Source organism: Paraburkholderia sp. GAS206C (genome assembly GCF_050435645.1).
Lineage (GTDB): Bacteria > Pseudomonadota > Gammaproteobacteria > Burkholderiales > Burkholderiaceae > Paraburkholderia > Paraburkholderia phenazinium_B.
In genome coordinates, this window is sequence record NZ_JBNDKR010000006.1 from 1 (window position 1) to 115,343 (window position 115,343).

The following is a 115,343-nucleotide window of genomic DNA, read 5'->3' on the forward strand; positions in this document are numbered from 1 at the left end:
ATTTTTTAAAAACACCCCCCTTTTTTTTGTTTTATCCCTTTTTTTTTGGGGGGGGGGGGGGGGGGGGGGGGGGGGGGGGGGGGGGGGGGGGGGGGCCGGGGGGGGCCCGCCCCCCCCCGCCCCTTAAGCAGCCTCGGAGTCAGCCGCGAGTGTGCGCCGCGACGGAATTACGACGCGCTCTACCGGGGCGTCGACGTGCAACAGTGTGGCGGCGAGTTGTTGCAGATGCGCACCGTCACTGGTCGAGCAAAACCGGGGCAGATCAACTGCCGAGCCCGGCGCGGCACGCAGGCCGTGCTGATCGAGAATGCGCTCCACCTGCCGGGCAATAGCAACGCTGGTATCGATCAGCGTCATGCGCTCACCGACGATATCGCGGATCGCCGCATCCAGAAACGGATAGTGCGTGCAGCCGAGCACCAGCGTGTCGGCGCCGGCGTCGAGCATCGGTTGCAGGTAGCTGTCGAGCAGCGCGCGCAACTCAGCTGAGCCGATATCGCAGCGTTCGATGGCCTGTACCAGTCCATGACCAGGCTGGCAGAGAAACCGGCAGTCCGCGGCATAGCGTTCCAGCAGCGTCTGAAAGCGGGCGCTACGCAGCGTGACCTGAGTGGCGAGCACGCCGGCCACGCGGGATTTCGACTGCAGGGCCGCCGGTTTGATACCCGGCTCGACGCCGATCAGCGGAATCGGCAAGCGCTCGCGCACCAGCGCAATGGATTGAGCCGTCGCGGTGTTGCACGCCACCACCAGCACTTTCGCGCCCTGCTTGACGAGCCATTCCCCGATCGCGAGTGTGCGGTCGGCGATGAAATCGTCGTCGCGTTCACCGTAAGGCGCGTACAGCGAATCAGCCACATAGATGACCGCTTCGTCAGGCAATTGCGTGCGCAGCGCGCGCAACACGGACAGACCACCCAGACCCGAGTCGAACACGCCTATCGGAGCATGAGGTGCGTGATCCTGCGTCTTGCCTGAGGCATGAGCCTCGCTGACGGTCTGCTCCAGGGAAGCGCTGGAAGATGATGAAGACGAGGTGGGCGCAATAAGGCCTGCGTCTGACGAAGCAGTGTGCATGGGCGCGGTCACGGCAGCAGAGAGGACAGAGAGGGGCACAGGAAAAGGCGAACAATCGAGCTCGCGTCGTCCATCGCAGAGTACGCGGGCTGCATGGCTTAGGACTCGATCGAGCCCATGCCGCTTTGCTGGTAATTCTGGATGCCAACCTTGTCGATCAGATCCAGTTGCGTTTCCAGCCAGTCAATATGTTCTTCAGTGTCGTCGAGAATCTTCACGAAGATTTCACGCGAGATGAAATCGCGTACTGATTCGCAATACACAATCGCTTCCTTGCAGGTGCTCTGCGAAATCTGTTCGAGCTTCAGGTCGCATTCGAGAATCTCTTTGGTTTCCTCGCCGATCAGCAGCTTGTGCAGGTCTTGCAGATTCGGCAGACCGTCCAGCATGAAAATGCGTTCGATCAGCCAGTCGGCATGCTTCATTTCGCCGATCGATTCATCGTATTCATGCTTGCCGAGCTTATCGAGGCCCCAATGCTTGTACATCCGGGCGTGCAGGAAGTACTGGTTGATCGCAGTGAGTTCATTCTTCAACTGCGAGTTCAGATATTCGATAACCTTCTTGTCGCCTTGCATGATTTTTTCCTTGTGGGGCTCTGAAATACGATTTTTCAACAACAATAAACGCCCGACCCAAAAAAGCCAAGGAGCGAAGCATTTTTTGATGCTTACCCGTTGCGAGTCACGGGCTGGTGATGTTGCTGTGGTCTGCTCAATGAAAAAGCCGGGACCGTGAGCCCCGGCTTTGCGTTACCAGATTGGCGGCCGTTGCAGCGAGCTTTAAACCGTTGCGACCGGAATCTTACCGATCTTTGCTTGCCATTCCTTCGGGCCGGTCTGATGTACCGACGTGCCGTTCGAATCGACCGCTACCGTGACCGGCATATCCTGCACGTCGAATTCGTAGATGGCTTCCATGCCCAGGTCTTCGAACGCGAGCACCTTGGCGCTGCGGATCGCCTTCGACACGAGGTACGCAGCACCACCTACCGCCATCAGATACGCCGCCTTGTGCTTCTTGATGGATTCGATTGCAACCGGACCGCGTTCGGCCTTGCCGATCATCGAAATGAGACCTGTTTGCGACAACATCGTCTCGGTGAACTTGTCCATCCGCGTGGAAGTAGTGGGACCCGCCGGGCCGACCGCTTCGTCGCGCACCGGATCGACCGGACCGACGTAATAGATCACGCGATTGGTGAAGTCCACCGGCAGCTTTTCGCCCTTGGCGAGCATGTCGGCGATGCGCTTGTGCGCAGCGTCGCGACCCGTCAACATCTTGCCCGACAGCAAGAGTGTCTGGCCCGGCGTCCACGAAGCGACTTCGGCCGGCGTGAGCGTGTTCAGATCGACGCGCTTGCTCTTTTGCGTGTCCGGTTCCCATTGCACCTTCGGCCATGCGTCGAGCGACGGCGCTTCGAGCTTCGCGACGCCCGAGCCATCCAGTGTGAAGTGTGCATGACGGGTGGCCGCGCAGTTCGGGATGATCGCGATCGGCTTGCTCGCAGCGTGCGTGGGCGCAGCCATGATCTTGACGTCGAGCACGGTGGCGAGACCGCCGAGACCTTGTGCGCCGATCCCCAGTGCGTTGACCTTCTCATGCAGTTCAACACGCAGCTCTTCGATCCAGTCTTTCGGACCACGCGCGATGACGTCCTGGATGTCGATCGGATCCATCAGCGATTCCTTCGCCATCAGCATCGCCTTTTCAGCCGTGCCACCGATGCCGATGCCGAGCATGCCCGGCGGACACCAGCCGGCGCCCATCGTCGGCACGGTCTTGATGATCCAGTCGACGATCGAATCCGACGGGTTCAGCATCGCAAACTTCGACTTGTTCTCCGAGCCGCCGCCCTTGGCCGCGACCTGCACGTCGACCTTGTCGCCCGGCACGATCTCGTAGTGGATCACGGCCGGTGTGTTGTCCTTGGTGTTCTTGCGCGCACCTTCCGGCGGGCTCACGATCGACGCGCGCAGCACGTTGTCCGGATTCAGATAACCGCGGCGCACGCCTTCGTTGATCATGTCGGTGACGCCCATCGTCGCACCGTCCCAACGCACATCCATCCCGACCTTCACGAACACCGTGACGATGCCGGTGTCCTGGCAGATCGGACGCTTGCCTTCGGCGCACATGCGGCTGTTGGTGAGGATCTGCGCAATCGCATCCTTCGCGGCGGGGCTCTCTTCGAGCTCGTAGGCGCGGCCGAGGGCCTGGATGTAATCGAGCGGGTGGTAGTAGCTGATGTACTGAAGCGAATCAGCAATGCTCTGGATCAGATCTTCCTGTTTGATGACGGTCATGGCTAGCTCTGTGGGGACAATGGCGCTTGTTATACGGATCGCAAGGGCGGCGCGATCAGTCTTGCGCCTTCAGGGGAGGGGAAACTGGTTGCTCGCGCTGCGGCTCGTAAAAATGCGCCGGGTGCGTATGCGTGGTCAGACGGTCGACGAAGGCCATCACTACCGCGGACAACAGGAACGCCAGGTGAATGATCACCTGCCACATGATGGTGTGCGTCGTATTCTGGTCCGGGCTGATAAAGGTCTTCAGAAGGTGGATCGACGAAATGCTGATCAGCGCCATGGAGAGCTTCACTTTCAGCACGCCGGCGTTCACGTGATCGAGCCACTCGGGCTCATCCGGATGACCCTCTACGCCGAGGCGCGACACGAAGGTTTCATACCCGCCGATGATCACCATGATCAGCAGGTTCGAGATCATCACCACGTCGATCAGGCTGAGGACGACCAGCATGACGTTGGTTTCGTCGAGCGTCATCGAGGCCGTGACCAGATGCCAGACTTCCTTGATGAACAGGACGACGTAGACGCCTTGCGCAATGATCAGACCGAGGTAAAGCGGCACCTGCAGCCAGCGGCTCATGAAGATGATGGCGGGCAGCGGGCGCATTGGGCGGCGCGTTTTACCAGCGGAGTCGGGGCGCGGAGCGGACATGGGCAAGGATCGTGGCTCAGGGCGATGAATGTGGGCGGCGCGAAATGGCATGGCATTTCGCACAAAACCGCGGACAAACCCACGGAGACGCTCGCGGAAAAGCAGGCGAACAAGCTCACGGCAGGCGCGCTATTGTACAGCGACACCCGGGTTTACCTGGTGGAGTCCTGCAAACGCGCAGGTCTGGCTTCAAGGTGGAACTGGAACGGGGAGTTCAGTTAGCATTGTAAAAGGGGCGCGTACGAAGCGCCCGGCGCTCGTCCAGCGGGCCTCCGGGTGGCGTGGCCGAAGAAGTGCCTCTGAAACATAAGCGCCAAGGTCTGGCGTTTGCTTCCGGGGTTTGGGCCGCGTCAGGTGGCGAGCCCACAACGGCACCATATCAAGGCTTAAGCGGGTAGCATCCCGCTGTATGAGGCTTGCGTAAGTGGCCGGTAAGTTGCAACGTTTATCTTGAGCGATGAACGGGTCGATCTTCAGACTGCGGCATATTGCAGTGCCGCACGCGGTTTCGCCGTTCGGCTGCGCGGACAGTGAAGGGTCCGCGCGAGGGTTGGAGACAGGTGTCGCGGGCAAAGGCTATGCGGCGCCACCATGACATGACGCGTCACCGGCGCGTCAGCACAGGATTTTCGTTTTATCTTCACCAAGGGGTAGTCGATGTCTGCGATTGAATCGGTTCTTCAGGAACGCCGCGTTTTTCCACCCTCCGCCGAAGCCATGGCGGGCGCGACGATCTCCGGCATGGACGCGTACCGGGCGCTCGCCGCCGAAGCGGAACGCGATTACGAAGGCTTCTGGGGGCGTCTCGCGAAAGAGACGTTGAGCTGGAACAAGCCCTTCACCAAGGTGCTCGACGAGTCGAAAGCGCCGTTCTATACGTGGTTCGAGGACGGCGAACTGAACGCGTCGTATAACAGCCTGGACCGCCACGTCGAAGCCGGTAACGGCGAGCGCGTCGCGATCGTCTTCGAGGCCGACGACGGCACGGTTACCAACGTCACCTATCAGGACCTGCTGCAGCGTGTGAGCCGCTTCGCCAATGCGCTGAAAAAGCGCGGCGTGAAGAAGGGCGACCGCGTGGTGATCTATATGCCGATGTCGATCGAAGGCATCGTCGCCATGCAGGCTTGCGCGCGGATCGGCGCGACGCACTCGGTGGTGTTCGGCGGCTTCTCGTCGAAGTCGCTCAATGAGCGTCTCGTCGACGTAGGCGCCGTGGCGCTGGTTACGTCTGACGAACAGATGCGCGGCGGCAAGGCATTGCCGCTGAAGAATATCGCCGATGAAGCGCTTGCGATGGGCGGCTGCGAAGCGGTCAAGAGCGTGATCGTTTACAAACGCACCGGCGGCAAGATTGCCTGGAACGAAGGCCGCGACCTGTGGATGCATGAACTGACCGAGGCCGAGTCCGACCAATGCGCGCCGGAGTGGGTCAGCGCCGAGCATCCGCTCTTTATCCTCTACACCTCGGGTTCGACCGGCAAGCCGAAGGGCGTGCAGCACAGCACCGGTGGCTACCTGCTGTGGGCCACGCAGACGCTGAAGTGGACCTTCGACTGGAAGCCCACGGATGTGTTCTGGTGTACCGCGGACATCGGCTGGATCACCGGCCACAGCTACATCGCATATGGTCCGCTGGCGCTCGGCGGCACCCAGGTGGTGTTCGAAGGCGTGCCGACGTATCCGAATGCGGGACGCTTCTGGAACATGATCGCGAAGCACAAGGTCTCGCTGTTCTATACGGCGCCTACCGCGATCCGTTCGCTGATCAAATACGCTGAAGCCGATGCGAAGGTGCATCCGAAGAGCTACGACCTGTCGTCGCTGCGCGTGATCGGCACGGTCGGCGAGCCGATCAATCCGGAAGCGTGGATGTGGTACCACGAGAACGTCGGCGGCGGCCGTTGCCCGATCGTCGATACATGGTGGCAGACGGAGACGGGCGGTCACATGATCACGCCGTTGCCGGGCGCGACGCCGCTGGTGCCGGGTTCGTGCACGCTGCCGCTGCCGGGCATCATGGCGGCGGTGGTCGACGAGACCGGCCAGGATGTGCCGAACGGGCAGGGCGGGATTCTGGTGGTCAAACGTCCGTGGCCTTCCATGCTGCGTAACGTGTGGGGCGACCCGGAGCGCTACAAGAAGAGCTATTTCCCGGAAGAGCTCGGCGGCAAGCTGTACCTCGCCGGTGACGGCGCAGTGCGCGACAAGGAAACCGGCTACTTCACGATCATGGGCCGTATCGACGATGTCCTCAACGTGTCGGGCCACCGGCTCGGCACGATGGAGATCGAGTCGGCGCTGGTGTCCAATCCGATCGTCGCGGAAGCGGCGGTGGTGGGGCGTCCGGACGATACGACCGGCGAAGCCGTGTGCGCCTTCGTGGTGCTGAAGCGCTCGCGTCCGGAAGGCGAGGAAGCGGTGAAGATTGCCAACGAACTGCGTGCGTGGGTCGGCAAGGAGATTGGACCGATCGCCAAGCCGAAGGACATCCGCTTCGGCGACAACCTGCCGAAGACGCGCTCGGGCAAGATCATGCGCCGCCTGCTGCGCTCGCTGGCCAAGGGTGAGGAGATTACGCAGGACGTATCGACGCTGGAGAACCCGGCGATTCTCGATCAGCTTGGCGAGTCGCTGTGAGTGTAGTGTGAGCTTCTGAGGACACCGCGCGGACAACCCCGATTGCCTGCGCGGTTCCTTTTTGATACATAGGCGCATGGCCGCGCCGCATCCCCCCTCTCAATCCGCGCTTCATCCACCGCCCGAACCGCCTCCGGTCTCGGAGGCGATGGCGCGCGCGCATCGACGCTACTGGCGTTTCAACCTGCTGTCGATCGGCGTATTGATGGCCCTCGGCTTTCTCGTTTCGTTCGTGGTGCCGCTGGCGGCGCCTGCATTGTCGAAGGTCCGTTTCGCCGGTTTCAGCCTGCCGTTTTACGTCGGCGCTCAAGGGGCGATCCTGATCTACGTGGCGTTGATCGTCGTCTATATCGTGCTGATGCAGCGCGCCGATCGTACGCTGCAACGCGCGTTCGATGCGGACGCAAACGTCGACCCTGGCACGACGCCGGCCAGTCCCGCCACAGCGCGAGGAAACTGAGCCGATGACGCTCACGCATCGGCTCATCCGCTCGTACGCGTTCTACACGCTAGGGTTTCTGGCCTTCATCTACGTGATGTGGCGCATCGAGAACGTGACGGGGCCGGGCGTGTGGATCGGCTATGTGTTCCTGTTCGTGCCGATCGCTGTGTATGCAGTCATCGGTCTGCTGTCGCGCACCTCCGATCTGGTGGAGTACTACGTCGCGGGACGGCGCGTGCCGTCCGCTTTCAACGGTATGGCGACGGCGGCGGACTGGTTGTCGGCGGCGTCGTTCATCGGTCTCGCGGGTTCGATCTACGCGACTGGCTACGACGGTCTCGCGTATCTGATGGGCTGGACCGGCGGCTATTGCCTGACCGCGTTCCTGCTCGCGCCGTATGTTCGCAAGCTGGCGCGCTACACGATTCCCGACTTTCTCGGCACGCGCTTCTCGAGCAACGCAGTGCGCGGACTCGCTGCGCTATCCGCGATCCTGTGCTCGTTCGTCTATCTGGTGGCACAGATCCAGGGCGTGGGACTGATTGCGACGCGCTTTATCGGCGTCGATTTTGCGGTGGGGATTTTCTGCGGACTGGCGGGCATTCTGGTGTGCTCGTTCCTCGGCGGCATGCGCGCGGTGACGTGGACCCAGGTGGCACAGTACGTCATCCTGATCTTTGCGATCCTGATTCCTGTATCGATGATCGCGCATAAGGATGGCCTCGGCTGGGTGCCGCAATTTAACTACGGACGACTCATGTCGCGTGTCGAGATTCTGGAGCGCCAGGTGCGCGACTCGCCGCTGGACCAGAACGTACGCGAGAACTACCGGATGCAGGCGGCGCAGTTGCAGACGCGGATCGACAGGCTACCGCAATCGTTCACGGACGCGAAGCAGCAACTGACGCAGCAGGTGGCTGACTTGCGCCGGCATAACGGTCCGTTGCGCGACATCAACACCGGCGAGCGGGCGCTTGAACTGTTCCCGCGCGACGCTGACGCGGCGAGGATCGTGTGGACGCAACAGCGTGAGGCGTTGCTGATGCGCGCGTCGTCGCCGGTGCCGATGGCCGAGCCGTTTCCGGCGATCAGCGCCGAAGACCGGCAGACGCATGAGCGCAATTTTTTGTCGCTGCTGCTGTGTCTGTCGCTGGGGACGGCGAGCTTGCCGCATATCCTGACGCGCTATAACACGACCACGTCCGTGGCCTCGGCGCGGCGCTCGGTTGGCTGGACGCTGTTCTTTGTCGCGCTGTTTTATCTGACCGTGCCGGTGCTATCGGTGCTGATCAAGTACGAGATCCTCGCGAATCTCGTGAATCATTCGTTTGCGGATTTGCCGCAGTGGTTGACGCAGTGGCTGAGGATCGAGCCGAACCTGATCAGCGTCGCCGATACGAATCACGATGGCCTCGTGCAGTGGAGCGAGATCCAGATGCAGCCGGATATGGTGGTGCTGGCGGCGCCGGAGATTGCGGGGCTGCCGTATGTGATGTCGGGCTTGATCGCGGCGGGGGCGCTGGCGGCCGCGCTTTCGACGGCGGATGGACTGTTGCTGACGATTGCGAATGCGCTCTCGCACGATGTCTACTATCACATGGTCGATCCGGCGGCGTCGAGCCAGCGGCGCGTGACGATCTCGAAGATTTTGCTGCTGGGGGTGGCGCTGTTTGCGTCGTACGTGGCGTCGCTGAATACGGGGAATATTCTGTTTCTGGTGGGGGCGGCGTTTTCGCTGGCGGCGTCAAGCCTGTTTCCGGTGCTGGTGCTTGGGGTGTTCTGGAAGCGTACGACCCGGCTTGGGGCGGTGGCGGGGATGGTGGCGGGGCTGGTGGTGTGCATCTACTACATCGTCTCGACATATCCGTTTTTCACGCAGATGACGGGGTTCGTCGGGGCGCGGTGGTTTGGGATCGAGCCGATCAGCTCGGGCGTGTTTGGCGTGCCGGCGGGGTTTCTGGTGGCGATTCTGGTGAGTCTCGTGGATCGGAAACCGGACGCTTATACGCGGGCGCTGGTGGACTATATCCGGCATCCGTAAGGCGGCTGGATCGGCCTCTGGCGGGCGTTTGAGCGGTGTTCGAGGTCCGTTTCAGGACAGGGGTGGCGCGGGCTCCGGATTTTGCTATAATTCGGCTCCCGCCGGAGAGATGGATGAGCGGTTTAAGTCGCACGCCTGGAAAGCGTGTATAGGTTAATAACCTATCCGGGGTTCGAATCCCCGTCTCTCCGCCAGAATGGAACATCAAAACCCTGTAAGTTCAATGGCTTACAGGGTTTTTGTCTTTTTTGGCCCATCACATAGCCCATCATCGGGCAGTGTTTCGCGGCTGGCCAATGATGCCGCTCGGCGTTTGACGCCCGTCTCTCATTCGTCACTCTCCTCCAGAATCCGGCTATGTCCGGTGCGCGACGAGGGAGGCCGTAACGAGCAAGCGGTGGTGAGCAGACGATTCTTGCGAGACCGCCCAAAGCCCACTCAAGATTGGCCATCCAGGCTCGTCCGCTGTTGGACAGCGCTTAGTGATTTTGCCTTGACAACAAATGACAAATTCTGTGCCTCCGACTCGTAGAATCGGGACGGATTGCGCGGTAAAAACCTTCAGGGGTTGAACTGGCCTCGCATCGCGGCCTACCAATCTAAGCAGTCCTGATGCACCGCAGGCCGCGCCTCTAAAAACAATCATCGAGGAGGGCAGCCTATGGCGGACCTGCAAGACGCGCTGCAAGCCATACCAGGCAGACAGGCGTATCACCTCGCCGTGCCTGGCACAGATAGCGCGGTGGCGCTGTCGGTCGTGTCGTTCACCGCGACCGAAAAAATGGGCGCACCCAATGAGGTGCGTGTCATGTTGACCCACCCGTTGCAGCTTGCGCGTGCTGACTACCTGAACCGCGACGCGTCGTTTTCAATCGAGACAGACGACGGGACCATACGCAGGTTCTCCGGGTTCATCGCACGCTTTTCGACGTTGCAAACCACGAAGGATTTCGTCGCGTACGAAATCGTGCTCAGGTCGCATATCGCGCGGCTTGAGGCCGTCACGCGTAACAGGATTTTCCAGCACGGCACGACGCCGGACATCCTGAAGGCCATCGCGCAGGGCCAAGGCATGCGGCCCGAGCAGATGTCGTTTCGCTTGCGCAGGCAGTATCCCCAGCACGCGTTCCGCATGCAGTACGGAATGTCGGACGCGGCCTACGCCCATATGCTGATGGAAAAGGCGGGTATCTACAGCTATATCGTCGAAAGGGAATACGGCGACCAGACGGTCTATGGCGACGACATTGACCACTATATCTACGACCCGCAATTGGTCGTGCCGTACCGCGAGGCGGCCGGACTTGAAGCGGGCGGCATCGAGGCGGTCATGTCGATCAGTACGCATACCTCGACAGTGCCGAGGTCGTTCATGGTCGCGGACTACAACCCGGATGCGGCTTGGGAGCGCTTCAGGGACGAAGCCAACATCGCGCCGCAGGACGACACGACCTATGGCCAGGCCTATGTCTATGGCACGCACCATCTTGACCAGGCGGGCGCGCAGTGGGAGGCACAACTTCGCCACGAAGCGGCCATCGCCCGCCAGGTTGTCTACGAAGGCGAGAGCAACGTGCTTGCGTTGCAGTGCGGCCGCGTGCTGGAAACCGATGCTGTCCTGGTCGATGCGCCAAAGGGCATGGTCATCATCGAAATTACGCACAGCGGCGCGCGTGACAAGGCTTATTCCAACACCTTCAGGGCGATTCCCGCCGACCGGCGCTTCAGGCTCGAACTGAAGCCGCAGACGTGGACCAAAGTGAGCGGCACCCTGTCGGGGCGAATTTGCAGTCCGGACAGCTACACCTATTCGTACATCAACGCAGACGGGCGCTATATCGTTCGTTTCGATTCAGACTTCGAGACGTGGCCCAATGGCGGCGAGAGCGTACCGCTGCGCCTGGCAAAACCGTTCGCGGGCAAGGGGCGAACCGGCATGCACTTCCCCGCGCTTGACGATGCCGAAGCGGTGATTACCTGCCGTGATGGCGATCCGGATAAGCCCGAAATCAGCGCCTTCCATCACCATAGCCAGGCGCGCGACCTGGTGACGAGCGACCGGCGCTGGCTCTCGCGCAACATGATCCGCACGCAGAAGAATAACAAGCTGCGTTTCGAAGACTGGTCGGGCCAGGAAGGTGCCAAGCTGAGCACAGAGCATTCGGGCAAGTCGCAACTGAATCTCGGCTACCTGGTCAATAACAAGCTGGAATACAGGGGCGAAGGCTATGAGCTTCGCACTTCGGGTTACGGCGTGAACCGCGCGGGCAAGGGAATGATGGTCACGACCTATGACCGCCCTGGCGCGACCGGCCAGCAACTGGACATGCAGGAAACCATCGCGCAGCTTGAGAGTGCGCTGGTGATCGCGAAGGCGCTGGCCGCTTCGGCCGCGAGCGCGAAGGCCGAGCCAGCAGACACAGACGCCCAGCAGCAGATGAAAAACGACCTGGACGGCCTGAAGAAGCCGGGCCTGCTGATGAGCACGCCTGCATCGGCGGCACTCGTCGCTGGTGGCGGCGTCCAGTTCTCGGCGCGGGAAAACATCAACGCTGTGGCCGGCAAGAACGCTGACTGGAGTGTGCTGAGACGCTGGACGGTAGCGGCAGGCGAGAAGATTTCGCTATTCGCGCAGAAACTTGGCATCAAGATTTTCGCCGTGAAAGGCCCCGTTGATATTCAGGCGCAAGGCGGCCCGATGTCGTTCATTTCCGACAAGGACGTTAATCTGGCCAGTGTCAACGGCAAGGTCAATCTTGCAGCTGCCAAGGAAATCATCCTCGAATGCGGCGGCGCCTTCATCCACATGAAGGACGGCAGCGTCACGCTTGGCGGTCCGTTCGACCTGTTCTTCAAGACCATTACGATCCAGAAACAGGGCAAGGCATCACAGGGACCGGACCTCCCGGTTTTGCCGTCCGGCAAGGTGGGCGATCTGCCGCACTTCTTCGAAATCAGTCATCACTATGAGGACCTTGAGCCGGTCAGGAATGCGCCCTACAAGTTGCATCTGCGCAATGGCACCACACTGTCCGGCACGCTCGATGACAAGGGCTTTGCGCGCCTCGATGGCGTACCGCCCGGTAAGGGGACTGTCGAGTTGAGCGAGGACGCACGGCAGTGGACGGGCGAGCCGACGCACCCCAACACCGTTTGCGGCGTAGCCGCCGATGCGCAATCCGGTATCAACCTCGTGAGGAAGTTCCTTTCATGATCGCAAGGGTATTGCCCATCACCCAGGTCAAGCCAGACCTGAAGGACGCAGTACGTATGTCCGTGGCGGAAATCGAACGGTTTCTCGCCATGTTTTATCCCATCGACGTGATTCGCCAGCAGCAGTCCGCGCTGGCGATTGCCGGACAGTGGCTCTCACGTGTGAAGGGATTTCACGACGATGACGACTTCCTGTATCTGGTGCGCGATTTCCTGTCGTGGATACTCAGTGGCGGCGAGCGTTCGTTGGCTTCTGACCAGCTCGCTTTCTTCTTCTCGGGATTCATGCCGAGCTACGGAACCGCGCGCACGTTCCTTGGCATTGTGAATGACGGTGGAAACTGGCTGGATGTGCGAGCGTTCATGCACAGCCAGGCATACGGCAATGCGAAACGTTACGTCGAATCGTTCGACTGGTCGGGAGGCGGGAAGAAAGCACAGGCCGAAGCCAAGGCATGGGTGGGCGTGCTGAAGGAGGAAGATCGGAAGCTGCAGGCAGCGGCGCTCGGGGGCACGGTCATGCTGGCGCAGGCACTTCCCGCGCCCGATGCGCCGATCACCGACGTCCCGGCGAATGATCCATTCTTTCCGAAACCACCGCCGTCGCTGAGGGTCGTGCCGCCGGTCGAGGCGCCCACCGTCGGCGAGAGCATTGGCGAGGCTGTCGGTAGTCGTCTCGCGCCGTACTTGCTTCGACTCGGAGGGATGGTGCTGTTCACGATTGCTATCGTGGTGATGCCATCCAATGCCTTTGAGCACTACACCGAAGATGAGGATTTGCGGAAATGGCAGGCGGGATATGCCCGCAAGAAGCAAATTGCGATTCCCGCTCCGGAGGTCAAGACTGAAGTCAAAGCCGATACCTTGACCAACGAATGCAAGCTGCAGATTGAGAACAACCAAAAGAACGGCGCGAAGTGCGAGAACGATGGCTATACCCTGATGGAGAAGTCGCTAGGCTACAAGCGGCTTGTCGATCCGCCAAGGGGTCGAGGTCTCGACGGTCTGTTCGAGAAGCAATGGGACATGAGCGCACCGAACCCTATGCCGCAGATCGTGAGCGAGCCGCCGCCAGGGGGCAAGCTCGTGTTCATTCTCGACACGATGAAGCCGCCGACACTCAAGTACAAGGCGCTCAACCCGGAGGCGACAAGTCCGGTAGCGTATCCGCTGTTCGTGGTGTTTGAGGCCAAGCACATATCGAAAGGTTTCGATCCTGACGATACCGACGGTATCAATAAGGAGGCGAAGCGTCGTCTCGGGGAAACGTGCGATGGCACGCAGATGAGTGAACCGTGGACTGAAGAACGGATTCCCAAGGCACTTGATCGAAGCGTACGGGCCGGCGGTATGACCGTAGATGAAAAGGTCAAAAAGCTAAAGGCTATTCAAACTTCTCGTTATGCCCGCTGGATTTTTATCTGCCTACCCGGCGCAACAGGGTCCTCTTCCAAGCTGTTTGTACTGATTGACATAGTGGCATCTGGAATGCAGCTGGAAAATGCGTTGAAACCGGCTCCGTCACAGCCTGCCGAGAATACTTTCTAGGAGTTCGGAACGTGGATTTCAATAAAAGTCGGCGGCAAAAATTTCTCGGCGAAAAGGAATTTCTTCAAGCCAAGCGAGGATTTGAATACGGTATTGAGCTTTCGTATGAATCGCTTTCGTCCGAAAAGGTCAAGGCTCCAGGAGCCGAGTCAAGTCATCGCTGGTCGATCGCGTCCGATAGCCTTCAACTTCTTCTTCTCAACTACACCGCGGGTAGTCCCATCGAAGAACTGAAGTTGCAGTTCCCAGAAGTCATCCGGCGTTTCGATGTCTATATTGTCAATGAGGTATCGCCTCGCAGCAAGAACCCGCCCGAGAACGTTGCTGATACGCTGGAAATTACCCAGTTTGACGCTTACGTTTATGTTCTCTGGCTGCTAGCACTTTGCAGGCTACTAGACCACTTGGAATTGGTTCCGACGGTGATGCGCTGGGTGGACAAAACCCGCGAGTTCAACCGGGGGCGTGATGGCCTGTTTGAGAACGTGGTCATGATGCTTACAGGTACGCGCCTCGAAACACCGCGCGTGTTGCTCCATCCAGAACCCTATCGCCCGCTTGCTCGCGCGACAGTTTCGCCGCCCGAAGAGCGTGCCGCTTTCGTCAAGGAATTTGTCGAGAGTTGGTACAAGGGCATGACACCGACCTACTGGCACGGCGCGCATACGGACGGCCTGTACTTCGGTTACTGGTGTCTGGAAGCCGCGCTGGTGACAGTGCTGTGGGACATTGACGACAGCAGCTATCGCGACAATCTAGTGTATCCAAAGGATCTTGTGGATTTTGCGCGCCAGCAGCAGGCCGCAGCCCGGGGCGCCGACACGCCGAAACCACACATCTCGCGTCGAACCGGCGAACACTGCCCGCACGCAGGCCGCTGGGGTGTACTCGAATCGCCGGGCGCGTTCGTGCAGGAGCGCATGTTCAAGGAGGGCGACGTGTTCCCCGAAGGCATTGGTCGCGACCGTATCGAAGGACCGGTCACATGGATCGTGATGTCCCGCGAGGATGGCGGACCAACCCGCGAAGCGTGAACGAATGATTGAGAGAAAATCACGGCACCCGGACGCGATGCCGTTTTTCGTTTCACCGCCAGCGTGGGTTCTCGTTCACGAGGCCGCGCGCTTCGCGCAGCCAGGGCAGGCGTATCACGTCATGGCCGCCGCGCAACTCGACGGCAGCCTGTTTCGGGACCCGATCATGGTTGTGGCCGACAACTCAACTTGTGACGGGGTCGGACTGTTTGACCCGGAGTTCGGACAGTGGCACGTTGTTACCCCTCCTGAGTGTTGAGCTCATCGGATGATACGGTTACCCGCAACCGCCCAACACCGCAGCACCCTTATCCGCATACGCCTGCAGCAGATGATGGGCAATAGCGAACGGCTTCGGCGCCGACAGCCCGCTCGCGCTCGTACCCGCGAGCATCGCCGCGACCTCTGAGCGCGAAAACCAGCGGGCGTCTTCGAGTTCCTCTGTATCGACCACGATCTCGGTATCGCTCGCCTGCGCAAAGCAGCCGATCATCAGCGACGAAGGGAATGGCCACGGCTGTGACGCGAAATAGACAACCTGTGCGCACCTCACGCGAGCCTCCTCCATGACTTCGCGCCGCACGGCGTCTTCCGTGGTTTCCCCCGGTTCGACGAACCCGGCAAGCGCCGAATACATCCCCGGGGCGAAATGGCGCTGACGCCCAAGTAAGCATCGTTCACCGTCAATGACGAGCATGATCACGACCGGGTCCACCCGCGGGAAGTGGCGTGCGCCGCAAACATCGCAGATGCGTTGCCAGCCGGCCGCCGCGATGCGGCTCGGCGAGCCGCAGTTTGCGCAGTAGGAGTGGCGGCGCTGCCAGTCGAGCATCGACTTCGCCTGCCCGAGCATTCCCAGCGTCGCAGTGCCGACAAGACCCTGCAGCGCGATAGAGCGAAGCTCGATGCGCTCGTGGAGCGTGTCTCCCGACGGATCGTCCGCGGCGCGGTTGAGCGTGAAGCCGAGCGCAAAGCGTCCGCTGCCGTCGCTTTCCTCGCCGAGAAACACGCTGTGAAGCGGCTCGCCGAAGGCCACCGTTTCACTCGCGATGTACCACGGGTCATGCTCGGTGCCTCGCTTGAGCAAGGGAGCGTCTCCGTCGAAGACAAGAAATCGCGTAGCCGGGTTGTTGCGTAGCGCTTCGATGAAGGCGTGATCGTCGCGTCTTTCGGAGCGGCGCTCGAGCGTATTGTGGTTAAAACCGATGGACGTGGAAGAGGTGGTCATCGTCAACAGGAAATATGGGCCATATGTTCGGGAAGTATGGCACGGTGTTCCGCTTGATGTATCGGACCACGATCCGGAAAGCCGTCGTTGGCTCATTGACCGAGGGAACCGCCCATGGCCGGTTTGGCTAGAATGAAGCTTGTGCAGATTTTTCTTGGCACGCGATACCGAAGTCATGATCGCCTCGTACGGCGAACCCAGCGGCACGTCGCTTGCGACCGCATTCAAGACCGTCACCCCGAACCTATCCCTGTCGCCATGGCCAAGCCCTCACGGTCCTCCACTCCCCAGCATTCGGTTGATCTTGCCGAGCCGTCCACTTTTGTGCCGCGCGGCTTCGTCCAGGTTCGCGGCGCGCGGGAGCACAACCTGAAGAACGTCGACGTCGACATTCCCCGCGATGCGTTGGTGGTGTTCACCGGCGTGTCCGGTTCCGGCAAGTCGTCGCTTGCGTTCGGCACGCTGTACGCGGAAGCGCAGCGGCGTTATTTCGAGTCGGTCGCGCCATACGCGCGGCGGCTGATCGAGCAGGTCGGCGCACCCGACGTCGATGCGATCGAAGGCTTGCCGCCCGCGGTCGCCTTGCAGCAGCAGCGCGGCACGCCGAGCGCGCGTTCGTCGGTGGGTAGCGTGACGACGTTGTCGAGCCTCGTCCGCATGATGTATTCGCGAACCGGCAGCTATCCGCCCAAGCAGCCAATGCTGTATGCGGAGGACTTCTCGCCGAACACGGTACAGGGCGCCTGCCCGACTTGCCACGGGCTCGGCCGCGTCTATAGCGTGACCGAGCGCTCGCTGGTCCCCGACGATTCGCTGACGATCCGCGAGCGCGCGATCGCCGCATGGCCGCCCGCATGGCACGGCCAGAATCTGCGCGACATCCTTGTCACGCTCGGTTACGACGTCGACACGCCGTGGCGCGATCTGCCGAAGAAAGACCGCGACTGGATTCTGTTTACCGACGAACAGCCCACGGTGCCGGTCTACGCGGGCTTCACGCCGAAGGAGACACGCGCCGCCCTCAGACGCAAGGCAGAGCCCAGCTATCAGGGCACGTTCACCGGCGCGCGCCGGTACGTGTTGCATACCTTCGCCAATACGCAGAGCGCGTTGATGAAGAAACGCGTGTCACAGTTCATGCTCGGCAGTGAATGCCCGTCGTGCCACGGCAAGCGGCTGAAGGCGGAAGCGCTCTCGGTGACGTTCGCCGGTATGGATATCGGCGAGCTCTCGCAGCTACCCATCGCACGGCTGGCTGCCTTGCTCGAACCCGTCTCGCGCGGCCAGTGGCCGTCTTCCAGCACGTCCGCTGATGGCGAAGTTATGGACAAGGCCAGCCGGCGCGAAGCGGTCGCGCGCCGTGTCGCGGCCGGCGGACAGGCTCACCAGGCTGCCCCTGACGTGCGCCGTACGCCCAACCTGTCCGACGAGAAGCGCGTGGCCGCGCAGCGGCTCGCGATCGAACTGCTCGAACGTCTGAAAACCCTGATCGACCTCGGCCTCGGCTATCTTGCGCTGGACCGCGCGACGCCGACTCTGTCCTCCGGGGAGCTGCAGCGGCTGCGGCTCGCCACACAGCTGTCGTCGCAGCTGTTCGGCGTTGTCTACGTGCTCGACGAGCCGTCTGCCGGACTGCATCCCGCGGATGGCGATGCGTTGCTGGAAGCATTGCAGCGCCTGAAGGACGCGGGCAATTCGCTGTTCGTGGTCGAGCACGACATTAGCGTGATGCAGCGCGCCGACTGGCTCGTCGACGTAGGCCCGGATGCCGGCGAGGCAGGCGGACGTGTGATCTACAGCGGACCACCCGCAGGCCTTGCGGATGTCGAAAGCTCGCGCACACGCCGCTACCTGTTTGCGCAGGGCGAGTCAGACGCTCAGTGGAGCGAGGCCGCGCCCCGTCCGCGCCGCGAGCCCCGCGGCTGGCTGCGGCTCGAAGGCGTGACGCGCAACAATCTGCACAAGCTTGCGGCGGATTTTCCACTGGGTTGCATGACCGCGGTGACGGGCATCTCGGGATCCGGCAAGTCCAGCCTGGTGAGCCAGGCGCTGACGGAACTCGTGGCGGAACATCTCGGACGCGTACCCGATCTTGCCGAAGACGACGAAGTCGATCCGCTCTTTGCGGCCCCGCCTGTCACGACCGACGGCCGGATCACAGCCGGCATGGACAGGATCAAGCGCCTCGTGCGCGTCGACCAGAAGCCGATTGGCCGTACGCCGCGCTCGAATCTCGCGACCTATTGTGGCCTGTTCGACACCGTGCGCAAGCTGTTTGCCGCGACTCCCGCTGCACGCAAGCGTCGCTACAGCGCCGGCCGGTTCTCGTTCAACGTCGCTCAAGGACGCTGCCCGACGTGCGAGGGCGAAGGCTTCGTGATGGTCGAGCTGCTGTTCTTGCCAAGCGTCTACGCGCCTTGTTCGACGTGCCATGGCAGCCGCTACAACCCGCAGACGCTCGAGATCCGCTGGCGCGATCGCAACATCGCTGAAGTGCTGGCGATGACCGTGGACACCGCATGCGACTTCTTCGTCGACGAAGCGCAGGTGATGCGCTCGCTGACCGTGCTTCGCGACATCGGCCTGGGCTACCTGCGGCTGGGACAGCCGGCCACCGAACTATCCGGAGGCGAGGCGCAACGCATCAAGCTTGCGACCGAGCTGCAGCGTGCGCAACGTGGCGATACGCTGTACATCCTCGACGAGCCGACTACGGGTCTACATCCTGTCGACACCGATCGTCTGATGGTGCATCTGCATGGCCTTGTGGATGCTGGCAATACCGTGGTGCTGGTCGAGCACGACATGCGCGTCGCGGCGCAAAGCGACTGGATCCTCGATGTGGGTCCAGGGGCTGGAGAGGAGGGTGGCCGGATCGTTGTGAGCGGCGAGCCTGAGACAGTGGCGCTCGCCGAGGACAGTCGTACCGCGAGCTATCTGCGCGCCGTATTCGACGTCAGGTCGAAGAGGCCGCCACTCAAGAAATCGAATACCGGTTCTGCGGACCGCTGACGTACCGCTTCCGGGCGATCTCCAGAAGCTTTTCCCGAAACTGGTCGAACGCCCCGAGTATCGACCGCTCGTCGGAGCCCGCACCCGGCTGCAAATTCCTGATCACCGCGTCATCCACCAGGAAGGTGATTTCGCGCGAATTGTCGTATCCCCAGAAACACACACAATGCCTCGCGGCATCGTAGCTCCGGCTGGGATTGGGGAATTCAAGTGCCACGATCAGCCCTTTACGCTTGCAACTGAGTAACGCCATTTACTGGCATTCGAATCAATTGAAGCAAAACTGACGCGTCTCTGTTCTGCGCGCAGTGCATCCGCTGTTTCGAGGACAAGGGCGTGCGTCCTGCGCTCGAGAGTGTACGCACTCGAACCGCTGGTGATTGTAGAAGCTGATTTGGTCTGTACTGGCATGATGGATCCCTGAGCACGCGGCCGCGAGACGCAGCCAGCCGTCTCCCCACTGTATACCCTTCGCGAGCCGCCAGCGTCTTTTATTCCGCGGGTCTTCGCGGACCTGCCCGCGATTCGCTTTCCTTTCCTGCTCAAAACGCTTGATTCGTATCGTAATGTATCTGGTCGCCACGGTGATACACGTCGTTGCAATCGGCCCGTTTTCCGACACAAGCCAGATACGTCGCCGGGGCTTAATGCATCAACGCCGGATGACGGACTCACGCACCGCCGTAGATCCAAACGTAAACCGAGGAAATAAACCATCATGACTCAGCTCAAGAAAGTGCTTTACACAGGAAAAACCCATACCGCCGGTGGCCGGGACGGAGCGTCCCGCAGTTCCGACGGCCGGCTCGACGTCAAACTATCGGCGCCCGGTTCATCCGGCACCGGCACGAATCCGGAACAGCTGTTTGCGGCAGGCTGGTCTGCCTGTTTCATCGGCGCGATGCGACGCGCAGCTGCCAGCATGAAGATTGCGCTGCCGGCAGACACCGCCGTCGATGCAGAGGTGGACCTGTGTGTAACTGACGACGCTTACTCCTTGCAGGCTCGTCTGAACGTCAGCCTGCCGGGCGTTGAGCGCGAAGTTGCCGAAGCATTGGCGAACGCGGCACACCAGATGTGCCCATACTCCAAGGCCACACGCGGCAACATCGACGTCGTGATCAACGTGGTCTAGGTCGGCCCAGATTCGGCCAGTCGACACGGGGAAGTGGATCGCAGACAATCGCAACCAGAGGCCGGGGCCTATGACGCATCCGGCCGGTTGCGATCCGCCTTGACCGAAAGTCAACGCGCATAAAAGCAAAAAGACCGAACGATGCTCATTACTAACGATACTTGAAATGCGCCATTTCCCCGACAACCTGGGTCTCGCTACCGATCTGTTGCTGCACGCAGAAACCGGGATCGTCGAGTCGCGGGATGACTACATCGTCGTCCGCACCCCCCATGCACCCGAATACTTTTTCGGCAATATGCTCGTCTTGCCGCAGCAACCCGTGGGAAGTGACCTGAAACGGTTGGAGCATGACTTTGCCCACCTCGTCGGCAAACCGCCTTCGATTGCACACCGCACGTTTACGTGGCCGGAGAGCGTCGACAGCGTCGTCACCCTCGACGCATTCATCGAGCAAGGCTATGACGCGACGGTCTGTCGTGTGCTGGCGGCGCATCCTGATGACCTGCGTCCGGTCGCGACAAGCGCGCTGGTTGAAGTGCGCCCGTTTGCCGTCCAGCAGGATTGGGACGATTGGTCCCGAATGCAACTCGCCGACATGCCCAATCCCGAGGAGATCACTTCGCAACGTTACATGGCGCATCAACAGACGGCCTACAAAACGCTGATCGACCGCGGTCTGGGAAACTGGTGGGGAGCTTTTATTGGTGACGAACAGGTCGGAAGTCTGGGCTTGTTCTTTCTGGACGGGATCGCGCGTTTTCAGTCAGTGATCACCGCGCCTCAGCATCGAAACCGGAATGTCTGCAAGTCCCTGATGGCCGAGGTTATCAGGCGCACCGCTGGACGTTCGCACCAGTTTGTTATTGTTGCAGATGAGGCTTACCACGCGGGCGAAATATACGAGGCAATGGGTTTTCAGCGACAAGGGCGCGTCGCCAGTTTGTGTCAGGAGCCGCGTAACATAACTGAGCGCTGAGCGCATACAGAACGGTCTAATCTCCTGAGAAATGCCCTCGGGGTTCTCACACATACGCAGGGACACATCATGTCAAGCGAGTGGACGCGCCGCGCCAAGCTGTTTATCCAGCGTTTCTGGCAACCTACCAGCGCATGTATGACCTGCATGCCGGGGAGTTGGGGCAACGTCATGAGCCTTGGCCACTGGACGATTGCATTCCACACCGGTCTGCTCACGGGTCTTCTCGCTGTGCTGCTCACGTTCACACCTGCTGCGAAGCTTTACACGAATCGGTATGGCAATGCGCTGATCGTGGGAGTCCTGACCATGTTAGGCGACGTCTACTCACACATGAGTCATTATCGTATTCCCTACCTCGAACACATCATGACGGGAGTGATTTCAGGTCTGCTGACACTCGTCGCTTCATATCTCTTCGAAGACCGTGCGCGACGCATTCGGACAGCATGGGGACGTGTTTTCGGGTAGTTCGCGGCCCGACGGGTCGCCCGCAGTCTTGGCGTTGACCACTGCCGAACGCCGGTTGGCGTCTATCACCTCATCCGCAAAACGCGCTTCCTGTTAGAAGCGAGAAGAGCGCGGCGGGCGTAAGGTAGCCCACGAAGCACACTGCCACGATCGCCAGCCCAAGGAGTGCGGCCACGCTTGCGATCAGAGCCTTCCGAAGAGGCTTCGGCGAGTTCATCAAAGCTCTCGTGATGATCCTTAGGCCTCCCATGCTTCTTGCACCGGCTGCGCAAGCGGCCTGGCGAGACGATCGACTCGTTCATCGTTGATTGGCAAGTGCAAGAGGCCCGCGACGACGCCAAGCGTGATCGCGCCATACCAAAGCAGATCGTAGGCGTGGGTCGCGTCGTACACGATGCCGCCGAGCCAGACACCGAGAAAGCTCCCCAACTGATGTCCGAAGAACACAAAGCCGAACAGCGTTGCGATATAACGCACTCCGAAGACCTGCGATACGAGGCTGTTTGTCAGCGGCACCGTGCCGAGCCAGATCAGGCCCATCACGAACGAGAATGCGTAGACGCTTGCCGGCGTGAGGGGCGCGAAAAAGAACGCCGCCATCGCCGCGGACCGGATGAAGTAGATCGCCGAGAGCACGTACTTCCGGCGCATGAAGTCGCCGACATATCCGCACACGTACGTGCCGATCACGTTGGCAAGCGCGATCAGGGCTAGCGCTGCGCTTGCATTGCGTGCGCTCAGGCCTTTGTCCAGCAGATACGCCGGCATGTGCGCGGCGATGAATGCCAGCTGGAAGCCGCATGCCAGAAAGCCGAAGTTCAACAGCCAGAACCCTCGATGCGAGAGCGCTTCGCGAATCGCCGCGCCCATCGATTGCGCGGATGCCTCGCCGGGGACATGGCGCACGGGGCGATCGCGCAACCAGGCCGAGAGCGGCGCGAGCAGGACCATCACCGTGGCCAGCACGACGAGCGTCGAAACCCAGCCTATGCCGCTCATCAGGTTTTGCACGAACGGCACGGTGCAGAACTGGCCAAGGCCGCCGATCGCGCCTGTGACGCCGAGTGCCCAACTGCGATGCCCGGCGGGAAAGATCCGCGAGAGCGCGCCGTACACAGCGCCGAATGCGGAGCCCGAGAGTCCGACGCCGACCAGCACGCCGGTGCCGAGCGTATAGATGCCAGGAGTACCTGCATACGCCATGACGAGGAGGCCGAGCGCATAGACAAGCATGCCGGCGAGTATCACCCGGGCGGAACCGAAGCGGTCGGCGATCATCCCCGCGAACGGCTGCGCGATGCCCCAGAGCAGATTCTGCAGCGCTAGCGCCAGACCGAACGTTTCGCGCGACCAGCCGTGGTCGATCGTGACCGGTGTCAGGAAGAGCCCCTGCACGTGCCGCACGCCCAAAGCGGCGCCCATTACAACGCCGCCGGCAATCACTGGTTGCCAGCGGTTTCGCCAGATGTCCTGTTGTCCGCTCACTGCCGCTCCTCCGCGTAGTGTGGGTGGCGCGCTTGCTGCTCATCGCGCCTTCGCTGCCGGCGCCGCACGGCGCGGCCCCACGTGACGTTTGCGGATGTCACGCGTCCGCACACCATGCTGGGCATTAAATGTCGGCGCGCGGCGCGCTTCAATCAATGTTTTGGACGCGTTCGCATGCATGCCATGCATGCGAGAGGGAGCGCTATACGCCGGCCTGCGCCGCCAGCGCCTCGTTGACCACTGCCTCTACGGCGCGGGCCTCCGACCGGATCCACTCGACGACATCGAGCACGTCCTGACGCGGCTGTGTCTCAGCCTGATAGAGCCAATAACCGTACGTACTTGTGCGCACGGCGGCGCCCTCGGCAAGCGCGACGAGCCGTCCGTCGGCGAGGAGCGACTCGATCAGCGCGATGCGGCCCAGCGCGATGCCCTGGCCGGCAAGCGCCGCAGCGATGACCTGGTCATACTGGTTAAAGCGGAGCATTCTGACCGGCTGCGCGTGGGCGAGTCCCATTGCGGCGAGCTGATCGGACCACCGCAGGAGCGGCCTGCGTGGCCCCTCGAATTCGAGCAGCGCCTGAGGCCCCAGCAACGCGGCCTCGTCGAGCCGTACGAGCCCGAGCGAGGGATGCGCGACGGGCACGACGGCCTCCTCGAAGAGGCGCACGGCGCCCGGAGGCGCATTCGTGGCCGGGCAATAGCGGATGCCGAGATCGATCCCTTCGGCGCGCAAATCGACGTTTCTGTCGATAGCCGCCATACGCAGGTCGACATTCGGGTAACGCCGTTGGAATCCGTTGATCCGCGGCAGTAGCCAGAGGCCCGTCACGCCGATGCTGGCCGTGATCGTCACGGGCAGCCCCTCCTGAGCGTGGCCCAGGACTTCGAAGACTTCCTGCAATTGCTGGACGGCGGCATCGGCGGTGCGAAAGAGACGTTCGCCCTCGGGCGTGAAGGAAATCGACCGGTAGCCGCGCTGAAAGAGCACGAAGCCGAGCCAATCCTCGAGTGCGCGAACCTGGCGGCTCAGCGCCGACTGCGTGAGGCACAGGTCCTGTGCGGCGAGCGTGATGCTCATGCGGCGGCCGACCGCGACAAAGCCGCGAATCAGGTCGAGCGGCGCGAGTTGGACAAGCGGTACTGGCATGCATGCACCTCATGCGAAAGATGCGAGAAGGTTGGTTGAGCCGGGCGCATGAGTCAAGTGGAATGTGGATGTACACGAATTCGGGCAATCGGGAATCGACTCATCTGGAGATACGATGCAGGACACGAAAACCACCGCACTCGAACCTGAGGCAATCGCGCTCGTTGCGGCGGACGGCTGCCCGATTCGCGGCTTCGCCTGGCGTCATGGCGAACGCCATGCTGGTGACTGCAGCGTCGTGCACGAATCCAACGCAAGCGCGCGGCCGGTGGTGATCGTCAACGCGGCGACCTCAGTGCGTTGCCGTTACTACTTTCGCTTCGCGGCATTCCTCTTCAGCCACGGTTACGACGCGATTGTCTACGACTACCGCGGCATCGGCGAGTCGCGGCCGCGGTCGCTGCGCGGCTTTAGCGCGTCGTGGCTTGACTGGGGGCAGCTCGATTTCGAGGCGGTGTTGCAATACGCGGCGCGCGAATTTCCGGGCCAACCGGTTGACGTCGTCGCGCACAGCGTCGGCGGCGTTGTCGTCGGGCTCGCGCCGTCGAACGCGATGATCCGGCGAGTCGTCACGATGGGCGCGCAGTACGCGCATTGGCGCGACTATGCGCCGGGCCGCAAGCTCGCGATGCTGTGGCGCTGGCATGTACTCATGCCGGTTCTCGCGATACTCGCCGGCTATGTGCCGGCCAGGCGTCTCGGCTGGATGGAGGACACACCCAAGGGCGTAGCCTTATCGTGGAGCTGCAGCAAGGCGCGTTTCGAAGACACTTTCAGGCGCGGGGCGTTCGCCCTCGGCGAGGCAGAACGCGCGCGGCTTGTCGCACAGTTCTCGGCGGTGCATGCGCCGATCCTCGCGATTAGCGTTACCGACGACGAGTTCGGCACCGTGCCCGCAATTGAAAGGCTGCTTCGCTATTTCACGGGCAGTGCGCTCACGCATCTGCGCATTGGGCCGAGGCAGATCGGGCAGCCGGCGATCGGGCATTTCGCGTTTTTTCACAGCCGCTTTGAAGACAGCCTCTGGCCGATTGCGCTCGCATGGCTGAAGTCGGGAGCGTTGCGGGAGGGAGGGCCGGGCAGCGTCGTATTTCAGCGCGCTGGGAGTTCGACGCATTGCTAAGGGCAGGGAAGTCATTCTTGAAGGCAGATACGTCGTCGTCGAAGCGGTTCGATATCAGAATCCACCTAGCTGGCCGAATAAATATTCGGCCGATGCACCTCCATGTACTTCTCCGGATGCGCAAGCTTGTCAAACCCATACCGGCGATACAGACCGTGTGCATTCGAAGTCACAAGCACGATACGTCGAAGTCCCTGCAGCACATCCGAATCGACGACGTGCTGCATCAATAACGCCGCATAGCCGCGCGACTGGAATTCGGGCAGCACGAACACGTCACAGAGATAGCCGAACGTAACGAAGTCGGTGATGACGCGCGCGAAACCAACCTGCCGTTTGCCGAGATAGGCGCCAAAGCACAATGAACCTTCGATTGCCCGCTCGACGGTATGCCGCGCGATGCCGATCGACCACGGCGCCTGGTCATGGAGGAATGCATGAATCATGTCTAGATCAAGTTCATGCTTGTTTGTCGAGATGTGCAGTACGTCGGTGTCCACGGCTACCTCAGATTTTCTCGCGATCGATTTGCGATCGTAACGTCTAGCTCTGTCCTGTTGCAAGACGTACGTGTTTGAGGTGCTTGATCGCTCGCCGGCTAACAGCCGAGGGTGAGTTAGTATTCGAAAATTGCGGCTATTCCTCACCATTCCGAATCACCCTATCGTGGAGGAGAGACGATGCGTGGATTCAGTCGAAGGGACCTGTTGAAGATCGCGGCAAGCGCCGCTGCCACCGCGGCCGTTCCCGCACTGACGGCATGCGCGACCAACGCCGGAGCCGCTGGGGATAGAGCGATGCGGCGCCGCCGCCCGTCGGATGCGGACTGGCCGACGGAGAGCGATTGGGCCGCGCTCAATGATCGAGTCGGCGGCCGGCTGAGCCGGTTGTCCGCGCCGCTCTCGGTATGCCAGCAGGCGCCCGACGGTACGACTTGCCAGGGACTGCTTCACGAACTGAAGAACCCGTACTACCTCGGCGATGAACCGGCGCTGACGCAGACATCGGGCTGGGTAGACGCGTGGATGTCGACGCCGAGCGCCTATGCGGTCGCGGCCAGCGATTCGCGGGACATTTCCGAAGCGATCAGTTTCGCTCGCGAGCGCAACCTGCGGCTGGTGATCAAAGGCGGTGGACACAGCTATCAGGGAACATCCAATTCGCCCGACTCGCTGTTGATCTGGACGCGGCACATGCGTGCAATCGAAGTGCATGACGGATTTACCCCTCAAGGCGGAGAGGGCCGGCAAGCAGCTCGGCCAGCAGTCACCGTGGGAGCAGGGGCCATCTGGATGCACGTCTACGACGCGGTGACCACACGCGGTGGCCGATACGTTCAAGGGGGCGGCTGTGCGACGGTCGGCGTCGCCGGACTTGTCCTGGGCGGTGGTTTTGGAAGTTTCTCGAAACGCTACGGGAACGCCGCCGGATCGCTGCTGCAGGCGGAAGTGGTGACGGCCGACGGCGCCGTCCGCGTCGTCAACGCTTATCGGGAACCGGACCTGTTCTGGGCGCTGAAAGGCGGGGGCGGCGGAAGCTTTGCGGCTGTGGCGAGTGTGACGCTCGAAACCCATCCGTTGCCCGAGTACTTCGGCGTGATCTTTGCAAACATCAACACGCACTCGCCGGAGGCGTTCCGGCAACTGATTGCGAGGTTCGTTGCTTTCTACGCAGAGAATCTCCTGAACGAGCATTGGGGCGAAACGGTGTCGCTACGCGCCGATGGCACTTTGCGAATCTCCATGATGTTTCAGGGGTTGAGCCGCGATCAGGCGGCGGCCATGTGGCAGCCATTCTTCGACTGGGTATCCAGCGCCGCCTCGGGATGTTCATTGGCATCCCCGCCGCAGATCCTCGCCGCGCCGGCACAGCGGCTATGGGATCCCGCCTACATCATGCAGCACGTGCCCGGCGCGATGATGACCGACGACAGGCCCGGTGCCACCGCCGGCGATGTGTTCTGGTCTGCGAATCAGGGCGAGGCGGGACAGTTTATCTATGGCTACGAATCCGCGTGGCTGCCGGTATCGTTGCTGACACAGTCCGCGCAAGCCCAACTCGTGGATATGCTGTTCGAAATCACCCGTCACTGGTCGATCGGTTTGCACTTCAACAAGGGACTTGGCGGCGGATCTCCTGAGGCACGTCAGCGGACATCGGAGACGGCGATGAACCCGGCCGTGCTCGACGCCTTTGCGCTCGCGATTATTGCGGGCGAAGCCGCTCCCGCGTTCAGGGGCATGCCTGGGGATGGCCCCGATCTCGCACGGGCCCGGCAGGCCTCGGTGAGGATCCGTGAGGCGGCAGACGTGCTACGGCGCGCGGTGCCGAATGCAGGTGCCTACATTTCGGAAAGCAGCTTTTTTCAATCCGACTGGCAACATGCGTACTGGGGAACGCATTACGACCGGCTCCGCGAGGTGAAGCACCGATACGATCCCGATGGCCTGTTCTTCATTCACCAAGGCGTGAATTCCGACGCGTGGAGCGCGGACGGCTTCACGCGGCTGGCGACGTGAACATCAGCGTGGCCGTGCAGCTGCCGCGCGAGTAACCCACAACATCAGTGACGGACGTAAATCGAATTCAGGCCTACGTCAGCGGCGGGATTGAATCCAGCATCGGAAAGCGTGCTTGCGTGCGAGCCAGCAGGATCGCTCAACGTGCTGGTGCGGTCCTGCACTGCCGCGGAATCCGGACCGGCAGCCTCGTACGCGACCATCTCAACCTGGGTTTCATCGACCTGCATGACCGATTGCGCGAACGCCGCTGTGGGCAAGACGAATATAGCGGCAAGCAGTGCGGAACGAAAAAGTGTGTTCATGGCAATTCTCCTGAGAGTTATCGAGCTTCGTTGCGGGTTCGGTGACGTGACCCATGAAAGCGATGGTAGGCAGGGAGAATTAGGTCAAAATGAGCGCGGCGCGCCGCTATGTTTTGGCCAGGAGCTTTTTCCATGAAGCCCCTCATCTTGACGACATAGCCGTGCCTGGCAGTTCGCAATATCTGGGAATTTTTTCAGGGCGGTTTGCCGACGGAAACTGGCGCCATCCACCGTTTAACGGGAGCGTAGGAGATGACTCTCGTCATCTTCTGTCTAAACGTCGCAACCGTTAAACGAGAAAGGGACTGGACAATGCTACAAGGCGTCAAGGTAACCATAGGCTGCATTCTGGCGTTGTCGTGTGCAGTGGCTCAGTCGGACGCGGTGTTCTCCGACACCGGATATGCCGCTGACGCTTACGGTGCCGCAGACCACTATCCCGTACCCGCACCGAGGCAGGCGAGAACACAAAGGCAGTTTGTCGGCTACTACAGTCACTTTGACGAAGTTCATCCAGCTGATCCGATTGCCAGGGCCGGTGCTCCGTCGACACTCAAAACCTCCGCACACGAACTCACCCTGAACTATCCGTACGGAGGTCAGTACCGCAACGTTAACGATTACCTCGATCGCAACCCGGTGACCGGCCTGCTGATCGCGCGCGACGACACCATTCTTTACGAGCACTATCGCTACGCCCGTACGGACGCCGACCGGTTCATGTCGCAGTCTATGGCGAAGACTATCGTCGGAATGCTGATTGGTATCGCCATATCGGAAGGCGCGATTCACTCGATTGACGATCTCGCGGATGCCTATGTGCCGGAGTTGGCTAACAATGCTTATGGGCAAACTTCAATTCGCGATTTGCTGCATATGTCTTCCGGTGTCCATTTCTTTGAAGACAGCAATCCCGGCGACGATCGCGACAAGCTAGGTCATGACCTTTTGAGCACGCACGGCGTAGGGGCAATCGAAGCCGTCAAGCGCTTCGACAAACGCGAGCGCGCACCTGGTACGCATTTCAGCTACGCAAGTATCGAAACGGAAGTGCTGGGCCTGGTTTTGAGCCACGCAACGCATATGTCCGTGGCTCAGTACGCGAGTGAGCGCATCTGGAAGAAGATGGGCATGGAGTCGGATGCGTCATGGGGGCGCGATCCAACCGGACAGGACATTACCTACTGCTGCGTAAGCGCGACGCTGCGCGATTGGGCGCGACTGGGTCTGATGCTGGCGCACGACGGCGCGTGGAACGGCAAGCAGATCGTCCCGCGCGACTGGCTTTTACAGGCAACGACGGTCGAGTCATCGTCGAGCTTTCTCGCGCCGGGAATAGCCAATCCGATCTTCGGCTATGGATATCAGGTTTGGATACTTCCGGGTGAGCGGCGCATGTTCGCATTACAAGGCATGGATGGCCAACGAATCATTGTCGATCCGCGTTCGAAACTCGTACTTGTGCAAACGGCGGTATGGACCAGCGATCACGATCCAGGCATGCGGGAAATCTACGCCTTGTGGTACTCGCTCGTCGCGCAATATGGATGAGTGCGGGCCACACCGTCGACCTGGTGTTAGTTCGCGCGATCTTCGAACACGGAAACAATACCGTCAATCATTGCCGCAATGCGCGCGGTATGCCGAAGGTCCTGATGCGTGACGAGCCAGATTTCATAGACGGCCCCACGTGCGGGTTCAGGCCATATCTGCACGAGGCCGTCGTGTTCAGCCAGATGTATCGGAAGCTCACCGATGCCGATGCCGGCCTTTACCGCGGTACGCAGCATGAGGCTGGAATTGAAGGTCGATACGATGCGCCCCGCGTGTATCGGTTCGCCGGCAAGCGTTGGCGATCGATTACCGGTCCAGTTGCCCTGATAGACGACGAGATCGTGGCCCGCAAATGCAGAGCCAAGGACGGGCTTGCCGTGCTGCTCGAGATAAGCATTCGATGCAAAGAGCGCCATGGGCCAGCGAGCCAGGCGCCGCGCGACAAGATCGGGATTGTCCGGCCGCACTGAGCGGACTGCGATATCCGCTTCACGCTTTGCCAGATTCAGCATGCGCGTCGACGTGTCCAGCAGGACGCGCACTTCGGGATGTGCAGCATGCAGGCGTTCGATGGCGGGCAGCAAAAATTCGAGCGCGATCGAGTCGGTACTGGTGACCCTGACGTCCCCCGCAAGCCGTGTGTCTGTGCCTTGAGTTCGTCTGATGAGTTCGTTTGCGGAGTGTTCCATTTTCTCCGCTGATTTCAGCGCAGCCTCGCCTGCGGCGGTCAACGCGTAACCCTCGGAAGTGCGCAGAAAGAGCGTGGCACGCAGGGCGTGCTCCAGTGCCGCAATCCGTCTGCCGACCGTCGCCTGATCGAGATTGAGTGTCCTGGCTGCGCCACGGAGCGTTTTTTCGCGCTCCACCGCGAGAAACACTCGCGCGTCATCCCAGTTCATCGTGCCGCCCTCCTGATGCAAATTTGCATCTATCGACGTGAATAATGCTGCACATACGCAGCAATGTCGAGACCTATACTGAGCGCAAGAGTTTCTCGTTCAATGATCCTCCCGGATCAATCGAGCCTCATCTATAGAAGGAGTGGTATCCATGTCTGCCTCAACTTATCGTGTGCCGTCGTCCATGACGGCCATTGAGATCAAACAGCCCGGCGGTCCCGAAGTCCTCGTGCCGACTACGCGTCCGGTGCCGATGCCGGACGCCGGTCAGGTTCTGATCCGTATCCACGCAGCGGCGGTGAACGGCCCGGACGTCTTCCAGCGCAAAGGGCTGTATGATCCGCCCGCTGGGGCTTCGGACATTCCGGGGCTGGAAGTGGCCGGTCAAGTGGTTGCCGTCGGCTCCAACGTGTCCCGATTCCAGATCGGCGAACTCGTGTGTGCATTGATTCCTGGCGGCGGCTACGCGGAATATGCAGTCGCGCACGCCGACAACGTGATGCATATCCCTAAAGGCCTGACGTTGGTGGAAGCGGGGGCCATGCCCGAAACGTTCATGACGGTATGGCTGAACCTGTTCCAGCGCGGCAAGCTGGTTGCCGGCGAATCGGTGTTGATCCATGGCGGCGCGTCGGGCATCGGTACCACGGCGACCATGCTGGCGAAGGCATTCGGCGCTGCGAAAATCATCACGACAGTGGGCTCGCAAGCGCATCGGGAGGCCAGCCTGGCGCTAGGCGCAGACCTCGCGATCAATTACCGCGAGGAAGATTTCGTCGCCGAAGCGAAGCGGCTTACCGATGGAAAAGGCGTCGACGTGATCCTCGATATCATCGCAGGCGACTACGTGGCCAGAAACTATGAAGCCGCAGCCATGGACGGACGGATTCTGCAGGTGGGCGTGATCAAGGGGCCGGCAAAGGATCTCGACGTCTTGCCGATGTTGACGAAACGACTGACGCATATGGGATCGACACTGCGATCGCGCTCATCCGGGGACAAGGCGGCTATCGTCAAGGAACTGGAGCGGGAGGTCTGGCCGCACATTGAGAGCGGCAAGGTCAAGCCGGTTGTCTACAAGACCTTTGCGCTTGCCGACGCTCGCGGCGCTCATGAGTTGATCGATTCAGGCGCACACTTTGGAAAGATTGTCCTGACGACGGGCGCGGATCTTATTGGCTGAAGCCTGGCTTGCCGCATGCCATGTCTGAGGTGTCATCAGTAGACGGTAGCCACAGCAGACGCGACCGCGCGCCAGGAAAAAAATAGTCAGCCGCGCTGTAACCGCGCGTCCTTCTCCAACGAACTACAAAGAGAGCGCGGCGATGCAGTCCCTGGCTGCGTTGCCCGCTGTTCTTTGCTAACGTCCGTCCGGAGACCCTTGCGCATGAACACTGCACGACACCTGCTTCGTTTCACCGATCCCGCCCAGCTGACCCACCGCTGGGGTCTCGCGCGATGGACCCCGTTGCCACTACGGCTGATCACCGGTTACGGATTCATGGAACACGGCTACGCAAAAATCGTCAAGAACCCGGATGTGTTTGCCGGGATTTTGCATACGCTCGGCGTGCCGGCACCTCACTTCATGGCGTGGGCGACCATTCTCACTGAACTGGTCGGCGGCCTTGCGGTCATGGTCGGCGCATTCGTGCCGCTCGTCAGTCTGCCAATGATCGCGGTGCTGATGGTGGCGACACTGACCGTGCATCTTCAGTACGGGTTTTCGTCGATCAAGCTGCTGGCCGTCACGTCAGCCGGTGCGCAGTTCGGGCCGCCTGGCTACGAGACCGATCTGCTTTATCTCGCGTGTCTTGCCGCTCTGGTGCTGGGCGGATCGGGACCGTTCGCCGTCGATGGCTGGCTTGCCCGTCGCGGGCGGAAATAGGGGAGGGTGATGGCAAGCGAGGGGCGAACGGAGCAAGCATCTCGCAGCGGAAGACAGCGGGTACCGATGCTCGGTAGACTGTGCTCTTTTCTTGCAACAGTTTCCACGAGGGGCACTGCATGGACCGCATGACGGCGATGGAAACGTTCGTGACCGTGGTGGACGCGGGTTCATTTTCTGCCGCCGCTCGCCGGCTCAAGTTGGGCCAGCCGGCAGTCTCGAAGGCCATTGCGCAACTGGAAGAGCACCTCGGCGCGCGGCTTCTGCTGCGTTCGACACGAGGCCTGGCGCCGACCGATGCAGGGCAGCGATTCTACGAGCACGCTCGCCGTGCGATCGATGAAGCGGATCAGGCCGAACAGGTCGTGCGCGAATCGTCGGACGGTCTATCGGGGCGCTTGCGGATCAGTGCGGCCGTCACGTTCGCGCGACTGCATGTTCTGCCCGCGCTCAAGACCTTCCTCGACCAGCATCCGAAACTGAGTATCGACATCGTCCTCGACGACCGTTCTATCGATCTGCTCGAGCACGGCGTCGACGTGGCGCTCCGTATGGGAGCGCTCGACGATTCGACAATGACCGCGAAACGCCTCCTGCGAGGAAGGCGACTGGTGGTCGGGACGCCGCGCTACTTCGCGGAGGCCGGTACTCCCACGACACCGGCAGACCTGAGCCGGCACCAGGCGATTGTCTATTCGTTGCGCGGCGGCGGCGAGTCCTGGTCATTCCGCGGCAACGACGGTACCGAAGTCTCTGTCGCTGTGTCGGGGCGGGTCAGCGTGAGTGCCGCCGAGGGCATGCGCACGGCGGTGCTGGGGCACATGGGTCTCGCGGTCGCATCGGAATGGATGTTCTCCCCTGAGCTCGCCGACGGCACCGTGCAAGCCGTTCTCACCGAATGGACTTTACCGACCATCGACGTCTGGGCCGTCTTCCCGTCCGGCCGCATGGCGACAACGAAAGCGCGCGCCTTCGTCGCGTTCGTCGAGCACCTGCTGGGTGAGAACGGCGGCATAGAGACCCAGAAGGGCGTTCAGCGGCGATAACACCTATTCCTCGCAGATGACTACCCTGCCTCGCGACGGTGGCGGACGATACGCATCAACCAATGCATGAACGTGTTGGCACATATGCAGATCGTTCAAAACTCACTGTCGAGGTAATCATGACTCAAGCTCTGAAAGGCAAACTGGCACTCGTGACTGGCGCTTCCCGTGGCATCGGCGCTGCCATCGCAACGCGTCTTGCGCGCGATGGCGCATCGGTCATCGTCCACTACGCGTCGAGCTCGGCGCGTGCGGAGGCCGTGGTCCAGGCGATTCGCGACGCAGGCGGCGAGGCGGAAGCAGTCGGCGCCAATCTGGCGAAGCCCGAGGGTGTCACGGCATTGATCGACTCGCTGAACGGCGTCTTCGGCGGCCGCTTCGAAGGCCGGCTCGACATCCTCGTCAATAATGCAGGTACCGTCGAATACGGACCGTTCCTCGACTCGTCAGAAACGTCGTATGACACGCATTTCAATCTGAATGTGCGCGCGCCGATCGAACTGGCGAAGGACGCTGCGCAGCGCATGATCAAGACCGGCTGGGGCCGCATTGTCAACGTGGGTTCGGCTTTCGGCGAGGCAGCGCCGCTGCCGGGCGTGACCCTTTATATCGCCTCGAAATTTGCCATTCGAGGCTTCACGCGTGGTCTTTCGCGTGAACTCGGGAAGTATGGCGTGACCGTCAATGCGGTTCAGCCCGGTCCGATCGACACCGAATTGGCTCCGCAACCCGGAACGGAAGACCACGCAACGATGACTAAGCTCGCGAGCGTGGGTCGCTTCGGCAAGCCCGAAGAAATTGCCGCGGCAGTCTCGTATCTGGCAAGTCCTGAAGCAGGCTACACCACCGGTGAAAGTCTGACGGTCGATGGCGGATGGATTGCCTGAGTAAGCCGGTAAAGCGCTTCCGCGAGCACGCTGTCAGCTAGTGATTCACTGGCGTTAGCGCGTGCGAGTGCGAAGCGCTTGCGGGTCTAAAAAAATATAAATCGCGACAGAGTGACCAGAAGCGCCCAAACTGCGCGACATGGCTGTCGCGTTCGCGACCGGCAAATCAGGAGAAGCACGATGACAAAGAGCACAACGCGTGGCAATCGCGAGGCCAAAAAGCCGAAGCAAGCCAAAAAGGTGGTCGCTCCTGCAGTTGGCGTGTCCTCGACGACTGCGCCGAAGACCGCTTCGGCCAGCGCACCGGCAAGAAAGAAATAACAGGCCCACCGGGACACGGATCCGTGTCCGTCTCCACACTTTCTCCGGGTGTTCAGCCGGAAAGCGCTTCGACAGGGGTGTGCAGATGCGCCTGTCCCTCATTCATACCGCACCGCGGTTCGCTCAAAGCTCATCCGACGCTTTAGTCCGTCGCTAAAACGGTAGCCACCGGTTGGCGCATGGGCGCGTGACGGCCGAGCGCACACAGAAACTGTGTGCCTGCTGTCTCATCCTGACGGTTCCTCGCGCGTCCACCCGCACCCGTGAATCAAGCCACACCCTGGAGGCTTGCATGCACGCGACGCGCGCGGCGCGACCTCCCCGAAGGAAGATCCGATCATGTCCCATCTCGAAGAACTGTCCGGCGCTACAACGATGCCGAACGATGCGCTCGCCGCCAGCGTGCCTCGCCACCGCAATTCGTTCGCTCCAGCGAACTCACCGACGTTGCAGGAAGTTCGCCTATGAACACGATCCTTCGATATGTGACGAGGCATCGTTTGCCGTCGCCGCCTTGGACTGACATTGCACCGGTACGCGAAGAGCTGTTCGGCGTCGAGCGGCTCGAGCAACACGCCGAGAGCCTGGCCGCCGCGCAAGCCATCACGAAGACACCGCCCGCGGTTTTATCGTTGCACACGCGACTGAACGACAACGCCGACGTCCTGCTCGCAGCCTACCGTGCGAGTGCCGAAGAACTGGAGAGCGGCCGGGGCGTGGTGCCCGCCGCGGAATGGCTGCTCGACAACTATCACCTCGTAGAGGAACAGATCCGCGAGATCCGCGACGACCTTCCGCCTGGTTACTACCGTCAGTTGCCCAAGCTCGCCGCGGGTCCGTTCGCAGGCTATCCACGCGTGTTTGGTCTCGCATGGGCGTTCGTTGCCCATACCGACAGTCACTTCGACCCGCAGATCCTGCGGCGTTTTATCAGCGCGTATCAACGGGTTCAACCGCTGACGATCGGCGAATTGTGGGCCGTGGCGATCACGCTGCGCATCGTGCTGATCGAGAACCTGCGGCGCCTGACTGACCAGATCACCGCAGGCCGTAGCGCCCGCGCCGACGCCGACGCGCTCACCGAGCGTCTGCTCGAATCGGGCGGCGCCCGTTCGGCGCTCGAAGCGGACATCGCCTCTCGTTCCGCAGGCCTGTTGTCGGAGCTGTTCGCCGCGCAACTCGCCAAACGGCTGCGTGACCAGGATCCGCGCACCATGCCGGCATTGGGCTGGCTGGAAGAGCGGCTCAAGCTTCAGGGCGCCTCCATCGAGGAGGTCGTGCAGCACGCACAGCAGCGCCAGGGCGCATCGAACGTCACCGTGCGCAATGTGATCACGAGCATGCGGCTGATTTCCGACATCGACTGGGCGGAACTGTTCGAGGAAGTGAGTCTCGTCGACGCCCATTTGCGCGCCGGCAGCCACTTTGCCTCGATGGATTTTCCGACGCGCAATCTGTATCGCAGCGCAATCGAGCAACTGGCGCGCGGCTCGTCGTTTACCGAACTCGAGGTCGCGGGGCTGGCGCTGGAATCGGCGCAGACGGCGGCACTGGAAGCAGGAGACATCGCGCAGGCGGAACGCGCAGGCGACCCCGGCTATCACCTGATCGCCGAAGGCCGGCAAGCACTGGAGCAGGCGATTGGCTTTCGTCCGCCGCCGCGTCTGCGCATCACCCGGTTCAACGTCCGGCTCGGCATGGGCGGCTATGTCGGCACCATCCTGACGGTCGCCACGACGTTGCTGGCGCTGGTGTTGTGGGCAATGTGGATACTCGCGCCGAGCGGTCTCGAACCTTGGGTGTTCGTACTCTTCGCCGCGTGCGGATTTCTGCCCGTCACCGAGATCGCGACTGCGCTTGTCAATCGCGCAGTGACATGGAGTTTCGGCGCAATCGTATTGCCGGGTCTCGAACTGACGGGTGGCGTGCCGTCGTCGTTGCGCACGCTGGTTGCCGTCCCGACGCTCCTGACGAGCGAGGCCGATCTGCGCGAACAGATCGAACGTCTCGAGGTGCATCATCTCGCGGGCGCCGGTGGTGACCTGTCCTTCGCGTTGCTCGCGGACGGGCTCGATGCGGACCAGGAAGTGCTGGAGGGCGATGCGCATTTGCTCGCCGTGGCCGCCGACGCCATCGAAGCGCTGAACTCCCGTTACGAGCCAGGCCCCGGTGGCAGCCGTTTCCTGCTGCTGCATCGCCGTCGCCTGTTCGATCCGAGCGAAAACAAATGGATGGGTTGGGAACGCAAACGCGGCAAGCTGCACGAACTCAATCGACTGCTGCGCGGCGCGGCGGATACGAGCTTCATGCCGATCGCCGGCCGTGCGCCGCAGGTGCCGCCCGATGTGCGCTACGTCATCACGCTCGACGCCGATACGCGTTTGCCACGCGACGCCGCGCTGCGGCTGATCGGCAAGATGGCGCACCCGCTGAACCGCCCCACCTTCAGCGAGGCCGAGCAACGCGTCGTCAACGGCTACGCGATTTTGCAGCCGCGTGTCACGCCGTCGCTGCCGGTCGGCCAGGAAGGGTCGCTGCATCAGCGCGTCTTCTCCGGACCCGGCGGGATGGACCCGTATGCGGCGGCCGTGTCCGATGTCTATCAGGACCTGTTCGGCGAAGGCTCGTACACCGGCAAGGGTATCTATGACGTCGATGCCTTCGAAGCCGCTTTACATGGACGAGTGCCGGAAAACACGCTGCTCAGTCACGATCTGTTCGAAGGGGTTTTCGCGCGCGCCGGACTCGCCTCGGATGTCGAAGTGGTCGAGGAGGTGCCGTCGCGTTACGACGTGATCGGCAAGCGCCAGCATCGCTGGACGCGTGGCGACTGGCAATTGCTGCCGTGGATCGTCGGCCATCGCGGCCCGGACCGGCACGCGATGCCATCGATCGGCCGCTTCAAGATGCTCGACAATTTGCGCCGTTCGTTACTCGACCCCTTGATGGTCGCCGCGTTCGCCCTATGCTGGCTGATGCCGGCCCATGCCGCAATCGCAGGCGCGCTGCTGATGTTAGGCGCATTTGCGATGCCCGCTTTCCTGCCGACTTTGTTCGCGGTAGTGCCGCGCCGGACCGGGATCCGTTTGCGCAATCATCTGGAGGTGCTGGCCGCTGATGTGCGGCTCGCTGCCTTGCAAACATTTCTCTCCGTTGCGTTTCTCGCGGATCACGCCTGGCGCATGGGCGATGCGATCGTCCGGACGCTGCTGCGGCTGTTCGTGACGCATCGCCGGCTGCTCGAATGGACGACCGCTGCGCAATCGAAGGGCAGTCCGCGTCTCGATCTGCGTGGCTTTTACCGGCAGATGACAGGCGGTGTCGCGCTCGGCCTCGTGTTGCCGGCGGGTGCGATTGTGTATGCGCCGTCGCACTGGCCACTCGCACTGCCGTTTGCGCTGTTGTGGCTCGCCGCGCCGGCGCTAGCGCTATGGTCGAGCCGATCGCCAACAGTCGCACGGCGCTTCGCGATGGCGGAACTGGACGCGCGCAGCCTTCGTCTCATCGCGCGCCGCACGTGGCGCTTCTTCGAGACCTTCGTGACACCGGCAGAAAACATGCTGCCGCCCGACAACTTCCAGGAAGATCCGGTGCCGGTCGTCGCACACCGCACTTCGCCGACCAACCTGGGGCTCTATCTGCTGTCGGCGATTGCCGCGCGCGATTTCGGCTGGGCGGCGACGACGCAAACCGTCGAGCGCATCGAAGCAACGTTCGCCTCGATGCACAAGCTCGCCCGTTTCAAGGGGCATTTCTATAACTGGTACGGGACGCTCGATCTGCAGGTTCTGGCGCCGGCGTATGTATCGTCGGTCGATAGCGGCAATCTGGCCGGTCATCTGATCGTTCTCGCCAATGCATGCGAAGAGTGGCAGCACGATCTGCTCGCGCCGGCTGCACGGTCCGGCATGGTGGACAACCTGCAGCTTGCACGCGCAGCCATCGACGCTTTGCCTGCCGCAGGCGGTGAACGTGGCAAGCAGTTGGTAACAATCTTCGAAGAGATCCGCACGCAGTTGCACGGCGCGCAAACGCTCGACGCACTGTCGCCGTTGCTCATGCGCTTGACGGAAAAGGCCGGCAAGGCCACGCGCGAACTGGTACCGGCGGGCGGCGACGACAGCTGCGCCGACCTGATGTTCTGGGTCGACGCTCTGAGCAAAAGTCTCGTCGAGCACGCTCGCGACCGGCAACAACTTGCCGAGGCGCCCGGTCTTCTGAAGGCCCGTTTGAAGGAACTCGCCGATACGTCGCGAGCGCTGGCGCTCGACATGGACTTCGCGTTCCTGCTCGATCCGGAACGCAAGCTGCTATCGATCGGCTATTCGCAGTCCGATAACAGCCTCGACCAGAACTGCTACGACCTGCTCGCGTCCGAAGCGCGTCTCGCAAGCCTGTTCGCCATCGCCAAAGGCGACGTGACGACGCGCCACTGGTTCCGCCTCGGCCGCGCTGCGACACCCGTCGGCAATGGCTCGGCGCTGATTTCGTGGTCAGGCTCGATGTTCGAATACCTGATGCCCTCGCTGGTGATGCGTGCGCCGGTCGGCAGTCTGCTCGAGCAGACGAACCGTCTGGTGGTGGAACGGCAAGCGTCGTATGGACGTTCGCTGGGTATTCCGTGGGGCATTTCGGAATCGGCGTACAACGCGCGCGACATCGAATTCACCTATCAGTACTCGAATTTCGGTGTACCTGGCCTCGGTCTGAAGCGCGGGCTTTCGGAGAATCGCGTGATTGCGCCCTATGCAACGGGACTGGCCACAATGGTCGACCCGCAGGCCGCGCTAGAGAACTATGCACAACTCGCCGGGCTGGGCGCGCTGGGTCGCTATGGCTACTACGAAGCGCTCGACTTCACGCGCTCGCGCTTGCCGGACAACGCGGACGTGGCAATCGTGCGCAACTTCATGGCGCATCATCAGGGCATGACCATCGTGTCGATTGCGAACACGTTGCTCGACGCGCAGATGCGTGCGCGTTTCCATCGCGAGCCCATGATTCAGGCGAGCGAACTGCTGTTGCAGGAACGCATGCCACGCAACGTTGCGGTTGGGCATCCCCGTGCGGAAGAAGTGAATACGTCGGCAGCGGTCGCCGGCGCCGCCCCGTCGACGGTACGGCGCCTCGCAGCGTCAGCTGTGGCCGGTGCTGCACCGGTGACGCATCTGCTGTCGAATGGGCACTACGCGGTCATGCTGACGGCAACCGGCGCCGGTTACAGCCGTTGGCGTGATCTCGCCATCACGCGTTGGCGCGAAGACGCGACGCGCGACGACTGGGGTTCGTTCATCTTCCTGCGCGATACGCACAGCGGCCACGTGTGGTCGGCCGGTGCGCAGCCGGTGGGCAGCGAAGCCGAGTACGAAGAGGTTGTGTTCGGCGAGGACCATGCGGAGTTCATTCGTCGTGACGGTTCGTTGACCACGACGATGGACGTGCTGGTTTCCGGCGAGGCGGATGGCGAAGTACGCCGCGTCTCGTTGGCAAACAGCGGACGTCGCGCGCGCGAGATCGAGCTGACGTCGTACGCCGAAATCGTGCTCGCGACGCCTGCCTCCGACAACGCCCACCCGGCCTTCTCGCGGATGTTCGTGCAGACCGAGCACCTCGCCGAATTCGGCGCGCTGCTGGCTACGCGCCGTCCACGGTCGCACGATGAAAAGCAGGTGTGGGCAGCGCATTTCGCGGTGGTCGACGGTGAGATTGTCGCCGATCCGCAATACGAATCGGACCGCGCACGTTTTCTCGGACGCGGCAATAACGCAGGCACTGCAGCGGCGATCTTCGACGATCAGCCGTTGACCAACACTGCCGGCACCGTACTCGATCCGGTCTTTGCACTCAGGTATCGCGTGCTGGTGCCGCCGGGCAAGGTTGCACGCGCGACGTTCTGGACGGTGGTAGCCGAGTCGCGGGCGCTGTTGCTGGATCTGGTCGACAAACACCATGACCGTAACGCGTTCGATCGCGCCAAAACGCTTGCGTGGACGCAGGCTCAGGTGCAGTTGCGCCACCTGGCAGTCGAAGCCGAAGAGGCCGCGAATTTTCAGCGCCTGGCCGCGCCCGTGATTTACGCCGATGCCCGCTTCAGGGCGCCGTCGGACACGATCATTCGCGGGGCCGACGTGCAGTCGGGACTCTGGCCGCACGCGATTTCCGGCGATCTGCCGATCGTGCTGCTGCGCATCGACGACGTCGAAGACATTGCGCAGGTCCGGCAGTTATTGAGGGCGCACGAGTATTGGCGGATGAAGCGGCTCGCCGTCGATCTCGTCATCATCAACGAACGGGCGTCGTCGTATATCCAGGAGTTGCAGGGCGCGATCGAAACGGCCGTGCGTAGCAGCCAATTGCGGCCGCGCTACGGCGAAGAACTCGCGCAAGGGGCCGTCTTTACGCTACGCGCCGATTTGATGAGCGTGGAGGCGCGTGCGTTGCTGCAATCGGTTGCGAGAGTCGCATTGATCGCCCGGCGCGGTTTGATCGCCGAGCAACTCGCGCGCTTGCCGCAGTCGCGTGGCCAGGCGTCGGCGTTGCGCCAGCAGAGGCCGTCGATGTCGTCGCCATGGCCTGCAGCGCCTCATCCGCCGCGCATAGTTTCTTCGGCTGCGTCGAGGCTCGAGTTTTTCAACGGCCTGGGTGGTTTCGATAAAGACGGCCGGGAATACGTCACCGTTCTCGTGGCAGGCGCGACGACGCCTGCGCCGTGGATCAACGTGATTGCGAACCCCGGCTTTGGCTTTCAGGTCGCGGCAGAAGGCAGCGGCTACACGTGGGCTGAAAACAGCCGAGAGAATCAGCTTACGCCATGGTCGAACGATCCGGTCGAGGATCCGGCGGGTGAGGCGATCTATGTGCGCGACGAAGCCACTGGCGAGGTGTGGGGCGCAACCGCACAGCCGATCCGCGACGGCGGGACCTATGTCGCGCGTCATGGGCATGGCTATAGCCGCTTCGAACACGAGGCGAATGGCATCGCGCTCGACTTGCTGCAATACGTGCCGCTCGCCGATCCGCTGAAGATTTCCCGGCTGACGGTGCGCAATCTGTCCGCGAGGCCGCGACGTCTGTCCGTGACGGCGTGGAACGAATGGGTGCTCGGCACCTCGCGCGGCGCATCCGGTCCCTTCATCGTGACGGAGATCGACTCTGCGACCGGCGCGATGCTGGCGCGTAATCCTTGGAGCATGGGGTTCGCGGGACGCGTCGCGTTCGCCGATCTCGGCGGCCGGCAGACCGCATGGACGGCGGATCGTACCGAATTTCTCGGCCGTAATGGCCGCAGCGCAGCACCCGCCGCGCTGAGCGGCAATGCACGGCTCTCCGGCGCGACGGGGGCAGGCCTCGATCCCTGCGCGGCGTTGCAGGACGTGATTGAGTTGAGCGTCGGCGAGATCGTCGAAGTGGTGTCGTTCGTCGGACAATGCGCTTCCGTCGAAGAAGCGCGCGCGTTGATCGAACGCTATCGCAAGGCCGATCTTGACGCCGTTCTCGCCGAGGTGACGAACCACTGGCACAAGGTGCTCGGCACCGTCCAGGTGAAGACCCCGGACCGCGCGATGGACCTGATGTTGAACGGCTGGCTGCTGTATCAAACGCTCGCGTGCCGTATCTGGGCGCGCTCGGCGTTCTATCAGGCGAGCGGCGCTTATGGGTTCCGCGACCAGTTACAGGACGGCATGGCGTTGACGCATGTGCAGCCGGACGAGACGCGCCGGCATTTGCTGCGTGCTGCGGCGCGACAGTTTGTCGACGGCGATTTTCAGCATTGGTGGTTGCCGCAAACGGGGCAGGGCGTGCGCACGAGGATTTCCGATGACCGCGTGTGGCTCGCGTTCGCGACGGCAAACTATGTCGGCTGCGCTGGCGACGTCGCGATTCTCAATGAGACTGTACCGTTCCTCGACGGACCGCTGCTGCGACCCGGCGAGCACGATGCGTTCTTTCAACCGATGATCGCAGATGAATCCGCATCGTTATTCGAGCACTGCGCGCGCGGTCTCGATCAGTGCATCGAACTGACCGGCGAGCATGGCTTGCCGCTGATCGGCACGGGCGACTGGAACGACGGCATGAACCGCGTCGGCGCCGGTGGCAAGGGAGAAAGCGTTTGGCTCGGCTGGCTGCTCTTGCGGACCGTTGAACTGTTTGCACCGCTGGCTGAATCGCGCGATCCGGTTTCGGTGGCGCGTGCTGCACGCTGGCGCGCTCATGCGGCCTCGTTGCGAGAATCGCTGGAACGTGACGCATGGGATGGCCAATGGTATCGCCGCGCGACGTTCGACGACGGCACATGGCTTGGCTCGAGCGAAAGTGACGAATGCCAGATCGATTCGATCGCGCAGTCATGGGCGGTATTGTCCGGCGCGGCAGACCCAGCGCGCGCAACGCTTGCGATGGCCTCGCTGGAGAAGCACCTGATCCGTCGCGACGACGCGCTTGCGTTGCTGTTCACGCCTCCGTTCGATAAAACGTCGCACGATCCGGGCTATATCAAGGGCTACCCGCCGGGGCTGCGCGAAAACGGCGGCCAGTATAGTCACGCGGCGATGTGGGTGATTCTCGCATCGACGAAACTGCGTGATGGCAACAAGGCGGCCGCGTTGTTCTCACTGCTCAATCCGGTCAATCATGCGCGCACACCGATGGAAGTCGAGCGTTACAAGGTCGAGCCTTATGTCGTTGCCGCCGATGTCTATTCCGTGGCGCCGCATGCCGGGCGTGGCGGCTGGACGTGGTACACGGGATCGGCGGGGTGGATGTACCGGGCGGGTATCGAGGGCATTCTTGGGATTCGCCGCGAGGGGAATTTTCTGGTGATCGATCCTTGCATTCCGGACACATGGCCGGGGTTTGAAGCAACGGTGTCGATGCATTCGACGCGCTATGAGATTCGCGTCGAGTCCGCTGACGAGCCCGGTGTGACGCGTGCGATGCTCGACGGTGCGAGCGTTGAATGTGGCGGTGGACAGGTGCGTGTGCCGCTCGATGCAGGTTCACATCACCTCGTGATTTCGCTCTGCTTCGGCGTAAGTGAAGACGTGCAGTCGGGCGTCCAGATCGCGTGACGGATCACGCATCGCTCTTCGAAAGTAAAGCGGCAGCTAGTTCGACGAACGGCAACGATGCATTTTTCTGTCTGGTCGACTACAGTTGGCATTCGCTACGATCAGGGGAGAAAAACATGCGTCTCGCACGAAGGGGCTTTCTGGCGCTACTTTGGCTGTGCGGTACTGTGACCGGTTCCGCATCGGCCTCCGATGCTCCGCAATCCCAGGTATTCCCGCTTTCGATCGTCGACAATCGCCCCTTCATTGCCGTGCAGGTCGATGGCAAAGGCCCGTTCTCTTTCATCGTGGATACGGGCTCGTCCAGCTCGACCGTCAGTACCGCACTGGCGGCAAAGCTGAAGCTTGCGCCCACGAGCGCCGGCACCGGAACGGGCGCCGGCGAGCAGCAACTGTCTTTCAAGATCGTTCACCTTAACGATCTGAGCGTGGGTCCATTCTCGGTCGGCGCTCTGGATATCCCGGCAATGGACACGAGCCAGCTCAATCGTGTCATCGGATTTCAGCATTTCGACGGCGTGCTCGGGACGGAGATATTCCGGAAGTATGTTTTAACGTTAGATGCCCCCCGAGAGCAGGTGACCATCCAGGATGAGGATCGATTCAGGCCGGCGGCGGACGCGATACCGATCCCCTTTTCGCTGGACGAGAACGACATGCCCGTTGTGACAGCGTCGGTGGCAGGAATAACCGGGATGTTTCAGATCGATACGGGTGACCGGTTCAGCCTGACGCTGTTCGGCGCCTTCTGGCGCGCCTATCGATTGGACGGGCAAATGGGGACTACCGTCGAGGCGATGACCGGCTACGGCGGCGGAGGCCCGATCCGCGGCATCGTGGGGCGGCCGACGCGCTTTTCGATCGGCGATCTTGCCGTGCCGGCACCTGTTACGCGTTTGTCGCTTCAGAAGGCAGGTGCTTTCACCCGGGGTGATCGGGCAGGGAGCATCGGCATGGGAATCCTGAAGCGATTTACGGTCTCTTTCGATTACGGCCATCATGTGATGTGGCTCTCGAAGAGCACCGGCTTCGACGCTCCTGAGCCCTATGACCGGAGCGGCATGTGGTTAGGACTATCCGGACAGCGAGGGCTTCGCGTCATCGACGTGACGTCGAATGGACCGGCGGCACAGGCCGGCATCCACGCCGGTGACATCGTTATCAAAGTTGGCGCGCTTCCCGCTGAGGCGAGCACCTTGTTCAGGATACGAGCGCTGCTTCAGGAGCCGGGCAACGCGAGCGTTCCCATCCTCGTGAACCGGACGAGCGGCGATCAACGAGTGCATCTGGTACTTCAGGATCTGATCTCGCCGTAGCAACTGACAGCTGACAAAACCCCTCGATCAGAATTCGGGCAAACGCCCGCGCGGTGGCGGCTGCACTGCAGCAACCCTGCTTTTTTGGCAAAGGAGGCGTCGGAATCTATCACTTGTTACCCCGTTTTTGAATCCATACGATCGGTTCGAACCGTCGGGAATGGCGTTGTCGTCAAGATGCACGCCGCTTCAGGCCTGCCGCGCCCAGGCAGCCGCCCATCAGTGCTCTTACCGGATCTGGACAATGATTGCTGGAACTGAACCCCGCACCAAACGGACGCTGGTTTTTATCCTGCTCTATGTCGGCTACTGCATTTCTTACATAGACCGGTCGGCCGTATCGTTGTCGCTGGTACATATCGGTGGCGATTTCCATCTGAATCCGGCGCAGCTTGGCGTGATCCTCAGTGCGTTCTATCTGAGCTATTCGATCATGCAGATTCCGGGCGGCTGGCTCGCCGACCGCTTCGGCAGCAAGGTCGTGGTGGTGGTGTCGATTGCGTTCTGGTCCTTGTTCACCGCGTTGACGGGCCTTGCGTGGTCTCTGGCGTCGCTGGTTGCGATCCGTTTTATTTTCGGTCTCGGTGAAGGCGGCTATCCGGCGTCGGCGGTCAAAGGCGTGGTCGAAGCGTATCCGCGCGCAGAACGCCCCAGGATGTCGTCGCTGCTGATTTCGTCCAACTACGTAGGCAGCTTTATTGCGCCCCTGGTCATTGCACCGCTGATCCTGTATCTCGGCTGGCGTCATGCGTTCGTCGCGATTGGCGTCGCCGGCGTGGTGTTCGCGTTGGTCTATCTGGTATTCGTCAAGGCGCCTCGCATGAGTCGCGACGAGGCGGCCGCGCAGGCGCTCCTGAACAGCGGCAAGGGTGGGAGGGGCGGCACGAGAGATCTGCTGAAGATGCCCTTGATGTGGAAGATATTGACGGTGTGGTTCGGTCTGAGCATCGTCAACAAGGGGCTTGACGCGTGGATGCCCGCGTATCTGCTGACCGCGCGCCACCTCGATCTGAAAGCGGTCGGAATGCTGACGCCGCTGCCGTTCATCACCGCGAGTATCGCGACCGCCATGGGTGGCTGGGTCATGACCCGCTTCTTCGACGGACGCGAGAAGTATCTGATGATGAGTTGCTGCGCAATCACTGGCGTGTTCCTGTACCTGATGTACACCGCGCAAACGGTGGCCGGCGTGATTACGTATCAGTCGATCGTCTACTTCTTCAAGTCGTTCGTGTTCGCCACTGCATTCGCACTGCCAACCAAGATCCTGCCGCAGCGCCTCGTCGGAACGGGTGTCGGGATGGTCAACTTTGGCGGACAGGTGGCCGGGTTCGTTGCGCCGCTCGTGATCGGCTTGCTAGTCTCGCACTATGACAGCTACGACGCTGCGTTCATGTTCCTGATTGCATCCACGGCGATGGCGACGCTGGTCAGTCTGACCATCAATGCGTCGAGAATCCGCGACGTGCAACTTGCGAACGAAGCGGAAGCCTAGTACGGCGATAGCGCCGGTCCATAGTCTCCGGGCTATCATTGAGCGGTCGATCACTTGTCCTGCCGCTCAATGAACCCGCGCATCCTGCAAGAAGCCGCCGTCCGCTATTTCCTCGAAGTCGTCAATACCGGCTCGATCAGCGATGCCGCGGCCAAGCTGCACGTGGTGCCCTCAGCGGTCAGTCGTCAGATCAGCCGCCTCGAAAGCGAGCTGAACGCGACGCTGTTCGAGCGCCAGTCGCGTGGCATGGTGCCGAGCCGTGCGGGCGAATTACTGGCTGCGTATGCGCGACGTTCGCTGCTTGACGCCGAGCACGTCAGCGCCGAACTGGACGCATTGCGCGCCGATACCGAGACCACCATCCGCATTGCCTGCACCGAAGGCTTCGCCACCGAATTCCTGCCGCGCGTGATGACGCAATTCCGTCGCGACCATCCGTCGGCGCGCTTCAACCTGGCGGTGGCGGCTGCATCGGTGGTCACGCGCCAGGTCCGCGAAGCCGAAGTCGATCTCGGCTTGACGTTTAGCCTCGGGCCGGCCCGCGATATCCACGTCAAGTATTCCCAACCTGCGCCGATGCTGGCCGTCGTTGCGCCCAGCCATGTGCTCGCGCGGCGCAGCGAAGTGTCCTTGCGCGAACTGTTCGAACATCCTCTCGCTTTGCCCGGACCGAATTCGACGCTGCGTCAGTTGCTGGATATCTATTGCAGCCGCGAGGGCATCAACTACAAGAGCGTGCTCGACAGCGAGACACTCGAAACGCTGCTCAATTTCTCGCTGTCTGGCGAGGCAGTTACGTTCTCTGGCGAACTGTTTCTGCGCAGCCGTCTCGCTCGCGGTCAGCTGGTGGCGTTGCCTGTGCCCGAACTGCATGTCAGCGACCGCAATATTGAAGTGCAAACGTTGGCCCGCCGCGATTTGCCCCCACTGATGGAAGCGTTCATCGCAACTGTTAAGGCATTGTTGCCGGCGCCTTCCGCGCAATAAACCGGCATACAGTCTGCCGTTGTCCAAAAGGGAAATCGCCTTTCTATATTCGTCAATAGCCGCGTACGCACGACTCGGCTACATTCATTCGCATCGTTCTTCAACGCAGCGAAAGGTAAGCGAACCGTGTCCCATACAGACGAGCTGGTGAGTCAAAGTGCAGTCGAATTGAAAAAACGTCTCGATGCCCGCGAGATATCGCCGGTTGAACTGCTCGACGCGTGTATCGAGCGCATCGAGACGCTGAATCCGAAGATCAATGCGTTCTCGGCGACCTGTTTCGACCGCGCGCGTGCCGAAGCGCGCGAGGCCGAACGCGATCTCGCGAACGGCAATCGCCAGGGCATTTTGCAAGGTCTGCCTATCGGCATTAAAGACCTCGAAGAAACCGCAGGCGTGTTGACTACGTACGGCTCGCCGCTGTTTCGCTCCAACGTCCCGTCAGAAGACAACACCCTGGTGCAACGCCTGCGTGGCGCAGGTGCGATTGTCGTCGGCAAGACCAATGTGCCGGAAATGGGCGCGGGCGCCAACAGCTTCAATCCGGTCTGGGGTGCGACGGGCAATCCGTTCAACCCGGAGCTGAATGCGGGGGGGTCGTCGGGCGGCTCGGCGGCGGCGCTGGCGGTCGATATGGTGCCGTTGTGCAGCGGCTCGGATACGGGCGGATCGCTGCGGATTCCGGCGGCGAAATGCGGCGTGGTCGGTCTGCGAACCTCGCCGGGTTTGGTGCCGAGCGAGCGCAAGCAACTCGGCTGGACGCCTCTTGCCGTAGTCGGTCCAATGGGACGTGACGTCGCCGATACATGGCTGCAACTCGCCGCCACCGCCGGCGCATCCGGCACGGATCCGCTGAGTTACCCTTTCACTATGCCGCCGTCCATCGACAGCGCACGGCCCGCCGATCTCTCGCGGCTGCGAGTCGGCTACACGGAAGACTTTGGCGTCTGCGAAGTGGACGACGAGATCCGCGCGGTATTTCGCAAGAAAATCGACGCACTGCGCAGCGCTTTTGCAGTCTGCGAGCCTGTCGAGGTGGAGATGAAAGACGCGCACGCCTGTTTCGACGTGCTGCGCGCGGAAGCCTTCGTCATGAGCTTGCAGAAAGCCTATGACAAAGATCCCGACCTGCTCGGGCCGAACCCGCGCGCGAACTATGAAATGGGCGCGAGCCTGAAGTTGAAGGACTGCGTGCGCGCACACAATGAACAGACGCTGATCTTCCGCGCATTCCAGAAGCTGTTTGATCGCTACGACGTGATCCTGTCGCCGACCACGCCGGTGTCGCCGTTTCCCTGGACGCAACCGTACCTCAAGTCGGTCAATGGCGTCGCGCTCGAAAATTACTACAGGTGGCTGTCGCTCACGTACGTGGTGACGCTCGCGACCAATCCGGCGCTATCGCTGCCGGTCGGCACAGATCATCGCGGCATGCCGTTCGGCCTGCAGATGATCGGCCGCTTTCGCGGCGACCTGGAATTGCTGCTCGCAGCGCATGCTGTCGAGGCAGTGTGTGAAGGCTCGCCCGAGCTGCGTCGTCCGAAGCCGGATTTGCAAGCGCTGTCCAAAACCCAGGTGGACTTGCGGGCGATCGTCACGCATCCGCCGGTGCTCGGCGCGTCCGCTGCTGCAGAGGGCGACCGTCCTGCCGTTTGATTGCTCTGCGATACGATTGATTCCGACACCTGACATGACTGAAACGCTCTACGGCAAGCCGCTTTCGGCGTGGCGAGCCGAATTCCCGCTGCTCGAACCTTTGATGCAACATCGACCAGTCGCGTGGTTCAATCCCGCCATTGCACCGCTGGCCGACGCGCTCGCCGACATCTCGCTGAACGCCGCTGACGTTCGCGATGCAAGCTATCGCCTGACGCGTTTCGCGCCGTTCATTGCACAGGCGTTTCCCGATGTAGCGCCTGCGAACGGCATCATCGAATCGCCTTTGACGCCGGTTCCCGCCTTCGCGGACGCCGTACGCGCACGTTACGGCGTCTCGGAGCCGGTACGGATGCTGTTGAAGAAAGACAGCCATCTGCCGATTTCGGGCTCGATCAAGGCTCGCGGCGGCATCTACGAAGTGCTGTTCCATGCGGAAAAGCTCGCCCTCGCACAGGGTTTGCTGAAGCTCGACGACGACTACCGCGTGCTCGCCGACGAGCCGTGTCAGGCGCTGTTCCGTGCGCACAAGATTGCGGTCGGATCGACAGGCAACCTCGGGATGTCGATCGGAATCGCGGCGGCGACGCTCGGCTTCGAGACCACAGTGCACATGTCTGCCGATGCGCGGCAGTGGAAGAAAGACCGGCTGCGTGCGCATGGCGTCAACGTCATCGAATACGCGGGCGATTACGGCGAAGCAGTCGAGAGCGGTCGCCGCCAGGCGGCCGCCGACCCTTCCTGTCATTTCATCGATGACGAGAATTCGACCCCCTTGTTTCTCGGCTATGCGGTTGCGGGCGAACGCCTGAAACGCCAACTCGAAGCGGCAGGCACGCGCGTCGACGCGGATCATCCGTTGTTTGTCTATCTACCGTGCGGTGTCGGCGGCGGCCCTGGTGGCGTTGCGTTTGGACTCAAGCTCGCATTCGGCGACGCCGTGCACTGCATTTTCGCGGAACCGACGCACTCGCCGTGCATGCTGATGGGGGTGTACACCGGTTTGCACGACCAGCTTGCAGTGCAGGACTTCGGCATCGATAACGTGACGGCCGCCGACGGCCTTGCGGTCGGCAGGCCATCGGGCTTTGTCGGACGGTCGATGCAACGGATGATCGATGGCTATTTCACCGTCGAAGACAGCGAGTTGCTGGCGCTGCTCTATCTGATGGCGAACACCGAGGACATACGCCTGGAACCATCGGCACTGGCGGGCGCATCCGGATTCACGCGCGTGCTCGCCGAGGTCGATGGCTATCATGCGCGCATCGGTCTCGACGCGACGCGAAGGGCGGCCGCTACGCATGTCGTCTGGGCGACAGGCGGCGGTATGGTTCCGCGTGAGGAGATGGACAAGTACGTCGCCGAAGGTGAGCGACAACTGGGCAGCGCAGAACGCTGCGCAGTTGTCGCCAGAGCGTGAATCGATTTCTGAACCCGCGACCTGTTCGCTAGCTGGGAAGGCGAGGCCTTACTGGGAAACGGTTTGATTCCAGTTGCCGTTACCGGCGGGGTACTGTCGCCGCAGTTCAGGCGGTGTGTACATCTCGTCATCTGCCGGGTAGGCGGGCGGGCGGCCCACGACGACGACCTGCTGTGCCGAGGCCTGAGCGGGCGGCCGAGGGACGTAGCCGGACTGCGCGTAAGCCGGTTGGTATTGCGCAGGCGCGTACTGGTTAGCCGGAACGGTTCGAGAGGGTGGCGGGGGCGGCGGCGTGTATTGCCGTCCGACGTACCCGCCTGGCTGCTGATACTCTGTCGATACCTGGTTATAGGCCGGCGCCGCCGCGTATTGCTGGGGCTGTCGACTCTGATATTGGCGAGGTTGCGGGTTCTGCGCCGCCTGAGTTCCTTGCTCCGCGGCGTATTGCGATTCCTCATCGGTCTGCCGATACTGCGGCGCCGCCCGCTGGGTGTTCTGCGCATCGCGGCGCGGCGTCACCTGCGCGTCGTCGTCATTGTCGGATTTGGATTCGGGCAATGACGTCACGGCTTGCGTCGGAATCAGGATCGGCGGCTCGGACTCGGCACCAAACAGCTTCGGTGGCGTGGTCCGGGTAGAAACCTGCCTCAGAGATACAGTTTGCACTTCAACCCGCTTAGGCGGCGTGACCTGCACCGAAGCCTGCTTCAACGGCGCGACCGGTACAGAGACCCGTCTCGCCGGCACAGACTCGACTTGCGCATAAACATGTTTCTGCGGTACGGGCGCCACCTGCGCGGGAACGCGCTTGAGCGGCACAGGCGCAGCCTGTGCAACGACCTGCCTGGACTGCGTGGCCCGCGCGGCGACAACCCGCTTCGGCGATGTGACCGGCGCGGGTACCTGCTTCGTCGATGCGGCCGGCACGGATACTTGCCTCAACGGCGCGGCTTGCGCCACGGGGCGCCTTGGCGGCGCAACCCGTTCGGCAACTGGTTTCGGCGTTGCGGGGGGCAGGGGCGCCGCGGCGAGCTGCTTCTGCGGATGCTTTACCTCGTCGCCCAAAGTCGCATAGGATTTCGAGTCTTCCCTGGCGCGCGCGTTGTAGCCGATGAAATACGCGTAGCGCAGGTCTTTCAGGCGGGCCTGATTGTCGGCATCGGCAGAGACGCGTTCTTCGCCGGGATCGAGGGATGCGTCGACGGTCGAGTCTTCGTAGGCTGAAGCTGCAGCATCAGCGGCACGGGCGGATTCGGGATGCAGCGCGCCCACGGAAGACATCAGCGCGGCGGCCACCGCGACGAGCACTTTTTTTTCCATACTTTCACCTCGGGATTCCGTGCGACAGTCCGCGTGGGATTCTCCAATCTCCGGACCGGACCTTCAGTCGCCCTTCCGGGATATCGACTCTTTTTAGCATGTCCTGAAGGGCCCAAGATAATGTTTCCGGGTATAACCCAGGCGAAAGACTATATGTATGCCGAACGATCGTAGCCGTACGAGGTCGTGGGTCGGGAATTTTTGCCTGGTCAGTCGCAACGCTCGCAGGGGGCAACCGTGGCGGTTGATATTACATTGTAAGAAATGCTTTGCGTTGGCGGGGAAACAGAGACGAGCGGTTTTTCTTCATGGAGACTTTTCAACGGAGATATGAGCGATGACCTCGAAGAACATCCGTAGAGAAAATGAGGTACGCCAAACTCAGTGCGACGAAACGTACGTCGCATTCTCGAACGCAGCGGGAATGGCGAAGCTCTCGCGCATACGCTTCGTTTCCGCCGCCGGCGTCAGGCCAAAAAGCCGCTTGAACTCTCTGCTGAACTGGGACGGGCTCGTGTAACCCACCGCGTGGCTTGCCGCCTCCGCGGTCAGTTCCTGGCGGACCATCAACAGGCGGGCCTGATGCAGGCGCGTCGACTTGACGTACTGCATCGGCGAAACCTGCGTGATCGACTTGAAGTGGCTATGAAAGCTGGGAACGCTCATTCCCGCTTCCTCAGCCAGTTGCATCACGTCCAGCGGCTGCGCATAGCCGGCGTGGATAAGGCGTAGCGATCTGCCTATCCGCCCGAACTGTCCTCGCATCGCCAAAGCCTCGCGCATCGAGCTCCCTTGCGCTCCGGTGAGCACGCGGAAATACAGTTCGCGCAGTAAGCCCGGGCCCAGTACCGCGGCTTCGAGCGGTCGCTGCATCGCCTCGAGGAAGCGCAACACGGACGCCTGCATCGTGTCATCCATCGGCGTCGACATCATGCTCTGGGGCGCTTGTACGTGCTCGGTTGCGCCTTCATGGTCGATCTGTACCGCCAGGTCGGCGGCCAATGTGAAATCGAGGTGAAGGTACAGCGCGAGCAGCGGGCGCTCCTCGGTTGCGTCGGTTTCCATGCTGAACGGAACCGGCACGGACACGGCCAGATAGTGATGCTCGTCGTACAGATAGAGCTGGTCGCCGAAATAACCGCGCTTGCGACCCTGACAAACGATCACGATGCCAGGGTCGTAGAGCACCGGCGTGCGCGACAACGGCCGGTTTGAGCGCAGGATGCGAACGCTCGGCAGCGCCGTGAGGTTGTAGCCCTCATCGGGCGCCAACGCGTGGAGCAACGCAATCATGCGTTTTTGGTTTCCCGACGAGAGGTCTGGATTGGGGGTAGAGGCGCGCCTGGCGTTCATAGTTTTAGGCAATAAAAATAGCGGAATCTGGCTTAGATAGCTTTATCCTTCAGACTAGTATGCACTTTCCAGTCAACATTCGGGAGAAGCTTCGATGGCATCCAGCAAAATTCTGCTCATCACGGGCGTCAGCAGCGGCTTCGGCCGTGCGCTCGCACAGGAGGCACTAGCGGCGGGGTACAAGGTCGTCGGTACCGTGAGAAGTGCGCAGGCAAAGCGTGATTTCGAGTCGCTGTCTGCGGACGCGGCTTTCGGACGTGTACTTGACGTAACCGACTTCGATGCCATCGACGGCATCGTGGCGGAAATCGAGGCGAGCGTCGGACCGGTGGACGTCCTGGTCAACAATGCCGGCTATGGCCACGAAGGCGTTATGGAAGAATCGCCTTTGTCCGAGATGCGCAGACAGTTCGATGTGAATGTGTTCGGCGCTGTCGCCATGATAAAAGCCGTGCTGCCGTTGATGCGTGAGCGCAGACGTGGCCACATTCTGAATATCACCTCGATGGGCGGCTATATCACCATGCCAGGGATTACTTATTACTGCGGAAGCAAATTCGCGCTGGAGGGCATCTCCGAGGCGCTTGGCAAAGAGGTCAAGCCTTTCGGCATCGCCGTGACAGCCGTCGCGCCAGGCTCGTTCCGCACCGACTGGGCGGGGCGCTCGATGACGCGAACGCCCCGTTCGATTGCGGATTACGACCAGGTCTTCGATCCCATCCGCAAAGCGCGCGAGGAGAAGAGCGGCAAGCAATTGGGCGATCCGCAAAAGGCCGCACGCGCGATGCTCGCCGCAATCGCCGCGGATTGCCCTCCCACGCATCTCCTGCTCGGTAGCGATGCGCTCGGGCTCGTGAGGGACAAGTTGTCCGCGTTGGAGAGTGAGATCCGGGAATGGGAGGCGGTCACGGTGTCGACGGACGGCTGAAGTACCTTACGCCATCGCCGCAATCGCCTCGAACAGCGCGAGATTCAGGAGCTTGAATTCGTCGCTGGTCGGAACGGGCTGTGACGAGAATTTGGCGATCACCGTCTCGCGTAGCGGGTCAACATAGAGCCACTGGCCATGAATGCCGATCGCAAAGCATGCTCCGCTGGCGTTGCCGACCTGATACCACTTGTTGCGATACTTGCCGTTCGGCAGCCAGCTTGAGAACTTTCCTTGTCGCCATGCCTCTGTGCTGCCGCCCGTAAGCGTATCGGTCATCCAGTCCGCCGATATCAGCCTGCGCCCATTGACCATACCGCCGAGACGCACCAGTTCGCCGATTCTCGCCAGATCGCGCGCGGTCATGCACAAGCCGCCGCCTGAGCGCGCTGTGCCCGCGATGTCCACGGTGACGCAACCGTCTTGCCGCAACCCCAGCGGCTGCCAGAGACGCGTGGCCGCGAAGTCGGCGTAGCGCTGTCCCGAGGCGCGCTCGATCACGAGGCCGAGCACGTCAGAGTTGGGTGAGCAGTAATGGAACGGACCACCATGCTCGCCCGCACCTTTGGTCAGCGAAGCGAGCAGGTCGAGCACCGTCTCCGGCGGCTCGCCTTCGCGGCGCGGGTCCAGCAGGCCGGCCCGCCGATAGCGCGCGTAGATGCCGTTCGGATCGAGATAGTCCTCGTTGAACGCGAGGCTGGTTCGCATATCCAGCACGTGCCTGACGCTGGCGTCGCCGAAGGCCGAACACGCGAGTTCCGGCACGTATTGCGCCACTGGCGCGTCGGGGTCCAGCAGAGCATCGCCGACCAGCATGCCGGCGAGCAGTCCCGCGACCGACTTGCTGGCCGAGAACAGAATATGGCGGCTTTGCAGCGTAAAGTTAGGCGCATGAAAATCGGCGACGAAACGTCCGGCTCGCATCACCGTGAGGGCATCGGTCGAGGTCCGCTGCAGGATCGACGCGATCGTGTGGTGTTCGCCGCGGACCACGAGTGCGTGTTCGGTCAGCGCGTCGGCATTGACCTTGGGTTCTTCGGCAAGACCCGGTGTGGCTGGAATTCGCGCTGTCGGGATGATTTCGTGGACATGGCGAAAGGCCCAGACATTCCATGGTGCTTCTCGCCAGTTGTCGTGCCGGACACTGTCCCGGCGAAAGCCGTAAGCGTTTTCAAAGTGCGACGGGATCATTTTGACTGCAGACTCCTATGGCGTGCGAGCGTGAAGTGCAAGGCCATCAATGAACATGTTGAAGAAACTCGCGGAAGCGTTCCCCCGGCGGCGTGGACAGCATTTCCACGGGGTTGCCGTCGTGCACAACGCGGCCGCCTTCCATGAAGAGCAGGCGCGAGCCCACGCGCTGCGCGAAGCCCATCTCATGCGTGACGACGACCATGGTCATGCCCTCACCGGCGAGCGTCTGCATGACCTTGAGAACTTCCTGACGCAGTTCCGGATCGAGTGCCGAAGTCGGTTCGTCGAATAGCATCAGCTTTGGCCGGACGGCGAGTGCCCGCGCGATCGCCACGCGTTGCTGCTGACCGCCTGAAAGCTGCGACGGATAGTGATGCATGCGTTCGGAAAGACCTACTTTGTGCAGCAGCGCGGCGGCGATCTCGCGCGCTTCGGCCCTGGTCTGACCGCGTGCCCGGATCGGGCCGAACATGACGTTCTGCATCGCCGTCAGGTTCGGAAACAGATTGAACTGCTGAAACACCATGCCCGCTTCGAGTCTGATGCGCCTGACGTCGCGTGCGGAGCCCAGCACGCTGATGTTGTCGACGAGCAGGTTGCCGGAACTGATGGTTTCCAGTCCGTTGATGCAGCGGAGCATGGTCGATTTACCGGAGCCGGAAGGCCCGACAATAACGGCGACTTCGCCAGCCGAGATCGCGAGATCGAGCGGCTGCAGAACGACATGCTGGCCGAATCGTTTGGAAGCCTGCTGAAATTCGATCATGCTCATGGCAAACGTACTCTCCGTTCGAGCACTCGCAGACCCAGCGCAAGCAGGCTGATCACGAGCAGATAGATGATCGCCACTGCGGTCCAGATTTCCACCGCCCGAAAGTTCTCGGCCATGATTTCCTGTCCCCGGCGGGTCAATTCGCCGACGCCGATGACGAGAAAAATCGAGGTGTCCTTGACCAGGTTGACGAACTGGTTTCCCATCGCCGGTAGTGCGCGCCTGAACGCGATGGGTGTGATGACATGCGCCAGCACGGTATGAAAACGAAGGCCCATCGCGAGGCCCGCCTCGCGCAATCCACCTGGAACACCGTCGAGCGCGCCCCGGATGATTTCCGCGTTATACGCGCCAGAATTGACGATCAAGGTGATGATGGCGGCGCTGGTGGCGCTAATGCGTATATTCATCATGATCGGCAGCGCGAAGTAGACGAACATCACCTGGACCACGATAGGCGTGCCGCGGATCAGGGCCACGTAGACCTGCGCCGGTAATGCTGCGAGCCGGCTGCCGTAAGTCAGCGTCACGCCTGCCAGAACCCCGAGCGCGATGCCTCCGAGCAGCCCGGCCAGAGCGATCAGGAGCGTGAGCCGCAGACCCAGCAAGAGGTCCGGCAGCGCGGCAACGATAGCCGCCCAATCAAAGCTCATGACGACGCCTCGCCGAACCATTTCTGGTTGAGCGCCTGAAGCCGGCCGTCTGCCTTCATGGCGGCGAGCTGAAGGTTGACCGCTGCGACCAGTGGGCTGCCCTTCTGGAAGCCCATGCCGACATCGAGCCCCTCGAGAGGCGGCGCGATCACTCTGACCTTGTTCTTCCCGGCGGTGTTGGCGTAGTACAACAACAGGGGCTTATCGTAGACGACCGCATCGGTGCGGCCGGCTTCCAGTGCCAGCAGCGCATTGTTGATACTCGGCAATTGCTCGAGCGTAGCGTCCTTGAAGTGATCCTTGACGTAGCCGACCGCGACCGTACCCGTTTCGGTGCCGATGTGTTTGCCATCGAGATCGGCCGGGGTGTGGATGGTAGTGTTGTCGATGCGCGTCAGCGCAATCAGGCCGCTTTTATAGTACGGCGTGGAAAAGTCGATAACCTGCTGGCGCTCGGGTTTGATAAAAAGCTGCGAGACGATCACGTCGAGGTTGTGCGTCTGAAGTGCCGGGATCAGTGCACCGAACTCCATCGGTTGGAGGCGCCATTTACGGTTCATGCCCGTGGCGACTTCGCTCCAGACCTCGACGTCAAAGCCGGAGTAACTGTCGCCCTGCTTGAACGCGAACGGCGGGGCGCCCACGTTGGAACCGACCACCAGTTCGGCGTCGGCCGCCTGAATGGAGCGGGACAACAGGATGGCGGGGCCGGCCGCAAGGCCGAGTTGCAGCAGTTGACGACGATTCATGGCGTTCTCCGAGGTAAATGATCGTGCGGATCTGCCGGTTTTAGCGGCGATCCCGCGTCTTGTTATGGCGTGCGTTGGTGTGCGTCGGTGTGTTGTGGCCCGGCTTCGCTGGGGTTGCCGGCGCCTTCCTGTGCGTGAACGGACTCGCGCGCGAGCGCGACAGTGAGTTCGATTTCAAGGAGACCGCCGCCCGGCAGGCCGGCGACGCCGAGTGCCGATCTTGCGTGCCGGCCGCTTTCGCCGAAGATTTCATGCAGCAGCGCGGAGGCTTCATCCATCACCTGGCTGTGGTTCATGAAGTCAGGCACGGCATTGACGAAGCCACGCAGGTACAGAATGCGTTCGACCGTGGTTGTGGACGGCAGCGCTGCCGCAAGCGCGGCCAGCGCGCGCAGCACGCAGGTCCGCGCCGCATGACGGATCAGCTCGGGCGGGGTGGTGCGATCGACTGGCCCGGCGATGATCTCGTCGCCGACGCGGCTGACCTGGCCGCTGACATAGGCGATACCGTCGTGGATCACCACGCCCACGTAGACGCCCCGCGGCGATGGAGGAGGCGGCAGAGTCATGCCCAGCTGCGCCAGCCGGTCCGCGATGACAGTCGTCATGACGTCCCCTCGGCACGCGTCTCAAAGCGAACCGGGCCGCCGAGCCAGCAGCCGTCGGGGTGGCCGGATGCGGCACCGTCCTCGAAACTGAAGCGCACCGAGATTTGCGACGGGCGTTTCATCGCGCGCCCCTGGCGGATCGTGATGGTCCGCGTGGACGCCTCGACCAGGCCATTGGCGAGCAGACCGAACGACAACGCGGAGGCGGCGATTCCGGTTGCCGCGTCTTCTGGATAGCCAGAGGCGCGCGGAAACTGCCGGGCATCGAAGATTTGCCGGCGGGTGTCGAAGCTCGCGTAGGGGTAGAGACCGGTGGAACCGATCCGCTCGCACAGCGCCTCGATTTTCTCGAAGCGCGGCCGAAGCGCGTCGAGATCGACCGGGCTGGCAAGTGGAATCAGCGTTTTGACGCGACTGGTGCAGGCGTTCTGGATCGGCAATGGCGCAAGTTGTGCCTCGGTGATGTCGAGCGCGTCGAGGATCTCGTCGCGGCTGAGTTGCGCCAGCGGCAACGGTTCGACCCGGCCCATGGGTTGGGAGATTTCGACCGCGGCGCCCTCGGCCGTGTAATCCGTAATACGAATTCCGACCTCGCCGCTGCGGGTCTGGACGGTTAGCCGGTCACGTCGTAAGCGCCCGGTTTGATGGAGCAGCCAGACTGCGCCGACCGTGGCGTGACCGCACATCGACATCTCATGATTCGGGACCCAGAAGCGAAACTCGTAGTCGCAGCTGGAGCCGGGCGGCGCCGGCAGGACGAAGCCGCTTTCGTGGCCGTAGCGCCGCGCCACCTCCTGCATTTGCGTGTCGGACATGCCGGCTGCGTCGACCACGATAGGCGCCGGGTTGCCACCGCCGGGGCCGGCGGCGAATACGCTGACGAGTTCGACCTGATGACGTGAAGACATGACGGCGTGAGCCCCGCTGACCGGGGGATGTGTTTCCATCCGGTCAATTTACGGGGATCGACGCCAGGCCGCGCGTTCGAACGGGCCTTACCTTTTGACCGAACGGGCCATCGTCGCGCGCAGATCGGACGGCGAATGGTCGCCGATGCGGCGCATCGCGCGCGCGAGGGCCGCGCCGCTTTCAAAGCCGACCCGGAATGCCACTTCGCCGATCGGCAGGTCCGTGTCGGTGAGCAGCCGACAGGCGTTTTCGTACCGCTTGCGCTGCTGGAATTCGCCGATCGAGAGTCCGGTGCCTTCGCGGAACAGACGCGTAATGTGCCGGCGGGAAATGCCGAAGCGCTCTTCGAGCGCGTCGAGCGGAATGTCCTGGTCCGCATGGCGGGTCACGAAGGCTTCGAGGTCGGCGACGAGCGCCATGCCATGCTCGCGCGGCGAGGTCCCCGGCTCTGTTTTTCCAGAGATGACTTCGCCGATGCACTGCATCAGCAAGGCTGCCGACAGGGCCTGGCGCGTGGCCGCGCCGCCATAGGCTCCCATGTCGTTGCGCAACGACAGGTCTTGCAACGCACGAATCGCTGCGGTCCGGCGCACGAGGATGGGAGTGCGCGTGCGACGGCGGAATTCGCCAAGCGAGCCGACCCCGGTATCGAGCTTGCGCAACGCGTCGCCAGTGACGTAGACGGCGACGTGCGTGTGAGTGGCGCATCCGGCGCGGGTCTGGTGGGCCTGCCCCTGGGGTACGACTGCGAAGCGATCCTGCGACAGCCAGGTGCCCGCGCGGCGATCTTCGTGGCATAACTCGACGGCGCCGTGACTCGGCAGGATGAACATCAGGCAGTCGTGCCAGTGCCATGGCATCGCGTAGGTGCCGCTGCCGGTGAGCGTCGCGTGTCCGTCATCGGCGGCGACGAGCAGGGCCTTGTTGGCGGGCTGACAGAGCTGGGTGAACGTTCGTAGCATGGCGGTACTCCATGCGATTCAGAAGAGTTTCATATCTTGACCGGGTTGCGGCTGAAGCGCGTTGTGCGGCGCGGAATCGCGAAAGGCCGGACGGGCTGGCATCTAAGGGATGTTGGGCAGGATAGCACCGCAAAATACGGCTGGGTGAATACCTACCCGCGCCCCGTGCCGCCGCAAGATGACCTTCGAAAACAATGGCGCCCGGATTCAGGCGGGGCAGTTGGCCTGGTTCGGCCGTTCACTGGCAGTCACAGCACCATGCCACCGTCGATGGTGAGGCTGGAGCCCGTCATATAGCCTGACTCCTTGCTGGCGAGGTATGCAACCAGACCAGCAATCTCGTCCGGATCTGCCGCGCGTTTGAGTGGAATGAGCGGCTTGATCCTCTCGATATGATCGACTGTCATATCCGTAACCGTAGGCCCGGGCTGAATATTGTTGACCGTGATGCCACGGCCTGCGAGGTCGATGGCGATGCCTTTCACCATGACTGCAACTGCAGCCTTCGTCATCGAGTAGACGCTCGAGCCCGGATGCCCGCTTCGTACCGCAGTGTTGCTGCCGATCGTAATGATCCGGCCACCGTCAGCGAGACGCGCAGCCGCAGCCTGGATGGAGAGGAAGACGCCACGCACGTTGACGTTCAGCATCCGGTCAAGATTTTCCACGCTCACCGTCGCAACGTCGCCAAGCAACAGGATGCCTGCGTTGACAACTGCAATGTCCAGTCTCCCAAAGCGATCCACGGCCTGCGCGACAGCCGCCTCGATCGCTGCCGGATCAGCACTGTCTGCCTCGATGGCAAGGCCGGTCCGTCCGGCGGCCTCTATCGCCCCAACCGTTTCTGCCGCTCGCTCCGGCGCCGACACGTAGGTCACCGCTACATTGGCCCCGTCGTTTGCCAGGCGCCTTGCTGCCGCCGCACCAATGCCTCGCGAACCGCCAAAGACAATGGCAACCTTTCCCGTAAGTTTGCGATTCTCGTTCAATTCTGTCTCCGTTTTTGACAGATTAGTCCATAAATGGGCGCGCGGAAACTGCGCCAGTTTTTCCTTTACCTAGCGCGATTTAAGGCGGTTGATTGCAAATCTGGCCAGCATGCGCAGGCTCTTCGCGTCGCCGCCCGCGCGGGCGCCGAGTTGAATGCCTTGCATCGTCATCTGTAGAAAGGCGGCGGCTTCGCGGGCGTCGATGGCGGGATCGACTTCTCCGCAAGTCTGTCCCTCACGGATGCGTTCAGCCAGGCGCCTGGAAAGCTTGGGTCCCACTTTGCTCCGGAGCATCACAAGCTCCGGATCTGCAGCCCCAAATTCACCGACAGCGCCGACACCCATACACCCAAGTGCGCGAGTGTTCTCGTCCTCGGCGATGAGGCCAAGCAAAAGCGCTTCCATACCGCCTACCGGCGATGCAGCGCCGTTCAAACGCTCCAGGTGGCCCGTGGTGCTTTCCCGTTGATAGCGTTCCAGGGCTTCCAGGTAGAGTTTTCGTTTGTCGCCGAACGCGTTGTAGAGGCTCTGTCGCCCGATTTCCATCGCAGCGAGCAGGTCCTCAGTTGAGGTCGAGGCGTAGCCTTTCGCCCAGAACACGCGCGTAGCGCGGTCCAGTGCCTCTTCCCGATCGAACTCTCTAGGTCTAGCCATGAGCCGAGATTATTTGTTCTGGACCAATCTGTCAATAACCATCCAAGGCGAGTGTCATCGCGGACGAAGGCGAGGGCGCTGCGGGCATTGTTCAGCGTGTGGTCCTCACCGTGATCGAATTCCTACGCGGGTAAGAGTCCAGCCTCCCGATAGCTCTCGATCAAGGCATCAAAGAGCTTGATATCGGAACGGCCTCGCGCCATTAGTTGTGCGCCTGAGACTGCGGCAAATATGGCGCGGGCCCGCTTCTTGGCGTCTCTGGAGCTGACAATTCTCGCTGCCGCAAGCATCTTTCCAAGCCACGCAACGTTGACCTCAACAAAGGCCTGGACCTCCTTCTGCACGACCTCGGGCAAATCGTCATATTCGGCGGTCATGAAGCTGGCCAGACACATGCGATTGTCGTTCTCCAGCGCCTCGCGAAACGTCCCCGGGTATCTGCGCAAACAGTCGGCCGCATCTGCAGTCGTTGTCGATAACGCTTCCAGCGCCGCCGCCGCATCTTCCCAGTAACGCCTGGCGACGGCGGCGGCCAGGTCGGCCTTGCTCGGGAAATGGTGGTACAGGCTTGCAGCCTTGATACCCACTTCCTGCGCAAGGGTACGGAGGTTTAATCCACCATAGCCGTGCGCCTGCGCGATCTTCGTCGCGACAGCCAGGATCTTGTCACTGGAACTGGTGCTTGCCTGGCTCGCCACGAATCTCCCCTCATTGAACATGAACCACCCCGCAATTACAGAGGTGGCTTAGCTTAAGTTGCAGGCCTCACGACAGCAAGTATTGCTGAGTTGCCGACAGTAGTTTGCCTCAGCTTCTGCGGATGGGGTAGGGGCGCGTGATTCCATCAGTCCGCGATGACCGTCGCGCTTGCCGTTGCCAGAGCCTCCGCTCATCCCTTGCGGTTCAAAGAGTGTTGACGAGACGAAGTATAACGCCCAATCTTCTAACTAACAAACGTTAGGTAGTCATAAAACCTGGCTTTATTCGCTACTTATCCAGGCTACCGATCGGAGTGCAACTGGTCTCGCCGTGGATGGCGGAATCCACACTTCTGCATCTGGCTTCGCTGCTGGAAAGCGTGAGCCCGGTCCGCAATCTCCGTCCGGACTTGTCCGGCATGTAATTCAGGTCAAGCGGATCGAGAAGACCTAAGCCGGCGCCGACGAATTCTGTTTCGAACAGGAAGCGATCGGCGCCAACCATTCATCGCAATGAGCGGGCGAACTCAATGTGCATCGGGCGGCGGAGCGGTATTGGCGACCGGTTGCGTGAAAAACGCACTGATGAGCCCCACGCAGAAGCACAACGCGACGGCGAGAAAGGCGTCGGCGAATGTCAATGTGAGCGCCTCCCGCATCAAGAGCGCATGCAACTCACCTAGTCCTGCATTGGCAGCGTTCAGCGTATCGCCCGCCACTTCGGAGATGTGACCGGTCTTGCTTTGCAAAAACGCTCCGACAACCGGACGTCCGATGCTGACATGTTCTGCAAGCCGTTCATAGTGGAAGTTCAGGCGATCGTTGAGCATGGTGCTAGCCACCGCAATGCCGATCGCGCCGCCGAGATTGCGCATCAGATTGAACAGGCCGCTCGCGGATCTCAGCCGGGAAGCCGGCAGCGAACCCAGGGCCATGATGACAATGGGTGGAATGGCGAGTTGCTGGCCAAAGCCTCGCAGCGCTTGCGGAAGCAGCAACTGCTGCCAGCCCCAGTCGCTTGTCAGGGGCTCGTAGAGGTAGCAGCCGAGGCCGAACATCGTCAGTCCCAGTATCAACAGGTAGCGCATGTTGATGTGCCGCGCGAGTACGGTATAGGCGATCATGCCGAGCAACTGGAAGCATCCCACCGACAGTAGTGCCATTCCCGTCTGGAGCGAATCGAAACCTCGTACCCGCGCGAGAAAAACCGGTGTTAGATACACCGTGCAAAAGATGCCGATGCCGATGATGAACGACAGCACGCTGCAGATCCCGAAGTTGCGCACGGCAAGTGCGCGCAGGTCGATGATCGGCTCGTCTGCTGTCAGTGCGTGCACGATAAACAGGAAGCCACTCACAACGCTGATCCACGTGCACAGGAGAATGGCCTCGTCACCGAGCCAGTTCTTGCGTGGCCCCTCTTCGAGCACGTATTCGAGGCAGGCAAGGCACGCCGACATCAACGTGATACCCACATAATCTCCTTTCTTCAGCAGCGACAGATTGGCATGATCGAAGTTGACGTACCGTGGCACGAAGAGCGTGACGATAATGCCAGGCACGACGTTCAGGTAAAACAGCCAGTGCCACGACCACTCGGATGTCACCCAACCGCCAATAACCGGCCCGATCGTCGGTGCGAGCGTCGAAAGCGCGCCAATCGTGGTGGCAGCAATAATTCTCTGCCTGGGTGGAAAGATCACGAATACCGTTGTGTAGACCGTTGGAATCATTGCAGCCCCCATCGCGCCCTGGAGACCGCGAAACAGGATCATCGAGTCGATATCCCACGCGAGCCCGCAAAGCATGCTGGTGATCGTGAATCCAAGCGCTGAAAAGGCGAAGACCCAGCGTGTCGAAAACACTCTCGTAAGCCAGCCCGACATTGGAATGACGATGATTTCCGCAATCAGATAAGACGTCTGGACCCATGACAGTTCGTCCTGGCTGGCCGAGAGTCCGCCGCCGATGTCCCGAAGTGATGACGCGACGATCTGAATGTCGAGCGTGGCCATGAAGAAGCCGAGACACATGATGCCGAAAGCGACGAGCTTCGTGCGCGCCGGCAAATCCATCGGATCCGGCAGTGGAGTGGCAGTAGAGGTATTCATGTTCGCTGGTACGGCTAGTCGTCGGTCAGATCGAACAGTTCACTCCGCAGCGCTCTTATTCGCTGGCTTCCAAAACGTTCTTCGAATTCGGCTTGCGCTGTAGCCCAATAGGGGCGGGCCTTTTTCAGACGCGTGACGCCTGCTTTCATCAGGGCTATGGTCGACTCGCGGCCGCCATCCCTTCGGCTCTCGAGGAGACCGTCACGCTGCATGGGTTTGAGCGCGCGCACGATGCTCGTGCGGTCCATGACCATGGCCATGGAGAGCTGGTGCATGGTCATGTCTCCATGCCTATGCAGACGGTCGAGGATGGAGTATTGCGTCGTCGTCAGGCCCACATTTGCAAGATGCTGACCGTAGATCTGAGAGATAAAGCGCGACGCCTGGCGCAGGGCAAAGCAATCGTCGTCGGGCAGGGTTTCCATTGATCGTGCGCCTTCAAAAGTGCATATGCATGCAATTGGGTAAAAATAAACGTGCATACGCACGTTTTGATGCCAAAAAGAAACGGTGCAGCTAGCGTCCGCTCGCCCGCCGCGACCCTCCGATATTGCTGTTGGGTTGTGCGTCGTGTGTCAACAGGAACAGTTCACGACGAAGTGCTGTCGTGCGTTCCTTTCCAAACTTGCGTTCGACTTCGTCGTGTGCATTGCGCCACGCCATTTTCGCCTGCTCGTACACGTGTTTCCCATGCTCCGTCAGGGTCAGCAGATGAACCCTGGCATCATCTTCGTCGAGCTCGAATCTGATCAACCCTTCTCGTTCCAACGGTTTCAGCGCACGTGAAACCGTGGTCCGGTCCATCACCATTTCCGTTGCAAGGCTGGCGATCCTGACTTCGGACTGACTCGCGAGCTTGCCGAGAATCGTGAACTGGGCTGCTGTCACTCCAGCACACTGGAGATGCCGGTCATAGAGTTGAGTCATGTACCGCGCCGCCTGACGCATGGCGAAACAATGACATTCATCGTGACGGAGTGAACGGTTCATGGGTGCAGTGTATCGATGCATATGCACATATTCAAGTATTTTTTAGGCGATTTCGTTCGCATCTTTATTAGGGGCGGTTCGATCGTCAACCCGTCTGTTGTCTCCCACATCGCTCAACTTGATCGATTGAAGGTCTGCTATCTTGCTGCGCGCGCTGCCGATCGCCGTCAATCGGCGATCGGACTGGGCGAGGTCTGACGCGACAGGCACGGCCGGTTTGAGGCTTGCGATCTGGGGCAGGTTGTTCGCTTCACGCGGACTGGATGATCGGTGTAAATGATGCGTCCCAAAACGGAGCGACGTTCGTCGGGCCATCCAGCACACCGATATGCGCAAACACGTTCGCAACTTCCTGATGCCCTGAAATCACATCGGGCGTGACGGCCAGCAGCCCGAAATCGTCGCTGCGTCTATTGAACATGGCCACCAGGTCGTCGACCGGTACGCGTGTTTCTGCGCTTTGTGCACGGGCATAATCAATGAAGTGTGGATTTGCCCACGCATATGCATGCCGCAGCCGCACGAGCAGGTCACCGATCGCAGCGCGGCGGCGCGCATCGTCGAGCGCCCGCGGATTTGCGTAGATCGGGAAATTGCCCGACAGATACCCTTTACCTGTTGCCAGTTCGCGTGCGCCATAGCGGTTGCGTGCAAGTTGACCGTTATAGCCGTATATCGCCCAGGCGTCGATGTCCCCGCCGGCGAACGCGGGCAGGCCGTCCGCAGGCGCGAGGTTGATTGCGTGGATGTCGTCAAAGGACAAGCCCGCTTCGGTCAACTGCCGGTACAGGAAGTAATGTGACGTGGTCGCACGCACATACCCGACGCGCTTTCCTTTCAGATCGGCGATCCGCTGGATAGGCGTGTCTTTGCGGGCGAGCGTCGCCTGGTTGTTGAGATCCTCGCGGGTACGCGCAATGAACTTCACGTTTGCATTCTGGCGCGCAGCGAATACTGCAGGAATTTCGCTGCCCGAACCGATATCGAGCGCGTCCGCGTTAATTGCCTCGATATGTAAGAGGCCATTGTTCAACTCGTGCCACTCGATGCGGTATGGCGTATCTGCAAGCCCGGAAGCGGCGAGCAGCGGCGGCCAGCCGCCTTTATAGGTGGCGACGCGCAATGTGACGCCGGCAAGCGCCTCGGCATTTGCCGGTGCGGAGGACGCGAACGCGAAGCGAGGCGTAAGCGGGGCCGCCGCTAACGCCACGCCGAGCTTGAGCAAACGGCGGCGGGATGCCGACAGTGTGTACATCGAAGCGCTCCTTCGGAAACCGCCGTCGGCGCGAGATTTTTTTCTGTCCTCGGCGATCGGCGGGCCATTATAGGAAGCGTGGCTCACGCAAGGCCAATATCGAATTGGAAGATCTAAATCGGCTCAGAGGTGAATTGCATAGGTTGAAAGAGCGGGGTGCTTGCTGTATCGCTTCTAGTGACGGGGCGGCGGGCATCGCTGATCATCGTCAGGCAATGACCGGCCACAAACGGTCACTCGACGTTCTCTGTAAATTCGTCAACGGTCTGGCGGTTTTTCGATGGAATGACTGGCGCGGTCAACGTTGTATCGCATGGCGTACGCATGATGCGCGTGCTAGCAAAACGAGAACCGCTCTCGGTACGCTTGCGGAGCGACCCGCAGGAGTCGGACGAAGCTGCGCCGCATGCTTTCTTCGCTACCGAATCCACAGCGAGATGCGATGCGTTTGACCGGCCATGAGGTCTCGCCGAGTAGTCGCTGTGCTGCCTCGACCCGGAGTTGCTCAACCGCGCGCGCCGGCGTGCGGCCCGTTTCCGCCTTGTAATGACGCATGAAGCTGCGTTCGCTCATGTGGAGTCGTCTGGCGAGCATAGGGACGGACAGGTCCGAGGCAAGGTGTGCCACCATCCATGCATGCAGGTCGCCGAACCTGTCGTCCGCCCTTTGCATCGACAGCACGGCACTAAACTGGGACTGGCCACCCGGTCGTTTCAGAAAGACGACGAGTTCGCGAGCGACTTCTAGTGCGATCGAACGGCCGAGGTCCGCTTCCACCAGCGCAAGGGCGAGATCGATTCCTGCGGTCACACCTGCGGATGTCCAGATATCGCCATCGCGAACGAAGATTGGATCAGTTTCTACGCGCAGCTTTGGATAGCGGTTCGCCAGTTCGTCGCAACGGCCCCAATGCGTGACCACGCGCCGCCCATCCAGCAACCCGGCCTCTGCCAACAGGAACGCTCCTGAACACACGGAGGCGATGCGCCTCGATCGGCTGGTCTGACGCCGTATCCAACGGGTCAAGCGCGCATCCTCCGATGCCGCGGAAACGCCGCGGCCACCCGGAATGATGAGCGTGTCGATGAGCCCTTTCACTGAACTTATGGAATGGGCCAGCAGGGCCAGGCCGGAAGACGAGGTCACGAGCCCGGCTTCGGCCGCAACAACTCGAGGTGCGTAGGGTTCGGCGAGCCGCTGCTGCGCTGCCAGTTCATTGGCGGAGGCAAAAACCTGCAATGGCCCGCTGACGTCAAGGAGTTGAACGTCCGGGAAAGCAAGCAGCAATATGGATCGCGCTTTGGTCGACATTACATGGCAGAAACTGAGGGGTAAATGGCAATCTTGCCAAAGGCTACCTGCATAGAATCGATCCGTCCACCTCGAAGACCGTCGTTGGTGAAAATCGCTTATACATTTGACAAGGTATCCTCATGACGCTCCAAATCGGATTTCTGGTATTTCCACAAGTACAACAGCTGGACCTGACCGGTCCCCACGACGTACTCGCATCGCTTCCCGGCGCAACGACCCACTTGATCTGGAAAACACGTGACCCCGTGACATCTAGCAATGGATTGCTCCTTACGCCCACAACGACCTATGGGGATTGCCCGCCACTCGACGTGATTTGTGTTCCCGGTGGAGGTGGCGTGACGAACTTGATGCAGGATATTCAAACGATCGAGTTTGTTCGCAAACAGGCCGCCGGTGCCCGCTACATCACGTCTGTTTGCACCGGCGCATTGTTGCTTGGTGCCGCAGGGTTGCTTCGCGGACGGCGTGCCACAACTCATTGGGCCTTCCACACATCGCTTGAGCCACTTGGTGCCATTCCGACGCACGGTCGGGTAGTCCGTGACGGCAACCTCATCACCGGCGGAGGTGTGACCGCGGGCATCGATTTTGGATTGACAGTGGCTGCAGAGTTGGCGGGGGTAGAGGAAGCGCAGGCGATTCAGCTCGAACTCGAATATGCTCCGGCGCCGCCATTCAATGCTGGTGGGCCAGATGTCGCACCGCGGGCGGTCGTGGAGCTAGTAAAGCAACGGTCCGAACAGGGGTTCGCCGCGCGACGACGAATTGTCATGGAAATCACCGCAGGTGGAACCTGAGTTGCCGCTTCGCGTCGCGTGCCGTCGATCGGTGGCTTGCCAGTAGCAGGCAGCGTGTGCCGATTGCATTGGGTGGCCGGGTAAATCGAAGGTGACTTATGGGTCGACTACTCAGTGTTGACAACCCGGATTGTAACGCATATTGTAAACCTAACGAACGATAGGTAGGTATGCAAGATTGTCGTTCGCTACGACACCACTACGAAAGGAAAGCCAAATGAGTGCTATCGCAACGAGTATCAATGACAATCACTTGTCGACGATGACGGTTTATGACTTCCCGCAAGGGCCGTATCCGACGCGTGTGCGCATTGCGTTGGCGGAAAAGAATCTGCAATCGCGAGTGCGGTTCGTGCTGGTCGATCTGTACGCGGGCGAGCACAAGAATCCCGAATTCATGGCGAGCAAGAACTACTCGGGCACGCTGCCGGTGCTCGAACTCGATGACGGGACCTGTATTGCCGAGTGCACGGCCATCACGGAGTACCTTGACGGACTCGATGGCGTGCCGACTCTGACTGGCAGGGCGCCGCGCGAAAAAGGGTTGATCCACATGATGAGCAAGCGTGCCGAACTGGAATTGCTCGACGCCATAAGCGTGTATTTCCATCATGGAACGCCGGGATTGGGGCCGCACGTTGAGCTGTACCAGAACGCCGAATGGGGATTCAGGCAGCGCGACAAGGCTCTACGCGGAATGCACTACTTCGATGCTGTTCTTCGAAATCAGCCGTATGTCGCCGGCAAAGAATTTTCAATGGCCGACATCACCGTAATCGGCGGCCTGGTCTTCGCTTCTATCGTCAAGCTGCCAGTGCCGGCTGAGTGCACCGCGCTCCTGGCATGGTACGAAAGAATGCAGGAGCGGCCCAGCGTAAGCACGCAGCCGGCGTTCTCCGTACCAGCGGCTGCATGAAAAAATTTCATTTTTCTAAAGCTAAGTAGTCCTACCAGGTAACGAAAAACCCGTCGATTTTTGGCGGGATTCGCGACATCAACACTTCAGCCCTCCGTATCTCGGAGAACAATTCATGTCTGCATTGCCACAAGCAGTTCAGTCCGTTGGCATTTTCAACGGCCCGTATTACCTCAGCATCGCTGGTAATCTTGTGAAGTCGCAAGATAGCTTTGACGTAATCAACCCGGCTACTGGTGAAGTATTCGCCAAGGCCCCGGCAGCCTCAGCCGGCAGCTTGAAGAAGCCGTCGCAGCGGCCAGGCATGCGGTTAAAGCCTGGTCTGCGCTTGGCTACGACGGGCGCCAGAAATACCTCAACGCCTACGCCGACGCACTCGAAGTACATCGGGACGAGTTGTCACGCCTGCTGATTCTTGAACAGGGGAAGCCGCTAAAGACCATGGCGGAGCCGGAGGTCGATCGGTCCCATCTCGTGGATTCGTCAGATTGCGGCCCGTAGAATTCCGGTCGAGATCGTCGAGGAGACCGAAGAACATATTGTCGAACTGCACCATACGCCGCTCGGCGTGACCGATCAGGTGGAGACGGATAGCTACGCCTGGTCCCGGCCGCTCTCAGGAACCCGCGACTTTCAGCGTCAGGCCATCTACGGCCTGCTGGAAGGAGCGTTGATCGGAATCGCCGCTACCGGCCGGGCCATCCGAGCTTCTGTGCCCGGTCGAGCGAGGCTCGCACGACGAGGCGATGGAAAGGAGCGATAAGGCTAAGATAGGCCCGACCCAGCAGACGGTTGTAGAAGACAAGTGTAGTGATTATCAGTCGCTGGGACCGGTCTTCAGATGCAGGCTGCACGAGAACCGACACGCGGAAATCAAGATGCGTGTCGTCCTCTCCCAGAATGATCTCGTCTTTATGCCGTTCGAACACGCGGAAAATACTTAGCCGGTCGTCCTTCGCGACTCTCAGATCGATCGTTCTTTTAAGGCCGAATGGCCAAACGGCAATGTCGCGAACTCCCAGCAGCATCGCGATCCACTTGGGTTGCCCTGCAAAGATGTATCGAGCGAGAGACTCTGCATCGTTGCAAGCAGTCGCTGGCAAGTCCACCGAAAAGGCGTCGACAAAATCAGCTTTGCCATACGACTGGCTGAGCCGTGAGGTCGCCGGCAGGCCGACCTGTTCGGCCTTCTTCGAATTCGTCTGCATGCCCATTCTCCATGCGTTCAAGTTGCCCGACTGCCTCAGCACGACCCAAGCGAACGTAGTCGAGAGAATTAGCGTGACATATTCCTGCTTAAGCCGAAGCCAAACTGATTGTGGCGGTCCGGCAACGGACAATGCCAGGACATTCATCCGGCGGCTGGGCGTCTGCGAACGGACATTCGCGAAAGACAGACGCTCTTCGTACGATGATCGGTGCCAATTTTGTTCGACCGGGAACATTGGACCGGATCACCCCTCGGAGGCAGCCCACCGTTGGACACTAACGTCTGCCAGCGCCTCGAATATAGCCGGTGTGCGTTCCAGGCGTGCGATCGTCCGCGCGCCTTCGAGGGCGGCTACCAATGCGGCTGCGGTAGAGGACGCGCGCGCGGGAGCAAAACCGCAGCCCCTAAAATGCTCCGCAATAATCTCGGTCGACTCAACAAATCCGCGCGCTACCCGTTTGGTCAGCTCAGCGTCGAGCGCGGGCAACTCATTCGCCAGATTTTGCATTAGACATCCATACTGGAAATCAGAGGCGACCATTTCGGCCGCGAATGTCCTGAAAATCTGATGAACAAAATTCAGGGCATCACCCGTCGTATTCGCCGAGATGTCCCGTAACACAGCAATTCGATTCGCAATGTAATTATCGATTGCTTCTTCTGCGAGTTGTGCCTTGCCGCGTGGAAAGTGAAAGTAGAACGATCCTTTAGGCGCACCGCTTTCTTCAAGGATCTGGATCAATCCCGTCGCAGTGTAGCCCTGGATGCGAAACAGTCGTTCGGCCGTGGCAATCGCGCGAGCGCGGGCGTCAGTCTTACGTGGCATGCCGCGAACATAGCACGTTTCGCTTGATGATTCTATGGTGATTGCCATACTATGGCGATCACCATATCAGGAGTCCGGTACCCGCCCGCGCAAACCCCATAGGAGGAATTGCTTTGACCACATCAACGTATCGTGAGGACACGCTTCCCAAGGGGGTCCGCTCGCGCATGATCCATGGGGTCAACGGCCTTGATGTCCATATTCTCGAGGCCGGTTACGAAACCCCCGACCGGCCGCTCGCATTGCTTCTGCATGGCTTTCCCGATCTGGCGTACGGCTGGCGACACCTGATCCCGCTTCTGGCTGACGCCGGCTACCATGTCGTGGCGCCCGACCAGCGGGGTTTTGGCCGTACCACCGGTTGGGTGAACGACTATGACGCCCAGCTAGCGCCCTTCAGCCTCTTGAATATGACGCGTGACGCGCTCGGACTGGTTTTGGCGTTGGGGTATCGGCGTACGGCAATGCTTGTCGGGCACGACCTCGGCTCGCCCGTGGCGGCCTATTGTGCGCTGGCCCGACCTGACGTCTTTCCCTCGGTGGTGCTGATGAGCGCACCGTTCCCCGGTCCGCCGACGCTTCCCTTTAACATTGCGGAAAGCGAGGTATCGTCGGTTCAACCGAACACTCGCACTCAAAACCTGGCGGCCGCGCTGGCGGCGCTCAACCCGCCGAGAGAGTATTACCAGCAATACCTGAGCACACGGAAGGCGAACCACGACATGTGGCGCCCCCCTCAAGGCTTACACGCGTTTCTCCGTGCATTTTTCTACGTCAAGAGCGCCGACTGGCCGGGGAATAAGCCGCATCCGTTGAAGGCGCTAACCGCCGCAGAACTTGCACAAATGCCCACCTATTACGTCATGGATCTCGGCAAGACGATGCCCGAGACCGTCGCTCCATTCCAACCCTCGGCCGCCGAGGTCCTGGCCTGCAAATGGCTCACCGAGCCGGAACTTGGGGTGTACACGGAGGAGTATGGCCGCACGGGGTTTCAAGGCGCCTTGCAGCCTTATCGCGTCTTTTCCGATCCTGACCTGAACGCTGAGTTGCGCCTGTTTTCGGGCAAGACGATCGATGTCCCTTCGCTTTTCATTGGCGGGAAGAGCGATTGGGGCACTTATTCGGCGCCTGGCGCGCTCGATCTCATGAGGACGAAGGCGGCGACGAGAATGGAGGGCATCGAACTGATCGACGGCGCCGGTCACTGGATCCAGCAGGAGCAGCCGGTTCGGCTCAGCGAGCTCCTGCTCGCCTTCATCAAGGAGGTGGGCGGGGCGGATCACATCAGCGGTTAGGTTAGGGAATGCCTATCGTTGCTCCTGAAAATATCGCCCGGCTTCCAGACCACCGTCCCGTCAGGTCCGTCACGTTTCAGTGGCCGTCAGGCAAAATGACCGGCCAAAAGCAGAACTTCATCTATGCATTGACTCCGACGTTCGAGTGTCAGGTCCACCCGGTCAAGGGACCTTCGTGCGGACGATGCAGGACGGCTTACCTTGACGGTTCAACACCTGCGTGCGCTTCGCCGCGCTCTTCCAGTCCCGTCGTAGTGGGCAGTCCTAAGAGGTCGCACACAAGACTCACGACCTTTTCGACTTCGCCGGGCGCGCGCGGATCCAGGCCAGTCATCCGGCTGTACTCGTTCGCGAACACGATGCTGGTGTTGATGATGCCGATTACTGCGTAGTGAAGCTGCCCAGGATCGCCGGCGCGCACGACGCCAGCCTGCTGTCCTGCACGAATCGCTTGCGTGGATATCTCGTAGGACGGGCGGATGTAATTCTCGATCAACCAATCGAAGCGGTCGCCGTTTATCTGACCTTCGAACGCGATCAATCGATGGAATTCGGGATGCCTCGCAGTGAAGGTCGCGAACGCGTGGAACATTTCGCGCAGCACTTCCCCCGGTCCCTCTTATAGCCTCCGGTTCGCTAGCAACAATCGAACGGCTGAGGCAACGCGAATCTGCCCAGGATGGCGACCCACCGCGCGAACGCAGGCGCGCTTCCACGAGGGCGAATTGGAGCAGCGATGACCGCAACTGTTCACAGGATCAACCTCTGGCACGGCGACGTCATCAGTGCCAGCCTCAGGCGGTCATGAGAGCTCCTCTTGCAGCTGGGGCGAATCAGCTATCCGCTTGTCCACGTGCGTTGCGGCGAATAGCCTGAGGCGGCTCACCGAATGCTCGCAGAAATGCACGGCGCATTCTGTCGGGATCAGCAAAGCCCGTTTCTCGCGCAACGACATCAATAGGCAGCCTGCCCTGCTCGACCATAAGACGCGCCGCTTCCAACCGCAAGTTCTCGACAGCTTTTGCAGGGGATTGCCCCGTCTCTTCACGAAATGCGCGGCTGAACTGCCGCACACTCAGATTGGCCGCTTCAGCCAGTCTGTCGACCGTCAGCGGGGTGTGCAAATTGCTTTTCGCATAGACCAGCGCGGTTTGTATCCGGTCAGTTTTCGCATCGAGATCCAGCAGTGTGGAGTGCTGTAACTGTCCGCCGGCGCGTCGATGGAACATGACCATTCGCTTGGCGACAATGCGCGCTACTTTTGCACCAAGGTCCCGTTCCACCATCGAAACCGCAAGATCGGTCCCTGCAGTCATGCCCGCGGAAGTCCATACCGGACCATCCACGACAAATATCCGATCTTCTTCGACTTTGACTTTCGGATACGTCGTTTGCAACTCGCGCGCGTGAGCCCAGTGAGTCGTGGCACGCCGATCGTCCAGAACGCCGGCCTGAGCCAAAAAAAACGCGCCCGTGCACATTGAGGCAACACGCCGGGTGTTTTTCACCGCGCCTCTTAAATATTCAATCAGTGCGGCGCTCGCCGGGTACGCACCAGTGATGACGCCGCCGATGATCACCGTGTCGAACGCGCCTTCCTCGAAACTGTCCGTCATGACGGAGTATCCGAGAGAACTTTGAACCGGCCCTCCGCTTTCAGATATCAGCCGTATCTCGTAGTACGGCTCCCTCGTCAGCCGGTTTGCGAGCTCAAACACGGTTAGTCCGCCGAAAACCATGACCTGGAAGCCTGGAACGACGATGTAGCCAATGCGCAGCATGATAGATCCCGGAAAATAGCAGGCCATAACATTACGTCCTGCACACTGGCGCCTGGCACGAGCCATCGCCTGCTGAACTGTGATTCTAACCACCGGTCCTGATGCCGATAAGTGTGGTCGCGCCAACATGGCCAGAATTGTCGGAAATACGTCCTTCCCGGCTTGTTGAGGGCTTCTAAGATTAGCGGGTTCCCGAATCTCACATCGGGCCAATCAAAAAACCCATATGGAAATGAACCTCTCTGCAACAGCCTCTATTCCTGCACCGTCTATCTCTCGCCGCGCGTTCCTCGCGAGCGGGACGGCTTTGGGTGCAAGCCTGCTGCTGGATCGCGGGGCTCAGGCACAAATTCCTGGAACCGGCGGCGTTTCCGGTATCAAGGAGTACGACGTCAATACCAACGGCATCACCCTGCACGTAACCGAACAGGGCGATGGGCCAGCCGTACTTTTTTGCCACGGGTTTCCGGACACCTCCTACACGTGGCGCCAGCAGATGAAAGCCGTGGCGTCTGCCGGATATCGGGCAATTGCTCCAGATATGCGCGGCTGCGGACGTAGTTCGGCTCCGGCGGACCCAGCCTTGTACACGCCACTGCAAACGGTCGGCGACCTGGTTGGCCTGCTCGATGCATTGAAGATTCAGAGCGCTGTCCTCGTGGGTCACGACTGGGGTGCAACGCACGTGTGGCAAGCGGCACTGATGCGTCCCGATCGATTCAAGGCTGTGTTCGGTCTGAGCGTGCCTTTCGTTCCTCGTGGGGATGTCAGCGTCTTCGACAAGATGCGCAAGTCCGGACATCAGGACGATTTCTACATGTTCGAACAGAGCCGGCCGGACGCCGATCAGATCTGGGCCGATGCCACGGTGACTATTCCTGGAATTCTGTACTGGGCATCGGGCTCCGCTCCCGCAGACCAGCGATGGAGTCCATTGGACCCGGCACGAAGCCTTCACCGTGCGGCCCCTGGACCGTTGCCGTTATGGGCCGAGCCCGATTACGTCGCTCATAACGTGGCGGAATTTCAGCGCACCGGCTTTCATGGTGCCCTGAACTACTATCGGGCCGCTGAACCGTACTTCTACCTGTCCGCTCCATGGAAGGGCGCCCGGATTACCCAGCCTTCGTTTTTCATCTGGGGGAAGGCGGATGGCTTGAGAGAGCTTTATCCGCTGACCGTGGACCAAATGCGCTCTGGCGTTCCCAGTCTCGTTGGCGGTCTCGAACTCGACAATGTAGGCCACTGGGTTCAACACGAAGCCTCTGATGTGGTCAATGAGCAACTCGTGAAGTTCCTGCAAATGGTAACGCCCGTCTGACCCGCAATGGGATTGATATGCGGAGGGGGCATCTACCCGGCGTCACGGCACTCGCGCCCACGCACCTTGCAGCAGGCGCGCTGGCAAGAGCTACACCCAACTGAAAATGGATTAACGATGGTGACAGGCAAAAGTCCCGTGTACAGGTTGAACAATGGAATCGAGATGCCCGCCTTCGGACTTGGGGTGTTTCGTAGCGAGCCTGAGAAAACCGTAGCTGCGGTCCGATCGGCAGTCGCAAATGGATACCGGCTGATCGACACGGCTGCAGCCTATATGAACGAGCAGCAGGTTGGGGAAGGTATCCGTTCGTCTGGCATCCCTCGAGAAGATATCTTCGTGACGACCAAAGTGTGGATCACCGACTACGGCTACGACCAGACCCTTCGTGCTTTCGACCAAAGTCTTCTAAAGCTGGGATTCGATGTCCTTGACCTGTATCTGCTCCACTGGCCGGTTCCTTCGGCCTTCGCAGCAACTATCGACGCTTACAGGGCCGCGCTGAAGCTCCTCGAAGAGGGGCGCGTTCGAGCGATTGGCGTGTGTAACTTCAGCTCCAACCATCTCAACAGGTTGATTGAGGAAACGGGTCACATTCCCGCAGTGAATCAGATAGAACTGCATCCCTTCTTCGTTCAGCGCGAACTTCGTGAAGCTGATGAGAAGCGCGGAATCATCACCCAGGCGTGGTCCCCGATTGGCGGCATCAAGCGCGACGGAGAAAAGGCGAAGGCCTCGCAGGAGGTGCACGACCCTTTCTCCCATCCGACGGTAGCACTGCTCGCCAGGAAATACGGAAAGACTCCGGCGCAGATTATCCTGCGCTGGCAGATCCAGTTGGGCACGTCTCCTATCCCGAAGTCCGTGCGCCCGGAACGGATTGCCGAGAACATCGATATCTTCGACTTCGCACTTGCGTCGGAGGAAGTTCAGGCAATCAGCGCGCTCGACACCGGCGAACGCGGCGGACCAGACCCGGAGCAGGTGAGTCCGCAAACCTTTCCTATAATCAATCGTGACTAAATCAGATTTCCCCAGGTCAGCCATGTCGCGCCGCACTCTGCTCGCCGATGGAACCGCTTTTGGTGCAGGTCTGTTGATGGGTAAGGCAGCTTTTGGGGCTGGGTCTGGTGCTGCCGGCGGCACGGTAGTCCCCGGCGCCAGTTCAGATAACGTTCCTAACCTGAGCGTGAATACGTTCAGCTCGCCGCGCCACACAACGCGCTACCTGGAAGCTGGGCCGACCGATGGGCCGTTGATGATCTTTCTCCACGGCTGGCCCGAGATCGGCCTGATGTGGCGCGCGCAGATCGAGGCGTTCGCGTCCGAAGGCTGGCGCTGCGTTGCTCCGGACATGCGGGGTTACGGCGGCTCATCGGCGCCGGCGGCTTCCGGGGCCTATGCCTTGCACGAGATCGTCCACGACATGGTCGAACTGCACGACCATTTGGGGGCGCGCCCGGCAATCTGGGTTGGCCACGACTGGGGAAGTCCGGTGGCTGGAGCGCTGGCTGCGCACCACGGGGCGCGCAGTCGCGGCGTAGTGCTGATCTCAGTCCCTTACTTTCCGGACGGCTTCGCACTGCCCAATCTCGTGCAACTGATCGACCGTCAGTTGTACCCGGCCGATCAATACCCGGACGGGCAGTGGGATTACTTTCGCTTTTACCTGACGCACTTCAGCCAGACGGTTAGCGATTTCGAGGCGGACATCCCGGCAGCGCTCGCGTCGCTCTATCGGCGTGGCAATCCTGCGTCGGTCGGGCAGGTTTCTCCGTCCGCCTTTATCACAAAAAACGGTGGGCGATATGGCTCGGCGCATCGCGCTCCGGCAACGCCGCCCGATCCAGCGCTCTGGACGCCCACCGACTTTAACGCGCTGGTCGATGCGTTTGATGTCAGTGGTTTCCGTTCGGTCAACGCCTGGTACCTGAACGACACCGCCAACATTGCCTACGCGCACACAGCGCCGGAAGGCGGCCAGCTGCGCCAGCCTGTCTTGTTCGTCAACGGTGATTGGGACGCCATCTGCGATATCAACCGCAGTCGCCTCGGAGAACCGATGCGTGGCGCCTGCGACTACCTTTCCGTAGCGAGCCTGCCCGCTGGTCACTGGCTTCCGCTTGAGCGCAAGACTGAGCTTTTCGAGGCCATTCGTTCGTGGCTTAAGACGAGCGGGTTGTAGTGGGTGGATCGGCCGGGTGAACGTCTCCCAGGCGAAGTGAAGCAGTTCGTCGACTGGCTCCGGCAAGCTATCTCGCATGAGTTGAATTGAGCACCTCGACATGGCACCGATGCAGTAGCCCTTTTCCTTCAGCGTGGAGCGTTCAAAATGTCTGGTCAGAAAATTTTTGTTGCTGGAGCAACCGGCGACACCGGCGGAGCAGCCACCGAAGCACTTCTCGCGGCGGGTGAAAAGGTGCGCACACTGGTGCGGAAGGAGGACCAACGTTCGGAACGACTGAAGGCGCGTGGAGTCGAGGTTCTGGTCGGCAACCTCTCCAGTCTGGATGACGTGGCACGCGCTCTTGAGGGCATTTTTTCGGCGTACTTTGTCTATCCAATCGAAGCGGGGGGCATACAGGCGAGCGTCTATTTTGCTCAGGCGGCCCGGGAGGCTGGAATCGGCGGGATCGTCAACATGTCGCAAATTTCCGCTCGCCGGAACGCAACGAGTCACGCCGCACGCGACCACTGGATTTCGGAGAGGGTATTTGACTGGTCAGGAATCCCGGTCACCCACATTCGCCCGACGTTCTTCGCGCAATGGTTGACTTATCCCGGCCAGGTTGCAAACATAAAAAAGGACGGGACGTTGCGACTGCCCTTTGGTAACGGGCGTCATGCACCGATTGCAGCAGAAGACCAGGGCCGCGTGATCGCTGCGATTCTTCGTGATCCAGCTCCGCACGCGGGCAAGGTCTACCCGCTATACGGCCCCGTCGAGATGAACCACCATCAGATTGCTGATGAAATGAGCAGGGCCCTGGAGCGGGAAGTGAGGTACCAGCCGATTGACCTCGACATGTTCGAAAAGCGTCTGGATACCGATTCGAAATTTAGCGACGCTTTTTCACAGCATCTTCTGTCTGTCGCGGTCGACTACCAGAATGGCATTTTCGCTGGTACCAACAAGGTGGTCGAAGAACTGACGGGAACCCCGCCTATGACTGTTGAGGCGTTCATTCGGAAGCACGCGGCGGTCTTCGCAGACTGACCAGTCGACAACGGGTCGAACTGCGCCTCCCTCACGCACTACTCGAAACCAACCCCGTCGTCTGACCGCTAGCCAGCATCAACTGCGCGAGGGCGCCTTGCGCGCTTTGCAGTTGACTCTCGATCTGGCTGAGTTCGCTGGTATTCGAACTCTGCAGTGCTTCGCTCAACGAGCTTTGAGCACTTTGCAACTGGGCTTTGATCTGGTTGATCTGGCTGGCGTCAGCGCCTCCCGCCGAGCCGCCGGCTGACGATACTTGCGCCAGCTGGGCTTCGAGCGAAAGGGCGAGCGCATTCATTTCGTCGAGCTCGGTCGAGGAACTGCTGGAAGACACCGATCCGCCGCCGCCACCTCCGCCACCCCCTGCGCCGCCCGTACCTGAAGCGGAAGCGGAGGAGGTCGACCCGGACGAAGCTGCGCCCGATGCTTCACTCGATGACGTCGCCCCAGGCGAGGCGACCGCGCTAGCGGACACATCACCAGCCGCGGCTGACGAGGCGGCAGTGCGAGCCTTCGAAGCGGACGGCGCGTCACCCGAGGTGGTCGCGGTGGTTGTACCGGCGGTGAAAGCCGTGGCGGTGGTGGTCGGCTGGATTTGCATGGAATCCCTCGATTGGCTCGAAAGCAATGCGACGCGGCTTTGGGGCTGACTGGCCAACACCAGAGAAGCGCCCGATTACCGGCCTATCCTCGTGATAACGGCAGGCTGAAGCGTTTCTTGAGCCGATTTCCTGAAATATTTTCGTTTCGGGATCTTGCGCGAGGCGCCTGTCGGCGTGACTGCCAGGCCTTTGACGAAATTGCCAGTCTGGCAGCGGCACTATGCCGAACCCCGGCCGCAGCGGTGAGTTTCATCGAAGACGGCCGTCAGCATTCGCCCTGAACGCGTTCGCCGCCAGAGTCCGGCAAATGGGGGAAGGGTGAGGCTCGTCGCGACGAGCGCTTTAACCTCGATTGTTTCCGCGGCGAACAATCGGCCTTAACCAACGCAGCGACTAGACAAATCGCGCTTCGTTGAGATCGGCAATCAGTGTCGGACCGGTTGGGTGCCAGTTCAGCAGCGCCTGGGTTTTGGCACTCGAGGCCGGCATATCGAGGCCGACGAACATGCCCATCCAGCCAAAATGTGCCGCCGCCTCATCTGGGGAGATTGAAACGGTGGGCAACTTCAGACCGCGTCCAAGCGCCTCGGCGATCTCACGGCTACTGACGCCTTCTTCGGCGACGGCATGATAGCGCGCGCCCGGTTGGCGCTTTTCTATGGCGAGGCGGTAGAGCAGCGCGACATCGGAGACATGGCATGCCGGCCAACGGTTGCGGCCCTCGCCCACGTAGGCGGAGACGCCTTTCTCGCGAGCGATGGCAACGAGCGGCGAGATAAGCCCCTGCTTGTACGGGTTGTGAACCTGCGGCAGTCGTACCACCGACAGGTTGATGCCTGCTTCCAGCAGCTCGTTTCCGGCCAGTTCGGATGCGATGCGCGGATTAGGATGGCTGATATTGAAGACATCTTCCGTCGCCGGTTCACCATGTTCACCGCTGCCTATGCCGGTTCCGGAGGTAATGACGAGAGGACGATCGGAGCCCGCCAGCGCCGACCCTAGTGCGGCAATCGCACGTTTGTCCTTTTCGCAATTCTCGACGAAGCGGGAGAAGTCGTGATCGAATGCCGTGTGGATGACGGCATCTGCTTTCTCCGCGCCGCTGCGAAGCGTGTCTGGATTCTCCAGCGTTCCGCGATGCACCTCCGCTCCCGCATCGATCAGCGCTTGAGCGCCCGCGTCGGAACGCGTCATGCCGATTACCTGATGTCCAGCCTTGATGAGTTCGGGGACCACGGTCGCGCCAATAAAGCCTGTCGCGCCGGTTAGAAAAATACGCATACTGAAACCTCCCTGGTTGTCTCCTCTACTATCCGGCCATTTCCCGTTCCGTAGCAGTAGTGACGTCATCATAGTAAGAGCACTAACAGGATCCGGATGGCGGGGAGGCTGGACACGCTTTGCTACCGCCAGCGGCAGCGCATTGTCCGGCAAACCCGGATTGTGTTTCGCCGCGCCGGCCCCTTCTGACATGCGATGTCATTGCGCACAATGGCTTCGACGGCTAACCGGCCGGTGAGCGCTCGCATCAGCCAAACCAGGGGGCACATCATGCAAACGAAACTGATTGAACGTGAGTGGATCGATCCGGACGCGGTGCCGGGAGAGACGCGCAGGGTCACCGATCTGACCGATGCAGCGGAATCGCAGTGGGCCGGCATCGTAGATTTCGGCCCCTCGGCGACGTACACGCTCGATGCGGGGAAGCGGCACGATCTGTATGTATTGCGAGGCAACGTTGCGATAAACGGCCACACATTCAATGCCGACGACTTCCTCATTCGCTGCGACGCACCCCTCGTGCAAGCGGGCGACGGTGGGGCACGTCTGCTCATCTATCGCGAAGCATCCGCTTCCCGCTGTGATCCAATCGTTCGGAGTGCGAGAGCTCGAGTGTGGCGCAATGGAATCAATCCACGGATGCATATTGCTCCGCTAGCGAGCGGCAGGCAGCACGTCAGCCTGGTCGAGTTTCACCCGGGCGCGCAGACCCACGATCACACGCATCCGAGTGGCGAAGAAATATTCGTGTTGAGCGGAGAACTTAGGGATGCGAACGAACACTATCCGGCTGGAACTTGGCTGCGCCTCCATCCTGGCGCCCGGCACGCGCCATTCGCCGAAGTGCCGACGGTCATCCTGCTTCGTCACGGTCATCTGCGTGCGACGCGTGAATGATCCTTGAGCATATCGATCAACGCCCGGACTTTCGGCGCGGTATGTCTGCCCGGGGGGAGCAACGCATGAATCGTCATGGGCGCGGTTGACCAGTCTGGATACACACGTACGAGCCGGCCCGCGGCAATATCCGCGCGAACCGAGAAGTCGGGCAGCAGGCCGATGCCCGCGCCTTCCGCGATTGCCGCGCGGCACGCGTAGACAGTATCGGCAAACAGACCGGTAACGAATTCGATCTCGCGTGAATCCCCAGCGGCGCTACACAACTCGAAGCGTGACGGCTGTGCGAGAACCGAGAGTCCCACGAAGGCCAGCTTCGCCGCATCGCCAACGTCTTCAGGAAGCGCATTGCGCACGACAAAGTCGGGACCGGCGACCAGCCACTTCGAATATTCGCCGATGCGCACCGCGCGATGGCTCGAATCAGTCAGTTCACCCAGGCGGATGGCGACGTCGACGCCTTCCGCAATCAGATCGATAGCGCGATCCCCGGATACGATCTCGAGGCGCAGCCGCGGATGCGCGCTTCGCATGCGCGCAAGCACCGGAGCAAGAACGATCGCGCTGTACTCGACCGAAGACGCGACCCTCAAGGTGCCGCGCAGATCATCCTGAGAAGGGCTGGCCAGGGACATGGCCTCTTCGGCAAGACGCACGATCTCGCGACACGTTTCGAAGAACGATGCGCCTGCTTCCGTCACACTGATACGCCGCGTCGTCCTGACAAGGAGCGTGGCGCCCAGCTCGAGTTCCAGCCGCTGGATGCTGTCGCTGACCGTCGTCTTCCCGACGCCGCGCCGCTCTGCTGCCCGCGTGAACGAACCGGTCTCCACTACCGCGATGTAATTCAGAAGATGTTCGAAGGTCAGGTTACGCAGATCGGACATGGCGGATGCGTAGCTACGCAATATGGTGGAGGAGGGTGAGCGCAAACATGAGCGTCGCCACGACGCCGGCCAGGAAGGCGAGGGTGCGCAAGACGGGAACCCCAGCAGCATAGACGCAATAGTGGACAAGTCGGGCGATGAGATAAAGCTTTGCAGCGAGGACGGTCGCAGGCGTGCTTACGCCGATGAGCGCTGCGGTGAGCACCAGAGGGGCGAAGACGGCGAGGTTCTCGATCGCATTGGTGTGAGCGCGCCGTGCCCGCTCGGCCCAGGCGGGGTCGGGCGGCAGCGAAGGATCGGGATTGCCCAACGTCGGAATCAACCCGCGCGTCACGATCCTTGCGAGCGTGTAGGGAATCCACATCAGGATCGTGGCCGAGGCGACGAGCGTGAGGAAATAGAGTTCGGGCGTGAGTTTCATTGAGCGGTGCTCCGGCGGATCGGTTGTTCGGCCAATCGGATTGCCATGGCCGCATTGCTCCGCAGTCTAGCCGTCGCTTCTGCGAGGGGCTATAGTCGCTAATGACATTAACGGGTTCATTTGTGACATGCGACTGGCTATATTCGCTCTTGATGGCGTATTCGACACCGGCCTGACGGTTCTGCTGGATACCTTCGCGACGGCCAACGAACTGGCCGCGGCACAAGGATTCGCCGCGCCGCCCTTCGACGTGAAGATCGTCGGATTCGGCGGACAGGTCCGTACGGCGCTCGGGTTGTCCGCCGCGGTCGAGCCGGTGAGCAGTATTGGTCAGACGGATTGGGTGGTGGTCCCCGCGCCGAATACCAAACAGCCCGAGCGGTTGCTTGCAGCGCTGGAACGATCCGACGTGCGCGACGCGATCGCGTACCTTCGTGCCTGGCATGCAGAAGGCGTCGGCATCGCGGCGGCGTGTCTCGGGACCTTTCTCCTCGCTGAAGCCGGGCTGCTGGACAACGTTGCGGCAACTACAGCGTGGCCGCTGGCGCCGCTCTTCCGTCAGCGCTATCCGGCAGTTACGCTGGACGATTCGCGCATGGTCGTCGCAGCAGATCGCGTCGTGACCGCGGGCACCATGATGGGCCACCTCGATCTCGCGCTGTGGCTGGTGCGTCAGGCCAGTCCTGATCTGGCTGCGTTCGTCGCCCGCTTTATGCTCATCGACAAGCGGTCGTCGCAGGCGCACTACATCATTCCGGACTATCTTGCCCACGCCGATCCGCTGATCGCACGCTTCGAGCGTTGGGCTCGCGACCATCTGGCACGGGGGTTTTCGCTTCAGGATGCGGCGAGCGCATTGTCCGTCGGCACACGCACCTTGCAGCGCCGCACCGAGGCCGTGCTCGGGAAGTCGCCGATGGCGTTCTTCCAGGACCTGAGAATCGAACGGGCGAAGCACCTCGTTTCGATTGGTTTCGACGTCGAATCCATTGCGAGCGAGGTGGGCTATGCCGACGCCGCGACATTGCGGACCTTGTTGCGTCGCAAGCTCGGCCGAGGGGTGCGGGAACTGCGCGCGGAGATGCGTTGATACAACGCGCTTGTCCCGATCCTGGGCTGATTCGATGTACCGTTGTTGGGCGAGCGTTCCGCTTAGGCAGGCCCAGGCTTCTGCTGCGATAGTGCGTTTCGCTCTGCCGATAACTCAGCCATTAGCTTCTCGAGGTCCGGAGCCGGCAACCTGCCTTCCTTCATTCCGAAATCGCACCAATGCGAGTAGGGGTCGAAGCCCGCGTTCCTGACGTCCTGGTTCCGCTCCGCATACCACTGGCTGCTTAGGGCTTCTCTTAACACCTTGGACCCGGGAACGGCGATCGTGCCAATGATTTGAGTAACCACCGGATTTCCTTTGGCCGGTGAACTCACGGTCTGCGCGACAGGAATTTCTTTGGCGGCGGGCTCACTCAATTTCTTCGCCAGAGAATAGACGATTCTTGTCAGCATGGACACTTCCCGTTCGAGCTTCTCGACGGGGCTCAAATCCAGCACATCGTTTTCACCTGGCGGCGGAAAGAGGGCAGTGTCGGAAGGGATCTCCGGGAAGAATGTCGTCTTTACTTTTTCATTGCTCCCGGCGTAAGCATCCAGAATTCTCAGCCGTGTTGTTCGATCGAAAAGATAAGGCTTCGATTTCTTTGGACGGTTCTCCTTGCCGAGGACGCCGTTCATGACGTCGTAGAAAGACGTGTCGTGGATCGACGAGAACTCGTCCCGCACATGGTGTGCCAGAGCAATCAACCGCTCGTCATTGCTTTCATTGATGACGCCGACTCTCTTATGACCTGCGTCGACAGGCAGACCGGTGATGGTGATGAAATCGTCGACAACGTCTGTGTTGTACATGGACTTTCGATCGAACCGGCGGACGTGAACCCGGTCCCGGCCGAAGTCTCGCAACCATGGGCTTAGCATGGCGTACCAGTCGCCGTCGACCGGAACACGGGCCGCGAGGTATTCGTCGATACTCTCGTAAGCCTTTACGTACCATTGCCCCCATGCAGACGAGAGATACTCGTCCTGACGCCGGATGTAGGCAACGATATGCACATCGAAATGTGCTTTCTCTTCCGCAAAGAGGCTCGAAAACGCGTGCTGGTCGGACAGGTTCTCGGCGCTGATCACCAGCGTGTGCAGATTGCTTCTGACCATCTCTTCCTTGAGTGCGGCCAGACGTCGCCGCACGATGGACACCGCGTCCAGCCGGGTAGGCTGATGCGGAGCCTGAGCGGACGGCGACGCGTTGACCAGATTCAGGAAAAAGTTGATTTGCTGACCGGCGATGCTCGCGTTCATCGTCAGGTCGAGGCCAGGAATCAGTACGCCTTGCGCTCTGAGCGATGCCGCGTTGGCACCGAGATAGGCCTGAATCGCAGAGCTGCCGCATTTGCCTGCGCCAATATGAATGATGAGCTTTTGCATGCGCGTGAAGGGGGTATCGAACAGCGGTAAATCGGATCTTGCGTAGGATACCCCGGAAGCGGCCAGCGAAAGAAGTCCCCGCGACCTCACGCGCCGCCGCGCCGCGTGCGCCTACCGAACAGATACGACAGCACCGCGGAGACGAGCAGCGTCGCGCTGACGAAATACAAGCCGAGCGAGTAGTCGCCGCTCATATCGCGCAACCGGCCGATCACCATCGGACCAATCGTGCCGCCGATCAGGCTGCCCATCGCATTGATCAGCGCAATGCCCGCCGCCGCGGCGGAGCCCGACAGGAACTGCGTCGGCATGCTCCACAGAGGCGGCTTTGCCGCATTGATGCCGAAGTTCGCGATCGACAGTCCGACGATCAGCACGATCACCGTGCTTGCGTGTCCAGACATCAGCATCCCGATCCCGGCCGCGAGACACGCGATCGCGACGTGCAGGCGGCGTTCGTTGGTGCGATCCGAATTGCGCGCCCACAGCACCATCGTGACGACCGCGAAGAGATTCGGAATCGCGTTCACGAGACCGAGTTCGAAGTAGCTGAAACCGAAGCGGTGAATGATCATCGGCGCCCAGATGCCGATCGCGTACAGGCCGGTCGAGGTGCCCGCATAGACGAGCGCGAGCAGCAGCACGCGCGGATCCTTCACCGCGCTCCAGACGCTCGACTTGCTCTGCGCCGCCTTGCCATCGCGTTCGCGCTGCATCTCGCCGCTCAGCCATTGGCGCTCGGCGGGCGCGAGCCACTGCGCATCCTCCGGCCGGTCGGTCAGGAAGAAGAACGAGACGACGCCGAGCAGCACGGTTGGCGCGCCCTCGACGAGGAACAGCCACTGCCAGCCGTGCAGATGGGCGAAACCTTCGAGGCTCATCAACGCACCGGAGATCGGCGAGCCGATCATGTTCGATAGTGGCGCCGCCGTCATGAACATGGCCGTGACGAACGCCCGATGGCGCGCCGGAAACCAGTAGCTCAGGTACAGGATGATGCCGGGGAAAAAGCCTGCTTCCGCGAGACCGAGTACGAAGCGCAGCGTATAGAAGCTGTACGGACCGCTGACGAACGCCGTGGCCGCCGACAGAACACCCCACGCGACCATCAGCAGTGCGATCCAACGGCGCGCGCCGATACGTTGCAGCGCGAGATTCGACGGCATGCCGGCAGCGATATAGCCGACGAAGAAAATCCCCGCACCGACACCGAACATGGCCTGCGTGAGGCCGATGTCGTGATTCATCGTGAGGCCTGCGAAGCCGACGTTCACGCGATTCAGAAAGCTCAGGAAGTACAGAACGATGATAAACGGCGTGATGCGCCGCGAGATCTTTCTGACGACGCGAGTCTCCAGCGCGGCGTCCTCCTGCGGATGGACTATGGTGGTGCTCATTCTTGTCTCCTATGTAACGCTATCAAGCGTGCCTGGCGCCTGGTCTTATTCAATGGTGATTCTGCTGCGCCGGCAGATCGATACGGCACCACGGCTGCGCTGCCCAGTGGCGCGTCTCAAAGGCGTCGATCGCCTTCTCCTCGCGCAGCGTCAAGCCGATCATATCGAGCCCCTCCACCAGCATCTGCTTCTGGCGCGCGGGCAGCGAGAACCGATAGTGCTGTCCCGAAGGCGTCAGCACGACCTCGTTCTCAACGTCGATCGATACGTGCTTGTCGCTGCCGTTCTCGAGTTCGGCGACGAGCGCCTCGATCTGCTCAGGCGGCAGTGTGACAAGCAGCAAACGGTTGTTGGTCGAGTTGAAGTAAAAGATCTCGCCGTAGCTCGGCGCGATCACCGCTTCGAAACCTCCCTGCTGCAGGCCCCATACCGCGTGTTCGCGGCTCGATCCGCAGCCGAAGTTCGCACCGCCGATCAGGATTTTCGCGCCCTTGTATTCGGGGCGGTTCAGCACGAAATTCTCGCGCACATGGCCATCCGCATCGAGGCGCAGGTCGTGCAACAGGCCGCGCGCGAGCCCCGATTTGTCGATGCCGAGCAGAAACTGCTTCGGCATGATCTGGTCGGTATCGAGGTTGTTGACCGGCAGCGGGGCGGCGGTGCCCGCGATCATGAACGGCTTAGCCATGAGTCAGCTCCTTGCGAATGTCGACGATGCGTCCGGCGATCGCGGCAGCGGCGGCCATCGCGGGGCTCATCAGATGGGTTTTGCTGTCGCGCCCCTGGCGCCCTTCGAAATTGCGGTTCGTCGTGGATGCGCAGCGCTCGCCCGGTGCGAGCACGTCGTCGTTCATCGCCAGACACATTGAGCAGCCCGGCTGGCGCCATTCGAATCCGGCCTCTATTAGCAACTGCGCGATGCCCTCGCGCTCCGCCTGGTCACGCACCATGCCCGAGCCCGGCACAACCATCGCGCGCACCGTCGATGCTACTTTGCGGCCTCGCACGACGGCGGCGACCGCACGCAGATCTTCGATCCGCGCATTCGTACACGAGCCGATAAACACGCGATCGATCGCCGTGCCTTCGATCGGCGCGCCACCAGGCAGTCCGATGTAGTCGAGCGCCTTGCGCATCGTCGCGACGTCGAGACCGGAGCCGTCCGTGGCGTCGGCGTTGGGAATGCGGCCGTCGACCGGAATCGCCTGGTCCGGGCTCGTGCCCCACGTGACATAGGGCGCGACGCGCGTTGCGTCGAACCGGTGTTCGACGTCGAAATGCGCATCGGCATCCGAGCGCAGTTGCGACCACGCTGAGCGCGCGGCGTCTAGAGTTTGCGCATCGAGATCGCGTACCTTGCTGCAGACATAGTCGAGCGTCGTGCGGTCCGGTGCGATCAACGCGGCGCGCGCGCCGGCTTCCACCGTCATATTGCAGAGGGTCATGCGCGCCTCGGCGGACAGTGCGGCTATCGCCTCTCCTGCGTATTCGACCGCGTATCCGCGCGCGCCTTGCGCGCCGATCTGCGCAATGATGTGCAACACGACGTCCTTCGAAGTCGTGCCCGGTTGCAGCGTGCCGTCCACGACGATACGCATGTCTTTCGCGACGCGGTAGACGAGCGTCTGCGTGGCCAGCACGTGCTCGACCTCCGAGGTGCCGATGCCGAATCCGAGCGCGCCGAGTGCGCCGTAGGTGGTGGTGTGGCTGTCGCCGCACAGCACGACCATGCCGGGACGGATCAGTCCGATCTCGGGCGCCACGACGTGCTCGATGCCTTGCATCGCATCGGTGACGTCGAACAGATGAATGCCATGCTCCGCACAATTGCGCGTGAAATTCGTAGCCTGTTTTGCGGCGTCGACGACCTCGATCGTGCGCGCGCGAACCGGCACCGGCCGCGTCGGAATCACGTGATCGACGATACCCATCTGCTGATGCGGACGCCGCACGCGCAGGCCTTTCTCACGCAGCCCCGCGAATGCCTGTGGGCTGGTGTACTCGTTCATGATGTGCAGATCGGCGTAGAGCACAACGTGCTCCGCGTCGATGATCGATACGGTATGCGAATCGACCAGTTTCCGGTAAAGCGTTTGTGAGGACATGATTGAAACCCGACTGGTAAGGATCAAACGTACGGATCAGGAGCGAATCAGCGCTGAAGAAATGCCAGCACGCGTTCGAGGAGTAACGCCGGCACTTCTTCGGCAATGTAGTGACCGCAAGGCAGCGCCTCGCCGCTGACGTCGGCATTCCAGTGACGCCATTCCGCCAGCGGATCGAAGCACTTGCCGACTGCGCCGTCCGCGCCCCATAGCGCGAGGAACGGTGAGACGATGCGCTTGCCTGCCGCAAGATCCGCGCGGTCGTGCTCGAGGTCGATGGTGATCGAGGCCCGGTAGTCTTCGCAGATCCCGTGCGCGGTGGCCGGATCGGAGAGGCAACGCAGATAGGCGGCGTAAGCCTCGGACGTGAACGGCTTGAGCCCCGCGCTGCGGGCACCCATGGTCTGCTTCAGATAGAGGTCGGGGTCGGCGCGGATCAGCGTTTCGGGGAAGGGTGCGGGACGTACGAGAAAGAACCAGTGCCAGTAGGCGCGCGCAAATTCGAATGAGGTCTGTTCGTACATCGCGACGGTCGGCGCGACGTCGAGTGTTACGAGTTGCGTCACGACATCCGGATGGTCGATCGCCATCCGTGCCGCGACGCGTCCACCGCGATCATGACCGACGACCGCAAACGACGTGAATCCATGCGCGCGCATCAGTTCGACCTGGTCGAGCGCCATGCGGCGCTTCGAGTAGTTGGCATGGTCGTCGGCGCCTTGGGGTTTGTCGCTGTCGCCGTAACCGCGCAGATCGGCGGCGATCACCGTAAAGTGCTCGGCCAGGGTGGGCGCGACTTTGTGCCAGATCGCGTGGGTTTGCGGGTGACCGTGCAAGAGCAGCAGCGCGGGGCCGCGTCCGCCCTTGATCGCGTGAATCCGGACGCCGTCGACGGTTGTCGATGCGTCGCAGAACGCTTCGAACATGGTTGTCTCCTGAAGTTGTTTGCAGTCTAATTCATGCCATGGGCGATTGGGTTTCCACAAAAGCAATCCGGTCGTAACTTTAAGGAACGAATGAGCCTGGGCAGGGAGTGACGCGATGGATGGCTTTTCCGATCTGAATCTGTTTGCGCTGGTTGCGCGCAACCGCAACCTGGCGGCTGCGGCGCGCGAGCTAGGCGTGACGCCGCCCGCCGTCAGCAAGCGGCTAGCGCAACTGGAGCAGCGCCTTGGCGTGCGGCTGATGAACCGGACAACGCGGCGTCTTTCCCTCACGCCAGAAGGCGAGCTCTATCTCGCCAACGGCTCGCGCATCCTCGACGACCTGTCGGAACTGGAGCATCTCGTCACGCGTAGCCGTGGCGAACCTACGGGTCTGCTGCGAGTGAATGCGTCGTTCGGTTTCGGACGGACACATATCGCACCCGCGGTATCGGAGTTCGTCGAGCGCTTTCCGTCGATGAAGATCCAGTTGCAACTGACTGAGCGGCCGCTGAGTCTGCAGGAAGAAGGCTTCGACCTCGGCATCCGGTTCGGCGAGGTCCCCGACGCGCGTATCAACGCTCGTCTGTTGCTGAAGAACCGGCGCATCGTGTGCGCATCGCCGGCGTATCTGAAGCGGCATGGCCAGCCCTCCGTGCCGCACGACCTGACCCGCCACTCGTGCATTGTGCTGCGCGAGAATGATTCGGCGTACGGAACATGGCATTTCTCGCGGGGCAAGCGTGCGGAGACGGTGAAAGTCGATGGTTCGCTGTCGAGCAATGACGGCAGCATCGTGCTGCAGTGGGCGCTCGATGGACGCGGTATCGTTGCGCGCTCGCAGTGGGAGATCAGCGGCCATATCGAACGCGGAGAACTGGTGCCGCTGCTCGTCGAATGGGCCCTCCCGAACGCCGATATCCACGCAATCTACCTCGAACGCAACAGGCTGTCTGCCAAGCTGCGCACGTTCGTCGACTTCCTGGGCGAGTACCTGCGAAGTGCGTTTGACGGGGGAGTAGAAACAGGCGGCATGGAGACTTCCAGATGAGATCTTTGGTCGCGTGCACTTCGCTCTGTACACCCAGGCTATTATCGACGCTCATGCCAACTGTTCCGTTGGCGTGAGTGTCAGGATGCTGCCCTCAAAACCAGTTCGTGCTGCGTGTTTCTGAAAGGAGATTGCGATGACTGAGCTCGTAACATGCTTGTGGTTCGATCAAGGTAAAGCGCACGAAGCGGCAGAGTTTTACGCCGCCCACTTTCCGGACAGCCATGTCGACGCGGGTCATGTCTCGCCCATACCGGGCATTGGACAAGGCGCGGAGTTGATGGTCGACTTCACCGTGCTCGGCCAGCGCTTTCTTGGCCTGAACGGCGGCTCCAATTTCAAGCCGAACGAGGCGGTCAGTTTCATGATCTACACGGATAGCCAGGAAGAGACCGACCGGTATTGGAATGCCATTGTCGACAATGGCGGAGAGGAAGCGCCTTGCGGCTGGTGCAAGGACCGCTGGGGCTTTTCGTGGCAGATCACGCCGAGGCGGCTAATCGAGCTTGTCGGCGGCAGTGATCGTGATGCGGGACGGCGTGCGATGGAAGAGATGATGAAAATGAAGAAGATCGATATCGCTGCCATAGAGCGCGCAGCGGCACCTCGAGAATGAACGCGCATCCTTCCAGGCCACGAGCCCGTCACGCGCGCATCAAGGCGCGTCTCGTGTTCAAATGCAGTTTTCATGGAGACACGCATGGTTGCTGACGATCGACAAAAGGGTAGCGGTAACGGTGGCCCAGCCAAACGTGGCCCGGCCAGACACTACACGGTGCGAGACTTCTTTCGCAAACCCGACAAGCATTCGTTCACGATCGCTCCCGATGGAAAGCATCTGTCCTTTCTTGCGCGACACGCCGGCCGCCAGAATGTATTCGTGCAGGGCATCGATGCTGAAGGCAATCCCATAGGCGAGCCGCGTCCGTTGACCAGCGAGACGGAACGGGACGTGCCCGGCCACGCATGGAAAGGCAACGACCACATTCTGTTCGTCAAGGATTTTGGCGGAGACGAGAACTTCCACGTGCTGTCGGTGCCGATCGACGGTGGCGAGCCGCGCGATCTGACGCCGTTCGATGGCGTCAAGGCCGACATTGTCGATGACCTGAGGGATGACGACCGCCACGTGCTGATCCAGATGAATCGTCGCGATCCGCAGGTCTTCGACGTTTTTCGTGTTGACGTCATAACAGGCGATCTGACACCGATCGCCGAGAATCCTGGCAACGTCATGGGTTGGCTAACTGACCACCAGGGGCGGTTGCGCGCCGCGATCGCATCCGATGGTGTCAACCAGACGCTGCTTTACCGTGACACCGAGGCAGAGGCTTTCCGGGCCATTCTGACGACGGACTTTCGCGAGACTGTCGCGCCGCTGTTCTTTACCTTCGATGACAAACGCTTATACGTGTTGTCGAATCGGGGGCGCGACAAAGCCGCATTTTTCGAGTTCGATCCGCAGACGGGTGAAGAGGGTGCGTTGCTGTTCGAAACCGCGCATGTCGATGTGGGCGATCTCGCGTATTCAGAACATCGGCGCGTGCTGACAGCTGCGTCATACATCGACGATCGGGTTCATCGCCACTTTTTCGACGACTGGGCGCGAGACGTCATGGCCGATCTTGAGCGGCAATTGCCGGATCAGGAAATTAACATCGCGAGTATCACACGCGACGAGTCGCGCGCGATCGTGCGTACTACAAGCGATCGGTCGGCCGGCTCCGTGTGGATCTACGATGTCGCGCGTCGACAGCTTGCCAGGCTTGCGGACATGATGCCGTGGCTCGATCCGGCCGATATGGTCCCGATGTCGCCGATCCGCTTCACGGCACGCGACGGCCTGCCACTCAGTGGATATCTGACGTTGCCCGCGGGATTCGAGCTGGGGCAGGGTGTCGCCGAGCGCTTGCCGCTGGTCGTCAATCCGCACGGCGGTCCCTGGGCGAGAGACATGTGGGGCTTCAATGCCGAAGCGCAACTGCTTGCGAATCGCGGCTATGCGGTGCTGCAGATCAATTTCCGCGGTTCGACGGGATACGGACGCGCTTTCTGGGAGGCCAGTTTCGGGCAATGGGGCCGGGCGATGCAGAACGATATTGACGACGGCGTCGACTGGCTCGTGTCACAAGGGATCGTCGATCCGGCGCGTATCGCGATCTACGGCGGCAGTTACGGTGGCTATGCGACGCTGGCGGGCGTCACGTTTACGCCGGACCGATATGTGGCGGCCGTCGATTATGTCGGGGTATCGAATCTCTTCACGTTTCTCGAATCGATGCCTCCTTACTGGAAGCCGATGCTCGATATGCTGTACGAGATGATCGGCGACCCGCGGACCGAAGAGGGCAAGCAGGCACTGCACGATGCGTCGCCGCTGTTCTTCGTGGACCGGATCGTGACGCCGCTTCTTGTTGCGCAAGGCGCCAACGATCCGCGAGTCAAACAGGCCGAGAGCGATCAGATCGTCGACGCATTGCGGGCCCGTGGTGTGGATGTCAAATACATCCTCAAGGAAAACGAAGGGCACGGTTTTCACAACGAAGAGAACATGTTCGAGTTTTATGAGGCGATGGACACGTTCCTTGCCGAGTATCTGGGCGGAGCCGCGAAGAAGTGAGCGGATCTGCAGCGGGACAACCACGGCGTCGCCTCAGCACCGAGGCGCGCGAACAGCAGATCGTGGAAGGCGCGGTGCAGTTTTTCTCCGAGAAGGGACTGGGAGGGCAAATGCGCGACCTCGCCAAAGAGATCGGCATCACGCATCCTCTTCTTTACCATTACTTCCCGACCAAGCAGGCGTTAATCGAACGGGTCTATGAGGAAGTTTATCTAGGCAGATGGAAGCGCGAATGGGAGCAGTGGGTGGTCGACGCCGAGGTGCCGCTGGAGCAACGCCTGACGCGTTTCTATATCGACTATGCCCGCACCATCCTGACGCGCGACTGGGTCCGCATCCTGCTGTTGTCGGGCATGAATGACAGCTACATCCCCAGGAAGTATCTGGCCTTGCTCAAGCGTCGACTGTTCCCGCTCATCATTCGCGAGACGCGCGTCCATCTCGGCCGTCCCTCCTCTCGAAAGCTCGACGATGCCGAACTCGAGCATCTGTGGGGACTGCACGGCGGCATCTTCTATATTGGCATTCGCGTGTTCATCTATGGGCAGCCTTTTCCGCGGAACCTGGACCGGATCATCGGCGATCGTGTGCACGCGTTCATGAAAGGCGCCGGCGACATTTTCATTACCTAGAAGCGCTTACCGTCCCCAGTGCGATCAATATTTTTTCGGGCGTGATCGGGTGGGACGTAAGCCGGGCATTGAACGGCGCGAGTGCATCGTTTATCGCGTTCATGACGGCCGCCGGCGCGCCCGCCGTGCCCGCTTCGCCCGCTCCCTTGGCACCAAGCTGTGACGTTGCGGTAGGCGTTTCGATGTGTGCGACCTCGATGTCGGGCATCTCGGCGGCCATGGGGACCAGATAGTCGGCCATGTTGCCGTTGCGAAGCGAACCGCCCGCGTCGTAAAGACATTCCTCGAACAGCACGCCGCCAATTCCCTGCACCACGGCACCGCGAATCTGCTCGTCCGCCAGCATCGGATTGAGCACTCTGCCGCAGTCTTCCACTACCCAATGCTTGAGCAGTTTGACCATGCCGGTTTCCACGTCCACTTCGACATGCGATACGTGCACGCCGTTAGTGAACACAAAGGGATAGTCGCGCTGGGCGTAGTGCCGCGTCGCTGACAGTTCCGGATGAATGCCGGGCGGCAGGGTGTCCGGGCGGAAGTATGCCTGGGTCGCGAGGTCGGCGAGGCGCGCAACGGTTTCGCCCGTCGCGGTGTCCACGACAGCGCCGTCTGCCAGCGTGAGGCCGGTGCGCTCGCGCTGATGGAGGCGGGCCGCAAAGTCGATCACCTGTGCGCAGAGTGCGATCGAAGCCTGCAGCACCGCTTCACCGCCGATGCCCGCGCCTCGGGAGGCCCAGGTGCCACCGCCATAGGGCGTAACGCCGGTATCGCCGGTGACGACCCGGACGGAGCCGATGGGCATCGAGAGCGTATCCGCCGCGATCTGCGCGAAGATGGTTTCCGTACCCTGGCCCTGTTCGCCCACGCTAACCAGCACGCTAATTCCGCCCCCCGCATCCAGCCGTACCGTGGCTCCGTCCTGCGCGGCAATCCGTGCGCCGCCGACGCCGTAGAAAGCCGCGCCGGGGTTGGTCAGCTCCACCATGCTGGCGATGCCGATACCCCGGTATACGCCTTGCGAACGCAGCGTGTGCTGTTCCTCGCGAAGCCGCCCGTAATCGATCATCTCCTCGATCTCATCCAGACATGCCTCGTGTGACAGACCCTCGAGCTTGATGCCCGAAGCGGCGGTGCGCGGATAGCTGTCGTCGCGCATGACGTTCATGCGCCGCAACGCCAGCGGATCGATACCGAGCCGCTGGGCCGCCAGATCGACGATGCCTTCGGTCACCGCACACGCGATGGGGTGGCCGACCCCGCGGTACTGGCTCATCGGCGACTTGTTCTGAAAGACGACGCGCAGGACCGCACGGTAATGTTCGTGCTGATACGGCCCGCCGGTGATATTGAGCACCTGGTTTCCCTCGATGCCGCTAGTCCTGGGATACACTGAGTAGGGCCCGACACCGCTCAGATCGTCGATTTCGAAGCCGACAATGCGCCCGTCGGCCATCGCGGCGAGCCGCGCGTGAACGCGATGCTCGCGCGCATGGATGTCGCTTGCGAAGGACTCCAACCGGTCTGCAACGAACTTGACGGGCCGCTTCAGGATTTTGGCTAATGCCACTGTCGCAAAGTCGTCGGGATAGGAATGGACCTTGATGCCGAAAGAACCTCCCACGTCCTTGCAGATAACGCGCACCGATCCCTCCGGCAAATCCAGGTGCCGGGAGTAAAGATCCTGCATCATGTGCGGTGCCTGGTGCGAGTGATATACGGTCAGGGTGTTGTCCGCCGCATTGAAGTCTGCGAGCACCGAGCGCGTTTCCATCGTGACGCCGGTATGACGGCCGAAATGGTAGGTCTCCTCGACAACCAGGTCTGCGCTTGCGAAGGCCGCGCTCACATTGCCCGTGTCGATGGTGCGGGTGAAGCAGAGATTGTCGCCAAGCTCCGGATGAATCACGGGAGCATCGGCGTCGAGGGCGTGCTCCATGTCTGCCACGACCGGCAGCTCCTCCCATTCCACCTGCAGGTACGGCATGGCATCTTCCGCTTCACGGCGCGATTCGGCCACCACCGCATAGACCGGCTCGCCTTGCCAGCAAAGATGGCCCGGTGCGAGCGGATACTGGACCGCCGACTTCATCCCCGCGAGGTGCGACAAGGTGGCCACCCACGGCTTGCACACGCCTTCCAGATCGCTCGCCTGATAGATGCCGATGATGCCCGGCATCATGCGAGCGAAGCTGCTATCGAAGGCGGTGATACGCGCATGAGCGACGGGGCTGCGCCAGTAGACCACATGCGCCATGCGCGGCAGCGCGATGTCATCCACGTAGGTGCCGCGTCCCTGCAGCAGCCGGCGTGCATTCGGCCGGGCGACTGCGCTGCCGATATAGCGGCGTTCATCGAGCCCGATGTCGTTCTGCTGGCGTTTTCTCAGCATGATGGCACCTGTGCCGCGGTGCGCTGCAGGCGGGCTTCGAGAACGTCCGCGATGGCGTCGACGATTGCCTGGTATCCCGTACAGCGGCAGTAATTGCCGGACATGAATTTGCGAATCTCATCGCGGTTGGCATGCGGATTCTGTTGGATCAGTTCGGCCGCGGTGATCAGCATGCCCGCTGTGCAGAAGCCGCACTGCAAGGCATTTCTCGCATGGAACGCAGCCTGTAGCTCGGCGAGGTCGCCGCGGTCGCTGGCGCCTTCGATCGTTTCGACGCGCGCGTTCTGCGCCTGCACCGCGAGCAGCAGACAGCCGCGCACCATCCTGCCGTCGAGCCGGACCGTGCAGGCCCCGCATACACCATGCTCGCAGCCGACCCGCGCGCCTTTGATCTGCATTGAGTCCCTGAGAAAGTCGATCAGGTGCGTACGCGGTTCGACCTCGCAGCTAACCGCGCGGCCGTTGACTTCAAGCCGGATAGTCATGCGCTCAGGCATGTTGGTCTCCTTCGTGCCGAACTTCGATGCGGGCCTCGGCGAACTTGTGCAGCAGGCGTTTCAGGACCACGCGGGACAAATGCAGCTTGGTTTGCGCGGAGTGGTAGAGATCGGCGGCCGGATCGATGTCGAGCGCGTCGGCGAATTGCGCAGCCGTGTCGCGGGTCAAGGCGGTCGTTTCCAGCAAAGCCTCCACGGCATGGGCTCTTTCGGGAACATTGCCGGTGCCCAGAAAGACCACGCGTGGATTTTCAATCAGCCCGTTGGCCGTCATGCTGCCCGTGACCGCTGCGCCGACGATGGCGTAGTCGCCATGACGCCGGACCAGTTCGTCAAACTGGTGATTCGATACTGCAGTTGCCACTGGCACTTCGCAGGCGAGGATGACCTCGCCCGGCTGCAAGGCGGTGGTGTACAGGTCGAGGAAGAAGTCGTCGGCGTGGATCCGCCGCTCGCCAGTGGCGCCGGAAACGATCACCCAGCCACGCAGCGCGACCAGACAGGTGGGCCACTCGGCGGCGGGGTCAGCGAATGCGATCGAACCGCCGAACGTCCCGAGGTTGCGGATCGCCCGGTGAGCAACGTGCGGCGCAACTTCCGAGAGCAGCGGCGCGTGGCGCCGCACGAGATCCGAGTCTTCGATTTGCGCATGAGTGACAAGCGCGCCGATCCGCAAGTGATCGCCGGAAACGCTGATGCCGCGCAGTGCGTCGAGGGCGCCGATATCGATCAATAGCTGAGGTTCGGACAAGCGCATGTTGAGCGTTGCCAGCAGCGTCTGCCCGCCGGCAATGATCCGGGCCTCATCGCCGTACTCTTCGAGCAGTGCAAAAACCTGGGCTATTTCCCGAGGGCGTACATAGTCAAACGCGGCTGCTTTCATGAGCGAGTCTGCCTTTACGCAAGATGCGTCAGGAGAAGCGTTGTGAGCACACCGAGCGCAAACCATCCGGCCCGCGCCAGTTCGGGCGCGAATCGCCCTTCAGGCCATAGCGACGACGGCGAGGTGTTGGGCCGGCGTTCCGGCGAGGAGGGCGCGTTCGTCGGGCGAGCCGCGGCTTCGGCGACAAGCGGGGCATCATCGGCAATCGCGCCTCCGCTGAGTTGCCGTTGCAGGCTGGCGAAGAACTCGTCGGCCATTTTTTTCGCGGACGAATCGATCAGCCGCCCGCCGATCTGTCCCAGCTTCCCGCCGACGGACGCTGCCACCGAGTAGGTCAGCCGCGTGCCACCGGCCTCATCCGACAACTCGACGTTCGAAGAGCCCTTGGCCGACCCCGCGCCACCGCCCACGCCTTCGAACGAAAGCTTGCAATGCCTGGCCGGATCGACCTCGGACATGAACATCTTGCCGGTAAACCTGGCGCGTACCGGACCCAGCTTGACCAGGATCCGCACGTGCGTTTCTTCATCCGAAACCCGGGCGACGTCCTCGCATCCGGGGATGCAGCGCTGCAGGACCGCCGGGTCGAGAAGCGCTTCCCATACGGCGCTTCTCGGCGCCGCCATCAACTGGTTGCCGGACAATTCCATCTGCCGCCTCCTGATATAAACCCCAATTTCATGCGCTATTCTGCGCCTTATTAACCGGTTGGTAAATATGGGAGTGTTTTTAGACGCGCTGCCGGATCATGTGAAATCGCAGCGCGACGCCCGTTTAACGGGGGATTTGATGGGGTCGGGATGGCCCAAACGAGGGCAGTGGGGATGCCAGGTGCGCGGTTCCGGCGCCGGTAGTACGCGCCGGGTCGAGATTGCCGACCTTGAAGCCCGCCACAGCGTGACGCAGTTCCTGAGCCTGATCGGCCATCGACTGCGCCGCCGCCGAGGCCTCTTCGACGAGCGCAGCGTTCTGCTGGGTTACCTGGTCCATTTGCGTGACCGCCCGGTTGACCTGCTCGATGCCAGTGCTCTGTTCTTGCGATGCCGAGGAGATTGCGCTCATGATCTCGGTTACGCGCTTCACGGCATGGACGATTTCTTCGATCGTATTGCCGGCCTCTTCGACCAGCCTGGCGCCGGCTTGTACCCGATCCACTGACTCGCCGATAAGCGCCTTGATTTCCTTGGCGGCGGTCGCGCTGCGTTGCGCGAGATTGCGTACCTCGCTGGCAACCACGGCGAAGCCGCGGCCTTGCTCACCGGCTCGCGCTGCCTCGACCGCTGCGTTGAGCGCGAGGATATTGGTCTGGAACGCGATGCCTTCGATGACGTTGATAATGTCGGCCACTCTGGCGGAACTGCTGGAGATCCCGTGCATCGTCTCGACGACGCGTCCCACGACTGCCCCGCCACGCTGCGCGGTGTCAGAGGCGCTATTGGCCAGCGCGCTCGCTTGCAGGGCGTTTTCCGTGTTGTGATGAACCGTGCTCGTCAGTTCTTCCATACTCGTGGCAGTTTCCTGGAGCGACGCGGCCTGTTCTTCGGTCCGCTGCGAGAGGTCGAGGTTGCCTGCCGCTATCTGCTGCGAGGCTGTGGCAATCGAGTCGGCAGAATTTTTAATCGTGCCGATGGTTCGCGTGAGGTGGTCCTGCATGAGCTTCATTGAAAACAGCATGCTCGAGCGGTCACCCGGCGCGGTATCGACTACCGCGGTCAGATCGTTATTGGCAATCCGGTTGGCGATTTCAGCGGCGTAGGACGGCTCGCCACCCAGGCTGCGCCGCACGTTACGGCTGATGAGCAGCATCGCCGCCGTGACCAGCGCGCCAATCGTGAGAACGATCAGCAGGTATTGCAGCAACATGGCATGAAACAGGTCGTCGATGTCGTTCAGATAGAGACCCGATTCGATATACCAGTCCCATGGTTTGAACCGCTTGACGAAGGTGAGCTTATTCGCGGCGACGTAGCCTGAGGCCTTCTGGATACGCCCCAGATACTCGACGTAGCCTTGCCCATGCGCCTGCGCCGTCTGCACCATATTGACGAAGACCAGCGTGCCGTTTGGTCCCTTGAACGCGCTGACATCCTTGTTGCGTAAATCAGGCAGGGTGGGGTGCATGAGCACGACGGGATGCGAGTCGGTGACCATCACGAATCCGTCCTTGCCGTAACGCATCGACTGCAGGCGGGCCAGCGCCTGCTTCTTTGCCTCATCCTCACTGATTGCATGCGTCGCCGCCTGAGCGGCGAGATCGTCGACTACACCGGTTGCTGCTTCAACGATGTTCTCGATGGCGCTCTTGCGATCGTCGAGCATCCTCTGGCGCGATTCCCACGCCGTGGAACAGGCTAGCAACAGTAGCCCGATCCACATGATGACGAGGACCGACCATAGTTTCGCATTCAGGCTCAGGCGGCTCATGGGTGTCTCCTGCACAGCGACCTGTGGAAAGGAACTTCTTTTTGTTAGCGGCGTCTTGCGCGCGCCGTCACGACAATAAAGCCGGTCTCGTACCCAACGTTCAGACCTGATCCGGCGAGGCGTGCACAAGGCGGTGTACCGCTTCTACGACGGCTTCCGGGCTTGCCTGATTGAGGCCGGCGATATCCAGCGCGCTACCGTGCGCCACCGAGGAAAACAGGATGGGCGTGCCGATCGTCATGCCTGCCGTCCGGTTGGTAGCCAGCAGCTTGGCGGCGATATGCCCTTGATCGTGGTACATCACGATGAACGCGTCGTAGCCGGACTTCTTGAACATCGTATCGGCGCCGAACGGACCGTCGACATCGATGCTGCGCTCGCGTGCTGCTTTCAGCGCGGGCTCGATGATGCGAGCCTCATCGTCGCCAAACATGCCGCTTTCGCTGGCGTGCGGATTAAGACCCGCGACAGCGATCCGCACGGGCTTGCCGTGGCGCGCGAGCACCGCATGCGTCGCCGTGATCACGCTCAGGACGCGTGCTTCGGTAATCAGATCCAGGGCATGGCGCAGACTCACGTGCAGCGTCGTATGCACGATGCGCGTCGAATCGAAGCACAACATCAGATAGGCATCGTCGACGGGCGTGCCCGTGCAACGCGCGACAAACGACGGATAACCGTCGAACTCGATGCCCGCCTCCTTGATGGCGTACTCGGTCTGCGGGCAGGCCACCACGGCGCGGACGTCGCCCGCCATGGCCGCTTCGATGGCAACGCGTGCCGACTCGATAGCCGAGCGTCCATGCGCCGCCGCGATCTTGCCGACACGCAGCGGTTCGGCCGAGAAGTGGTCGAGCGCCATGAGCGTGACATCTGCGGGACCGGTAATCGCCGGCTGCTTCGCCGACTGAACCGAATGAATGTGAGCATCGATCTGGCTGGCCTTCGCGTGATAGGCGAGTGCCTGAGCATCGCCCACGAGGATCGGTTCGCAGATTTCCAGAACGCGTGGGTCAAGCGCCGCTTTGAGCGCGATTTCCGGGCCAATCCCGGCGGGGTCGCCTAGTGCGATGGCAATTTTGGGGCGGCTCATTTACTCGGACTCCACCAGTTCGATTCCAACCTCGTCGTTTTCCACATAGGTCTTGTACGTCTTTAGCGGGATCATGCATGGCGGCGCCACCACTTCGCCTGTGCGGATATTGAAGGCGCCATTGTGGAAGTCGCATTCCACGACTTCCCCATCGATACACCCCTCCGACAGTGAACCTGGGCCATGTGTGCAGGCGTCGTCCGTGACCAGATAGTCACCGGCGACATTGAACACGGCGAGCGTCAGGCCTTGCTTCTCGATCTTGATGGCCTTCCCGGAACTGACATCTGAAACTTTACAAAGCCCCATGCGGGTACACGACTGCGGCATCGGAAATCTCCGTTTGACAAAGGATTCGAGCGGATGATAACTTTGTTCTATTGAAAAGAACACTGTTCCTACATATGGAACAAGTGAAATTTGAGGTCCTACTGGCACGGCGCCGGACGGAAGAATTGCTATCAAGAACGCAAGGGCAAAACATGTTGAGGAAAGAACAAAACGATCTGCTGACGCAAACGGGTAATGGCACGCCGATGGGCGAGTTGTTCCGCCGTTACTGGTTGCCGGCGCTGCTGGCCGAGGAAGTTGCGGAAGCGGGTGGGGCGCCGGTCAAACTGCAGTTGCTGTCGGAGCGGATGCTGGCGTTTCGCGATTCCGAGGGGCGTCTCGGCCTGATCGACGAGTTCTGTGCGCACCGTGGCGTATCACTCTGGTTTGGGCGCAACGAGGAGGGCGGCATTCGCTGTCCTTACCACGGCTGGAAGTACGACGTGAACGGCCAGTGTATGGAGGTACCGTCGGAGCCGGCTGAAAGCGGCTTTTGCAACCGCATCAAACTCAAGTCGTATCCGCTGATCGAGCGCGGCGGCATTGTCTGGGTGTATATGGGTCCGCCGGAAGATCAGCCGCCCCCGCCGGAATTCGAGTTTGCGACGTTGCCGCTCGGTCGCAGCTTCATTACCAAGCGCTTTCAGGAAACCAACTGGCTGCAGGCGCTCGAAGGCGGCGTCGACTCGAGCCACGTCTCGTTTCTGCACAGCGCTAGCCTGCATCACGACCCCTTGTTTAAAGGGGCGAAAGGTAATCAGTACAACCTCAGCGACCTGAGCCCGGTGTTCGAGGTTGTCGACACAGAGGGCGGCCTTTTCATCGGTGCGCGCCGCAATGCGGAGAACGAGCAGTACTACTGGCGCATTACGCCGTGGGTGATGCCTTGCTTCACACTGGTGCCGCCGCGCGGCGACCATCCGGTGCACGGGCATTTCTGGGTGCCGATCGACGACGAGCATTGCTGGGCCTGGAGCTTCGATTACCACCCGACACGCGACCTGACGCAGGGGGAAATCCAGGCAATGAAGGAAGGCCACGGCATTCACGTCAAATACGTGCCGGGTACCTATCGTCCGCTGCAGAACAAGGACAACGATTACCTGATGGACCGCGCGGCGCAAAAGGCGGGCCATACATACAGTGGTGTGGAAGGCATCGGCATGCAGGATGCGTCGCTGCAGGAAAGCATGGGGGCGATCCAGGACCGCACGCGAGAAAACCTTGTGTCGACCGACAACGGCATCATCATGGTTCGCAACCGCTTGATGAAAGCCGCCCGTGCACTGGCCGAACAAGGGCAATTGCCGCCGGGCCGTGACGCCGCGGCGCAGAGCATCCGTTCGGTTGCCACGGTGCTCGCGCGCGATGTTCCGTTCAAGGAAGGCGCGAAAGATGCACTGCGCGCCGAACCGGGCAAGTCCCATACCACGGTCTGATACCGGACAAACGGCAAAAACGTCCACTGATGCAAACAGGCGAATCCGAATCCAGGCGCGCTCAGGCGCGACCCTCTCCCTCCGGCTGGCCGGAAGCGCGCTTCCGGATACGGGCAGCGAATGCGTCGCCCCGCACGGCTCGGGTAATCTTCCTGAACGGGGCAGACCCGGAGATGGCCTTGTGCCGCTCGCGGGCGCCGTCGGCGCATGTGCGAGTCTCGGGGCCGGCGGAGCTTCATGCGTTCGCCGAGCCTGGCTCCGGCTCCGGCTCGACAGCGGCCGAGCGCCTCGCGCAGTGGGCGGACCCGGTGGACCTCGTCCTCATCGTCGGTGACGAAGGGGATGATCCGGCTGCAGGTGTGCTGGCCGCGCGTGCTTACCGCGGCCGGTCTGTCACGATCTCAGGGCTGATCCGCCGGCGTCCCGGTACCGCGTCGACAGACTCGCGGACCTCGGACACGTTGCGGCCTTTGTGTACGACGATGATGCTGGTGAACGACACCGGCTATCTCGACGATTTGCTGGACGCACTGGGCGTCGGCGAATAATTGTGGAGTGAGACTTGAACAGTAAAGAATTGAATCGATGGTGGACCGTCGTAGGCGGCGCCATCTGCCTCTCGGTGGGCGCCGGGGTGATCTCGGCATTCATGTTTGGCACCTTCATCCGTGCCATCGCCGCACAGAATCACTGGGGACGATCGGAGGTATCGCTCGGCCTGACCATTTTCGAATTCGCGATGGGGCCGGGCACGATCGTGCTCGGCTCGCTGGTCGACCGCTGGGGTGTGCGCAAACCCACGCTGCTGTTCCTGACGTTGTTCGCACTTTCGATCGCGCTCGTCAGCGTGATGCCGCCATCGGTGCCGCTGTTCTGCCTCGCGTTCGTGCTGGTCGGTTTCTTCGCGCCCGGCAGCAATGCATTGCCTTACGCGAAGGTCGTCTGCGCGCGTTTTGACCGTCATCGCGGCCTTGCTCTCGGCTTGACGGTCGGCGGCACTGCAGTGGGCGGCGCACTGATGCCGCAGTACGCAGGCTATCTGCTGCGAAATTTCGGCTGGCGTGTCGGCTATCTCGGCGTCGCGGTTGCGGTTGCCGCGTTCTCTCTACCCGCGCTGTACTTTCTCGTGAAGATGCCCCGTGACTCGCAGCTCACGCCGCGTACCCGAAAGAACAATGCGGACCTGCCGAAGCTTTCGCAGATCGCGCGGACGAGCCGCAGTTTTCGTCAGCTGGGCTTGGCCATCTTCTGCATGTCGGGGGTGATGCTCGCGCTGCTATCGCAACTGGTGCCGATGATGATGGACCGCGGCGCGACGATTCGTGTCGCAACCAGCATGCTATCGATCGCCGGCCTGTCGTCTGCGGTCGGGCGCTTGCTGGCCGGGTATCTGATGGACCGCGTGCATGCGCCGTATGTGGCTGCGGTGTCGTTCTCGATCACCATGATCGGTGTGCTGATTCTGGCGAACGGCGCTACGGGGACTTCGGCGATGGTGGCGGCCGGTTTGATCGGCGTGAGCATCGGTGCCGAAGCCGACATCATCACCTTCATCGTCAGCCGCTATTTCGACCTGAGACTGTTTGGGCGCGTCTGCGGCGGTATCTGGGCGTGTTGGGGATGGGGCGCCGGCATCATGATCTTCCTGACCGGTCTGTGCTACGACCTGCTGCATTCGTACCACGTCGCGCTGTGGGCTTTTGTCGGGCTGACTGCCGTATCGATCGTGTCGATTTGCCGCCTTGGGCCGTACGTTTATCCCGAGCGGCGGGACGTCTACGCGGCGTATGCACCTGTACCTAATGACGAAGCGGGGGTTCAGGAGCCCGTGCGCTAGGCAGAACAGAAGAGCAGTACAGATGTTCGCGCGGCACGGTGAATTCTCTCCGTGCCGCGCGTTTTGCTACATACGCGTCAGATCTTGAACGACTCGAACGTCTCGGGTGCGAACAGGTCTTCCGGCGTCAGGAGTTTTCTGGAGAGACCTTGCTCGTACGAATAGCGCAGGAACACTTCCAGATTCGCGCGATTCTTCTGCAAGCCGTACGGCCAGAAGTCGTCGCCCATCTCCTTGCGGACTTCCTCGACGTGCGAGTTCAGCCACGGCAGCATTGCCTTTAGGGCAGCAGTCTCGTTGAGGTCTTCGTAGGTTCGGCGTTGCGATTCTACGAGCGCCTTGTAAAGCGATTGTGCGACCCAGCGGTTCGCCTCGTAAATCTCGCGGCGCACGACGACCGTGTGCATGATCGGGAAGAGCCCCGTTTCCTTGAAGTACTCGCGCTCGACATCGACGTAATTTTCGAACAGCCGCGTCACCTTGCCGTCGCCCTTCCGGTACGAAGAGGGCATACGCGCCGTGTAGAGCGCGTCGATTTCGCCGTCGTAGAGCATTTGCGACAAGGTCTTGTCCGGGCCGATCCGTTCCACGCGGATGTTGTCCGGCAAGTCGAGCTTGAGCTTTTCCGAACGGTTCGGTTCTTCTTCGCCACCGGTGAAGTAGGTGACGCTGTCGACCGGCACGCCGTAATGGTCGGACAGAATGCCGCGGATCCAGACCGGCGCCGTCATCTGGTATTCAGGGTTGCCGATGCGCTTTCCAATCAGGTCCTTAGGACTCTTGATGCCAGAGTTCGCGTTGACATAGATGCACGAGTGCCGGAAAAAGCGCGAGGGAAACACCGGGATGGCAATGAACGGCTGCGGATCCTTGAAGCACGACATGGTGTACGACGACAGCGACATTTCCGCCGCATCGAATTCACGGTTGCGCAGCATCCGGAAGAAGGTCTCTTCGACCGGCATGTTCAGATAGTTCAGATCGATGCCGTCGGGTTGGACAGATCCGTCCATCAGCCCGCGAGTGCGGTCGTAGTTCCAGCAGCCGAAGGTGAGTTTAAGCTTTGACACGTGGTCGCTCCTGAGGCCTGCGCAGCGCGCGCGACCGACGGCGCGCGTCGCCGTTGCGCAGTGGGTTCAATAAAACTGATCGAAATGCACGCGATCGAAGGAAATCTTCCGGGCAAGCAACATGCGCTGGATGGCCTCGCCCATTGCCGGCGGTCCTGCGAAATAGATCTCCATGTCGCGAAGGCTGTCGCCGAGCAATGTGTCGGCCAGTTCATGCACGAAGCCTGTGTAGCTGGCAGCAGCGTCAGCATCGCCTGGTTCGGGCGTCGAGACCACCGCATGAAACTGGATTCGTTCGCCGAAGCCGGGCAGAACTTCGAGCATGTCGCGGCCGCAGATGTCCTTGCCGGTGCGGGCGCCATACAGGAAGTGCAGTTTGGTGTCCTGAAGATTTGGGTCGAAAGCAAAACCACGCGCGATCGAAATCATCGGTGCAAGACCTGAACCGCCGGCGATGCACACAATGTCGCGCTGCGCATCACGCCGCAGATAGGCGCGGCCATAGGGGCCGTCGATCTCGATACGCATGCCGGGCTGCAAGCCCTCGAAGAGCGCGGCAGTACCTTTTCCGCCCGGCACGCGACGCACCTGGAACTGCAGGGTCAAGGCCGGCGCTTCAGCAACATTGCTCATCGAATACGCGCGCACGCCGGTCACGCCGGGCAACGACAGCAGCGCGTACTGGCCGGGTTCGAACGGCAGCGGTTCGTCGAGCGAAAAGTGGAATTCGTGAATGTCGTGCGTAATGGGCCGGCTTTGCGTCAAGGTCGCCGCCACGCGGCGCGGCCGATGCACGGGCGCGTAGAGCGCCGAAGGCCTGACCTTGATCGTGCAGGCGGAGCCAGGCACCGATTGGCAGCCCAGAAAACGGCCGCGTTCGCGGTCCTTGTCGCTCCAGGCCGGTGCTTCGGCCCAGCGTTGCTGAAGCTCGCCGTCGACGAGCTGGAACTTGCAGTTGCCGCAGGCGCCCACATTGCATTCATAGGGAAAGGCAATGCCTGCGCGCAGCGCGGATCGGAGAATGGTGTCGTCGGGCGGGCAAGAAAATGTGACGTCGCCGCCTTCCAGGGTAATGCAATGAGTCAGTTCAGACATGGATCCACTATTCCCCTTCCGGGCAGGAAACAAGATTTATGGGCGCCGGTATCCCAGTCGGGTCGAGATACCTTCGGCGGCGTTGATCAATAGCGGAGTGAATCCGCGCAATGCTTTTTTGGTGAGACGTTGAGTCGGACCGCCGACGCTGATGGCGGCTACAACCTGTCCGGTCAGATCGCGAACGGGCGCGGCAATGCCACGCATACCGGCTTCCGACTCTTCGTCGTCCATCGAAAAGCCTTCGACGCGAACCTGTTCGAGCACCTTGAGCAGGGCGGCCGAACTCGTATTGGTGTTCAGCGTGCGCGCCACGAGACCTTCCTTGATGACCCGGCCGACCACGTCGGGCGCACTATGCGCGAGCAGGACGAGACCTTCGGACGTGCAGAAAGCGGGCTTGCGCACTCCGATGTATGACCGCACCCGGATGGCCTGATTGCTCTCGAGGTTGAACAGATAAATGATGCTGGTGCCGTCGAGGATGGCGAGGTGAACAGTCTCATCGGTCTTCTCTCTCAATTCGTGAAGGAACGGCAGCGCCTGGGTGGACACGGTGAGGCGCCGGCGCACGAGCGCGCCGAGCGCGAACAGTTCGATCCCCAGCCGATAACGGCCATTCTCCAGGTTCTGCTCTAGCAGCCCCTCGGCAAGCAATGTCGTGGCAAGCCGGTGCGCGGTGCTCTTGGCGAGTTTCAGCCGCTTGGCGAGCGTGCTGATACCGATCTCCGGCTCTTCCTCCGAAAATGCCTTGAGCACGCGGACCGCCGCGGTGACCGATGACAGCCGCCCCTCTGCAGGACTTTCAACCGCCGCTTCTTTCGGACGCGACGCCTCAGATGCATTCGTTGCCATAGACTTTACCTCAAAAGTTATTGAATGGAACATCGTTCCGTATACGGGAACATTGTGCAGTTTTTGGCAGGATCTGTCCAGTAGCGGCCGTGAGTGATCATGAAGACGAAAGTGTTGCGGCATGCCAAATGTTATTCGCTCCACGGCAGCCTGGCGAATTGGCGAAAGACCTCCCACAACCACACGGCGCATGGCTCTGACTCGAAAATGGAAGGGCCGCTGGAAACGCTCTCAGGGCTTACCCTGGCTGAATATTTCTTGACACAGATCAATGGAGATTGCCAAATACCACCGCTCGCAAACAGGAACGACGTTCCGTATAAAGGAACATAAAGCGAGCGGTGCGGAGCGATGCCGGCCGACGGGGACGGCGCGCGTCTAGCGTGGGTGGTGGTGGCGAGCGGTAGGGATGCCAGCTTGCGAACACCGTCTGACACAGGTTTGTTCGGCGCAGTTGCATCAAAAAAACACGAGGAGATAGCAGGATGCGAGCAGGACTGTTGGGGCTTTTCGCAGCACTGGGTTTGACCTTTACCGGTGCCGCGTATGCGCAAAGTAGTGTCACGCTGTTTGGCCTGATGGACAACGGCGTCAGCTATATCAGCAACGAGCACGGGCACGGCCTCGTCAAGGCCAATGACGGTGTGTTCACGCCGAACCTGTGGGGCATCAAGGGTGTCGAGGATCTGGGCGGCGGACTCAGGGCGATCTTTCAGTTGACCGACCAGTTCTCGGTCAACACGGGCAGCATCACACCCGGTCAGCAGCTGTTCTCGAAGACGTCGTATATCGGCTTGCAGGACGACCGCTATGGAACGTTCACGATGGGTAGCCAGTACGACTTCATGGCGATGTCGCTGTGGGCGTCGGGTATCGATACGGCCGACGACGGCGGCTTCTTCTTCGGCTTTCCAGCGGGGCCGTTCCAGCGTCTCGGCATTCCGAACAATCCCACCGGCGAACTCGACTGGGATCGCAGCGAGGGCACGGCGATCGCCAACACGGTCAAGTATCTGAGCCCGTCGTTGGGCGGTTTGACGGTCGGCGCCATGTATGGCTTCGGTAATGTGGCGGGGTCGGTCGGCACGGGCAATTCATCGAGCTTCGGGCTTGACTACCTGGTGGGCAATCTGAAGCTCGGTGCGGCCTATACCGACGTGAAGTATGTGGTCACGGGCGGCCCACAGGTGAGCGTACGCAACTGGGGTGTGGGCGCCTTGTACACGTTCGACAACATCACGCTGCACGGACTGATCACGACCGTACACAACATGGGTAACAGCGCCGCCGCGGCTGAAATGTCAGGGGGCGTGCGCTGGCAATTCGCACCCACCTGGATGTTGAGTGGCGAGTATATGTACCTGAAAGGCAATACGTTTCTCGACAACAATCACGCCAATCAGGTCGGCGCAACACTGTTCTATATCCTCTCGAAACGCACGACGGTCTACGTGAGTTCGATCTATCAGATCGCCAATGAAGGCGCATCGGCGGAAATCAGCGGCATCACGGATACCGGTCCCGGTTCGAGCAGCAATAGCCAGACCGTGTTCCGCGTGGGTATTCACACGGTGTTCTGAGCGGTGGCTTGAAAAGCCTCGCGCAACGCTTCTTTGGGTTGCGCGAGCTCGTCGCGTATTGCTCTGGTTTGAAGACGCCGGTATTAGACCCGCAACGCCGCGCGCAACTTTTCCGGCGATAAAGGCAAATCCCTGAAGCGCTTTCCGGTCGCGTTGGCAATCGCATTCGCGAGTGCCGCTGACATCGGCCCTTGCGATGCTTCGCCAACGCCGAGAAACGGCGTGCCAGGTCGGTCGATCAGATCGACATCGAGTACTTTCGGCACGGAAGAAAAGCGCAGGATCGGATAGGCGCTCCAGTCGAAACTCGTGATGTTGTGCTCGTTGAAGGTCGTGGCTTCGAACAGCGTCCAGCTGGCCGATTGCAGGATGCCGCCTTCGATCTGATTGCGCACGCCGTCGGGATTCACGATCTGTCCGCAATCGAGCGCGCTCGCGACGCGTTCTATCGTCACGTAACCGGTCTCGCGTTCGATCGAGATTTCGATGGCCAGTGCACAGTAGGCCATCAGGTTCTTGTACTTCGCGAAGGCGAAACCGACGCCACGCGACGGTGCGCCCGAGTGTGCGAGATGCGGCCAGCCGAAACGTTGCGCCGCGCGCTCGATCACGGCATGCGCGCGCGGATCGTCCAGATGCTTCAGCCGAAACGCGACCGGGTCGGTATGCGCAGCAAGCGCGAGTTCGTCGATGAAGCTTTCGATCGAAAAGATGTTGTGATACGCGCCGAGCGAACGCATCGCCGACACACGGATTGGCATGTCGGGTAAAAAATGATGCTGCACGTACAGGTTGGGCACGCGATACAACGGAATGCTGTTGCGGTCGCCACCGCCTTCCGGCATCGGAATCGGCTTCGGTGGCGCGGGCGTGAAGGGTTTCGAAAGGGACCATGTCGGCATGAAGCGCCCGGCATTTTCGATGCGGTTGTTATGCGTGTTGCTCCAGAGTTCGTACTTCCAGTCGACGATCTGCCCGTTCGCATCCAGCGACGCAGAAATGTTGCTCGACATCGCCGGTCCGAACGGCTCCCACGTGTGTTCCTGCTCGCGCATCCATTGCACGCGCACCGGTTTGCCCGGCACGGCGCGTGCGATCAGCGCGGCGTCGGCGGCGACATCGTCGGCACCGTTGTGTCCGTAGCAACCGGAGCCTTCGACATGGATGCAGCGCACGCGCTCAGGCGGTATCGACAGCATCTCGGCCAGCCCCTTGCGCATCGGGAAGACGCCTTGCGTGTGAGTCCAGACCGTCATCTGTCCATCGTTGAGCCACGCCACGGCGCACGACGGACCGATCGAACCGTGCGTCAGATACGGTTTGGTAAAGCGCGCGCGTAGCGTCTGCGCTGCGGGCGGCGCCGCGCCCTGTGTGTTGGCAACCGAGATTTCCTGCGCGGGCAGTTTCTCCAGCGTCTCGTGAATCGTTGCCTGTGCCGGTAGCGGCGGCCCGCTTTGCCATTGCGCGAGCTCTGTCAGCGCGCGCATGGCGGTGATGGCGCGCCATTCATCGTCGGCCACGACCGCGAGATAACTGCCGTCCTGCACGACGGCGATCACACCTGGCATCGACCGTACCGACGTCACATCTACCGGCTTCAACGTCGCACCGTACGACGGCGGCCGCACCACACGCGCGTGCACCATGCCGGGCAGCTTCATATCCTGCACATAGCGCGGAGCGCCGGTTACCTTGCCCGGAATATCGACACGATGAAACGACTGACCAATCACCTTATACGTACTGGGATCTTTGGTCGGCACGCCGGGCTGGGCATTGCGATGCAGATTGACGCCGCTGACAGCTTCGCCGAATGTGAGACGACGGCCATCGGCGGCGACGATTTCGCCGTTGTGGGTCGTCAACGCGGCAACGTCCACGTTCAATCGAGCGGCCGCTGCCTCGAGCAGGAGCGCCCGTACCTGAGCCGTGGCGTTGGCGATTGCGGTGCCGCTGTCGGCCGTCGAATGGCTGCCCGCGGTGTAGCCCTCATCCGGTGTCGAGTTAGTGTCCGCGGTCACGAGCGTGATGTGTTCGGGCATCACGCCGAACTGTTCGGCGGCGATCTGCATGAATGCAGTGCGAATGCCGGTGCCGAGTTCCGCCTTGCCGGTAAACACGCTAATGCGGCCTGTCTCGTCGATCTTGACCCACGCGTCGAGCATCGGGGCTGTTTTCAGACTGCCCGGCAGGCTCGGCGCGGACGCGGTGAAGGTGCCGGCTTCGGTGGTGGTGGTCTGCGCGAGCGCGCGCGCCGCAGGCAGCAGCGAGAAGCCGACCATCACGCTGCCCGCCGCGAGAAAGCGGCGGCGGCTGACGCTGTCGGGTGCGGCGGGTGTGTCGTTGCTCATGCGTGTTGCCCCGCTTCACGGATCGCTGCGAGTATCCGCATATGCGTGCCGCAGCGGCACAGGTTCGGCTCCATGTGTGCGCGGATCTGTTCGTCGGTGGGTGAGGGCACCCGTTCGAGCAGCGCCTGAGCCCGCATCACCATGCCGGCGATGCAGTAGCCGCACTGCGCTGCCTGCCTGTCGATAAACGCCTGTTGCAGCTTGCCGGGCTTGTCCACGGTACCAAGTCCTTCGATCGTGCGTACGGGACGTGTGCCGATCGCTGCGACGGGCAACAGACACGAGAACACCGGCTCGTCGCCGACGATCACCGTGCACGCACCGCATTGGCCGAGACCGCAGCCAAACTTGGCGCCGTGCAGGCCGAGCTGGTTGCGCAAGGCGTAGAGCAGCGGCGTCGATGGATCGATATCGAGCTGATGGGGTACGCCATTCACGACGAGTGTCATCATGGTTCGCTGGTCTCCTGGCGCAGTTTCTCGACGTTGGCTGCGTCGAGGTTCCATGCGGGTTGGCTGCTGAAGTTGGCACGCAGGTACGCGGCGAGATCGGCAATCTGCGCGTCGGTGAGCGTGCCGGCGAAGGCCGGCATGTACGGGCCGCGCGTGCCGCGTTCGTTAGGAATCCCGTCGAGAATCAGCCGCAGGGCATTGCGTGGGTCTTGCGCATTGACGGCTGTGCTCAGCGCGAGCGATGGCCGGTCGCCAAAGGTCGTCATCGGCGCATGGGCTGCGTGACATGATGCGCACGTGGCGCTAAAGAGCACGGCGCCATTTTGCACGTGCATGGTGTCGGCCGGGGTGGTTTGCGTTTGCGCTTGTGCTTCTTGCGGTGCCGCGTCTGTCAATGCTGTAGCGCTTGCTGTCTGCAGCGAGAGCAGATAGGTGGCCATGGCGTCGACGTCGGCATCGGACGCATCCGCTAGAGACTGCGTGACCGGCCGCATTGGCCCAGCCGACGCGCCATGTTGATCAGCAAGGCCGGTACGCAGATACGCGGTCAACTGATCGTGTGTCCACGGCTTAGGCGCGCGCAGCAAAGTGGTCAGCGCGGGTGCTTGCCAGCCTTCGATCACGTTTCCGTCGAATGCCTCATCGCGCTTTTCGGCTCCGAGCAGATTCATCGGCGTGTGGCACGCTGCGCAATGCGCTGGCCCATCGATCAGATATCGGCCGCGCAATAGCTGTTCTTCGTGCGATGCGGTTGGCGTCGAGGTTGACGTTGCTGCAGCAGTAAAGGACGCGCCATCCGGTTCGACGCCTCGGTTAAGGAAGAACAGGTTCCATACCGCGATCAACGGACGAAAGCCAAGCGGAAACATCAGACGGTTGGCAGGCGCGGTGGCCTGCGCCGCATCGCGCGACATCAGATACGCGTAGACCGCGGCGATGTCGGCATCCGTCATATGTGTGAAGTGCGGGTACGGAAAGGCTGGATAGAGCAGATGACCGTTGCGGGAGACACCGCGCCGCATCGCCTGCTTGAAGTCGTCGAGGGACCAGGCGCCGATGCCGGTCTGGCGGTCGGGCGTGATGTTGGTGGAATAGATCACACCGAACGGCGTATCGAGCGGACGGCCACCCGCGAAGGGCGCATCATGCTTCGCGGTATGACACACGACGCAGTCGCCGATCGCAGCCAGTTCCGCGCCGCGTTTAAGCGTGGCCGTTTCATCGGCCGCTGGCGATGCTCTGGGCGCTTCCGCGACAGCCGTTGCCGCGAAGAGCGGATGCACGAACCAGCACGACGTCGCCGCGACGAACGCGGTGCACGCCAACACGCACAGCCATGCCGACAACCCGATCGACCTCGTCTTCATTGCGTCTCTGTCGTTATGTTCGACCCGTCGGCATGTATAGCACATACGCCGCGCACAAATAACATCATCGCGTGCGGTTCGAACTTTTGACACCGATGATGGCACGAGAATGGCGCGCAGGTAACGCGAAGGTGACATACGCCAGGCGATCGACCTGCAGCCGATAGGATTATCATCTCGCTGCGGACGCTATCCGCCGCGAGCACGAAGCGTCGCAACCTGATTTCTCTGAACAGATATGAGTTCATCCTCCACAAGCGATCCCTCCAGCACGCGCGATGACTTGTCGACAGCGCATCCGGACCAGGCAGCACGATTCACGGACGCGCTCGCGAAGGTGACGCCGCTGCTCGAGATGGAGCCGCCGTTAGCGGAGCACCAGCTTGCTGAGGCGTTGCAGATCGCAGCGGTCAGCTCGCTCGGTCTGGGCCGGTTCGACGATGCCGAGTCGTATTGGCGCCGTTCGATCGCTGCGAACCCAGGCTTCGTGGATGCGTACTTAAACCTCGCCACGCTGCTGAAAAAGCTAAACCGCTTGCCTGAGGTGGAGGCACTGTTTCGGCAATTGCTGCATGTCCGTCCCCATCTCGCGGATGTCCACAACCAGCTTGGTTCGTTGCTGCAGGACCAGGGGCGCTTCTCCGAAGCTGAGG

Annotated in this window: 99 protein-coding genes and 1 tRNA gene (1 of these 100 running past the window's edge); 46 read left to right on the forward strand and 54 right to left on the reverse strand. The window is 61.3% G+C overall.

The window, feature by feature from the left end:
* Nucleotides 1-123 precede the first annotated feature (123 nt).
* The 4 genes from murI to P3T20_RS17400 form a co-directional block, all read right to left on the reverse strand.
* A complete protein-coding gene (murI, locus tag P3T20_RS17385) occupies nucleotides 124-1,077 on the reverse strand; it encodes a glutamate racemase (RefSeq protein WP_083611447.1) in 954 nt (317 codons plus the stop codon).
* Between the two features lie 98 nt (nucleotides 1,078-1,175).
* Nucleotides 1,176-1,655, reverse strand: a complete 480-nt coding sequence (gene bfr / locus P3T20_RS17390) for a bacterioferritin (RefSeq protein ID WP_074265254.1) — start codon at nucleotides 1,653-1,655, stop codon at nucleotides 1,176-1,178.
* 204 nt (nucleotides 1,656-1,859) lie between these two features.
* A complete protein-coding gene (locus P3T20_RS17395; protein WP_429287464.1) occupies nucleotides 1,860-3,383 on the reverse strand; it encodes a fumarate hydratase in 1,524 nt (507 codons plus the stop codon).
* A gap of 55 nt (nucleotides 3,384-3,438) precedes the next feature.
* Nucleotides 3,439-3,993 (reverse strand): TIGR00645 family protein, encoded by a 555-nt coding sequence (locus P3T20_RS17400; protein ID WP_429287465.1) that lies wholly within the window; start codon nucleotides 3,991-3,993, stop codon nucleotides 3,439-3,441.
* 702 nt (nucleotides 3,994-4,695) lie between these two features.
* Between P3T20_RS17400 and acs the strand changes: the two genes are divergently transcribed.
* The 7 genes from acs to P3T20_RS17435 all read left to right on the forward strand — a co-directional run bounded on the left by acs (nucleotide 4,696) and on the right by P3T20_RS17435 (nucleotide 14,956).
* On the forward strand, nucleotides 4,696-6,678 hold the full coding sequence (gene acs / locus P3T20_RS17405; protein ID WP_074265250.1) for an acetate--CoA ligase: 1,983 nt from the start codon (nucleotides 4,696-4,698) through the stop codon (nucleotides 6,676-6,678).
* Nucleotides 6,679-6,754: 76 nt separating this feature from the next.
* Nucleotides 6,755-7,138, forward strand: a complete 384-nt coding sequence (locus P3T20_RS17410) for a DUF4212 domain-containing protein (RefSeq protein ID WP_429287466.1) — start codon at nucleotides 6,755-6,757, stop codon at nucleotides 7,136-7,138.
* Nucleotides 7,139-7,142: 4 nt separating this feature from the next.
* Nucleotides 7,143-9,161 (forward strand): sodium:solute symporter family protein, encoded by a 2,019-nt coding sequence (locus tag P3T20_RS17415; protein WP_429287467.1) that lies wholly within the window; start codon nucleotides 7,143-7,145, stop codon nucleotides 9,159-9,161.
* A 103-nt stretch (nucleotides 9,162-9,264) separates the two neighbouring features.
* A tRNA-Ser gene (locus tag P3T20_RS17420) sits at nucleotides 9,265-9,355 on the forward strand.
* 467 nt (nucleotides 9,356-9,822) lie between these two features.
* Nucleotides 9,823-12,375, forward strand: coding sequence for a type VI secretion system Vgr family protein (locus P3T20_RS17425; RefSeq protein WP_429287468.1), 2,553 nt, complete (start codon nucleotides 9,823-9,825; stop codon nucleotides 12,373-12,375).
* Entirely contained in the window at nucleotides 12,372-13,922 is a 1,551-nt protein-coding gene (locus P3T20_RS17430; protein ID WP_074265242.1) for a hypothetical protein, read from the forward strand. The genes P3T20_RS17425 and P3T20_RS17430 overlap by 4 nt, the downstream gene beginning before the upstream one ends.
* Nucleotides 13,923-13,933: 11 nt before the next feature.
* Nucleotides 13,934-14,956, forward strand: coding sequence for a PoNe immunity protein domain-containing protein (locus tag P3T20_RS17435; protein ID WP_083611446.1), 1,023 nt, complete (start codon nucleotides 13,934-13,936; stop codon nucleotides 14,954-14,956).
* Between the two features lie 277 nt (nucleotides 14,957-15,233).
* Here the strand turns inward: P3T20_RS17435 and nudC are convergent, their stop codons facing one another.
* Nucleotides 15,234-16,184, reverse strand: coding sequence for an NAD(+) diphosphatase (gene nudC / locus P3T20_RS17440; protein ID WP_074265240.1), 951 nt, complete (start codon nucleotides 16,182-16,184; stop codon nucleotides 15,234-15,236).
* Nucleotides 16,185-16,442: 258 nt separating this feature from the next.
* On the opposite strand from nudC, the gene P3T20_RS17445 reads away from it, so the two are divergent.
* Nucleotides 16,443-19,196 carry an excinuclease ABC subunit UvrA gene (locus P3T20_RS17445; RefSeq protein ID WP_083611445.1) on the forward strand — a complete coding sequence of 918 codons (2,754 nt, stop codon included), beginning with the start codon at nucleotides 16,443-16,445 and terminating at the stop codon, nucleotides 19,194-19,196.
* Here the strand turns inward: P3T20_RS17445 and P3T20_RS17450 are convergent.
* A complete protein-coding gene (locus P3T20_RS17450) occupies nucleotides 19,162-19,449 on the reverse strand; it encodes a DUF1488 domain-containing protein (protein ID WP_074265238.1) in 288 nt (95 codons plus the stop codon). The two genes, P3T20_RS17445 and P3T20_RS17450, sit on opposite strands and share 35 nt — an antisense overlap.
* 465 nt (nucleotides 19,450-19,914) lie before the next feature.
* Here P3T20_RS17450 and P3T20_RS17455 point away from each other — a divergent pair, with 465 nt between their 5' ends.
* From P3T20_RS17455 to P3T20_RS17465, 3 genes are all read left to right on the forward strand, one after another.
* Nucleotides 19,915-20,331, forward strand: coding sequence for an organic hydroperoxide resistance protein (locus tag P3T20_RS17455; RefSeq protein WP_074265237.1), 417 nt, complete (start codon nucleotides 19,915-19,917; stop codon nucleotides 20,329-20,331).
* Nucleotides 20,332-20,497: 166 nt separating this feature from the next.
* A complete protein-coding gene (locus P3T20_RS17460; protein ID WP_074265236.1) occupies nucleotides 20,498-21,310 on the forward strand; it encodes a GNAT family N-acetyltransferase in 813 nt (270 codons plus the stop codon).
* Nucleotides 21,311-21,379: 69 nt separating this feature from the next.
* Nucleotides 21,380-21,781 carry a hypothetical protein gene (locus P3T20_RS17465; RefSeq protein WP_074265235.1) on the forward strand — a complete coding sequence of 134 codons (402 nt, stop codon included), beginning with the start codon at nucleotides 21,380-21,382 and terminating at the stop codon, nucleotides 21,779-21,781.
* A 237-nt stretch (nucleotides 21,782-22,018) separates the two neighbouring features.
* Here the strand turns inward: P3T20_RS17465 and P3T20_RS17470 are convergent, their stop codons facing one another.
* The gene (locus P3T20_RS17470; protein ID WP_074265234.1) at nucleotides 22,019-23,266 is read right to left on the reverse strand and encodes an MFS transporter; all 1,248 of its coding nucleotides are present in this window, start codon (nucleotides 23,264-23,266) and stop codon (nucleotides 22,019-22,021) included.
* Between the two features lie 202 nt (nucleotides 23,267-23,468).
* Entirely contained in the window at nucleotides 23,469-24,416 is a 948-nt protein-coding gene (locus P3T20_RS17475; protein ID WP_074265233.1) for a LysR substrate-binding domain-containing protein, read from the reverse strand.
* 115 nt (nucleotides 24,417-24,531) lie between these two features.
* Between P3T20_RS17475 and P3T20_RS17480 the strand changes: the two genes are divergently transcribed.
* The gene (locus P3T20_RS17480; protein WP_074265232.1) at nucleotides 24,532-25,539 is read left to right on the forward strand and encodes an alpha/beta hydrolase family protein; all 1,008 of its coding nucleotides are present in this window, start codon (nucleotides 24,532-24,534) and stop codon (nucleotides 25,537-25,539) included.
* A gap of 65 nt (nucleotides 25,540-25,604) precedes the next feature.
* Here P3T20_RS17480 and P3T20_RS17485 read toward each other — a convergent pair whose 3' ends face one another.
* Complete coding sequence (locus P3T20_RS17485) at nucleotides 25,605-25,985, reverse strand: GNAT family N-acetyltransferase (protein ID WP_074266137.1); 381 nt, start codon at nucleotides 25,983-25,985, stop codon at nucleotides 25,605-25,607.
* Nucleotides 25,986-26,219: 234 nt separating this feature from the next.
* On the opposite strand from P3T20_RS17485, the gene P3T20_RS17490 reads away from it, so the two are divergent.
* Complete coding sequence (locus tag P3T20_RS17490) at nucleotides 26,220-28,058, forward strand: FAD-binding oxidoreductase (protein ID WP_074265231.1); 1,839 nt, start codon at nucleotides 26,220-26,222, stop codon at nucleotides 28,056-28,058.
* A gap of 44 nt (nucleotides 28,059-28,102) precedes the next feature.
* Here the strand turns inward: P3T20_RS17490 and P3T20_RS17495 are convergent, their stop codons facing one another.
* Nucleotides 28,103-28,363: a hypothetical protein gene (locus tag P3T20_RS17495; RefSeq protein ID WP_074265230.1), complete on the reverse strand. Its 261-nt coding sequence runs from the start codon at nucleotides 28,361-28,363 to the stop codon at nucleotides 28,103-28,105.
* A 312-nt stretch (nucleotides 28,364-28,675) separates the two neighbouring features.
* On the opposite strand from P3T20_RS17495, the gene P3T20_RS17500 reads away from it, so the two are divergent.
* Nucleotides 28,676-29,914, forward strand: a complete 1,239-nt coding sequence (locus P3T20_RS17500; protein WP_074265229.1) for a serine hydrolase domain-containing protein — start codon at nucleotides 28,676-28,678, stop codon at nucleotides 29,912-29,914.
* 26 nt (nucleotides 29,915-29,940) lie between these two features.
* Here the strand turns inward: P3T20_RS17500 and P3T20_RS17505 are convergent, their stop codons facing one another.
* Complete coding sequence (locus P3T20_RS17505) at nucleotides 29,941-30,816, reverse strand: LysR family transcriptional regulator (RefSeq protein WP_074265228.1); 876 nt, start codon at nucleotides 30,814-30,816, stop codon at nucleotides 29,941-29,943.
* Between the two features lie 151 nt (nucleotides 30,817-30,967).
* On the opposite strand from P3T20_RS17505, the gene P3T20_RS17510 reads away from it, so the two are divergent.
* The 12 genes from P3T20_RS17510 to dsdA all read left to right on the forward strand — a co-directional run bounded on the left by P3T20_RS17510 (nucleotide 30,968) and on the right by dsdA (nucleotide 50,906).
* On the forward strand, nucleotides 30,968-31,999 hold the full coding sequence (locus P3T20_RS17510) for an NAD(P)H-quinone oxidoreductase (protein WP_074265227.1): 1,032 nt from the start codon (nucleotides 30,968-30,970) through the stop codon (nucleotides 31,997-31,999).
* Nucleotides 32,000-32,203: 204 nt separating this feature from the next.
* The gene (locus P3T20_RS17515) at nucleotides 32,204-32,704 is read left to right on the forward strand and encodes a DoxX family protein (RefSeq protein ID WP_083611443.1); all 501 of its coding nucleotides are present in this window, start codon (nucleotides 32,204-32,206) and stop codon (nucleotides 32,702-32,704) included.
* 119 nt (nucleotides 32,705-32,823) lie between these two features.
* Nucleotides 32,824-33,750, forward strand: a complete 927-nt coding sequence (locus tag P3T20_RS17520; protein ID WP_074265226.1) for a LysR family transcriptional regulator — start codon at nucleotides 32,824-32,826, stop codon at nucleotides 33,748-33,750.
* Between the two features lie 119 nt (nucleotides 33,751-33,869).
* Nucleotides 33,870-34,637 (forward strand): SDR family NAD(P)-dependent oxidoreductase, encoded by a 768-nt coding sequence (locus P3T20_RS17525; protein ID WP_074265225.1) that lies wholly within the window; start codon nucleotides 33,870-33,872, stop codon nucleotides 34,635-34,637.
* A gap of 180 nt (nucleotides 34,638-34,817) precedes the next feature.
* Nucleotides 34,818-34,958 carry a hypothetical protein gene (locus P3T20_RS17530; protein ID WP_429287469.1) on the forward strand — a complete coding sequence of 47 codons (141 nt, stop codon included), beginning with the start codon at nucleotides 34,818-34,820 and terminating at the stop codon, nucleotides 34,956-34,958.
* A 339-nt stretch (nucleotides 34,959-35,297) separates the two neighbouring features.
* Nucleotides 35,298-35,426 carry a hypothetical protein gene (locus tag P3T20_RS17535; protein ID WP_278500092.1) on the forward strand — a complete coding sequence of 43 codons (129 nt, stop codon included), beginning with the start codon at nucleotides 35,298-35,300 and terminating at the stop codon, nucleotides 35,424-35,426.
* Entirely contained in the window at nucleotides 35,423-44,029 is an 8,607-nt protein-coding gene (locus P3T20_RS17540; RefSeq protein WP_074265223.1) for a GH36-type glycosyl hydrolase domain-containing protein, read from the forward strand. The genes P3T20_RS17535 and P3T20_RS17540 overlap by 4 nt, the downstream gene beginning before the upstream one ends.
* Nucleotides 44,026-45,345, forward strand: coding sequence for an aspartyl protease family protein (locus P3T20_RS17545; RefSeq protein ID WP_429287470.1), 1,320 nt, complete (start codon nucleotides 44,026-44,028; stop codon nucleotides 45,343-45,345). The genes P3T20_RS17540 and P3T20_RS17545 overlap by 4 nt, the downstream gene beginning before the upstream one ends.
* A gap of 244 nt (nucleotides 45,346-45,589) precedes the next feature.
* Nucleotides 45,590-46,840 (forward strand): MFS transporter, encoded by a 1,251-nt coding sequence (locus P3T20_RS17550; protein ID WP_429287471.1) that lies wholly within the window; start codon nucleotides 45,590-45,592, stop codon nucleotides 46,838-46,840.
* Between the two features lie 69 nt (nucleotides 46,841-46,909).
* On the forward strand, nucleotides 46,910-47,827 hold the full coding sequence (locus P3T20_RS17555; RefSeq protein WP_429287472.1) for a LysR family transcriptional regulator: 918 nt from the start codon (nucleotides 46,910-46,912) through the stop codon (nucleotides 47,825-47,827).
* 126 nt (nucleotides 47,828-47,953) lie between these two features.
* Complete coding sequence (locus tag P3T20_RS17560) at nucleotides 47,954-49,483, forward strand: amidase (protein WP_429287473.1); 1,530 nt, start codon at nucleotides 47,954-47,956, stop codon at nucleotides 49,481-49,483.
* Nucleotides 49,484-49,517: 34 nt separating this feature from the next.
* The gene (gene dsdA, locus P3T20_RS17565; protein WP_429287474.1) at nucleotides 49,518-50,906 is read left to right on the forward strand and encodes a D-serine ammonia-lyase; all 1,389 of its coding nucleotides are present in this window, start codon (nucleotides 49,518-49,520) and stop codon (nucleotides 50,904-50,906) included.
* A 48-nt stretch (nucleotides 50,907-50,954) separates the two neighbouring features.
* Here dsdA and P3T20_RS17570 read toward each other — a convergent pair whose 3' ends face one another.
* Both P3T20_RS17570 and P3T20_RS17575 read right to left on the reverse strand, forming a co-directional pair.
* On the reverse strand, nucleotides 50,955-52,226 hold the full coding sequence (locus P3T20_RS17570; RefSeq protein ID WP_074265217.1) for a hypothetical protein: 1,272 nt from the start codon (nucleotides 52,224-52,226) through the stop codon (nucleotides 50,955-50,957).
* A 381-nt stretch (nucleotides 52,227-52,607) separates the two neighbouring features.
* Nucleotides 52,608-53,579 (reverse strand): AraC family transcriptional regulator, encoded by a 972-nt coding sequence (locus P3T20_RS17575; protein WP_074265216.1) that lies wholly within the window; start codon nucleotides 53,577-53,579, stop codon nucleotides 52,608-52,610.
* Between the two features lie 94 nt (nucleotides 53,580-53,673).
* Between P3T20_RS17575 and P3T20_RS17580 the strand changes: the two genes are divergently transcribed.
* Complete coding sequence (locus P3T20_RS17580; RefSeq protein WP_074265215.1) at nucleotides 53,674-54,507, forward strand: oxidoreductase; 834 nt, start codon at nucleotides 53,674-53,676, stop codon at nucleotides 54,505-54,507.
* 6 nt (nucleotides 54,508-54,513) lie between these two features.
* Here P3T20_RS17580 and P3T20_RS17585 read toward each other — a convergent pair whose 3' ends face one another.
* From P3T20_RS17585 to P3T20_RS17655, 15 genes are all read right to left on the reverse strand, one after another.
* Nucleotides 54,514-55,698, reverse strand: a complete 1,185-nt coding sequence (locus P3T20_RS17585; RefSeq protein WP_074265214.1) for a serine hydrolase domain-containing protein — start codon at nucleotides 55,696-55,698, stop codon at nucleotides 54,514-54,516.
* Between the two features lie 46 nt (nucleotides 55,699-55,744).
* Nucleotides 55,745-56,473: a glutamine ABC transporter ATP-binding protein GlnQ gene (glnQ, locus tag P3T20_RS17590; protein ID WP_074265213.1), complete on the reverse strand. Its 729-nt coding sequence runs from the start codon at nucleotides 56,471-56,473 to the stop codon at nucleotides 55,745-55,747.
* Entirely contained in the window at nucleotides 56,470-57,126 is a 657-nt protein-coding gene (locus P3T20_RS17595; protein ID WP_074265212.1) for an ABC transporter permease subunit, read from the reverse strand. The genes glnQ and P3T20_RS17595 overlap by 4 nt, the downstream gene beginning before the upstream one ends.
* Entirely contained in the window at nucleotides 57,123-57,875 is a 753-nt protein-coding gene (locus P3T20_RS17600) for a transporter substrate-binding domain-containing protein (protein ID WP_074265211.1), read from the reverse strand. Before P3T20_RS17600 ends, P3T20_RS17595 begins: the two co-directional genes overlap by 4 nt.
* Before the next feature lie 62 nt (nucleotides 57,876-57,937).
* Nucleotides 57,938-58,483 (reverse strand): RidA family protein, encoded by a 546-nt coding sequence (locus P3T20_RS17605; protein ID WP_083611442.1) that lies wholly within the window; start codon nucleotides 58,481-58,483, stop codon nucleotides 57,938-57,940.
* Nucleotides 58,480-59,391: a PhzF family phenazine biosynthesis protein gene (locus tag P3T20_RS17610; RefSeq protein WP_074265210.1), complete on the reverse strand. Its 912-nt coding sequence runs from the start codon at nucleotides 59,389-59,391 to the stop codon at nucleotides 58,480-58,482. The genes P3T20_RS17605 and P3T20_RS17610 overlap by 4 nt, the downstream gene beginning before the upstream one ends.
* A gap of 87 nt (nucleotides 59,392-59,478) precedes the next feature.
* Nucleotides 59,479-60,354, reverse strand: a complete 876-nt coding sequence (locus P3T20_RS17615) for a helix-turn-helix domain-containing protein (RefSeq protein ID WP_074265209.1) — start codon at nucleotides 60,352-60,354, stop codon at nucleotides 59,479-59,481.
* Nucleotides 60,355-60,602: 248 nt separating this feature from the next.
* Nucleotides 60,603-61,343 carry an SDR family NAD(P)-dependent oxidoreductase gene (locus P3T20_RS17620; protein WP_217272810.1) on the reverse strand — a complete coding sequence of 247 codons (741 nt, stop codon included), beginning with the start codon at nucleotides 61,341-61,343 and terminating at the stop codon, nucleotides 60,603-60,605.
* Between the two features lie 69 nt (nucleotides 61,344-61,412).
* Complete coding sequence (locus P3T20_RS17625; RefSeq protein ID WP_074265208.1) at nucleotides 61,413-61,997, reverse strand: TetR/AcrR family transcriptional regulator; 585 nt, start codon at nucleotides 61,995-61,997, stop codon at nucleotides 61,413-61,415.
* Between the two features lie 122 nt (nucleotides 61,998-62,119).
* The gene (locus tag P3T20_RS17630; RefSeq protein WP_143787611.1) at nucleotides 62,120-62,695 is read right to left on the reverse strand and encodes a TetR/AcrR family transcriptional regulator; all 576 of its coding nucleotides are present in this window, start codon (nucleotides 62,693-62,695) and stop codon (nucleotides 62,120-62,122) included.
* A 527-nt stretch (nucleotides 62,696-63,222) separates the two neighbouring features.
* Nucleotides 63,223-64,806, reverse strand: coding sequence for a DHA2 family efflux MFS transporter permease subunit (locus tag P3T20_RS17635; protein WP_074265206.1), 1,584 nt, complete (start codon nucleotides 64,804-64,806; stop codon nucleotides 63,223-63,225).
* A 14-nt stretch (nucleotides 64,807-64,820) separates the two neighbouring features.
* Entirely contained in the window at nucleotides 64,821-65,231 is a 411-nt protein-coding gene (locus P3T20_RS17640; RefSeq protein ID WP_074265205.1) for a MarR family winged helix-turn-helix transcriptional regulator, read from the reverse strand.
* 91 nt (nucleotides 65,232-65,322) lie between these two features.
* Nucleotides 65,323-65,796 carry a MarR family winged helix-turn-helix transcriptional regulator gene (locus P3T20_RS17645; RefSeq protein ID WP_074265204.1) on the reverse strand — a complete coding sequence of 158 codons (474 nt, stop codon included), beginning with the start codon at nucleotides 65,794-65,796 and terminating at the stop codon, nucleotides 65,323-65,325.
* Nucleotides 65,797-66,046: 250 nt separating this feature from the next.
* Nucleotides 66,047-67,051, reverse strand: a complete 1,005-nt coding sequence (locus tag P3T20_RS17650; protein ID WP_074265202.1) for an ABC transporter substrate-binding protein — start codon at nucleotides 67,049-67,051, stop codon at nucleotides 66,047-66,049.
* 336 nt (nucleotides 67,052-67,387) lie between these two features.
* Nucleotides 67,388-68,362 (reverse strand): GlxA family transcriptional regulator, encoded by a 975-nt coding sequence (locus P3T20_RS17655; protein WP_074265201.1) that lies wholly within the window; start codon nucleotides 68,360-68,362, stop codon nucleotides 67,388-67,390.
* Between the two features lie 122 nt (nucleotides 68,363-68,484).
* Between P3T20_RS17655 and P3T20_RS17660 the strand changes: the two genes are divergently transcribed.
* The 3 genes from P3T20_RS17660 (at nucleotide 68,485) to P3T20_RS17670 (ending at nucleotide 70,582) form a co-directional block, all read left to right on the forward strand.
* The gene (locus P3T20_RS17660; protein ID WP_074265200.1) at nucleotides 68,485-69,165 is read left to right on the forward strand and encodes a DJ-1/PfpI family protein; all 681 of its coding nucleotides are present in this window, start codon (nucleotides 68,485-68,487) and stop codon (nucleotides 69,163-69,165) included.
* A gap of 217 nt (nucleotides 69,166-69,382) precedes the next feature.
* Nucleotides 69,383-70,081, forward strand: coding sequence for a glutathione S-transferase (locus tag P3T20_RS17665; protein ID WP_074265199.1), 699 nt, complete (start codon nucleotides 69,383-69,385; stop codon nucleotides 70,079-70,081).
* A 243-nt stretch (nucleotides 70,082-70,324) separates the two neighbouring features.
* On the forward strand, nucleotides 70,325-70,582 hold the full coding sequence (locus tag P3T20_RS17670; protein ID WP_254368908.1) for an aldehyde dehydrogenase family protein: 258 nt from the start codon (nucleotides 70,325-70,327) through the stop codon (nucleotides 70,580-70,582).
* 185 nt (nucleotides 70,583-70,767) lie between these two features.
* Here the strand turns inward: P3T20_RS17670 and P3T20_RS17675 are convergent, their stop codons facing one another.
* Nucleotides 70,768-71,289: a DUF2867 domain-containing protein gene (locus P3T20_RS17675; RefSeq protein WP_074265198.1), complete on the reverse strand. Its 522-nt coding sequence runs from the start codon at nucleotides 71,287-71,289 to the stop codon at nucleotides 70,768-70,770.
* A gap of 246 nt (nucleotides 71,290-71,535) precedes the next feature.
* Nucleotides 71,536-72,165 (reverse strand): TetR/AcrR family transcriptional regulator, encoded by a 630-nt coding sequence (locus P3T20_RS17680; protein ID WP_074265197.1) that lies wholly within the window; start codon nucleotides 72,163-72,165, stop codon nucleotides 71,536-71,538.
* A 119-nt stretch (nucleotides 72,166-72,284) separates the two neighbouring features.
* Here P3T20_RS17680 and P3T20_RS17685 point away from each other — a divergent pair, with 119 nt between their 5' ends.
* Nucleotides 72,285-73,415, forward strand: coding sequence for an alpha/beta fold hydrolase (locus P3T20_RS17685; RefSeq protein WP_429287589.1), 1,131 nt, complete (start codon nucleotides 72,285-72,287; stop codon nucleotides 73,413-73,415).
* Between the two features lie 196 nt (nucleotides 73,416-73,611).
* On the opposite strand, the gene P3T20_RS17690 is transcribed toward P3T20_RS17685, so the two are convergent.
* Together P3T20_RS17690 and P3T20_RS17695 are read right to left on the reverse strand one after the other, a co-directional pair.
* Nucleotides 73,612-74,019 (reverse strand): hypothetical protein, encoded by a 408-nt coding sequence (locus P3T20_RS17690; RefSeq protein ID WP_074265196.1) that lies wholly within the window; start codon nucleotides 74,017-74,019, stop codon nucleotides 73,612-73,614.
* Nucleotides 74,020-74,248: 229 nt separating this feature from the next.
* Nucleotides 74,249-75,196, reverse strand: coding sequence for a GlxA family transcriptional regulator (locus P3T20_RS17695; RefSeq protein WP_074266132.1), 948 nt, complete (start codon nucleotides 75,194-75,196; stop codon nucleotides 74,249-74,251).
* 226 nt (nucleotides 75,197-75,422) lie between these two features.
* On the opposite strand from P3T20_RS17695, the gene P3T20_RS17700 reads away from it, so the two are divergent.
* The 4 genes from P3T20_RS17700 (at nucleotide 75,423) to P3T20_RS17715 (ending at nucleotide 79,734) form a co-directional block, all read left to right on the forward strand.
* Nucleotides 75,423-76,517: an alpha/beta fold hydrolase gene (locus P3T20_RS17700; protein ID WP_429287475.1), complete on the forward strand. Its 1,095-nt coding sequence runs from the start codon at nucleotides 75,423-75,425 to the stop codon at nucleotides 76,515-76,517.
* 165 nt (nucleotides 76,518-76,682) lie between these two features.
* The gene (locus P3T20_RS17705) at nucleotides 76,683-77,540 is read left to right on the forward strand and encodes an aldo/keto reductase (RefSeq protein WP_302050854.1); all 858 of its coding nucleotides are present in this window, start codon (nucleotides 76,683-76,685) and stop codon (nucleotides 77,538-77,540) included.
* 22 nt (nucleotides 77,541-77,562) lie between these two features.
* Nucleotides 77,563-78,702 (forward strand): alpha/beta hydrolase, encoded by a 1,140-nt coding sequence (locus tag P3T20_RS17710; protein ID WP_254368859.1) that lies wholly within the window; start codon nucleotides 77,563-77,565, stop codon nucleotides 78,700-78,702.
* A gap of 147 nt (nucleotides 78,703-78,849) precedes the next feature.
* Nucleotides 78,850-79,734 carry an NmrA family NAD(P)-binding protein gene (locus tag P3T20_RS17715; RefSeq protein ID WP_074265194.1) on the forward strand — a complete coding sequence of 295 codons (885 nt, stop codon included), beginning with the start codon at nucleotides 78,850-78,852 and terminating at the stop codon, nucleotides 79,732-79,734.
* A gap of 31 nt (nucleotides 79,735-79,765) precedes the next feature.
* Here P3T20_RS17715 and P3T20_RS17720 read toward each other — a convergent pair whose 3' ends face one another.
* Both P3T20_RS17720 and P3T20_RS17725 read right to left on the reverse strand, forming a co-directional pair.
* Complete coding sequence (locus P3T20_RS17720; protein WP_143787534.1) at nucleotides 79,766-80,335, reverse strand: hypothetical protein; 570 nt, start codon at nucleotides 80,333-80,335, stop codon at nucleotides 79,766-79,768.
* Between the two features lie 394 nt (nucleotides 80,336-80,729).
* Nucleotides 80,730-81,617 carry an SDR family oxidoreductase gene (locus P3T20_RS17725; protein ID WP_074265192.1) on the reverse strand — a complete coding sequence of 296 codons (888 nt, stop codon included), beginning with the start codon at nucleotides 81,615-81,617 and terminating at the stop codon, nucleotides 80,730-80,732.
* Between the two features lie 270 nt (nucleotides 81,618-81,887).
* Between P3T20_RS17725 and P3T20_RS17730 the strand changes: the two genes are divergently transcribed.
* Nucleotides 81,888-82,514, forward strand: coding sequence for a cupin domain-containing protein (locus tag P3T20_RS17730; protein WP_074265191.1), 627 nt, complete (start codon nucleotides 81,888-81,890; stop codon nucleotides 82,512-82,514).
* On the opposite strand, the gene P3T20_RS17735 is transcribed toward P3T20_RS17730, so the two are convergent.
* The gene (locus P3T20_RS17735) at nucleotides 82,490-83,401 is read right to left on the reverse strand and encodes a LysR family transcriptional regulator (RefSeq protein ID WP_074265190.1); all 912 of its coding nucleotides are present in this window, start codon (nucleotides 83,399-83,401) and stop codon (nucleotides 82,490-82,492) included. The genes P3T20_RS17730 and P3T20_RS17735 overlap by 25 nt on opposite strands.
* A 13-nt stretch (nucleotides 83,402-83,414) precedes the next feature.
* A complete protein-coding gene (locus P3T20_RS17740) occupies nucleotides 83,415-83,822 on the reverse strand; it encodes an MAPEG family protein (protein WP_074265189.1) in 408 nt (135 codons plus the stop codon).
* 127 nt (nucleotides 83,823-83,949) lie between these two features.
* Between P3T20_RS17740 and P3T20_RS17745 the strand changes: the two genes are divergently transcribed.
* Nucleotides 83,950-84,912, forward strand: a complete 963-nt coding sequence (locus tag P3T20_RS17745; protein WP_429287476.1) for a GlxA family transcriptional regulator — start codon at nucleotides 83,950-83,952, stop codon at nucleotides 84,910-84,912.
* Between the two features lie 62 nt (nucleotides 84,913-84,974).
* On the opposite strand, the gene P3T20_RS17750 is transcribed toward P3T20_RS17745, so the two are convergent.
* From P3T20_RS17750 to P3T20_RS17770, 5 genes are all read right to left on the reverse strand, one after another.
* On the reverse strand, nucleotides 84,975-86,300 hold the full coding sequence (locus P3T20_RS17750) for a hypothetical protein (protein WP_074265188.1): 1,326 nt from the start codon (nucleotides 86,298-86,300) through the stop codon (nucleotides 84,975-84,977).
* Between the two features lie 86 nt (nucleotides 86,301-86,386).
* Nucleotides 86,387-87,697 carry an MFS transporter gene (locus tag P3T20_RS17755; RefSeq protein ID WP_074265187.1) on the reverse strand — a complete coding sequence of 437 codons (1,311 nt, stop codon included), beginning with the start codon at nucleotides 87,695-87,697 and terminating at the stop codon, nucleotides 86,387-86,389.
* Between the two features lie 49 nt (nucleotides 87,698-87,746).
* Complete coding sequence (gene leuD / locus P3T20_RS17760) at nucleotides 87,747-88,385, reverse strand: 3-isopropylmalate dehydratase small subunit (RefSeq protein WP_074265186.1); 639 nt, start codon at nucleotides 88,383-88,385, stop codon at nucleotides 87,747-87,749.
* Nucleotides 88,378-89,802, reverse strand: a complete 1,425-nt coding sequence (gene leuC, locus P3T20_RS17765; RefSeq protein ID WP_074265185.1) for a 3-isopropylmalate dehydratase large subunit — start codon at nucleotides 89,800-89,802, stop codon at nucleotides 88,378-88,380. The genes leuD and leuC overlap by 8 nt, the downstream gene beginning before the upstream one ends.
* Before the next feature lie 47 nt (nucleotides 89,803-89,849).
* On the reverse strand, nucleotides 89,850-90,728 hold the full coding sequence (locus P3T20_RS17770) for an alpha/beta fold hydrolase (protein WP_074265184.1): 879 nt from the start codon (nucleotides 90,726-90,728) through the stop codon (nucleotides 89,850-89,852).
* A 115-nt stretch (nucleotides 90,729-90,843) separates the two neighbouring features.
* Here P3T20_RS17770 and P3T20_RS17775 point away from each other — a divergent pair, with 115 nt between their 5' ends.
* From P3T20_RS17775 to P3T20_RS17790, 4 genes are all read left to right on the forward strand, one after another.
* Nucleotides 90,844-91,776, forward strand: a complete 933-nt coding sequence (locus P3T20_RS17775) for a LysR family transcriptional regulator (RefSeq protein WP_074265183.1) — start codon at nucleotides 90,844-90,846, stop codon at nucleotides 91,774-91,776.
* A 136-nt stretch (nucleotides 91,777-91,912) separates the two neighbouring features.
* The gene (locus P3T20_RS17780) at nucleotides 91,913-92,392 is read left to right on the forward strand and encodes a VOC family protein (protein ID WP_074265182.1); all 480 of its coding nucleotides are present in this window, start codon (nucleotides 91,913-91,915) and stop codon (nucleotides 92,390-92,392) included.
* An 84-nt stretch (nucleotides 92,393-92,476) separates the two neighbouring features.
* The gene (locus tag P3T20_RS17785) at nucleotides 92,477-94,396 is read left to right on the forward strand and encodes a S9 family peptidase (RefSeq protein ID WP_429287477.1); all 1,920 of its coding nucleotides are present in this window, start codon (nucleotides 92,477-92,479) and stop codon (nucleotides 94,394-94,396) included.
* Nucleotides 94,393-95,028, forward strand: a complete 636-nt coding sequence (locus P3T20_RS17790; protein ID WP_429287478.1) for a TetR/AcrR family transcriptional regulator — start codon at nucleotides 94,393-94,395, stop codon at nucleotides 95,026-95,028. The genes P3T20_RS17785 and P3T20_RS17790 overlap by 4 nt, the downstream gene beginning before the upstream one ends.
* On the opposite strand, the gene P3T20_RS17795 is transcribed toward P3T20_RS17790, so the two are convergent.
* The 7 genes from P3T20_RS17795 to P3T20_RS17825 all read right to left on the reverse strand — a co-directional run bounded on the left by P3T20_RS17795 (nucleotide 95,021) and on the right by P3T20_RS17825 (nucleotide 102,644).
* The gene (locus P3T20_RS17795; protein ID WP_429287479.1) at nucleotides 95,021-97,417 is read right to left on the reverse strand and encodes a xanthine dehydrogenase family protein molybdopterin-binding subunit; all 2,397 of its coding nucleotides are present in this window, start codon (nucleotides 97,415-97,417) and stop codon (nucleotides 95,021-95,023) included. The two genes, P3T20_RS17790 and P3T20_RS17795, sit on opposite strands and share 8 nt — an antisense overlap.
* Nucleotides 97,411-97,914 carry a (2Fe-2S)-binding protein gene (locus P3T20_RS17800; protein ID WP_429287480.1) on the reverse strand — a complete coding sequence of 168 codons (504 nt, stop codon included), beginning with the start codon at nucleotides 97,912-97,914 and terminating at the stop codon, nucleotides 97,411-97,413. The genes P3T20_RS17795 and P3T20_RS17800 overlap by 7 nt, the downstream gene beginning before the upstream one ends.
* Nucleotides 97,907-98,797: an FAD binding domain-containing protein gene (locus tag P3T20_RS17805; protein ID WP_429287481.1), complete on the reverse strand. Its 891-nt coding sequence runs from the start codon at nucleotides 98,795-98,797 to the stop codon at nucleotides 97,907-97,909. The genes P3T20_RS17800 and P3T20_RS17805 overlap by 8 nt, the downstream gene beginning before the upstream one ends.
* A 14-nt stretch (nucleotides 98,798-98,811) precedes the next feature.
* Nucleotides 98,812-99,447 carry a CoxG family protein gene (locus P3T20_RS17810; protein ID WP_429287482.1) on the reverse strand — a complete coding sequence of 212 codons (636 nt, stop codon included), beginning with the start codon at nucleotides 99,445-99,447 and terminating at the stop codon, nucleotides 98,812-98,814.
* A 124-nt stretch (nucleotides 99,448-99,571) separates the two neighbouring features.
* A complete protein-coding gene (locus tag P3T20_RS17815) occupies nucleotides 99,572-101,221 on the reverse strand; it encodes a methyl-accepting chemotaxis protein (protein WP_429287483.1) in 1,650 nt (549 codons plus the stop codon).
* 100 nt (nucleotides 101,222-101,321) lie between these two features.
* Nucleotides 101,322-102,314: a PdxA family dehydrogenase gene (locus tag P3T20_RS17820; RefSeq protein ID WP_429287484.1), complete on the reverse strand. Its 993-nt coding sequence runs from the start codon at nucleotides 102,312-102,314 to the stop codon at nucleotides 101,322-101,324.
* Nucleotides 102,315-102,644, reverse strand: a complete 330-nt coding sequence (locus tag P3T20_RS17825) for a non-heme iron oxygenase ferredoxin subunit (RefSeq protein ID WP_074265173.1) — start codon at nucleotides 102,642-102,644, stop codon at nucleotides 102,315-102,317.
* Nucleotides 102,645-102,796: 152 nt separating this feature from the next.
* Here P3T20_RS17825 and P3T20_RS17830 point away from each other — a divergent pair, with 152 nt between their 5' ends.
* Genes P3T20_RS17830 through P3T20_RS17840 form a run of 3 tightly spaced genes read left to right on the forward strand, consistent with a single transcriptional unit; the run spans nucleotide 102,797 to nucleotide 105,920 of the window.
* Complete coding sequence (locus P3T20_RS17830) at nucleotides 102,797-104,083, forward strand: aromatic ring-hydroxylating dioxygenase subunit alpha (protein WP_074265172.1); 1,287 nt, start codon at nucleotides 102,797-102,799, stop codon at nucleotides 104,081-104,083.
* A 29-nt stretch (nucleotides 104,084-104,112) separates the two neighbouring features.
* Nucleotides 104,113-104,631 carry a hypothetical protein gene (locus tag P3T20_RS17835; RefSeq protein WP_429287485.1) on the forward strand — a complete coding sequence of 173 codons (519 nt, stop codon included), beginning with the start codon at nucleotides 104,113-104,115 and terminating at the stop codon, nucleotides 104,629-104,631.
* 14 nt (nucleotides 104,632-104,645) lie between these two features.
* Nucleotides 104,646-105,920, forward strand: coding sequence for an MFS transporter (locus tag P3T20_RS17840; RefSeq protein WP_254368857.1), 1,275 nt, complete (start codon nucleotides 104,646-104,648; stop codon nucleotides 105,918-105,920).
* Nucleotides 105,921-105,997: 77 nt separating this feature from the next.
* On the opposite strand, the gene P3T20_RS17845 is transcribed toward P3T20_RS17840, so the two are convergent.
* From P3T20_RS17845 to P3T20_RS17855, 3 genes are all read right to left on the reverse strand, one after another.
* Nucleotides 105,998-106,990 (reverse strand): 4,5-dihydroxyphthalate decarboxylase, encoded by a 993-nt coding sequence (locus P3T20_RS17845; RefSeq protein WP_074265171.1) that lies wholly within the window; start codon nucleotides 106,988-106,990, stop codon nucleotides 105,998-106,000.
* A 66-nt stretch (nucleotides 106,991-107,056) separates the two neighbouring features.
* A complete protein-coding gene (locus P3T20_RS17850) occupies nucleotides 107,057-108,085 on the reverse strand; it encodes a 2Fe-2S iron-sulfur cluster-binding protein (RefSeq protein WP_429287486.1) in 1,029 nt (342 codons plus the stop codon).
* A 36-nt stretch (nucleotides 108,086-108,121) separates the two neighbouring features.
* A complete protein-coding gene (locus P3T20_RS17855) occupies nucleotides 108,122-108,940 on the reverse strand; it encodes an IclR family transcriptional regulator (protein WP_074265169.1) in 819 nt (272 codons plus the stop codon).
* A gap of 485 nt (nucleotides 108,941-109,425) precedes the next feature.
* Here P3T20_RS17855 and P3T20_RS17860 point away from each other — a divergent pair, with 485 nt between their 5' ends.
* Nucleotides 109,426-110,520: a porin gene (locus P3T20_RS17860; protein WP_429287487.1), complete on the forward strand. Its 1,095-nt coding sequence runs from the start codon at nucleotides 109,426-109,428 to the stop codon at nucleotides 110,518-110,520.
* A gap of 83 nt (nucleotides 110,521-110,603) precedes the next feature.
* Here P3T20_RS17860 and P3T20_RS17865 read toward each other — a convergent pair whose 3' ends face one another.
* The 3 genes from P3T20_RS17865 to P3T20_RS17875 are packed head-to-tail and all read right to left on the reverse strand — an operon-like array spanning nucleotide 110,604 to nucleotide 114,690.
* The gene (locus P3T20_RS17865; protein WP_429287488.1) at nucleotides 110,604-112,871 is read right to left on the reverse strand and encodes a molybdopterin cofactor-binding domain-containing protein; all 2,268 of its coding nucleotides are present in this window, start codon (nucleotides 112,869-112,871) and stop codon (nucleotides 110,604-110,606) included.
* Entirely contained in the window at nucleotides 112,868-113,323 is a 456-nt protein-coding gene (locus P3T20_RS17870) for a (2Fe-2S)-binding protein (protein WP_429287489.1), read from the reverse strand. Before P3T20_RS17870 ends, P3T20_RS17865 begins: the two co-directional genes overlap by 4 nt.
* Complete coding sequence (locus P3T20_RS17875) at nucleotides 113,320-114,690, reverse strand: cytochrome c (protein WP_429287490.1); 1,371 nt, start codon at nucleotides 114,688-114,690, stop codon at nucleotides 113,320-113,322. The genes P3T20_RS17870 and P3T20_RS17875 overlap by 4 nt, the downstream gene beginning before the upstream one ends.
* Nucleotides 114,691-114,928: 238 nt before the next feature.
* Here P3T20_RS17875 and P3T20_RS17880 point away from each other — a divergent pair, with 238 nt between their 5' ends.
* Nucleotides 114,929-115,343, forward strand: the 5' end (the start) of a protein-coding gene (locus tag P3T20_RS17880; protein ID WP_429287491.1) for a tetratricopeptide repeat protein. 1,244 nt of this gene lie beyond the right edge of the window; only the first 415 of its 1,659 coding nucleotides appear in the window; it begins with the start codon at nucleotides 114,929-114,931; its stop codon lies beyond the right edge, outside the window.

Bases quoted from the DNA above. Each gene is read 5' to 3' on its own strand.
- P3T20_RS17425 (WP_429287468.1), top strand. From the start codon at position 9,823: ATGGCGGACCTGCAAGACGCGCTGCAAGCCATACCAGGCAGACAGGCG.
- P3T20_RS17860 (WP_429287487.1), top strand. From the start codon at position 109,426: ATGCGAGCAGGACTGTTGGGGCTTTTCGCAGCACTGGGTTTGACCTTT.
- P3T20_RS17815 (WP_429287483.1), bottom strand. From the start codon at position 101,221: ATGAGCCGCCTGAGCCTGAATGCGAAACTATGGTCGGTCCTCGTCATC.
- P3T20_RS17855 (WP_074265169.1), bottom strand. From the start codon at position 108,940: ATGGCAACGAATGCATCTGAGGCGTCGCGTCCGAAAGAAGCGGCGGTT.
- P3T20_RS17610 (WP_074265210.1), bottom strand. From the start codon at position 59,391: ATGTCTTCACGTCATCAGGTCGAACTCGTCAGCGTATTCGCCGCCGGC.
- P3T20_RS17520 (WP_074265226.1), top strand. From the start codon at position 32,824: ATGGACCGCATGACGGCGATGGAAACGTTCGTGACCGTGGTGGACGCG.
- P3T20_RS17705 (WP_302050854.1), top strand. From the start codon at position 76,683: ATGCCCGCCTTCGGACTTGGGGTGTTTCGTAGCGAGCCTGAGAAAACC.
- P3T20_RS17600 (WP_074265211.1), bottom strand. From the start codon at position 57,875: ATGAATCGTCGTCAACTGCTGCAACTCGGCCTTGCGGCCGGCCCCGCC.
- P3T20_RS17850 (WP_429287486.1), bottom strand. From the start codon at position 108,085: ATGTCTGAACTGACTCATTGCATTACCCTGGAAGGCGGCGACGTCACA.
- P3T20_RS17750 (WP_074265188.1), bottom strand. From the start codon at position 86,300: ATGCAAAAGCTCATCATTCATATTGGCGCAGGCAAATGCGGCAGCTCT.
- P3T20_RS17785 (WP_429287477.1), top strand. From the start codon at position 92,477: ATGGTTGCTGACGATCGACAAAAGGGTAGCGGTAACGGTGGCCCAGCC.
- P3T20_RS17680 (WP_074265197.1), bottom strand. From the start codon at position 72,165: ATGGCAATCACCATAGAATCATCAAGCGAAACGTGCTATGTTCGCGGC.
- P3T20_RS17515 (WP_083611443.1), top strand. From the start codon at position 32,204: ATGAACACTGCACGACACCTGCTTCGTTTCACCGATCCCGCCCAGCTG.
- P3T20_RS17770 (WP_074265184.1), bottom strand. From the start codon at position 90,728: ATGTTCGAAGCGTTCTGCGACGCATCGACAACCGTCGACGGCGTCCGG.
- P3T20_RS17730 (WP_074265191.1), top strand. From the start codon at position 81,888: ATGCAAACGAAACTGATTGAACGTGAGTGGATCGATCCGGACGCGGTG.
- P3T20_RS17655 (WP_074265201.1), bottom strand. From the start codon at position 68,362: ATGTCGACCAAAGCGCGATCCATATTGCTGCTTGCTTTCCCGGACGTT.
- P3T20_RS17870 (WP_429287489.1), bottom strand. From the start codon at position 113,323: ATGATGACACTCGTCGTGAATGGCGTACCCCATCAGCTCGATATCGAT.
- P3T20_RS17550 (WP_429287471.1), top strand. From the start codon at position 45,590: ATGATTGCTGGAACTGAACCCCGCACCAAACGGACGCTGGTTTTTATC.
- nudC (WP_074265240.1), bottom strand. From the start codon at position 16,184: ATGACCACCTCTTCCACGTCCATCGGTTTTAACCACAATACGCTCGAG.
- P3T20_RS17715 (WP_074265194.1), top strand. From the start codon at position 78,850: ATGTCTGGTCAGAAAATTTTTGTTGCTGGAGCAACCGGCGACACCGGC.
- P3T20_RS17795 (WP_429287479.1), bottom strand. From the start codon at position 97,417: ATGCTGAGAAAACGCCAGCAGAACGACATCGGGCTCGATGAACGCCGC.
- murI (WP_083611447.1), bottom strand. From the start codon at position 1,077: ATGCACACTGCTTCGTCAGACGCAGGCCTTATTGCGCCCACCTCGTCT.
- leuD (WP_074265186.1), bottom strand. From the start codon at position 88,385: ATGGCTAAGCCGTTCATGATCGCGGGCACCGCCGCCCCGCTGCCGGTC.
- P3T20_RS17825 (WP_074265173.1), bottom strand. From the start codon at position 102,644: ATGCCGCAGTCGTGTACCCGCATGGGGCTTTGTAAAGTTTCAGATGTC.
- P3T20_RS17640 (WP_074265205.1), bottom strand. From the start codon at position 65,231: ATGGAAACCCTGCCCGACGACGATTGCTTTGCCCTGCGCCAGGCGTCG.
- glnQ (WP_074265213.1), bottom strand. From the start codon at position 56,473: ATGAGCATGATCGAATTTCAGCAGGCTTCCAAACGATTCGGCCAGCAT.
- P3T20_RS17710 (WP_254368859.1), top strand. From the start codon at position 77,563: ATGTCGCGCCGCACTCTGCTCGCCGATGGAACCGCTTTTGGTGCAGGT.
- P3T20_RS17570 (WP_074265217.1), bottom strand. From the start codon at position 52,226: ATGGAAAAAAAAGTGCTCGTCGCGGTGGCCGCCGCGCTGATGTCTTCC.
- P3T20_RS17465 (WP_074265235.1), top strand. From the start codon at position 21,380: ATGTCAAGCGAGTGGACGCGCCGCGCCAAGCTGTTTATCCAGCGTTTC.
- P3T20_RS17830 (WP_074265172.1), top strand. From the start codon at position 102,797: ATGTTGAGGAAAGAACAAAACGATCTGCTGACGCAAACGGGTAATGGC.
- P3T20_RS17525 (WP_074265225.1), top strand. From the start codon at position 33,870: ATGACTCAAGCTCTGAAAGGCAAACTGGCACTCGTGACTGGCGCTTCC.
- P3T20_RS17735 (WP_074265190.1), bottom strand. From the start codon at position 83,401: ATGTCCGATCTGCGTAACCTGACCTTCGAACATCTTCTGAATTACATC.
- dsdA (WP_429287474.1), top strand. From the start codon at position 49,518: ATGACTGAAACGCTCTACGGCAAGCCGCTTTCGGCGTGGCGAGCCGAA.
- P3T20_RS17535 (WP_278500092.1), top strand. From the start codon at position 35,298: ATGTCCCATCTCGAAGAACTGTCCGGCGCTACAACGATGCCGAACGAT.
- P3T20_RS17675 (WP_074265198.1), bottom strand. From the start codon at position 71,289: ATGCAGACGAATTCGAAGAAGGCCGAACAGGTCGGCCTGCCGGCGACC.
- P3T20_RS17810 (WP_429287482.1), bottom strand. From the start codon at position 99,447: ATGGAATTGTCCGGCAACCAGTTGATGGCGGCGCCGAGAAGCGCCGTA.
- P3T20_RS17480 (WP_074265232.1), top strand. From the start codon at position 24,532: ATGCAGGACACGAAAACCACCGCACTCGAACCTGAGGCAATCGCGCTC.
- P3T20_RS17530 (WP_429287469.1), top strand. From the start codon at position 34,818: ATGACAAAGAGCACAACGCGTGGCAATCGCGAGGCCAAAAAGCCGAAG.
- leuC (WP_074265185.1), bottom strand. From the start codon at position 89,802: ATGTCCTCACAAACGCTTTACCGGAAACTGGTCGATTCGCATACCGTA.
- P3T20_RS17500 (WP_074265229.1), top strand. From the start codon at position 28,676: ATGCTACAAGGCGTCAAGGTAACCATAGGCTGCATTCTGGCGTTGTCG.
- P3T20_RS17645 (WP_074265204.1), bottom strand. From the start codon at position 65,796: ATGAACCGTTCACTCCGTCACGATGAATGTCATTGTTTCGCCATGCGT.
- P3T20_RS17865 (WP_429287488.1), bottom strand. From the start codon at position 112,871: ATGAGCAACGACACACCCGCCGCACCCGACAGCGTCAGCCGCCGCCGC.
- P3T20_RS17800 (WP_429287480.1), bottom strand. From the start codon at position 97,914: ATGCCTGAGCGCATGACTATCCGGCTTGAAGTCAACGGCCGCGCGGTT.
- P3T20_RS17540 (WP_074265223.1), top strand. From the start codon at position 35,423: ATGAACACGATCCTTCGATATGTGACGAGGCATCGTTTGCCGTCGCCG.
- P3T20_RS17400 (WP_429287465.1), bottom strand. From the start codon at position 3,993: ATGCGCCCGCTGCCCGCCATCATCTTCATGAGCCGCTGGCTGCAGGTG.
- P3T20_RS17490 (WP_074265231.1), top strand. From the start codon at position 26,220: ATGCGTGGATTCAGTCGAAGGGACCTGTTGAAGATCGCGGCAAGCGCC.
- P3T20_RS17475 (WP_074265233.1), bottom strand. From the start codon at position 24,416: ATGCCAGTACCGCTTGTCCAACTCGCGCCGCTCGACCTGATTCGCGGC.
- P3T20_RS17745 (WP_429287476.1), top strand. From the start codon at position 83,950: ATGCGACTGGCTATATTCGCTCTTGATGGCGTATTCGACACCGGCCTG.
- P3T20_RS17805 (WP_429287481.1), bottom strand. From the start codon at position 98,797: ATGAAAGCAGCCGCGTTTGACTATGTACGCCCTCGGGAAATAGCCCAG.
- P3T20_RS17660 (WP_074265200.1), top strand. From the start codon at position 68,485: ATGACGCTCCAAATCGGATTTCTGGTATTTCCACAAGTACAACAGCTG.
- P3T20_RS17415 (WP_429287467.1), top strand. From the start codon at position 7,143: ATGACGCTCACGCATCGGCTCATCCGCTCGTACGCGTTCTACACGCTA.
- P3T20_RS17740 (WP_074265189.1), bottom strand. From the start codon at position 83,822: ATGAAACTCACGCCCGAACTCTATTTCCTCACGCTCGTCGCCTCGGCC.
- P3T20_RS17485 (WP_074266137.1), bottom strand. From the start codon at position 25,985: ATGATTCATGCATTCCTCCATGACCAGGCGCCGTGGTCGATCGGCATC.
- P3T20_RS17695 (WP_074266132.1), bottom strand. From the start codon at position 75,196: ATGCTGCGCATTGGCTACATCGTCGTTCCAGGCTTCCAGGTCATGGTT.
- P3T20_RS17445 (WP_083611445.1), top strand. From the start codon at position 16,443: ATGGCCAAGCCCTCACGGTCCTCCACTCCCCAGCATTCGGTTGATCTT.
- bfr (WP_074265254.1), bottom strand. From the start codon at position 1,655: ATGCAAGGCGACAAGAAGGTTATCGAATATCTGAACTCGCAGTTGAAG.
- P3T20_RS17755 (WP_074265187.1), bottom strand. From the start codon at position 87,697: ATGAGCACCACCATAGTCCATCCGCAGGAGGACGCCGCGCTGGAGACT.
- P3T20_RS17720 (WP_143787534.1), bottom strand. From the start codon at position 80,335: ATGCAAATCCAGCCGACCACCACCGCCACGGCTTTCACCGCCGGTACA.
- P3T20_RS17555 (WP_429287472.1), top strand. From the start codon at position 46,910: ATGAACCCGCGCATCCTGCAAGAAGCCGCCGTCCGCTATTTCCTCGAA.
- P3T20_RS17450 (WP_074265238.1), bottom strand. From the start codon at position 19,449: ATGGCGTTACTCAGTTGCAAGCGTAAAGGGCTGATCGTGGCACTTGAA.
- P3T20_RS17580 (WP_074265215.1), top strand. From the start codon at position 53,674: ATGGCATCCAGCAAAATTCTGCTCATCACGGGCGTCAGCAGCGGCTTC.
- P3T20_RS17585 (WP_074265214.1), bottom strand. From the start codon at position 55,698: ATGATCCCGTCGCACTTTGAAAACGCTTACGGCTTTCGCCGGGACAGT.
- P3T20_RS17835 (WP_429287485.1), top strand. From the start codon at position 104,113: ATGCAAACAGGCGAATCCGAATCCAGGCGCGCTCAGGCGCGACCCTCT.
- P3T20_RS17780 (WP_074265182.1), top strand. From the start codon at position 91,913: ATGACTGAGCTCGTAACATGCTTGTGGTTCGATCAAGGTAAAGCGCAC.
- P3T20_RS17495 (WP_074265230.1), bottom strand. From the start codon at position 28,363: ATGAACACACTTTTTCGTTCCGCACTGCTTGCCGCTATATTCGTCTTG.
- acs (WP_074265250.1), top strand. From the start codon at position 4,696: ATGTCTGCGATTGAATCGGTTCTTCAGGAACGCCGCGTTTTTCCACCC.
- P3T20_RS17875 (WP_429287490.1), bottom strand. From the start codon at position 114,690: ATGAAGACGAGGTCGATCGGGTTGTCGGCATGGCTGTGCGTGTTGGCG.
- P3T20_RS17615 (WP_074265209.1), bottom strand. From the start codon at position 60,354: ATGCTACGAACGTTCACCCAGCTCTGTCAGCCCGCCAACAAGGCCCTG.
- P3T20_RS17685 (WP_429287589.1), top strand. From the start codon at position 72,285: ATGATCCATGGGGTCAACGGCCTTGATGTCCATATTCTCGAGGCCGGT.
- P3T20_RS17665 (WP_074265199.1), top strand. From the start codon at position 69,383: ATGAGTGCTATCGCAACGAGTATCAATGACAATCACTTGTCGACGATG.
- P3T20_RS17625 (WP_074265208.1), bottom strand. From the start codon at position 61,997: ATGGCTAGACCTAGAGAGTTCGATCGGGAAGAGGCACTGGACCGCGCT.
- P3T20_RS17395 (WP_429287464.1), bottom strand. From the start codon at position 3,383: ATGACCGTCATCAAACAGGAAGATCTGATCCAGAGCATTGCTGATTCG.
- P3T20_RS17775 (WP_074265183.1), top strand. From the start codon at position 90,844: ATGGATGGCTTTTCCGATCTGAATCTGTTTGCGCTGGTTGCGCGCAAC.
- P3T20_RS17605 (WP_083611442.1), bottom strand. From the start codon at position 58,483: ATGACGACTGTCATCGCGGACCGGCTGGCGCAGCTGGGCATGACTCTG.
- P3T20_RS17635 (WP_074265206.1), bottom strand. From the start codon at position 64,806: ATGAATACCTCTACTGCCACTCCACTGCCGGATCCGATGGATTTGCCG.
- P3T20_RS17505 (WP_074265228.1), bottom strand. From the start codon at position 30,816: ATGAACTGGGATGACGCGCGAGTGTTTCTCGCGGTGGAGCGCGAAAAA.
- P3T20_RS17410 (WP_429287466.1), top strand. From the start codon at position 6,755: ATGGCCGCGCCGCATCCCCCCTCTCAATCCGCGCTTCATCCACCGCCC.
- P3T20_RS17460 (WP_074265236.1), top strand. From the start codon at position 20,498: ATGCGCCATTTCCCCGACAACCTGGGTCTCGCTACCGATCTGTTGCTG.
- P3T20_RS17725 (WP_074265192.1), bottom strand. From the start codon at position 81,617: ATGCGTATTTTTCTAACCGGCGCGACAGGCTTTATTGGCGCGACCGTG.
- P3T20_RS17575 (WP_074265216.1), bottom strand. From the start codon at position 53,579: ATGAACGCCAGGCGCGCCTCTACCCCCAATCCAGACCTCTCGTCGGGA.
- P3T20_RS17430 (WP_074265242.1), top strand. From the start codon at position 12,372: ATGATCGCAAGGGTATTGCCCATCACCCAGGTCAAGCCAGACCTGAAG.
- P3T20_RS17650 (WP_074265202.1), bottom strand. From the start codon at position 67,051: ATGTACACACTGTCGGCATCCCGCCGCCGTTTGCTCAAGCTCGGCGTG.
- P3T20_RS17455 (WP_074265237.1), top strand. From the start codon at position 19,915: ATGACTCAGCTCAAGAAAGTGCTTTACACAGGAAAAACCCATACCGCC.
- P3T20_RS17700 (WP_429287475.1), top strand. From the start codon at position 75,423: ATGGAAATGAACCTCTCTGCAACAGCCTCTATTCCTGCACCGTCTATC.
- P3T20_RS17820 (WP_429287484.1), bottom strand. From the start codon at position 102,314: ATGAGCCGCCCCAAAATTGCCATCGCACTAGGCGACCCCGCCGGGATT.
- P3T20_RS17510 (WP_074265227.1), top strand. From the start codon at position 30,968: ATGTCTGCCTCAACTTATCGTGTGCCGTCGTCCATGACGGCCATTGAG.
- P3T20_RS17595 (WP_074265212.1), bottom strand. From the start codon at position 57,126: ATGAGCTTTGATTGGGCGGCTATCGTTGCCGCGCTGCCGGACCTCTTG.